We start from the raw sequence: 86,152 nt of genomic DNA, 5'->3' as shown, positions 1-86,152 counted from the left end.
ATCCGGTGGTCGATGATCACGCGGATGAGCCGGCGTCTGGCACGGCCACGGGCCGCTGGCCGGCGCTGAACATCCCCGACGTCTCCTGCACGAGCCACCCGCGCTCGGCCAGGCGCCTGGCCTTCGAACGAACCCCCTCGACTTTCGCCGGCACCGTCTCCAGGCCCAGCTGAACCGCGATCTCCTTGGCCTTGAGCGGTCCCTTGCCCGCCGATCGCCACTCCTCCACCATGCCCAGAATCCGCTGGTAGTCCGGCGCCAGCACCGTCACCGGCAGCCCCTCCCGCCAGGGCGGCACCGTCGAGCCCGGCACCGGAACCCGTGAGGGCTCCTCTTTCTGCTCCGTCTCGGCCCCGGACACGGCAGTCGTCTCGGCCGCGGAGGCGGCCAACGCCTCGACCAGCTCCTCCCGCGCGATCACCCGCCGGTCCAGCTCGATCTCCGCGGCCTCCAACACCTCAGCCAGCCGCGCGGCTTCCTCCCGCAGGCCCTCCACCCGCACCCGAGCAACCGCCTCCCGCTCCTCCAGCATCCCCAGCACCGACGCCACCGCGCACCCCTCATCCATCAAGCGGACACAAGACGCCGCATCCCTCCCTCACCCCAAGCGAAACCATTCCTGACCAGCAGAAATCAAGGGATCTCATTCGGTTGAGAGACGGCTTCTCAATGTCGCCAGGGGGCCTCTTCCACGCGCCCGGCGTTCTTCGGCGTCGCACTGACGTGGGCCAGTTTGCGGGAGCTGCGGCGGATGCAGCTTGCCCGGTACGGCCGGACCGCCCTGGACCTGACCGGCCTGGACTTGGCCAGCGAGGTTTCCTTGACGCCTGTCGACGGTGACGAAGGCATGGGCGGACGCTGGCTTCAAGGAGGCTGTCGTGGAGCACGGCGCCCGCCTCGGCATCGACGTCGAGATCGTGCAGCGCGAGCCGGGGACGAAAGGGTTCGCCCCACAGTCGAAGCGATGGGTGGTCGAGCAGACTCTCGGCACCCTCATGCTGCACAGACGCCTCGTGCGCGACTACGAGACCAGGCCGGCCAGCTCAGTGGCCTGGATCCACTGGTCGATGACCGACCTCATGCTCCGCCGCCTCACCCGCACCACCACCGCGACCTGGCGCGACCCGCCCGCCCGGCACCCCTCGCCCCCGACGAACAGGAGCGTCGATGAAGCATCTCCTGGACAAGATCGAGGCCCGGCAGCAGCTGGTACGCGAGACGGCCGGACAACTACGTGAGCAGATCGCACTGCTCACCGAACAACTCGCTGCCGCCGAACGCACCCTGGAACGCCTGGACATCACTCGCGAGACGATGCTGGAACTGGCCTCCGAGGACGGCACCGAGCCGCCCGAGCCGCTGCCGCCCGGCTACCGTGAGGTCCTCGCTGCCTTCGAGCAGACTGGGTACAGGCTCCGCGCGAAGGAGGTCTGCCAGACGCTGGGCATCGGCACCGAACCACGGCAGACCGAGAGCATCCGCGCCAAGCTCAAACGCCTCGTCGACCGCGACATCCTCACCGAGCCCGAACCTGGCCTGTTCACCCTGGCCCAGCCCGCACCGGCCACCCCGGACCTCAACTCAACCTAAATTCGGCGAACCAACACAGGACACCAAGTCAGAGGCCGCTCAGGAGAGCGCGACCGCGAGGCAGGCCGCCAGGAAGACGATCTGCAGTACGGTGCGCGGAGCGAGCCGGCTGAGGGGGCTGAGCAGGACGCCGCTTCGGGCCGCGCGAACGTTGGCCGGGAACATCACCACCATCAACACCCCCAGACACCCCGCCGCCAGACGGCTGGTGAGGGGGACGAGCAGCCCGAGGGCCCCGGCGAGCTCCAGCACACCGGTGATCGTGACGAGCAGTTCGGGCCTAGGCAGGCGCGCGGGAACGATGCTGGTCAAAGCCGCGCGCCGTCGAGTGAAGTGCGCCGTGCCGGTCAGCGCGAACATCGCGGCCAGGCCGACTCGCAGCGCCGCCTGCCATCCTTCCAGCGCGTCCACGCCTGCCAGCCCCAGCAGCCACGCCAGAGCGGATCCGACGAGCAGGGTCATCAACGGCGCCATACGCACCTCAATCATTCCGTCTTCGATCTTTCCAATGACAAGATCGAAATCTATGTACGGCATCTTGTCAATGTCAAGATTCAGCTAGACTGTCGCGATGAACGCCCCCCTCAACGGACGGACACAGCAGTACCACCACGGAGATCTACGGCGCGCACTGCTCAACCACGCGGCCGCCGCCATCTCCGAATCCGGCGTGGCAAAGGTCAGCCTCCGCGAACTCGCTCGGCGTGCAGGTGTCTCGCACGCCGCACCGACGCACCACTTCGGCAGCCGTGAGGGCTTGCTGACGGCGCTGGCGGCCCAGGGCTTCCACGCACTGGCCGACCTGATGCACAACGCACAGGAACAGACCGGCGACTTCGCGGAGATGGGCGTGGCCTACGTACAGTTCGCACTCAGCCACCCCGCACATTTCGAGGTCATGTTCCAGCCCCACCTCCATCAGGGCGACGACCCGGCACTGCTCGCCGCTCAGCAGCGCGCCGGCGAACTCCTCTACGGCGCCCCCACTCTGCCCGGCACCGAAACCCGGGACGCGGGCATCGCCGCCTGGTCGCTCGTGCACGGTTTCGCCACCCTCTGGCTGAGCAACGCCCTCCCCGCCGAACAGGGCACCCCACCAGAACAGCGGGCTCGCCAGGTGATCCGCGCTTTCCTCGACGGCCGCAACAACGGGGGCCTGGCTGCAAACGACAGCTGAGCGGTCCCGGGACAGCCGCTCGGGGCCGTGCGCCCTCACCCAGGGCACCGGCCAGGCCAGACGTCAACTCAAGCTGAAACCGGCGAATCCTCGCAGAACACCCACTGAGTGGGCATTTAGAGATGGCCTGTGTCGGTAAGTAACTTTCGCGGCCGTCAGGCTTGAGGCATCTGCCCTATACATGCACCCTCGCGTCCATAGAGCTGCGGACTTGGACGCCTGTTTGCTCCGGTTCTCATGCACGAAGTCCGTCTGGTTTGAAGATCAGGCAGAAACGCCCAGCAGCAGCGGAACAGCACCGTCCGCCGCATCCATGATCACGCTACGCCGTGAGCCAGCGGAAGCCGTACCCCAGCGACCTGTCCGACGCCCGATGGGCCTTAATCGAGCCGACGTTGACGGCCTGGAGAAAGGCCCGGCTCGACCGCAGGCCCACCGGGCAGCCGGCCAAGGTCGACCTGCGCGACGTATTCAACGCACTCCTCTACATCAACCGCACCGGAATCCCCTGGAAATACCTCCCGCACGACTTCCCCAACCACGGCACTGTCTACGCCTACTACGCCGCCTGGCGCGACGAGGGAATCCTCGCCCAGCTCAACTACGACCTGACCGGCCTGGCCCGCGTGAAGGAAGGACGCAAGCCCGAACCGACCGCTTCCGTGATCGACACCCAGAGCGTGAAGACCTCCACCAATGTGCCCCTGACCAGCCAGGGAACCGACGCCGCCAAGAAGATCGTCGGCAGGAAACGGGGCATCCTCACCGACACGATCGGACTCATCCTCGCCGTGACCGTCACCGCCGCGAGCCTGTCCGAGAATGCCGTCGGAATCCAGCTCCTCGACCAAGCCAAGAAGACCTACCCGACCATCTCCAAGAGCTGGGTCGACACCGGCTTCAAGAACGCCGTCATCGAGCACGGCGCCAGCCTCGGAATCGACGTCGAAGTCGTCAACAGAAACCCAGGAGTTCGCGGCTTCCACGTCGTCAAAAGGCGCTGGGTTGTCGAACGAAGTATCGGTTGGATCATGCTGCACCGACGTCTCGCCCGAGACTACGAGACCCTGCCCGCCAGCTCCGAGGCCATGATCCACATCGCATCGATCGACAACCTCACCAAGCGCATAACGGACGAGACGACATCCACCTGGCGAGGAACTTACTAGGAGATAAAGGGCAATCCACCTAGATCAAACGCCCTCTGAGGGCCTGGCGGAAGCGCCGCGTCCGGACCTTCACCATGCCGATGGACGGCAGGTCGATCTACGTGGAGGCCCGACCAAAAGGTGCGGGGCTCGGAGGAGCTGCCGAGGGGCGTGCACCCGGACAAGCTCAACCCACAGGCATGCCCCGGTGTGGGGTACGGGTCCTGTCCGACGATCAGCACCCGCACCCCGTCGAAGGGTTGCTGGAAGGCGCGCAGCACATGGTGTCCGGCCGGGAGATAGGTGCGTCCCGCGGCGATCTCCGCCCGCAGGAAGTCGCCCATCGCGGCGATCTGTCCGGCAACGGGCTCAAGTGCCTTGGCCCAGCCCGGTTCAACGATGTCATGAAGAGGTCGTGCAGCCACGCGATCACCCTACTGGCCCACGGCCGCCTCCCTTCCCTTTCCGGTCCCTTTCCGGCCCGACCCTTGGCCCCGGCTCGCCCGCGCCCGCCGGTTGTGCTCACCCCACGGCGGCCGCCCGTACGCACAGCACATCCGGCAGATGGGAGGCGAGCTGCCGCCAGCTGTCGCCGTCGTCCGCGCTCGCGTACAGCTCTCCGTTGCGGTTGCCGAAGTAGACGCCCGCGGGGTCGGTGTCGTCGACGGTCAGCGCATCGCGCAGCACCGTGCCGTAGTGGTCCTCCTCGGGCAGCCCCCGGCTCAGCGCCTCCCAGCTGCCGCCGGCGTCGGTGGTGCGGAAGACCCGGCAGCGGTGGTCGGCGGGCACCCGGTCGATATCGGCGGTGATGGGGAAGAGATAGGCGGTGTCGCCCCGGCGCGGATGCGCGGCCACCGCGAAGCCGAAGTCCGACGGCAGGCCGTCGCCGATGTCCGTCCAAGTGACGCCCGCGTCGTCGCTGCGGTAGACGCCCCAGTGGTTTTGCAGATAGAGCCGGTCGCGGTCCACCGGGTCCTGAGCGATCTTGTGGACGCACTGGCCGAATTCCGGATGCTGGTCCGGCAGGAAGACCGCCTTGACGCCGTGGTTCGACGGCGTCCAGCTGGCGCCGCCGTCCAGGGTGCGGAAGACCCCGGCCGTGGAGACCGCGACGGTGACCGCATCGGCGTCGCGCGGGTCGGTGATCACCGTATGGACGGCGAGCCCGCCGCCGCCGGGCACCCACTTCTCCCGGCTCGGGTGCTCCCACAGCGGCCGCACCAGCTCGAAGGTCTCCCCGCGGTCCTCCGAGCGGAACAGCCCGCCGGGCTCCGTGCCCGCGTAGACGACGTCGGGAGCCGCGGGGCCCGCCGGATGCAGCTGCCACACCCGCTCAAGCGAAGTCCCGGTGTACCGCGGGTACTTGACCGCCGGGCGGGAGGGCTCCTGCCAGGTCTCGCCGAGGTCGTCGGAGTGGAACACCGACGGGCCCCAGTGGGCGCTGTCGGCGCCTGCCAGCAGCCGGGGTCTGGGGCCGCGGGTGTCGATCCCCAGGGAGTAGACCGCCTGCGCGGCGAAATGCGGGCCGTGCACATCCCACTCGCCGCGCCGCCGCCGTGCGAGGAAGAGGCCCTTGCGGGTGCCCACCGCAAGGAGTACGTCCGTCATGCCGATGCACCTCCGAAACGCCGTTGTCCCAGGTAGTCGTCAGTGTGCACCCGACCACTGACAACGGCGTTCCGGAGCGTATCGGCGCAGGTCAGACGGCCCGGTGGTACTGCTGCGGGGTGGCCACCTCGCCGCCCAGCTCGCGGGCTGCATGGCGCACGAAGGAGGGGTTGCGCAGCAGCTCGCGGCCGAGCAGCACCACATCCGCCTGACCGTCCGCGACGATCTTCTCCGCCTGCCGCGCCTCGGTGATCAGCCCCACGGCGCCGACCGGCAGCCCGGTCTCCCGCTTGACCCGCTCGGCGAACGGCACCTGATAGCCCGGGCCGGTCGCGATCCGCGCCCGCGGTGCGAGGCCGCCCGTGGAGGTGTCCAGCAGATCCACCCCGTGCGCCAGCAGGTCGGCGGCGAAACGCACCGTGTCGTCGGCGGTCCAGCCCTCGCGCTCGTCGTCCTCGTTCTCGCTCAGCCAGTCGGTCGCCGAGATGCGGAAGAGCACCGGCAGCTCCTCGGGCCACACGGCGCGCACCGCATCGACGACCTCCAGGGCGAAGCGGGTCCGGTTCTCGTACGAGCCGCCGTACGCATCGGTGCGGTGGTTGGTGTGCGGCGAGAGGAACTGGCCGATCAGATAGCCGTGCGCACCGTGCACCTCGACCACCTGGAAACCGGCGTCCAGTGCCCGCCGTGCGGCGCTCGCGAACTGCTCCACGATCTCGTGTATCCGCCCCACGCTCAGCTCGTCGGGGGCCGGGTGCCCCTCGTCGAACGGCAGCGGGCTCGGCGCGACGGTGCTCCAGCCGCCCTCGTCGGAGGTCAGCGGACCGCCGCCGTGCCAGGTGGCGTCGGTGGACGCCTTGCGCCCGGCGTGGGCCAGCTGGATTCCGGGGACGGTGCCCTGCTCCTTGAGGAAACCGGTGATCCGGCGCAGCGCCGCCACCTGGCGGTCGTTCCACAGGCCCAGGTCGTACGGGCTGATCCGGCCCTCCGGTGCGACGGCCGTGGCCTCGGCCAGGATCAGGCCGGTGCCGCCGGCCGCCCGGGCCGCGTAGTGGGCGAAGTGCCAGTCGGTCGCGACGCCCGCGTCGGGCCCGGTGGCCGCCGCGGAGTACTGGCACATCGGCGCCATCCAGAGTCGGTTGGCGATGGTCAGGGACCGCAGGGTGATGGGCTGGAAGAGCGTGCTCACGGCAAATCTCCGGGTCGGTAGCGGCGGTGGTGCGAGCACGGGGCTCGCCGACGTTCGTACGATAGCCGTCGTAGTACGTGAGATGTCAAACTACGATGATTCTCGTACAATGAAGCGGCCGGACCGACCCGGCGAGCCCACCGACCGCGCACCCCCAGGACCGCCATGACGCCCGCCACCCCCTCCGGCTCCCGCTCCCTGGACCACCCGGACCGCGACGACATCCGGCTCGCCGAGGTGCTGCACGCCCTCGCCGACCCCGTGCGGCTGCGGATCGTCTGCGCCATCGCCGCGGCGGACGGGGAGCTCAACTGCGCCGACGTCGCGCTCCCGGTGAGCAAGTCGACCTGTACGCACCACTTCCGGGTACTGCGCGAGCACGGCGTCATCCGGCAGATCTACCGCGGCACGGCCAAGATGAACGCGCTGCGCCGGGCCGACCTGGACGCGCTCTTCCCCGGCCTGCTCGACGACGTCCTGCGCGCCGCGGACCTTGAGGTCCGGCGCCTCGGCGACGGCTGAGCGGCGCTCACACCACCGCGTGCGCGGCCTCCAACAGCCGCTCCCAGTCCGGCAGTTTGACCGTTCCACGGCCCAGTCGACGGCCCCACTCCGCCTCCGCGGACTCGATGGCCAGCCACCCCGACCACGGCACCGGCGACTGCCCCGCCTCGCGCAGTGCGGCCACCGGATCGTCCGCCGTCGCGCGCCGCGCCAGCACGGCCGCGTCCTCCAGCAGCGAGGCCGCGGTCTCCTTCGCGCACGGCCGGTTGGTGCCGATCACCCCGCTGGGCCCGCGCTTGATCCAGCCCGCCACATACACACCGGGGAAGACGTCCCCGTCCCGCAGCACCCGCCCGGCCCGGTGCGGCACCGTCCCGTGCGCCTCGTCGAACGGCAGCCCCGCCTGCGGCGTCCCGCGGTAGCCGACCGACCGCAGGACCAACTGCCCCGCGAGGTCCTCGTATTCGCCGGTCCCCGTCACCCCGCCGCGCCCGTCCGGTGCCGTGCGCTCGAACCGGACCGCGCGCACCCCCGTGGCGGCGTCCCCGGCCATCTCGACCGGCCGCAGGAAGAACCGCAGATGGATCCGCCGCAGCGGCGCCGCCCCCGCCGACCCCTTGGCCACCGGGTGCTCCGCCCAGCCGCGCAGCACCTCGATATTGCGCCGCGCCACCGCCGGCAGCCCGCCCGGATCCGCATACGCGGGGTCCAGCGCCAGCTCCTCGGGCCGGACCAGCACCTCCGTGCCCGGCAGGGACCCCAGCTCCCGCAGCTCCTTGGTGGTGAACTTCGCCTGCGAGGGCCCGCGCCGGCCCACCATCCACACGTCCTCGACGTGGCTGTCGGCCAGCGCGCCGAGCGCTCCCTGGGGCATATCGGTGCCGGCGAGCTCCGCGGCGCCGCGGGCCAGGATCCGGGCCACGTCCACGGCCACATTCCCCACACCGATCACGACGGCGGAACGGGCCCCCAGGGCGAAGTGGGCGGCCGCTGCATCCGGATGCGCGCTGTACCAGGCGACGAATTCGGTCGCGGAGTGGCTGCCGGGGAGGTCCTCACCCGGGATGCCGAGGTGACGGTCGGTGGCGGCGCCCACACAGAACACCACCGCATGGAAGATCTCGCGCAGCTCGGCCGCCCCCAGCCCCGGGGTGCCCGCCTCCACATTCCCCAGGAAGTGCACCCGGGGATGCTCCAGCACCGTGCGCAGATTGCCCTGGAGCGACTTGATCTTCTCGTGGTCCGGTGCGACGCCGTAACGGACCAGGCCGTACGGGCATGGCAGCCGGTCCAGGACATAGACCTCGATGTCCGGTACGGCCTCCTGTTCGACCAGGGATTGCGCGGTGTAGACACCGCTCGGTCCCGATCCGATGACTGCGACTCGAAGCACGGGTGGCCCCTTCCGCGGAGTACCCCCAGGATCGCACCGGCGGCCCCGTGGCGGGAGTGCGCTATCGGGGTTGCTCGCGGTGCGATGAGCGTGCCGCGCCACGGGGGCCGGTGGACAGGGAGCTACGTTTTCCTCTGTGTCGGGAAGTGACTTTTATACCGTTAAGAGCCGATATAAAGCCCAGGACGCGACCGCCGAATGGCCCGCCTGGGAGCTCCAGGCCTGCGGCTCGGCCGCGCCCGCTCCCGAGTCGTACGCCCCCGACGATCCGGAGGGCCCCCTCGGGCTGGAGCCCCTGCCGCCCCGGCTCGATCCGCTGGAACCGTGGTTCAGCGCCCGGCTGAACTTCGCCGACGGCGCCCGGATCGACGTCCTGGTGGCGGTGTCCGACGACGGGCTCACCGTCGAGGACCTGCGCGCCGACCCGCCGTTGACGCTCGACGGGCTCGCCACCCTGACGCGCTGGATCGACGGCCCGCTGGACGACGCCTGCCGGCTGGCCACCGGACGGCCGCGCAAGGAGCGGCCGCCCGGGTCCGATGCGCAGGCCGCGGCGGCGTACGAGCCGGTCGCGCCCGAAGCCGAACCCGAGGCCGCGGCCCCGGAGGAACCCGCCGTTCCCGGCGACCGCCTGCTGCGCGGCGCGCCTGATGCCCCCGGGGGCGAGGACCGTACGGCCGCCCCGCTCGCCGTCCCCGCGGCCGCCACCCACGACCGCGCCCCGAAGAACCCCGGATCCGACGGGCTCGCCGCGCCCGCGGAGCCCGCCGCGGCGACCGGGCCCGACGAAGCCCACGGCCACGGCACACCCGCCGCCTCCGCCCCTCCCGCCACCCTGATCCGCTCACGCACCAGCGAACGCCGCAAACTGGCCGCCGACGTCTACCGGGCGGCCCAGCAAAACGGCCAGGACCCGGTGCTGGCCGTCATGCACGCCACCGGTCGCAACCGTCGCAGATCGCTCCGCCTGATCGCCGGCGCCCGCGACGAGGGCTTCCTGTCACCCCGTCACAACAAGCGCTGACGGCGCCCGCCGGTCACTGCCCCGCCCGCTCAGGCGGTACGGGAACCCCGGCGGGCTCCGCGCCCGGCGGCCGCTCGTGCGGCGGCACCCCGAACCCCCAGTCCAGCCCGTACCGCTGGAACAGCTCGGCACGCATCAGATCCCGCGAGATGGGTGCACCGGGCAGCAGGACCGGCACCACCGCACCCATCAACTGCGCCCGCAGCAGCAGGTAGTCGGCATCCGGCCGCGGCGATCCGTAGGCGACGACCACCCCGCGCAGCAACTGGGCCAGCCGCTGCTGCTCGGGGCACTGGATGAATCCCTCGGCCGTCAGAATTCCCGCCATATGGGTCCGCATCAGCAACGGGTGGTCGTGCGCCAGCCCCAGGACCGCGTCGATGGCGCGCGCCATCAGCTCGCGCCCCGCGTCCGGCCCGCTCGGCTGCGGCGGTTGCTCCAGCGCGGCCTGGAGCGTCAGATGCATCAGCCGGTGCACCGCCGACTGGAACAGCTGGCGCTTGCCGGGGAAGTAGTACGAGATCAGACCGCGGGCCGCCCCCGCGTGCCGGGCGATATCGGCCAGCGTCGTCGCCTCGAACCCCCGCTCGCCGACCAGGTCGACGGTCGCCTGGAGCAGCCGCTCCCGCGAGCGCTGCCGCAACGCTTCGTTGACCGATGCGCTCCGGGGGGACATGCTGTACTCCTGCGTTGACTGGCTCCGAGCCAGTATACTCGGCAGGCACCGGATGTCTGCCGCTGAGATGCAGAGATTCCGGTCAAGCTGCCCGATTCGGGCGACGCGGGGGATCGTCCGAATCGGGCTCCTGGGGAGCCGCCGGACGGGGCCACGAGCCCCGTCCCCCGGGCCCCGCCGCTCTTCCGTAGCTCATTCCTCCATGACGCCGTGCGCGTGGCACAGTGCCCAGATGATGAAGGCGTCGAGCGCGATGACGACGATCGCCCACACGGGGAAGTGCGGCAGCCAGATGAAGTTGGCGAGCATGCTCAGGCCCGCCAGCACGATACCGACGACGCGGGCCCATACCGCCCCCGTGAACAGCGCGGCGCCGGCGAGGGCGACCACGATGCCGAGCACGAGGTGGATGACGCCCCAGCCGGTGAGGTTGAACTGGAAGACGTAATGCGGGGTGGAGACGAAGACGGTGTCCTTGGCGATGGCGGAGACGCCCTCGAATATCGCCATGATGCCGCCGAAGATCATCAGGACCGCGGCGAAGACGGTCCAGCCTTCCGCGGCGGTGCTGTGGGTGCGCGAGGCATTGCCCAGGGGGGCTCCGCCGGCGTGAGTGGCCATGTCGGGCTCCTTTACGCGTATGACGCCGCGGTCCGAGCCAGCCGACTCGCGGCCTCCTCACCACACTGACACGTCGTGTACGGGTCAGCATCCGAAGGGGCATTGGCCGAGGTCAGGGGATGGATCGGAGCGGCATATCGGGTCCGTTCGACCTCCGTCGTGTGTCCCGTGTGCGTTCCTGCGTCCCGTGCACATTCAGGCGTCTCGGGTGCGCGCCTGCGTCCCGTGCGCGTTCACGCCTCTCCGCCGCGTTCCGGTGTCTCGGGCGCCTTGTGCGCCTCGTGCGTTTCGTGCGCGGAGACCGCGATGACCTGCTTACGGAAGAACGCGGGACTGATCACCCGGTAGACCAGCATCAGAACGGCGCCGAGGACCAGCGAGCCGATGCCGGTGACGAAGACCCCGCCGAGGTGCCAGTGCGGCGGGAAGGGCAGGGTCCAGGAGGTGCTGCCGTAGTCCGGGGCGGCGTACACCACGCAGGCGTTGACGAAGAGGTAGAGCAGCAGCGCACCGCCCAGGCCCGGCATGATGCCCTTGGTCCACAGTGCGCGGGGGCTGCGGCGCAGCACCTTGCGGAAGTACCAGACACAGGCGAAGCCGGTGAGCCCGTAGTAGAACGCAATCATCAGGCCCACCGAACCGATGGAGTCGGCCAGCAGATTCTCGCTCACCCGGCTCAGCAGCACGAAGAAGACGATGGACACCAGGCCCATGCCGACGGTGGACCACGTCGGCGTCAAGAAGCGGGGGTGAACCCGGGCGAAGTGGGTGGGCAGCGCCTTGAAGGTGGCCATCGACAGCGTGGTACGGGCCGTCGGCAGAATCGTGGTCTGGGTGGACGCCGCTGCCGAGGTCAGCACCATCAGAATCAGCAGTTTGGTCAGTGCCTGGCCCCCCGCACCATTGCCGAAGACCTCGGTGCCCAGATTGGAGAGCACGTCCGCGGAATTCGCCGGATTGGCCAGCCCGATACCGGTGCGCCCCGCACCGGCGAAGCTCTGTGCGGACGTGGCGACGAGGAGATAGACGCACAGCAGGATGACGGTCGACATGACCGCGGCGCGGCCCGGGGTACGGGTGCGGTCCGCGGTCTCCTCGTTGACCGAAACGCAGCTGTCCCAGCCCCAGTAGATGAACACGGTGGTGAGGATGCCGGTGGTGAACACGTCGAGCGAACGGATCCGGGTGGGGTCGAACCAGGCCCAGGCGATATGCGTCGAGGGGCCGGGCGCCGTACCCGAGTAGACCTTCACCAGCGCGGTGACGGCGAGCACCAGCAGCACCACCACTTCGACGGTCAGCAGGACCTTCTGAAGGTTGGCCGAGACCTCGATGCCGATGTAGCAGATCCAGGTCATCAGGGCGATCCACACCACCCCGGTGACCATGGTCCACAGTGTGCTGTGCGCCAGCCCGTGGGCGCCGACGAGCTGGAACCCGTACTGCCCGGCGATCTGCGCCAGATTCGCCATGACGATGATGTCCGCGGCGATGATGCCCCAGCCGCCCAGCCATCCGGTGTGCGGCCCGAACGCCCGCGCCGCCCAGGTGAAGGTGGTGCCGCAGTCCGGGTCGACCTGGTTGAGCCCCTTGTAGCCGTAGGCGATCAGGAACATGGGGATGAATGCCAGGACGATGACGACCGGGGACTGGAGCCCGACGACGGCGACGATGACGCCGAGAGTGGCCGCCATGCTGTAGGCCGGGGCGGTGGAGGCCAGACCGATCACGGTGCTGGAGAACAGTCCGAGTGCGCCGCCCCTGAGACCCTTGTCCGTGCCGAACGGCGCCGGCCTGTCGGAGGGGCCGGAGGAGCCCGCGGGGGGCGGGGCAGCGGACGACGTCATGGCCTCCTCCGCTCGCGGCACGGGCGGCATCTCAGGCCAGAATTCTCCTCCCTTCCGTATGCCCTTTCAACAGCAGTCACAGGGGTTGCGGCAGCAGCCACAGGGATGGCGACGCCTCTTGACGGTACACGGACAGTCGCTAAAGTCTAGACCAATTGGCCGGTATCCGGAGAAGCTCGAGAGCCGCCCAAGGAACACCCTCGCGTCCTCCGCCCCACGCCCCCACACCCCCCTCAACGCGCGCGAAAGGGTTGACAGTTGACATGAACAAAATGAGAAGGCTGGCCGTCGCCATCGGCGCCGCCATCGCCCCGTTCCTCGTCGTCACCATGCCGGCCAGCCCGGCCAGCGCCCACGGCTATGTGTCCACCCCGCCCAGCCGGCAGGCGCAGTGCGCCGCCGGCACCGTCGCATGCGGCCCGATCAAATGGGAGCCGCAGAGCGTCGAGGGGCCCAAGGGGCTGACCAGTTGCAGCGGTGGCAACAGCCGGTTCGCCGATCTCGACGACGACTCCAAGGGGTGGCAGGTCACCCCGGTCGGCAGCTCCCAGACCTTCAACTGGAAACTGACGGCACGTCATGCGACCAGCACCTGGCAGTACTTCGTCGGCGGACAGAAGATCGCCGAATTCGACGACGGCGGTGCGCAGCCGCCCGCGACGGTCTCGCACACGGTCGATTTCGGCGATATCACCGGCAAACAGAAGGTCCTCGCGGTCTGGAACATCGCCGATACGGCCAACGCCTTCTACGCCTGCATCGACGTCAACATCGGCGGCTGAGGGCCGGTCCGGTGGGGCGTCGCGGGCCCACGCCGACCCGTCGGACCGGCCCGAGGACCCGCCCGGCCCCTCGGCCGGACTCTGGCCGGGGAGGGCGCGAACCGGCGTCCCACCTGCGGGGAGGTGCGCGGGCGCACTCCGTGTCCGTCGCGGCCTCCCCGCGCAAGGAGCATGCCCGTGGCGGCGGGCGCACCCGTTACGATCGGCCCCATCGTGGCCGACGTTCGTGGCCGTTGCCGGGAGGAAGAGATGGGCCTGTTCCGCCGAGGACCCAAGCGGGATTCCCGCGACCTCGCACGCGATGCCGAGTTCACCTTCTTCTCGGAGCGCGAGGGCGGCTTCTTCAGATCCCAGGTCCGCCAGGCGTTCGCCGAACGGGGCCTGGAAGTCACCGCGTACGCAGGCGTGGTGACCGACTCCGCGGGCCGCCAGTTCGGCCTCGGCAACCTCGCCGCCGTCTGCCACCGCGACCGGCGCGGCGAACGCAGCTGGCCGGCGCTGATCCGCGACCACGTCGGCAAGGTGCTGCGCACCATGGACGGCCCGCAGCCGCTGGAGATCCTCTCCGAGGACGAGATCCGGGCCTGCCTCTACCCACGGATCGTCGCCCAGGAGACGCTGCCCGCTTCCGACTCCTTCCGCTACGGCCGCGAGCACGCCCCCGGTCTGCGCGAGGTGCTGGCGCTCGATCTGCCCGAGGCGGTGCAGACGCTGAGCGAGGACTCGTTGGCCGATCTAGGGGACGTCGCCGAGCTGCGGATCCGGGCCATGAACAATCTGCGCGCGCTGCCGGTCGAGGGGCATGAGACGGTACGTCGCGGCGACGGCTCGTCGTTCGAGGTGCTGCTCGGCGACTCGTTCTTCACCGCGAGCCGGGTACTGGTGCTGGACGAACTGGTCCAGCGCCTCATGGGCACCGGGCTCACCCCGGACGGGGCCCTGGTCGCGTTCCCCTTCCGCCACCAGCTGGCCTTCCACCGCATCCAGGACGCCCAGGTCATCCCGGCGCTCCAGGCCATGGCCCAGTTCGCGGCCGCCGGCCACGAGGACGCGGCGGGCGCGATCAGCCCCCGCGTGTACTGGTGGCGCCGCGGCGTGCTGACCCCACTGAGCGAACCGCACGGCGACGGCCTGCGAGTGGTCGTGGACATGGACTTCCAGGACATGCTGGAGCGGTTGGTGCAGGACGAGGCATGAGGGGTGGGGTGTGAGGGGTGGGGTGTGAGGCGTGAGGCATGACCGGGGTGGCGTGAGGGGCGAGGCGTGAGCGACGGGGGCCGGGAAAGGGTGGCGGCCGGGAAACTGGCCGGAAATTCTGGCCGGTTCGGGAACCCGGTCGGCCGCCCGTCCGTTCTCCTTATTGAGGCCCCGCGTTCTCCCCCGTGCGCGGGGTCTCGCCGTATCACCCGTCCCCTTTCTGCGCACCCGCCCATCGACGGTGCACCCACCCCGTCGGCCGGTCGTCACTCCCCGAGCGCGGCCCGTTCCGCGTCGGTGAGCAGCCGCGACCGGATCAAGAAGCGCACTCCTTCCGGCGCCTCCAGCGAGAACCCGCCGCCCCGGCCGGGCACGACGTCCACGGTCAGATGCGTATGCCGCCACCGCGCGAACTGCTCCGCCGACATCCAGAACCCCACCGGCTCCGGCACGCCCGGCACCTTCAGCCGCGCCAGCAGCACATCCGACGCTCCCGTACGGAACTCCCCGGCCGGATAACACATCGGGGCACTTCCGTCGCAGCAGCCGCCGGACTGGTGGAACATCAGCGGCCCGTGCTGCGCCCGCAGCAGCCGCAGCAATTCATCGGCCGCCGCGGTCAGCCCGATCCGCCCGACCTCCGCCCCACCGGCCACCACAGCCTCCAGGGCCTCCCGTTCGTCGTCCGCCACCTCGTCCTCCTCTCCTCACCACGAAGCAGCGATCCAGTGAACTCCTCGCGACGTTGCACGGTGGTTGCATCCGTCGGCATGCCGCTGCACGCCCGCGGCCCGAGCGCCGGGAGCGGGGCGCCGGGTCGTAGGGCGCCGGGTCGTGGGGCGCCGGGTCGTGGGGCCAGGAACAGCGTGAACAATTCACTGGTGTCTCGCGATTCGGTTTATGTCATTTCGCATTCCCGTCGACGGGATTACGTACGCTCGCCAGTAGTGCCTTTGGCCCTTTTCTCGGAGTCGAGCCCCATGCACGCTGTGTGACGGCCTCCAGTACCAGTAGTTCCACCGCTGGACCCCGCGCCGGGTCGCGAACGGCCCGTCGGCAAAAACCAGTTGACTTCGCCCGGCGCTGCCGCTCAGCATCGGGCGGCGCGTCGTGACGCAGTGACAGGTGTTCGTGTCGCACGTCACACCCCGTGGAATCTTGGTGTGTCACCCGGCGGAAGGTGAGCGATGAGACACTGTCAACAACTCGAACGACTGAACCAATTGAGGGGCAGAACGTGAAGGTGACCATTTCGCCGCGCTTCTCCGAAGTCGATGTGCTCGGCCATGTCACAAACTCCGCAGTGCCGGTCTGGTTCGAGCATGGTCGGTTGCCGATTTTCCGGCTGTTCAGCAAAGAACCGAACATGCGCGACCTCGCGCTCATTCTGCGTCGGTACGAGATTGACTTCACCCGGCAGATTCTGGGGTCCGTCGACGTCGTCATCGAGACGAAGGTGGCAAAGGTCGGCAACACCTCGATCGCTATCGAGCAGATCGCCACACAGAATGGCGCCGAAGTCGCCCACGGAACCTGCATCATGGTCCACTTCGATTACGAAAGGGAAGCCACTGCCGGCATCCCGGACCATCTACGAGCCGAACTGAGCGCGCTGTAGCACCGGAATCAACTTGCCAGCTGAGATTGGACTATTGCCTTGAGTGTGTCGCGCAACCCTTTGGTCGACCTTGATTCGACCGAGTTCCTTGATAATTTTCGGCGCAGTATCGAAGAGTTCGACAGCTCCCGGCTGCCGCAGGAGCCGCTGTCCCGGGAAAGTCTGCGGAAGCTGGTCGACCTGGGTATCTACTTACCGGCCATCCCGCGCGAGTACGGCGGCCGGGAAAGCCACCGGGAGATGTGCGAAGTCATTGAAATCATGTCCGAGCGCAATCTGCCGCTGGGCATGTACACAATGATCGTGACCGTCCTCTTCCTCCGTAACGTGGCGTCCAGCGGCGATGACGCGCTGAAGGAAGAGGTCTTCGACGACTTCCTCCACAACCCCGTCATCGGCGGGCTCGCCTTCACCGAACCGAGCAGCGGTTCCAACCTCGCACGCATGCAGACCACGTACCACGACGACGGTGATACGTACCGGATCACCGGAACCAAGCACTGGCAGGCGTTCAGCGAGCAGGCGGACTGGTGGATCATCTGTGCCAAGCACCCGGAGCGCAAGGAGTTCGGGTACTTCGCCCACAAGCGGTCCGACGGCGGATTCGTCACCACCGAGGTCTACGACAGCCTGGGCCTGAAGAACCTCGGGTACGGACTGAACACCCTGGACCTGCGCGTGCCCCGCCACTACCGGCTCACCAAATCCAGGGAGAGCCTCGGCGACGCCGCCGAAATCCTCTGCGGGTCCCGGTTCAGCAAGGCCGCCATGGCCAGCGGCTTCCTGCGCCGGCTGAGCACGGAGTCCCTGCGGCACGTCAACAGCAGGAAAATCGGCGACGGTACACTGCACGACATCGATTACGTGCGGTACAAGGTCAGCCGTATCCAGCAGAACTACGTCGTGTGCAATGCGCTGTACCGGCAGCTGATGCTGGCGGAGGACTACTACACAGACCTGGAAAACAGCATGTTCGCCTCGCTGGCGACCAAGGTGCTGGCCTCCGAATTCATGCTGGAATCGGCCATCGACTACCAGCAGTTGTGCGGCGGAGAAGGGTACCGGACCGGCGCGCCGGACAACATCGCCGCCTACGCCCTGCTCGATGCGCGCGTCTACACCATTTTTGACGGAACGAACGATCTGCTGTGCCAGCACCTGGCCACCCTGTTCCTGCGCCAGTTCCAGCAGTCCGGGCTCCGTTCGCCGCTGGAGTTCATCGGCCGGTTCGGCTATCTGGAGGACGCGTTCTTCCATCTCACCGATATCAACCTCAGCCATATCGCCGATGCGCCGTCCCAGGAAAAGATCGTGATCCTTGGGCGCATCCTGTCCCGCATATACGGAATCAGCACGCTGCAGAAGGCGTCCCGGTCGACCGCGCCCAGCACGCGGCTCGCCGTGGACGACGCCGACTACCCCAAGGCGATCGCGGTGCTGAAGAACGAGATCATCGGCCTGGTCAACGAGTACGAGCTGGCCGGCCGACTCGCCGGCACCCAGACACCATCGGGTCCGCTTCGTCCGCACACCACCACGGTCACTTTCGACTCCAAGGTGGGAATGCGCTAGTGACCGGCGAGACCAAGAACCTCAAGGTTTCGCTGATCGCGCTGGTGTTCGTCATCCTCTACGGATCAGGTTTTGTGGGGGGCCGCTATGGCCTGCCGTATGCGGAGCCCTTCTACTACCTGGCCATCCGGTTCGGCGCGACCGCAGTTATCTTGTTCGTCCTCATCATGTGCCTGAGGGTCAGCTGGCCACGCTCGGGCTATGTCCACCTCATCCTCAGCGGCATCCTGCTTCAGGGTGTGTTCTCCGTCGGGGTGTTCTACGCGCTTTACCACGGCATGACCCCGGCGGTCTCGGCACTGATCATCGCGCTGCAACCCATTCTGGTGTGGCTGATGGTCTCCGTCGTGACCGCGAGAAAGGTCCGGCTGCTGTCGGTGCTGGCCCTGATCGGCGGGGTGGTCGGTGTCGCCATTACGGTGTACCGGGGCCTGGAGTCGTCATCCGGGCTCACCCCGACCAATATCGCTTTCGGATTCCTCGGCCTGGTAGGGCTGTCCGCCGGTCAGTTCTACTACCAGTTGAAGAATCCCGGCGCCCACCTGCTGATCAACGGATGCGTTCAGTCCGGCTCGTCGGCAGTCGTCATGCTCATCGGCGGACTGATCTTCGAGAAGGGCATCATCCGCTGGACACCGGAGCTGCTGCTCTCGGAACTGTGGATGTCGGTCGGCGTATCGATCGGCGCGCTCAGCCTGCTGTTCGTCCTGATGCGTTCGGAGAGCGCGGACCGGGTGGCGTCGTACTTCTACGGCGTACCGATCGCCGCGGGGCTGATCGCCTGGCCTGTACTGGGCCAGCGCCCGACCCTCTCGGAGATCATCGGGTTCGCGGTCATCATGGTCTCGATCACCGTGTTCAACCGCAGCAGCAGACCACCTGGCACCAAGGACGCTCCCGCGGTACCGGCCGACACCTCCGTGCCGGCGACTGACGGCTCCTGAGGAAGAGGCGGGGACCGGCACGTCGGCTGATGCGCCGTCTCCGGTCCCCGCCGTTTCACGCGAAGCGGCCGGGCCGAGGATGCCTGGCCATCTCCCGGCCTGGCTCGACTTGACCTTGACACAGTGACAACGTCTTCACTGCTGCCGAGGAGGTGGTCCTGATGACCATGTCGAAAGAGGACACGAACACGATGCGGGCCCTCCAGGGGCTGGAGAACAACAACCCGTCGGTACGGCTACAGGCAGCGCTGGCGGTCGGCACGACCCCGGACCCGGGGTTCATCGGCAAGCTCATCGAGAGATGCGCGATCGAGCCCGAGTTCTCCGTGCGCGAGATGCTGACATGGGCACTCACCCGCCACGAGGCATCGATGACGCTCCCGGTGCTTCTCGAAGAAGTCCGCTCGGAGCGCGCGCAGGCACGGAGCCAGGCGTTGCACACGCTGTCCAAGATCGGGGATCGGCAAGCGTGGCCGGCGATCACACCGGCGCTGCTGGCCGACGCCGACGACGAGGTGGCCCGGAGCGCCTGGCGGGCAGCGGTCGTGCTCGTGCCTGAAGGTCAGGAGCGCGAGCTGGCCGTAGTGCTGGCGGCACAGCTCGGGCGCGGCGAACGCGAGACGCAGCTGAGCCTCAGCCGGGCACTGATCGCGCTCGGGAAGGCGATGCTGCCGACACTGGGCGCCGCGACGACGGATCCCGACCCTCGCGTACGCGCGCACGCGATCGCCACGGAGCGGCTGTGGCGCGACCCGGATGCCGGATTCGAGTTCGCGATCGAGGAGGCCAAGCGCGTCGTAGCCCTCGGTGGGCCCGGCCAGGAGGGGCAGTAGGCAGTGTTGATCGGCGATGTCGCGCGGCGGTCCGGGGTCAGCGCCCGCATGCTCAGGCATTACGAATCGCTCGGCCTGGTGCGGCCCACGGGTCGTACCGATTCTGGCTATCGCGAGTACTCCAGCGAGGACATCCGGCGCATCTTCCACATCGAGAGCCTGCGGTCATTGGGCCTGTCGCTGCGCGACGTCGGGCGCGCGCTCGACGACCCCGGCTTCGCGCCCGCGGAACTCGTCGACGACCTCATCCGCCGGACGCGAGACCGCATCGCAGCGGAGACGGAGCTGCTCACGCGACTCCGTCGGATCGGTGCCGCGGAACCCGCCGGCTGGGAGGACGTCCTCCAGACCGTCGCGCTCCTCCAGGCGTTGGGGTCGAAGAGCGCGGGGGCGCGGCAGCGCGCGGCCCTGTCCGCGGTCGACGACGTTCCCGTGCCGGTGGAAGCACTGGTCGAGGCCGTGCTGAGCGAGTCGGACCCGAACGTCGCCGGAGCCCTTCGCTGGGCTCTGGCGCAATCGGGCGAGGACGCGTCGGCACTGCTGGCGGAGGGCCTCGGCTCGCCCGCGGCCGAGGTGCGGAAACGTGCCGTCCGGTCCATCGCCGAGATTCCGGACGATGCGGCGACCGCACTGTTGCGGGACGCCCTCACGAACCCCGACATCGTGGTCCGCAGGTACGCGGCTCTGGAGCTCGGGGCACGCGGAGCGGCCGACGCGGTTCCGACGCTCCTCGACATGATCGTCGAGGAGAGGAACGACGCCGACGCGGCCGATGCACTGAGCACGCTGGCGAGGGATCCCGCATTGGCGGATCAGATCGCCACGGGGCTCGTCGACTGCCTCGCCCACGGCACCATGGGATCGTTTGCACGCCGACGGCTGACACAGGCGCTCGCGGACATCCCGGGGAGCACGACATCACATGCCCTCGCAGAGCTGTCCCGTGACGAAGACCGTGCCGTTGCGCTGACCGCGACATACATTCTCACGCTACGCACCGCACGAGAGTGAAGCTCTCCTGGGGTGCGGGGTGCGGGGTCCGGGATGCATCGTCACCCGGAACCCCGGTCCTGCCCCCCGCTATCGATTGTGAACGAAATACTGCGCGCGCGTGGCGGGAGAATCAGAAAGTGAGACGAGGGCCGTTGCCACATTGACGTGGCTGATTTTCGCTGTCAGCCTCCCGAGTGTGAGCTTCTCGGAGAACTTCACCGCACGCCTGCACGTCGATCTTCGACGCCAGGCCAGTGCCATCTGTGCCGCTGGCTGCTAGAGCTGCCGACCAGCGTCAGCTCCTGAGCGACCCCTGATTCCGGCGCGCCATTCCCGCGCTCACCGGTCCGAGACTCCCCGTTTTCCTGGTAGTTCTCGCCGCATGTGCACCTCGAATCTGTCGAGTTGGGTGCGCGTGCGAAATCTGCCGGGTTCGTTACGCGTACCGGTTATGGCACCTCACCCTCACCCTCACCCTTCCCGTTTCCTTTTCGCTTTTCGCCTCCCGGACGGTCTTCACGCCCTCCGGAAGCGGAACAGCGGCTCGGCGACTGCTACCACCTTCCCCCCTGCGTCCCCTCCGTAGCAGACGTCGTACGCATACCTCCCCGCGCCACTCACCGACTCGAACAGGACCCTGCCATGAGCTCCATAAGCCCGCTGACCACCGCATCGAGCCGACGACAGTTCCTCACCCTGCTGGGCCTCTCGGCGGTCGCGGTCAGCTGCGGTACCGGGGGTGGCGGCGCGGCCAAGGACCAGGCCAGGACGCTGCGGTACCAGGGCTGGGCGGGGTCCGTCATCCTCCCCGAACTGGCCGAGGACCTCGGCTTTTTGGAGGACGTGAAGCTGAAGTGGGTCGGCAACACGATCAGCGGGCCGCAGGACATCCAGTCGGCGGCCACCGGACAGGTCGACTTCGGCGGCGCGTTCAACGGAGCCGTCGTCAAACTCGCTGCGAGAAAGGCGCCCATCACGGCGGTCGTCAGCTACTACGGCGTCGACAAGGCCGCCTACAACGGCTTCTACGTCCTCAAGGACAGCCCGATCCGCTCGGCCCGTGACCTGATCGGCAAGAAGGTCGGGATGAACACCCTCGGCGCGCACTCCGAGGCGATGCTCGACATCTACCTGCAACGCCACGGCCTGTCACGGGCGGACACCAAGAAGGTCGAGCCGTTGGTGGTGCCCCCGGTCAACACCGAGCAGTCGCTGCGGCAGAAGCAGATCGAGGTGGGCGTCCTCGGCGACATCCTGCGCGACAAGGCGCTACAGACCGGCGGTATCAGGCCGCTGTTCACCGACTACGAGCTGCTCGGCAACTTCTCCGCCGGTACGTATGTGGTGAACGACCGGTTCCTGAAGGAGAACCCCGACACCGCGCGCACCTTCGTCACGGGTGTCGCACGCGCCATCGAGTGGGCCCGTGCCAGACCGCGCGAAGAGGTCATCCACCGGCAGGTCGAGATCGTCAAGAAGCGTGGCCGCAACGAGGACACCGCTCCACTGAAGTACTGGAAGTCCTTCGGCGTCGCCGAGACCGGCGGACGCATCACCGACAAGGAGCTCCAGCTGTGGATCGACTGGCTCGCCAAGCGCGGTGACATCGAAAAGGGCCAGGTCAAGGCGTCGGATCTCTACACCAACGAGTTCAACGCGTACGGCCGGAAGAACAGCCGGAAGGAAGGTCAGAAGGAAGACCAGAAGGAAGACCAGAAGGACAAATCGTCCACGGACGGCCCGACCTCGAAGGGCGGGAGCTGATCCCATGTCAGGACCCACCACAGCCAAGATCGAGATCGAGCAGGTGCGCAAGACCTTTGCCGCCAAGAAGGGGAGGGGCCGAGGCTCGGCGGACGGGGACGGCGAGTTCACCGCCCTGGACGGGGTCGACCTGCGGATCGACGCGGGGGAGTTCGTCGTCGTGGTCGGCCCCAGCGGATGCGGCAAGTCCACGCTGTTGGACCTGCTGGGCGGGCTCGCCCGGCCGACCGCCGGACGGATCCTCCTGGACGGGGAACCGGTGACCGGACCCGGCCTCGACCGCGGCATCGTCTTCCAGCAGTACGCCCTGCTGCCCTGGCGCACCGCCCTGGGCAACGTCGAGTTCGGCCTGGAGGCGACCGGGGTGCCACGACGTGAGCGCGCCGCGCGGGCCCGTGAGCACCTGGACCTGGTCGGGCTCTCCGGCTTCGAGAACCGTCACCCGCACGAGCTGTCGGGCGGCATGCGCCAGCGCGTGGCCCTCGCACGCTCCCTCGCCTACGACCCCGATGTCCTGCTGATGGACGAGCCGTTCGCCGCGCTGGACGCCCAGACCAGGGAGTCGCTCCAGGACGAGCTGCTGCGGATCTGGCAGCGCACCGGGAAGACCGTCGTCTTCATCACCCACGGCATCGAGGAGGCCGTCTACCTGGGGCAGCGGGTGGCGGTCATGACCTCCCGGCCCGGTCGCATCAAGCAGGTCGTGCCGATCGGCTTCGACTCCCGTACGGAGACGGACGACCTGCGGTCCAGCCCCGAGTTCGCACGGTACCGACACGAGATCTGGACGCTTCTGCACGACGAGGTGGCCAGGACCCAACTGCTGGAGAAGGAGGAGGTTCCGGTATGAGCCTGGCAAGCGATGCGAGCACTCGGGCCAAGACCCCGGAGGAACTCTCCGCGCCGATCACCGTCCCCCCGCCGCCGTCCACCGAGGAGCCCACGGCCGGCCTGCCGGTCGCGCCGAGCGGGCCCCGGCTCCACCGCCCGCCGGTACTGCCCCGCCTCCTGCGCGGGGTACTGACCGGCGCCACCAAGTCGGCGGCGATCGTCGCCCTGCTGCTCGTGTGGGAGCTGGCACCCCGCTTCGGCCTGGTGGACCGGACCTTTCTGCCGCCGTTCAGCGAGGTCGCCCGGGCATGGTGGGCGCTGGTGGCCAACGGTCAGCTCGCCGACAACGCGGAGGCGAGCCTGGTGCGTTCGTTCAGCGGATTCGGCATCGCGGTCGCCGTGTCCGTACCGCTGGGCCTGCTCATCGGCTGGTACCGGCCGGTCGCCGATCTCCTCAATCCGTTGCTCCAGGTCTTCCTCAACACCGCCGCCCTGGCCCTGCTGCCGGTGTTCGTCCTGCTTCTCGGCATCGGCGAGACGTCGAAGATCGCCATCGTGGTGTATGCGTGCGCATGGCCGATCCTGTTCAACACCATCAGCGCGGTACGCACCGTGGACCCCACCTTGCTCAGGCTGGCGAAGTCCATGGACCTGTCCGCCCCGCGGCTGTTCCAGAAGGTGATTCTGCCGGCCTCGGTGCCGACGATCTTCACCGGAATCCGGCTGGCCGGGGCGATCTCCATCGTCGTCCTGGTCGCCGCCGAGATGATCGGCGCGAAGGCCGGTCTCGGCTATCTGATCAACGCGTCCCAGTACAACTTCGCCATCCCGCAGATGTACGCGGGCATCGTCACCATCTCCGTCATCGGCGTGGCCTTCAACCAGCTGCTGGTGGCCGTGGAGAAGCGGCTCAGCTCGTGGCGCGTCCCCGCGACCGGCTGACGTCCGTATCCGCCCCTGCGCCAAGGAACCCGGAGGAGCCTTCCATGCCCGCAGCCAGCCCCCGCCGCCTTCATCTCAACGCCTTCCTGATGAACGCCGGCCACCACGACGCCGCCTGGCGCCATCCGCGCACCCAGCCCGAACGCGTCACCGACCGGCGCTACTTCCAGTACCTCGCGCAGACCGCCGAACGCGGCAAGCTCGACTCGATCTTCTTCGCCGACGGCCTGGCCCTGTGGGGCAAGGTCAAACACAACGCGCTCGGCGGTTTCGAACCGCTCACGCTGCTGTCGGCCCTGGCGACGGTGACCGAGCACATCGGCCTGATCGCCACCGTCTCCACCACCTTCAACGAACCCTTCCACACCGCCCGGAAGTTCGCCTCCCTCGACCACCTCAGCGGCGGGCGCGCCGGGTGGAACATCGTCACCTCCGGCACGGTCGACGAGGCCCGCAACTTCGGGCAGGACGAACACCTCGAACACGCTCTGCGCTACGACCGGGCGCGCGAGTTCGTGGAAGTGGCCACCAAGCTCTGGGACAGCTGGGAGGACGACGCCGTCCTGCTCGACCGCGAGCACGGGATCTACGCGGACCCCGACAAGGTGCGGCCCGTCGACCACCGCGGAGAGCACTTCGCCGTACGGGGCCCGCTGAACGTGCAGCGCAGCCCGCAGGGTTACCCCCTGCTGGTGCAGGCCGGTTCGTCCGAGGACGGCAAGGAGTTCGCCGCCCAGTACGCCGAGGCCGTGTTCACCGCACAGCAGACCCTCGCCGACGGGCAGTCCTTCTACAAGGACGTGAAGAACCGCCTGGCCCGCTACGGGCGTTCGGAGGACGACCTGAAGATCCTGCCCGGAATCTGCCCGGTCATCGGCTCGACGGAGGCAGAGGCCCGCGCCCTGGAGCGGGAGCTGACCGACCTTCAGGTGCCGGAGTACGGACTCGCCCAGTTGTCGGGGATGCTCGGCACCGACCTGACCGGGCTGCCGCTGGACGGACCGCTGCCCTCGCTGCCCGAGGAGCGGGACATCAACGGCAACAAGAGCCGTTTCACGCTGGTCGCCGAACTGGCCCGGCGCGACGGGCTGACCCTGCGCGAACTCATCGCACGCCTCGGCGGCGGGCGCGGCCACCGGGTCTTCGCCGGGACGCCGGAGCAGATAGCCGACCAGCTCGAAGCCTGGTTCACCCAGGGAGCCGCCGACGGTTTCAACGTCATGCCGCCGCATCTGCCGGGCGGCCTGGAGGACTTCGTCGACCACGTCGTGCCGCTCCTCCAGGACCGGGGCCTGTTCCGCACCGAGTACACCGGACGCACCCTGCGCGAGCACTACGGTCTGCCCCGCCCCGCAGGCCGGCTCGCCCGCTCCGTCACCGAGGGGCAGCCGGCATGACCGGTCCGGCTCCACAGGGGCAGCCGGCACGACCCTCCCGGCTCCGACAAACCTCCCTGCCCACCACCCCCTGACACAGCCGAAACTCCCGAAAGGAATACGCACATGAGCACCAGCACAGGCTTCGACATCCGCCGGATCGGCGGACGCATCGGCGCCGAGATCGTCGGCGTCGACCTCTCCGCCGACCTCGAACCGGCGCTCGTCGCCGAGATCAACGCGGCTCTGCTGGAACACAAGGCGCTGGTCTTCCGCGGCCAGCAGCTGGACGACGCGGCCCAGCTGCGCTTCGCCTCCCTCTTCGGCGAACTCACCACCGCCCACCCCACCGTCCCGTCCGTGGACGGGCAGCCCAACATCCTGCCCGTCGACGGCGACGAAGGCATCCGCGCCAACCACTGGCACACCGACGTCACCTTCGTCCGCACACCCCCGAAGGCGTCGACCCTGCGCAGCATCGTCGTCCCGCCCTACGGCGGCAACACGCTGATCGCCAACTCGGCCGCGGCCTACCAGGACCTGCCCGAGCCGCTGCGCGAGCTGGCGGACAAGCTGTGGGCGGTGCACACCAACGACTACGACTACGCCGCCCCCAAGAACGACAAGGCGGCCGAGCACCGCAAGCAGTTCGTGTCGCGCAAGTACCGCACCGCCCATCCGGTCGTGCGCGTGCACCCCGAGACGGGAGAACGGGGCCTGTTCATCGGCGGCTTCGCGCAGACCATCGAGGGCCTCGGCCCCTCCGAATCCCGGGATCTGCTGCGGATCTTCCAGTCGTACGTGACGCGGCCGGAGAACATCGTCCGGGTGGCGTGGACACCGGGAGACCTCGTCCTGTTCGACAACCGCAGCACCCAGCACTACGCCCCCGACGACTACGGTGACCTGCCGCGCCTGCTGCACCGGGTGACCGTCGCCGGGGACGCTCCGGTGGGCATCGACGGCACCGCCAGCCGCGCCATCGAAGGCGGTGACGCCGACCACTACACACCCGCCGTGGCCTGACGCCCACCCACGGGCCGTTGGTCGCCAGGGCCCACATCCGGCGCCTCCTGGGGGGGACCCAGGAGGCGCCGGAGAGCGCCGGCGCCGCGCGGCCACGGACGACCTCGCCGAGGTCGGCGCGGAAGTAGACGTTCCCGCTCGGCCCGAAATGCCCCGGCCGGAGGGGCATTGGTGCGCCACACCCGACGTCCGAACCCGAAGCGTCTGGGCCGCTGCTCACCACCGCCTCGGCCTCCGGCGGTTCGCTGGTGATCCAGTAGGCGGATACCGGCGTCACACTGCGCCAGTGGACGCTCAACTGAGCTGATCAGTACGGCCGTACGGCCGCGGGCGGACTCGACGCACGGGGCGGTACGCGCGTCACCAGTCGGTCAGCAGCAGGTGGTTGACCAGCAGGGCGGTAGCCGCCTGAGCGGCCAGCCAGCCGCGGCGGTCGCGGGCCGGGAGGAACGCGGCGGTCGCCGGCAGCCACAACGTGAAGGGCAGCCAGATGCGTTCGGTCTCCGCCTTGCTCATGCCGGACAGGTCGGCGGCCAGCATCGCGAGCAGGAAGGCGCAGGGCAGCACAACGGCCGCGACCGCCTGCGGGTCGGCGCGCCGCCGCCATTGCCGGACGGCGGCGGGTGCGGCCGTCAGCACCCGGCGCAGCCCCGCCGCGGCGGCCACGCCCGCGGCCGTCACCACCGTGCCCAGGTTCCCCCAGATCCAGTACGCGTACGGGCGCACCCCGCCGTATCCCTGGTAGTAGCGGGTCTTGAGCAGGCCGTACGCCTGCCACCAGTGGAAACCCAGGAGGGTGAAGACGAGGACGACGGCGGCGCAGGCGGGCAGGACGTAGAGCAGCGGCCGGGCCCTGCGGGTGCAGAGCAGTACGGCGAGGACCGGGATCGCCAGCAGGGTCAGCCCGTACGACAGGTAGACCGCCGCGCCGAGCATCAGACCGCTTGCCGAGGCGGCAACTGCCGTCTGCCACCCGCGGGTCCGGGTCGCCGCGAGGGCGAGCAGGGCCAGCGCCCAGGCGGCGACCGCCGCGAAGTAGCCGTCGGCGGACACTCCGACCCAGACCGCGCCCGGGGCCAATGCGAGGAAGGGCGCGGCCGCCCGTGCCCGGCCCTCTCCCGCCAGCAGGCGCACGGTCACCAGTGCGGCGGCCACTGCCGAACTGCCCGCGGTGATGCAGAAGACCCCGCCCCAGGCGCCGCCGCCAAGGCCGATCCGGTCGAGCCCCACAAAGGTCAGCACGGCGCCGATCGGGTGCCCTGCGATGTGGGTCCCCCAGTTGTCGGGCGAGTTGATGAGGATGTGGCCGGTGAAGTCGTGCACGGTGCTGCTGAAGTGCTGGAACCGGTCGATCCCGCGGAGGTACTCACCGGACCGCGTCAACCGGCCCGCGACGCCGCGCTGCCAGCCGTCGACCAGGGCCAGCGACCACGTCCACGCCATGGCCACCGCCCAGGCGGCCCACGGCAGCGCCCGCCACGGCAGCCGGTCGGCCAGCCGGGGGCCGTAGCCGACGGCCAGGACGGCCACGGCCACCGCGGCCGGCGTGCCGGGGCCCAGGTGCGGACCCCAGTCGGCCATCAGCGGCGGCCAGCCCACGTGCAGGGACGGGCTGCGGCTCAGCAGATACGCCCCGACGCTCGCGACCACCGCGAAGAGCGCGAGGGCGGCGCCGCCGGAGGCGAGGTCGAGGCGGCGGCCGCTGCCGGGGTCCGGGGAGCCGGTGTCCGGGGCGGCGGGCTCGTACAAGGGGGGCCGGGAGCCCGTGGGCGGTGTGGAGGGCACGTCCTCACCGTAGGCTCCACACGGGCCGCGGTCCCGGATCGGCCCGCGACGTCAGGCATTCGTCATGAGCGGGTGCCGCTGAAAGCACTTCGGAACCGGTGAGTGTCGGCGGTGCGCCCGTGATGTTCGAGCGGGTAGTGGTGGCCAGGCGCCGGCGGCCGTCACAGCAGGTCGCACAAGACGCGGATGTCCCTGTTCCGTAAGGTGTTCGGGTGTTCCACAGCGGCCTTGCGGCGGCTGTGATGGGACGCATGAAATCGCGCTTTTTTCCGCCGGTGTTCAAGGGCGGGTTGCATGATGCCCGCACGGCTACCTCGATCGGGCGGTGGCTCGGCCTCGCCTTCGTGGTGTGCTTCGTCACCGGTCTGATCAGCCATGTGCTGCAGCATCCGCCCGAGTGGCTGGCCGATGACCTGCCGAGCCGCCCGGCGTGGGGCTACCGGCTGACACAGGGGCTGCACGTCGCCTCGGGCATCGCGGCGATTCCGCTGCTGCTGGCGAAGTTGTGGACGGTGTACCCGCGGCTGTTCGCCTGGCCGCCGGTGCGGTCGGTGCGGCACGCCCTGGAGCGGGTGTCGGTGGCCGTGCTGGTGGCGGCTGCCGTCTTCGAAGTGGCCACGGGCCTGCTGAACACCGCGCAGTGGTATCCGTGGCCGTTCTCCTTCGTGCCGGTGCACTACGCCGTGGCCTGGCTGGTGGCCGGATCGCTCGTGCTGCACATCGCGGTCAAGGCCCCCGAGATCCGGGCCCACTGGAGTCGGCGGTCGCCGGGCACCCTGGCCCTGCCCGAGGAGGACGGGCCCAGCCGGCGCTCGCTGCTGGCCGCGGTGGCAGGGGCGGTCGGTGCGGTCACCGTGACGACCGTGGGCCAGTCCTTCACGCCCCTGAAGGACCTCACCCTGCTCGCTCCCCGCCATCCGGACCACGGCCCGCAGGGTCTGCCGGTCAACCGCACCGCTGACGCGGCCGGAGTCGGGCTGATTCCGGCCGAGCGCTACCGCCTGACGGTCGCCGGGCCGAGGCCCTACACGCTGACGCTGGATGAGCTGCGGGGCCTGCCGCAGCACGAGGTGGAGTTGCCGATCGCCTGCGTGGAGGGGTGGAGCAAGTCGGCGCACTGGACGGGCGTGCGGGTCATGGACCTTCTGGAGCGTGCGGGCGCTCTGCCACACGCCCGCGTGCGGGTGGTGTCCCTGCAGACGCGGGGCGGCTACCGGGTCTCCGAGATGGGGCATGAGCACGCTCACGATCCGCTGACCCTGCTCGCTCTGCGCCTCAACGGCGAGGAGCTCTCCCCCGACCACGGTTACCCGGTACGTCTGATCGCCCCGAACCGGCCCGGCGTGCTGCAGACCAAGTGGGTCGGCCGACTGGAGGTGCTGTCATGAGGACGAGCGTGACGCGGGTGCTCACGGGTGCGGCCGGTCTGGCGCTGATGGGCGTCGGGGCCTCCCTGCTGCTGGACGTGCCCGACCTGACGGGTGTGGTGGTCTGGCTCGGCGGGGCGGTGGTGCTGCACGACGCGCTGATCGCGCCGCTGGTGCTGCTCATCGGGCTGGTGCTGGTCCGCGGCGGTGCGCGCGGGCCGGTCCGGGGAGCACTGCTGGTGGCGGGCGCTCTGACGGCGGTCGCCCTGCCGGTGCTGCTGCGCCCGGGGAAACCGGCCAACTCCTCGGTCCTGCCGCTGGACTATCCGCGCAACTGGCTGCTCACGCTGGTGGCGGTGGCGACCGTCACGGCCCTCGTACTGGCCGCGCGGAGGACCCGCCGCAGCCGTCGTCGGCCACCTTCGTAGGTGCGTCCGCGCTCCTGCCTGCCGGCGGCGGCGCGGACACCGCAGCCTGCTGACGGCGGCGGCCGCACCGCCCGGCGGCGCCCGGCCTGCGGCGGAAGGCTTACGAACCCCTGACGCTCCGGCGTCGTACGGTCGCCGGGCGGGCCCGTGGCCGTACGGTCGGTGGCATGTTGATCCTGGTCACCGGAGGTGCGGGCTTCATCGGGTCGCACGTCGTCACCGCCCTCACCGGCGCCGGGCACGAGGTGCGCGTGCTCGACGCGCTGTTGCCTGCCGCGCACCGCACACCCCCACCGATCCCCGACGGGGCGGACTTCAGGCAGGCGGACGTCCGCGACGCGGCAGCCGTGGCCGAGGCCCTGCGGGGTGTGGACGCCGTCTGCCATCAGGCGGCGATGGTCGGGCTCGGCAAGGACTTCGCCGACGCCCCCGCCTACGTGGGCTGCAACGACCTGGGTGCCGCGGTGCTGCTGGCCGGCATGGCCGAGGCCGGGGTACGGCGCCTGGTGCTGGCGAGTTCGATGGTGGTCTACGGAGAAGGACGCTACGAGTGCCCGCAGCACGGTGCCGTACGGCCGGGGCCGCGCACGGTGGCCGACTTGGCGGCGGGACGCTTCGAACCGCCCTGCCCACAGTGCGGTGAGCCGCTCGCCTCCGGCCTGGTGGCCGAGGACGCCCCGCTTGATCCGCGCAACGTCTACGCCGCCACCAAGCTCGCGCAGGAGCACCTGGCCTTCGCGTGGGCGCGGGCCGTCGGCGGGCGGGTGGCCGCGTTGCGCTACCACAACGTGTACGGGCCCGGGATGCCGCGTGACACCCCCTACGCCGGTGTCGCCTCGCTGTTCCGGTCCGCGCTGGAGCGCGGTGCGGCACCGCGGGTGTTCGAGGACGGTGGCCAGCGGCGGGACTTCGTCCATGTACGGGACGTGTCCGGGGCCAACCTCGCGGCTCTGGACGGTCTGCCCGGTCTGCCGGAGGGGACCACGCGGGCGTACAACGTCGGCAGCGGCGAGCCGCACACGGTGGGCGAGATGGCCGCCGCCCTGGCCGAGGCGCACGGCGGGCGGGCACCGGTCGTCACGGGGGAGTACCGGCTCGGCGACGTCCGCCACATCACCGCCTCCTCGCGCAGGCTGCGCGACGAACTGGGCTGGAAGCCCGAGGTCGTCTTCGGGGAGGGAATGGCGGAGTTCGCGACGGCCTCGCTGCGAGCCGGCTGACGTTCCCCTCCGGCCGGGATGCCGGCCCCGGCGTACGCGAAGGGCCGGCCCTGTCTTCCCCGCAGGGCCGGCCCTTCTCCGGCGGGCCTCTTTCAGACAGCGGCGGGCAGGCGGACCTCGAAACGGCAGCCGCCTGGAACGTTGCACACCGCCGCGCGTCCCTGGTGGGCCTCCACGATTCCGCGCACGATCGCCAGGCCCAGACCTGCCCCGGCCGGTGGGGTCCGTGCGTGGGTGCCGCGCCAGCCGGTGTCGAAGACGCGGGGCAGGTCCTCCGGGGGAATGCCGCCGCAGCCGTCGGTCACCGATACGACGACGCTGTCCGCCTCCCGGCGCGCGGAGACCGCGACCGTGCCGTCGCTGGGCGTCCGGTGGATCGCGTTGACGAGCAGATTGGCCAGGACACGGGACATCTCGCGGCCGTCGACCTCGACCGGGACCGGCTCGACCCCGTCGCCGATGATCCGTACACCGTGCTCCTTGGCCAGGGCGTCGGCGCCCGCGAGCGCGTCGCCGACAAGGTCGTAGACCGACATCCGGGAGGTGTTCAGGGCGAGGACGCCGGCCTGGATGCGGGACAGTTCGAAGAGGTCGCCGACCATGCCGCTCATGCGCTCGACCTCCGCGCGGATACGGGCGTGGTAGACGCCCGGGTCGTCGACCACACCGTCCTCCAGGGCCTCTGCCATGGCCTGGAGCCCGGCGAGTGGGGTGCGCAGGTCGTGGGAGATCCAGGCGACCAGTTCGCGCCGGGAGTCCTCCAGGGCCCTCTCCCGCTCCCGGGATGCGGCGAGCTTCGCGCTGGTGGCGGCGAATTCGCGGCCCAGTTCGGCGAGTTCGGCGGTGGGTGCGGCGGCGGGCGGGGTGAAACTCCCCTCGTCGCCGAGGACGCGGGTGGCCTCGGCCAGGGCTCGGCTGCCGCGGACGACGCCGCGGCCGAGCGTGAGCGCCACCCCGAGCGAGACGACCGCCGCAATGGAGCAGACCATCGTCACCACCCACAGGTCGTGGTCGGACAGGAGCATGGCCCAGGAGACCAGCATGGTTCCGGCGAGCATCGCTGCGACCGCGACGGCGGCGACCACGGTCAGCGACACCGCCACCGAACGGTTGCGCAGCAGCCGCAGGACGCCCATGCCGAGCAACCCGGCTCCGACCGCGCCGAGGGCCGCGTAAGCCGCGATGAGGAGAGTGTCACCCAGCATGATCGGCTCCGTCCTGCGCCGGGGGAGGGTCGAAGCGGTAGCCCACGCCCCACACTGTGCTGATCAGGCGGGGGCGTGCCGGATCCCCCTCGATCTTCTCGCGTAGCCGCCGCACGTGGACGGTGACGGTGGACAGGTCGCCGAACTCCCAGCCCCACACTCGGCGCATCAGCTCCTCGCGGCTCGTCGCCTGGCCCGGATTTCGCAGGAAGTACTCCAGAAGGTCGAATTCTCGGATGGTCAGGGCCAGTTCGGTGCCGTGGCGGGTGGCGCGGCGAGCGTGGGGATCCAGGGCGAGGGGGCCGGCGCGCAGCCGGGACCCGTCCGGTGCTCTCTGGGCGGCGGCCAGTGCTCCGGCACGGCGCAGCACCGACTGCACCCTGAGCACGAGTTCACGGGGGCTGAAGGGTTTGGTGACGTAGTCGTCCGCCCCGACCTCCAGGCCCAGGATGCGGTCCTCTTCGTCACCGCGCGCCGTCAGCATGATCACCGGGATCGGGCCGTTCTCGCGGATGCGGCGGCAGACCTCCAGCCCGTCCATGCCGGGCAGCATCAGGTCCAGCACCACCAGGTCGGGCGGTTGGGCGGCGGCGCGGGCCGCGGCGGCGGGGCCGTCGGCAGCCACGTCGACGGCGAAGCCGCCCCGTTCCAGGTAGCCGGTGACGACCTCGGAGACGGTGGGGTCGTCGTCCACGACGAGTATGCGTTTCACGCCGCCGAGTCTCACACCGGCGTTCGGCCGTCGGTGGGAGCGGCGCCGGACGTCAGCGATCCGTAAGACCACCAAATCCCTTTCGCCCGTTTTGCGTCCGTAGGGTGAGTCGAGTGATCGAAACATCCCCCTCTTCGCCTGCTCCTGTGGACGTGGTGCTGCCCTGCCTCGACGAGGCCGAGGCCCTGCCGTGGGTGCTGGACCGCATCCCCTCGGGCTGGCGCGCGATCGTCGTCGACAACGGCTCCACCGACGGCTCCGCGGACATCGCCCGCGCCCTCGGGGCGCATGTCGTCCACGAGCCGCGGCGCGGCTTCGGCGCCGCCTGCCACGCGGGCCTGACCGCCGCCACGGCCGACATCGTGTGCTTCTGCGACTGCGACGCCTCCCTCGACCCCGCGCTTCTGCCCACTGTCGCCGGGCTCGTCCTCGACGGCTCCGCCGACCTCGTACTGGGCCGCCGCAGGCCCGTCACGCGCCGCGCCTGGCCACTGCACGCCCGCCTGGCCAACCTGGAGCTGGCCCGTCTGATCCGCCGGCGCACCGGACTACGGCTGCACGACCTCGGCCCCATGCGCGCCGCCCGCCGCGAGTGGCTGCACGCCCTGGACCTGACCGACCGGCGCTCCGGCTACCCGCTGCAGATGGTGGTCCGCGCCGCCGACGCAGGCTGGCGGGTAGCCGAGACGGAGGTGCCGTACCGCCCGCGCACGGGCCGCTCGAAGGTCACCGGCACCTGGCTCGGCACCTGGCACGCAGTACGGGACATGCGCGCCGTCCTCGCCGAGCGGCCCGCCGCTGCACCGGTGTCCGCGGCGACCGTCCCGGGAACCGGACGATGAGCGCCCGGACCCCGGCCACCGGGCTCGCCACGCTGCTGGTCATCGCCAAGGAACCCGTCCCGGGGCGGGTCAAGACGCGACTCACCCCGCCCTACACGTCCCAGGAGGCGGCCGCTCTGGCCGAGGCCGCCCTCACCGACACCCTGCACACAGCGCTCAAGGCCCCCGCCCGTCGCCGCGTCCTGGTTCTCGACGGTGTTCCCGGCCCCTGGCTGCCGCCCGGCTTCGACATCGTGTCCCAGGGCGCCGGCGGCCTGGACGAGCGGATCGCTGCCGCCTTCGGTCACTGCGACCGCGGACCGGCCCTCCTGGTCGGCATGGACACCCCCCAACTGACCACGGAACTTCTTGCGGGTGTCGGACGCGACGGCCACGACGCGTGGTTCGGGCCGGCCGCGGACGGTGGGTTCTGGGCGCTGGGTTTCGCCGACCCGGCGCGCGCCGCGGCCCTCGTACGGGGCGTACCGATGTCCACCGACCGCACCGGCGCGATACAGCGGTGCCGACTCGTCGAGGCGGGGCTGAGCGTAAGCGTCCTGCCGGTGCTGCGCGATGTGGACACCGCCGCCGACGCCGCAGCGGTCGCCGCCTGCTGCCCGCCCGGCTCGCGCTTCGCCGCCACCCTGAACTCGCTCACGGAGGCCGGGCGATGAGCCGCACGGCAAGCGGTACGGACCTTGCCCCCGCCGAGTGGATGACGGCCGATCCGGGCGAGCCGTGGACGGACGACCCCTACGCCGACGCCCTGCGCACCGGTCGCGGCCCGCTCTTCTTGCGGCGCCTGTCACGACCGGCCCATCCGAACGATGCCGGAGGGAAAGGGGACCTGCTGCCGCTGGACGTCGAGCGTTGGTGTGCCGCCCCCGACGCCGCCGACACCGGCGTTCTGCACCGCTGCACCGGCCCCGTTCTCGACGTCGGCTGCGGACCGGGACGTCTGGTGGCGGGCCTGGCCGCCCAGGGCATGCGGGCGCTCGGCGTGGACGTCAGCCCGGCCGCAGTGGCCCGGACCCGACAGCACGGGGGTGCTGCCGTGCGCCGGTCCGTCTTCGACCGCCTGCCGGGGGAAGGCCGCTGGGGCACCGTCTTGTTGATGGACGGCAACGTCGGCATCGGTGGCGACCCGGTCGCTCTCCTCGTCCGCCTCCGCACCGTGGTCGCGCCCGGCGGGCGCCTGCTGGCGGAGGCCGCCCCGCACGACGTGGACGAGCACCTCACCGTCCGCGTCGAGGACGCCCACGGCCGGCACGGTCGCCCCTTCCCCTGGGCTCGCCTCGGCACCACCGCCCTGCTGTATGCCGCCGAGGCCGCGGGGTGGATTCCGGCCGGCCGGTGGACGGCCGAGGGCCGCCCGTTCGTGGAGCTGCACCGCCCGCAGCCCGGGCATCACGACGAGCACCCCACGGCCACCGGAAGGCCCGAACGCCCATGAGCGACACAGCCGCCCCACACCGTCAATCCCCCCAGCCACCGCCCAGTCCGCCCGCCGCACCTGTGAACCGCGCAACGGCCCGTATCAGCACGATCGTCACCGCGGTCCTCCTCGCCGCACTCACCGCCGTCGTCCTCGACACCGTTCGCGCAGGCGACAACCAGAGCAACCCCGGCCGCCTGCTGACCGGATACGCCGTCGCCTGGACGCTGTTCGCCGCCGCGATATGGGCCGTACGCAAGGCCCCGGCGCGCGCCGCGACCGCACTGGTCCTGGCCGGATCGGCCGCCGTGGCGCTGGCCGCGCTCGCCGCGCTGCCCCGCACCAGCACCGACATGTACCGGTACGCCTGGGACGGCCGCGTCCAGGCCGCCGGGATCTCCCCGTACGCCCACCCGCCCGCCGCACCCGAACTCACCGAGCTGCGCGACGACTGGCTCTTTCCCGCCCGGAGCTCCTGCACAGGCTGGGGACTGACCCGCACGGACCGTGGCCTGTGCGTCCGCATCAACCGCCCCGCCGTCCCCACCATTTACCCGCCCGTCGCCGAGGGCTGGTACTTCACCGTCCATGCCCTCTCACCACCGGACAGCCGCCACAAGCCACTCCAAGTCGGCGGCGCCGTCCTGGCGTTCGGCACCACCCTCGCCCTGCTCACCGTGGGGCGCCGACGCGGCGACCCACGCCGGGCCCCGGCCCGCGCCGCCCTGTGGGGGTGGTGCCCGGCCGTCGCCTTCGAAGCGGTCAACAACGCCCACATCGACACCCTCGGCGTCCTGCTCACCGTGCTCGCCCTCGGCACCGCCACCGCGGGGGCCCGCCGTGGCGCACTCCTCGGCGCCGCGATCGCCGTGAAACTGCTGCCCGTTCTGGCGCTGCCGGGCGCCCTGTCCGGGCAGCGCAGTCCGGCCCGCGTCCTGCGCACGGTATCGGCGGCGGTCGCCATGGTCGCGTTCGCCTACCTGCCGTACGTCGCCGCGTCCGGCACGGGCGTCCTGGGCTACCTGCCCGGCTACCTCCAGGAGGAGGGCTACGAACCCGGTGACGTGCACCGCTTCGCCCTGCTCCGGCTGCTGCTGCCGGACGCCGCCGCAGAAATGACCGCCATCGTGGTGCTCGCGCTGACCGCCCTCCACGTGTGGCGGCGCGGCGACCCGGCCCGCCCCTGGCGCGGTGCCCTCTTGCTGACCGGCACCTCCTTGCTGCTGGTCTCACCCAGCTACCCCTGGTACTCGCTGCTCGTCGTCGGCCTCGTCGCGCTCGACGGCCGCTGGGAGTGGCTGACCGCCACCCTCGCCGGCACCGTCCTCTACCTCGGCGGCCGACTGCTGCCCGGCTTCCCCCTCCAGGCGTGGGCGTACGGCACGGCCGCCGTGTGCGTCGCTCTCGGGGCCTGCCTGCGCGCCGCCCCGGCACGGCAACCTCTGGATGACCGGCGCCCAGGGAGGTGTCGGCCCGCGTGAGTTGAGCCGGCTGACAGGCGGCGCACCGGTGCCGCACCGGTCCCGGAGGTCTGAAGGCCGGCATGCGGAAGCGGGACGGGCCACGTCCCTTCACCATGGCCGGGCACCTGACGATCCGGGCGCTGAACGAACAGCAACTGAGCAATCTGATGACAACTGAGCAATCTGATGAAGGGAACAGAAGAAGCATGACCCAAGCAGAGAACCGCGCGGATATCGGCGTCATCGGAGGGAGCGGCTTCTACGAACTGCTCAGCGGTGCGGAGCAGGTGACGGTCGAGACTCCCTACGGGAATCCCTCCGACACGATCTCCGTCGGAACCATCGGGGGTCGGCATGTGGCCTTCCTGCCTCGCCACGGCCGCCATCACCAGTACGCGCCGCACACGATCAACTATCGGGCGAACCTGTGGGCGCTGCGCTCGCTGGGCGTGCGCCGGATACTGGCACCCTGCGCAGTGGGGTCGCTGCGCCGGGACCTGGGTCCGGGCACCCTGGTCATCCCCGACCAGTTGGTCGACCGGACCAGCGGTCGGGTACAGACCTTCTACGACGAGGGCGCTGTCCATGTGTCCTTCGCGGACCCGTACTGCGGCCACGGGCGCACCGCCGTCCTGAAGGCCGCGGCGGAGGCGGGCAGCGAGGCCCACGACGGCGGCACGATGGTCGTGGTCGAAGGACCTCGCTTCTCCACACGAGCCGAATCCCAGTGGTTCGCCGCAGCGGGCTGGACCCTGGTGAACATGACCGGCCACCCGGAAGCCGTGCTTGCCCGGGAACTGGGGCTCTGCTACACCTCCATCGCCCTGGTGACAGACCTCGACGCGGGAATCGACGCGCACGACAGCGTCTCCCAGGAGGACGTCTTCAAGGTCTTCGCCGAGAACACCGAGCGCCTGCGCGGGGTGATTCTCGAGGCGGTGAAGCTCCTTCCCAAGGAACGGGAGTGCCCCTGTGCACACGTACTGGACGGACTCCAGCTTCCGATCGACCTGCCCTGACGCCGACGTACTTGTCCGGCTTGTCCGGGACTCATTGAGGGATTCACACTGGGAGCGTCGCTGCCGCTGAGCGGTCGTCTGTCCGAGTTCGGTACGACCCCCTCCAGCAGGACCGTGAGGCCGTCGAGGAACGCGTGCAAGGTGTGCGGCTTCCATGCCGTGACGAGGATGGTCTCCACGGTCGACCGGGCGGTCAGCGCCGTCATCTCAGGGACCACGTCGAGGACTTGCCCGTCGTGCCAGCTTGCGGCCACGCCCTGGGCCGCTGCCGACATCGCTGCGGCGTAACCGGGGTACCGGTCGGCCTGGAACGATGGCTGGCACAGCCTGCGCCGGCGCCGGTGCCGGCTGTGTGGGCACGTGGCGAGGCCCTCGCTGACGATTTCACGGGCCCGGTCGTAGAACGGTCCGACGAGGCGCCAGGCCGGAATGTCGGCCAGTCGGATTTTTGGTTGGTTCCTCAGTGGGCGGCGAGGCGCCTGGCGATCGGCGCGCGCATGCCGTCCATCGTGAATCCTTTGGGATCGATCTTGCCGGGCTCCCACTCCAGGTGGCCGATCATGCTGCCGTCGTGCCAGCCGTTTGCGCGGCAGATCGCGGCTGCCGCCTTTTCGATTGCTTCGCGTTGCGCTGGCGGGCTCCCGCAGCACGTCATCCGGCACGCGCGGTCACCTCGCCCAGGCAGGCACGACTTCCAGGCCAGAGGTAGCATCGCGCATAGGGGACGGTTTACGCCCCACGCCGCACATTCCAAGAGTTGGCAACCGGGTGGTCGATGACCGTCACACCGAGCGGCTGACGCGCTAGTGGCTTCAATTTTCGCCGCATCGAATCAACCGAAGCCCAGGTGGCAGGGGTGCGGAATCATCTCGGATAAAACCGGGAGATCGCCCCGTAGAGTGATTCACCTGAAACTCTCGCGTGCAGTTGCACGTCCTGTAGTCGACGGTACCGTGGCCCGATTTCGGTGGGGCGTTACTTCCTCCCGGTTCCCAGTTTTCTGCCAACGGCCCACATGCCCCTGACCTTCGGGAGGCGAGTTTGCTTCCCGAGCAGCGGGGACTTTCACCAAGGGGATCGCCATGAACAGTCCGGAACCGTCACACCCAGAGCACGGAGAGCACGGAGAGCACGGAGAGCACGAAGACTTCCCGTGGACCATCTCTGTGGCGGATCACCCGCCGCGTTCCGAAAGCTCCCAGTACCGGGCGAGCCGCAAGCTGATGGTCAAGCTCGTCGGGACAACGGATGACTGGGCGTTCGCGCCCGGCCCCTACCAGGACCACCACGGCGGCGGAGTGTGGGTCAAGGACAGCGACGGCTGGCTGTGCCTGCTTCTGCCGCTCGGCATCGAGTGGTCGGCGCAATTCTGCGCGGACCCGGCGAAGGTGGACCGCATCCGCCGCTGCGCGGTCCGGGTGGTCGGAGCGTTCCCGGACACCCTGCCCGGATATGAGAGCTTCGGCTACGACGACGGTCAACGGCTGCTGGACACCCCCATAGAGACTGCCGAGCAGGTGGCCGAGTGGACGGACTCGATATTCAACGCCTCGGTGCCGCTGCCCGCCGGTACCCACTCCGGGGTGCTCCCGAAATCGGCCGGGTACCACCACTACCCGAAGCCGATCGTGGACATTGACCACTTCCGCTACGACGACTTCGAGCTGTTCGTGACGGACGAGGAGGGCCGCTCGGTTGCGGTGGTGCCGCTCTCCCCGCGCGGCTCGGGTGATGGCCGACTGCGCGTGCTCGCCGCCCATCCCCGCTCGCCATATGCGGAGCGCCTGGTCAGCCCCAGCCTGGAGGACCGTACCTTCCGGGCCGAAGAAGCTCCGGCCACCGAGCAGGAGGGGGCCGTGCTCCCGGCCGACGACCTGCTGGCCCAGCGGGCGTTCAGGAAGCAGACCTGACGGGCTGACGGGCTTACGGGCCAGGGCCTAGCCCGTCCTGGAGCGCATGCGGGTGTCTGCCCGCCGGATCCTTGCCTGTCGTCGGTGACATCGCGCGGATCTGACCGGGCCTATGCTGAGTGCGATGTTCGCACCCCAAGGCCCCACGTTCCGTGAACTCGCCGTCCAGGCAATGTCCTCCGTCGAGCGCGGCTATGACCTGCTCGCCCCCACATTCGACGCCACTCCGTTCCGGACCCCTGAGTCGGTGCTGGCTCCCGTCTCCCGCGTACTGCGCACGCTCGGCCCGTTCGACAGCGGCCTCGACCTGTGCTGCGGTACCGGCGCCGGTATGGGCGTACTGCGCCAGGTGTGCCGGGAGCGGGTCACCGGGGTCGATATCAGTGCGGGGATGCTCGCGGTGGGCCGTTCCCGTGAACGGACGACCGACGCCGGACCGCGCGTGGAGTGGGTACGGGCGGATGCGCGGTCCCTCCCCTTCGGGCCGGTCTTCGATCTCGTGGTGAGCTTTGGCGCGTTCGGGCACTTCCTGCCCCGGGACCGACCGGAGCTGTTCGCACAGGTTCACTCCGTGCTGCGCCCTGGTGGCCGGTTCGTGTTCCCGATCGTTGCGCCGGCCCGTCCAGGGACGCCCGGCTACTGCACATTGCTTGCCTTCGACGCGGCGATGCGGGTCCGTAACGCGCTATGGCGCCCGCGCTTCGTCATGTACTACCGGACGTTCCGTCTCGCGGATGTGCGCGCGGAGTTGGCCCGGACCGGATTCGATGTACGGCTGCACGCGCTTCCGGAGCTTGGCCGACGCCCCGACGGCAGCCCGCGATGCCGGTTGGTGGTCGCGAAGTTCTTGTCGTCGACGAGCTCGGCGTCCACCATCTCGACGAGTTCAACTCCTACGCCCATCAAACCCCCCTGGTCAGACGCATGTTGATCACACATTACCGCCGGCAATCGTAATTATCGTCGGCTACCTATTGGTAACTCCCTGGCGTGGTGCCCATTCAGCGCCCGCCACCGGCACCGTGACCTTCGCGCAGACGGACACGGCCATGAGCTGGCCCGGTCCTGTTCTCCAGGTCCCGTCGGCGCTCGCTCCACACGCGCTCCGGAGCGGAGAGATGGCGAGTTCCCCATGAGGACACTGCGTCCGGCCCGTGCCGCGCCATGCCCTAGACCTCTTCACGGCCTGCCGCGCACGGAGTGTCCATATCGCGCTACGCGCGCGGGGGAGTGGTGGTGAGGGGAGGGCCCGGTTGGCGACGGGGGGCGCGATGCGCGAGCTGACGATGGAGCGGCGGGCGGGGTGGTGCGCTGCCAGTGGGTGTGCAGGGCGGCCAGTCGGCCGGGGCGCGGCGGCTGCCGGTGATCTTGGTCGAGCTCCCGGCGGGAGGCGGCGGCGTGGCCGTCGCGAGGAGTCCGAGCAGCGTGACCGCAGTCGGGCCCGTGTCCGCCCTGTCGTATAGCTCGCGAGCGGTCGCCAGGCGGGCGTCCAGCGGCCCGGCGCCAAGAGCCGCAGCCGATGCCGTGGCGGCCGACGTCCCGCTCATCTCGGCCAGACGCGCGCCGTAGCACTCGTACGCATGGTCCACCGCCTTCTGCTCGATGGCAATGACCTCATCGCGTGTGGTGGTGCTCATGCGCATCCTCCCTGCGGCGCCCACGGGACGCCGCTACGGGCCCGCGCCCGTACCCCGTTGAAACAACTGTCAGAGAACGGATGGTGACGAACAGTCATTGCGCTAGTTCCCCTACCAGCTGCCCGATCTCCGCACGCCAGGCGCGGACCTGGTCGTGCGTGGGGCGATCTCGTACTGGTGGTAGTGACACCTAAGTGGTCAGCTCCAGAAGTCCTTCGGGGGTTGACCCGAGCCTCAGGTGGAGGAGGCGGCCTTGAGGAGGGTTTCGGCGGCGGTGGTGCGGGCGTAGAGGACGGAGCGGCCGGCTCTGTGGGCGCTGACCAGGCCCGCGCTTCGCAACGCGGTCAGGTATTGGGATACCCCGGCCGGGGACAGGCCGGTGCGGTGTGCCAGTTGGGTGGTGGAGGCCGGGGTGTCCAGTTCGGCCAGCAGGCGGGTTCGTGAGCGGCCGAGTACCGCGGCGAGCGCGTCGGTGCCGGTTGTGGGCTCGGGGGCCCATAGTGATCCGATGCCGCGTGCTGGATAGGCGAGTTGTGGTGGTTCGGGCGGTGCGACTCGGGTGGGCAGTCGTGGGCCGGTGAAGGCGGAGGGGACCAGCAACAGCCCCGGGCCCGCTGTGGTGCGGGAAAGGGGCCTGCTCCGGCGGCTCAGTTGCAGCGCGCTGCCGTCCCATGTCACGGCAGTGTGCAGGTCGTTGAGTACGTGGCCCGCGCCGTGTTCGGCGACCTGGCGGGCCCGGTGGAAGATGTCGGTGTCGAGCACCGCGCGGATGCGTGCCCAGTAGGGGGCGAGGGCCAGCTCCCAGTATGTGCGGATTTCTTGGGCCAGGCGGGCCAGGCGGGCGTGCGGGTCGTGGTGCAGAGACCGCAGTCGGGGGCCGAGACGTTTCTGGTGGTACTCCAGGTGATCGAGGTCGTGGCGGACCCGGTCGATGGGGGCGTTCTGGATGGCGGCCAGCTCCGTGTCGAGCGCCGGGGCCGGCCCGGCGGGGGCTGGGTTGAGGAAGTACGGAAAAAAACCCGACGGCGGGATCAGCTCCGCAAGCCAGCCCCGGTCCAGCCCGGCGGCCGCCGCGCGTGGCTGGACCTGCTGGATCCAGGGGCGATGGACAGGGGTTGCGGAGGCGTGGTTGGACAGCAGCCGATAGCTGGTCACCACCTGCCACATCGGCGAGACGGCGAACCGCACCTGCGCCAGATCACTGGCCGAGAACGCCAGTTCCGCCAGGAAGACCACCCCCAGGATTCACGCATGTCTGAATCAGTGGCGGCCACTGTATCCGGTGGAGATCCTTCCGGCATGACCTCGCACATGACTTCGGACACGATCACAGCAGCGGCATCAGGCACCTGGACACTCGGCGACTTGGTGGTCAACCGCATCGGCTTCGGCATGATGCGGCTGCCGCAGCACGGGGAGGCGCTGGTGCCCGAGGCCGCTTCGCGCGACCATGACCAGGCGATCCGGGTGCTGCGCCGCGCGGTCGAGCTCGGTGTGAACCACGTCGACACCGCCGCGTTCTACTTCTCGCCGCTCCGGTCGGCCAACGAGCTGATCAACCAGGCGCTGTCCCCCTACCCCGGTGACCTCGTCATCGTCACCAAGGTCGGACCGGGCCGAGACCCCTCAGGCAATTGGCTGCCCCATGCCACTCCTCAGCAGTTGCGCGGCCAGGTGGAGGAGAATCTGCGCCAGCTCGGCCGCGACCACCTGGACGTCGTGAACCTGCGCATCGTGGGAACCGATTCGATCGCCGAGCGATTCGGCGCCCTGGCCGACCTGCGCGATGCCGGGCTCATCCGACATCTGGGCCTGTCCAACGTCCGCCCCCACCACCTCGCCGAGGCCCAGGCCATCGCACCGGTGGTCTGCGTCCAGAACATGTACGGCATCGGCGCATCGCCTGAGCAGAAGGAGTTCCTGCGCACCTGCGGTGAACAACGCGTCGCGTTCGTGCCGTTCTACTCGATCGCCAGCACCGGACGCACGGCCGGCGCGACCACCAACGACAGCAGCAAAGTGCACGCCATCGCCCGCGCCCGCGGGGTGAGCGCAGCTCAGATCCGGCTGGCGTGGACACTGCACCGCGGCCCTCACGTCCTGGCCATCCCCGGCACCGGCGACCCCGACCACCTCACCCAGAACGTGGCCGCCGGCTCCCTGCGCCTCTCCGAGGACGAACTCACCGTCCTGGACTCCCTCCACCACGAAACAGCATGAACAAGACACCCCTAGGACGTTGTGATCCACTTCTGCCGATCGGCTCGTCTGCCTTGCCCGTTTCTTGCGCCCGCCCGATAGTCCTGACCGCCGCCGAGCGGCAACGGTTGAAGAAGGCGGCCTACGGCCACAAGACTCCGTACCAGGCCAGGGTCCGGGCACGGACCGTGCTCTCGGCAGCCCGGGGCAGGGCCAACGCGCGGATCGCCGCCGAGGCGGGAGTGCACGTGACACCGTGCGCACCTGGCGGGGCCGGTTCGCCGACCTGGGCTTACCGGGCCTGGCCGACCGCAAGCGCCCGGGACGGCCCGCCGCCTTCACCGCGCTACAGACCGCACAGGTCAAGGCGCTGGCGTGTCAACTTCCCGCTGAAACAGGCGCGCCGCTGTCACGCTGGTCGTGCCCGGAGCTGGCCCACGAGGCCGTCGCCCGCCGGATCGTCTCCGCGCCAGTCGGATTTCGTAGCCCCGGCCGGATCGGAACCCGTACCGCTCTTGTGTGTGGGGATCTTGCCGGATTTGCGGGCGGTATTGATGCGGGAGGACCAATTCACCGCGTGTGGCCCGGGTTCGGCGGCCTTGATGACATGGCGGTTGTTGGCGCCAGCTCTTCGAGGAGCTGGTCCGTAGAGGTCATCTGAGCATGAGACGTAGTGCCTTGCTGTACAGCAGTGCGCTTGCCGACGAGGACTCAGCCTCCTTGCCGCCCTCTCCATTTGGTCAGCCGCGTGATCCGAACGAAACGCCCTGAGGACCGCCTGCCGAGACTCAGGGCCGTGACCATGTACCCGCAGGTGAAGAGTGCCGGTAATGCGCGTCGCGAGTGGGGTGTCACGAGGCGAGCAGGTCGGCGAGCTGCGTTCGTGAGCTGATGCCGAGCTTGGGAAACGCGCGGTAGAGGTGGTGTCCGACGGTGCGTGGGCTCAGGAACAGCTGCGTGGCGATTTCGCGGTTGGTGGCCCCGGTGGCCGCGAGTCGAACGACTTCGCGTTCCTGCGAGCTCAGGCGGCCGATGGGGGAGTGGGCGACCTCGGTCGCGTCAGGGGTCTCGCCGGCTGCCTGCAGTTCTGTGCACGCCCGGCGGGCCCATGGCTGGGTGTCCAGCTTGGTGAAGAGCTTCATTGCGGTACGCAGGTGGTCGCGGGCGTCGAGCTTGCGGCGCGAGCGGCGCAGCCATTCGCCATAGAGCAGTTCGGTGCGAGCCCGGTCGAAGTCATCACCACCGGCATGAAGGGTCAGGGCGGCGACGTAGTGCTGCTCGGCCTGGGCGTCCGGGCTGGTCAGGGCCGCGCAGCGGTGGGCTTGTGCGGCGAAGTGGGACTGCTGGAGGTCGGCCGCCCATGTCGTGAGCTGCTTCGCGGGTTCCTTCGCCCGCTCTGGGTGGCCGGCGCGAACGGCGGCCTCGATCACATCGGGCAGCAGGTGTCGTGCCAGGAGAGGGTGGCCCGCTGCCTGCCGGGCCGCTTCCAGGTGTTCCAGCGCGGCCTGCGCGCGGCCGAGGCCGAGGTCGAGCAGTCCCAGCGCCCACAGCGCGTCCGCCGTGCCTCGTCCGACATCGCGGGGGCGTGTGTAGTCCAGCGCCAAGGTGGCCAGTTCCCGGGCCAGTTCCTCCTCTCCCCGGACGGCGGCGAGCACCGCCGACAGGGCGCGCAGGTGGGCGGCCCGGTGGTCCAGTTCGTAGTAGTCGGCCAGCCGGAGCGCTTCGGTGGCGTGTGCTTGTGCGTCGCTATGCCGACCCAGTGCCAGTTCGGCCTGGGCACACAAGTGCAGCGCGGTGGGCAGCCATCCGCCGATGCCCTGCTCGCGGCAGTGGGTGACCGCGGCGGTGGCCAGCTCGTGCGCGGCTTCGTGGTGGGCCAGCAGTTGGCAGTAGATCCCGGTCATCAGCTGGTTCATGAGCCCGTTGCCGGTGAGCCGGCCGGCCGGCATGAGAGCGTCCAGCGTCTGGCGTGCCCTGGGGATGCCATCGGCGAGCAGCTGGGCGGGCACGGTCAGGAGGGGCAGGTGGGGAGTGCGGGCGCCGATCTCGGTCATGAGGGCCGCGTCGCTCGCGGAGAAGGCCGCATGGATCGCGTCGGTCAGCAGGGGGGCGAGCTTGTCGGGGCGGTCGGCGGAGACCGAGTCCGCGCATTCGGTCAGGATGCGGGCGGCCTGACCGGGACTGCCGTAGCCCAGTTCGACCACGGAGCGTACGCGGGCGAAGTCCGCCGCCATGCCCGGGTCCCGCAGCGGCAGCGGAACCTGATCGGTGAGCGCGCGGCATCGTTCGTCCTGACCGGCCTCGCTCGCCTTCTGCGCGGCGTTGATCAGGCGGCGGGCGCGGGTCTGTGCGTCGGCGGTGAGATGGGCGGCTCGCTCGTACGCGGCGGACGCGGATGCCATCGCCTGTCTGCTGTCCGCCCATTCGGCGACTCGCTCCAACTCCGTGGCGATCTGCTCGTCCGGTCCGGTCGCTGCGGCTGCCAGGTGCCAGGCGCGACGGTGTGCGTGCCGGGAACCGTCCAGAACCGTCACCAGCGCCTGGTGCACCGTGAGTCGCCAGGCGAGCGGGGCCTGCTGGTAGGCGGCGAACCGGATGAGGGGGTGCCGGAAACGCAGCCTCTGCGCGGAGACGAAGATGAGCCCGGCACGCTCGGCGGGCTCCAGATCCTTGGTCTCCCCGCCGAGCCGTCCTGCTGCCCCCAGCACCGTGGAGAGGTCCCCGGTGTCGTCGGCGGCGGCCACCGTGAGCATGCGCTGGGTGGCTTCAGGGAGGCGGCGTACCTGCTCGGCGAACGCGTCCTGCAGCCGGCTGGGCAGCGCCGGCTGCGGATCGGGCAGCGCCAGTGGCCCCAGCTGTCCGGCCCGCTGCGCCGGGGTCAGTGCGGCGGCCAGCTCCTGCAGCGCCAGCGGGTTGCCTTGCGCCTGGGCGATGATCCGCTCCGCGACCGGAGGGGCAAGTCCGGGCAGCAGCATGGCGGCCGATTGCCGGTCGATGCCGGTGACGTGCAGGCGAGGCAGTGCCTTGGCTCCGCTGCCCGGGGAGGTGTCACGGGTGGCGAAGAGCATGGCGATGCCTTCGGTCTGCAACCGGCGGGCGGCGAAGGACAGTGCATCCGCGGACGGTTGGTCGAGCCATTGCAGATCGTCGACCAGGCACAGCAAGGGCCTTTCCACGGCCGCCTCGGAGAGCAGCGACAGCGTGGCGAGCCCGAGCGTGAGACGGTCCCGTACGGCTTCGTCGCTCAGGCCGAAGACCGCCCGCAGGGCCCCGGCCTGGGGTCCTGGTAGGCGGTCGAGCAGATCCAGCACCGGCAGGAAGAGCTGATGGAGCCCGCCGAAGGCGAGCTCCATCTCCGACTCGATGCCCTCGACCCGTAGCACGCGCATGCCCTCTGCGCGGGCGGCCGCGTGTTCGAGGAGGGTGGTCTTGCCGATGCCGGCTTCGCCGTGCAGTAGCTGGGCGCTGCCCTCTCCGCGGTGGGCGTCGGCGAGTATCCGTTCAATGCGCCGCCGCTCTTCTCCGCGCCCCTGCATCGCCCGTCCCCCCCGGTCATCGACCCCGGCAGCAGCCGGGCATCGTGATCACCACTGTACGTGCGGGGAGAGACCGCGGCGATGGCGGTCGTGGTAAAAATGCGAGCACTGCGGCGATGTCCGCACCGGTCATCTGTGCAGCCCTTATCGGCCTTCGGCTACGCACATCACCGTTCGGCCCCCGGCTTCGGTGTGCGCCTCGAGTCATCCCCTCCGTTCCCGTATATCGGTGGTGCGGTGGCTCAGGCGGTTTCGAGCAGCGGCCAGATTTCGACGGTTTCGGGGGTGCCGAGCCCCTTGGCCAGTTCTACCGCTTCCTCGCGGTCGGCCACCTCGACGACGAACCAGCCGCCGAGGGTCTCTTCACCGGCATGCACGGGCCCCTCGGTCACCGTGGGGGCTCCATCGGCGGTCTTGCGTACGGTGACCGGGGTGATGTGCTCGGTTTCGAGCGCATCGCCGCTGATCAGTTTGCCCGCCGCTGCGATCTGGCCGATCCAGGCTTCGTATGCTCCTCGGTGGGCGTCCCGATCGGCCCGGATCCGCTGGCGCGACTCATCCGTCTCGAATATCACGAGTGCGTATTTCATGCGTGTCTCATTTCCCTTGCCGTGGATTCTGTACTTGTCATTTGCCGTGGGTTCTGTACTTGCCGTTACGCGGGGTGCGCTGAGAGGCCGTGGCGGGCCGCCGGAGTCCGGGTGAGCTGATGCGGGCGAGCGCGCCGATCTCCAGCGCGGTCCACAGGGCGCCGTCCGGGCCCAGGGTGATGCCGTGTGGCTCGGAACCGGCGGTCGGCAGGTCGAGCACGGTGATCGTGCCGTCGGGAGTGATGGAGCCGAAGCGGTTCCCGGCCCACTCGGTGAACCACTGATTGCCGTCGCTGCCGGGGGTGATGGCATGCGGGCGGGACGTGCGGTCGGGCAGCGGGAACTCGGTGATCAGGCCGTCGAGGGTGATCCGCCCGATCTGCCCGGCGCTGATTTCGACGAACCAGAGCGCCCCGTCGTGGCCCGCTGCGATGCCTACCGGGGCGGCGGACTCGGTCGGCAAGGGGTGGAGGGTGACGGCTCCGTCCATGCCGATCCGCCCGATCGCATTGGCTTGGTTCAGGGTGAACCACATCCCGTCATCGGCGCCGGCGGTGATGGCGGAGGGGAAGGCCCCGGTGGCCGGCAGCGGAAACTCGGTCACCCGGCCGTCAGGGGTGATCCGGCCGATGCGGTCGGCGGCGGTCTCGGTGAACCACAGTGCTCCATCCGGCCCGGCGGCGATCCCGAACGGCCCGCACTTGGCTGTGGGCAACGCGAACTCCGTGACGTTGCCGTCGAGCGCGATCCGGCCGATGCGGTGCGCCCGGTACTCGGTGAACCACAAGGCCCCGTCCGGCCCGACAGTGATGACCGTCGGCCCACACTCCGGATCGAGTTGATGACTCGTAGGCTCCTCTCCGGGCACCAACCGCCCGATGCTTCCGCTGTGGACCAGGGTGAACCACAGCGCCCCATCCGGGCCCGCGACGACCGCGTACGGACCGCTGCTGCGCTCGGTTACCGCGAACTCCTCGACCAACACTGGCATCAACTTCTCTCTGCTTCTCACGGAGCACACGCTCCGCACATCCATGGGCCGTGGGTCTCGCCCCGGCCGTACCTTGCTTCGACCGGACGATCGACAACTGCTCTACTGGCTGCGCCGGTTGGCGATGCTTTCGATCTGGGCCGGGGTACCGGCCATGATCGTGCGGGTGTGTTCACTGACCAGGTCGGCGGGCCAGTCCCACCATGCGGCGCGCAGGAGGCGCTGGATGTCGACGTCCGCGAAGCGTTGCCGGATGGGCCGGGCCGGGTTGCCGCCCACAATCGTGTAGGGAGCGACGTCGGTGGTGACCACCGCGCCGGCCGCGATGATGGCGCCATCCCCGATCCGCACGCCGGGCATCACCGTCACCTGGTGGCCGAACCAGACGTCGTTGCCGACGACGGTGTCACCGCGGCTCGGCATGGCGGTGACGATGTCCAGGGTCCGTTCGGCCCACCGGCCGTCGAACATGGTGAACGGGAACGTGGACGCGCCCATCGTCGGATGCTCGGCGCCGGCCATCAGAAACTTCGTGCCCGCGGCGATGGCGCAGTACTTGCCGATGACCAAACGCTCCGGCCCATAGGCGTAGAGCACGTTGCGGTGCTCAAAGTCCGTCGCACTGTCGGGGTCGTCGTAATAGGTGTACTCGCCTACGACGATCTTCGGTGAGGTGACCAACGGTCTGAGGAACACCACGCGGTCGTGCGCGGGCAGCGGGTGCACGGTGGTCGGATCAGGAGACAACGTCACGTCCTTTATCGGTGAGGGTCGGTGGATCTGGAAGAGGCGCACGCCCAAGGGGCCTCGCACAGTGGCGTGAGGATCTTTCCGGCGGCTGTGCGGAGGGCTCTTCGGCCGCAAGTCCGGTGATGGTCAAGGTGAGGATCAGGCCCGAGGCGTCTGCGCGTGCGAGCGCGCCGGTCCGGGGTGGGTGTGCCCCTCGGTCCTCACACCTCACACCACCGGCGCCGAATAGATCATCCGTATCTCCTTCGTCCGGTAGCCGGCTCGGGCGAAGGCCGCAGCCATGGGCGTGTTGCCGGTGTCCGTGGTGGCGGTGATCAGCTCGGCGCCCGTGTGCGCGTGGATGCGGGTGATCTCGGAGAGAAGGTCGTCCACGTACCCGCGGCCGCGGAACTCGGGTACGACGCCGAGGTAGCCGACATTGCGGGCGTACGGTGTCGCGGAGGGAACAGCGAGCCCCACGACATGCCCGTCTGGGCTGTATGCCGCGCGCCACCATTCGCGCCGCCCCGGGCAGCTGAGGTAGAAGTCCATCTCGTCCCGGGCGGTGGCTTCGGCGCCCTTGGCCGCGATGTTCCTGCGGGTCTCGTCGTCCAGGCTGCCGACGGCTATCCGGCGCATCAGCTGAAGGAACTCCTCGTCCGACGCCGGAGCGAAGGACAACCGGCCCCCGGCCGCGGGGAGGCCGACGTCGGGCGTCCATTCCAGGCGCAGCCGTTCCACTTCGTGGGTGAGCCCGGCAGCTACCGCGGCCCGGCGCCGCCAGCCCACGGCTGCCGCCGCGGCTGGATCGTCACGCCAGTCGCCGGACAGCGTCAGGTTGTACAGCGGAGGCTTGGGTGCGCCCTGAGCGGCGAACGCCCGCAGCCCGGCAGCCAGTAGCCTGGCCGCCACTTCCGCACGATCGGAGAGTGCGGGGTCGACGTGCAGGCAGTCCAGGGCAACGGGGTGAGCGCTGTCCGACTGCCCCCACCACAGGGCTCGGGCCCATACCCGCCCGCTGTCTTCGGCGATCCAGGTCCACTCCGGGCGGTACATTCCCTGCCGCTTCTCGGCCAGGTAGCGGTCGGCGCCTATCCAGCCGACGGGCTCATCGACGATCACCTCGACGACGCGCTGGGAATCGCCCTCGGTCGTGGGTCGGAACAACACATGTTCTCCTACTGCTTGGTGTACGTGGTGAGGGTCGCGCCGGTGGTGAAGGCCCGGGAACCGGTCAGCGTGAAGCCGGCAGGGTCGAATGCGGTGCGGAACAGAGGAATGCCGCTCCCGAACACCACTGGGTAGCGGATGACGATCAACTCATCGACTTCCCCGAGCAATTGCCCTGCCAGCACGGCGCCGCCGCTCAGTCAGATGGATAAGCCCGGCTGCTGCTTCAGCCCGCGGACGAACTCCACCGGGTCGCGGGCAACGACATCGACCTCAGGACGGGGCCGTGTCAGGGACGAGGAGAACACGTACTGCCGGAGATGGGGATAGGGACTGATGGCATCGCCCTGCAGCCCGGACTCGTAGGCACCGCGCCCCATGAGGACCGTGTCGAACTTCCTGTTCGCTGTGCCGCCGACGCCCAGCAATCCACGGAGGTGGTCCGGGATGGTTTCCGGGTACTCGGCGAGAACCGCGGCCTTGAGGTCGCCGTCGAAGCAGGAGGAGTCGTACTGCCCTTCTGGGCCGGCGATGAAGCCGTCGATGCTGTAGCCGATGAAATACGTGAGCCGACGCATCGGGCCCCGCCTTCGATTCATTACTGCCAGGGACGACACGACACTAGGCAGCACGCTTCGGAAGGACATCGGTCACCGCGACGTAATGTGACCTGCCGTGAAGACGACCGGCGTGGAGCCGCATCAGTAGGACATCAGCAGACTGACAGGCCGTGGCGGGACGGCTCCCCTTCCCAGGAAGGGCCCCGGCAACTCTCCCTGGCAATCGCCTTCGGCTTCTACTGGCGCCAGGGCCGCCGTGCGAGCTTGGCTTGAATGCGCACCGCTCGATGGCCGTCACCGTGAGCTTCGGGCCGGTCGCGGTGTCCTGAGCCAGGTCGTCCGCTGCTCTGTCCGTCGCCCCGATCCAGCCCAGCGCGGCCCGGTCACAGGCTGATTAGCTGCGCTCAACGTGCTGTTAGACATTGGGCGTTGTCGGCCGGAGCGGTAGCTGCCAGCGTGTCGGGGGCAGCGAGCGAGCAGGGCCGCCCGTCCCTGTACGCGGTGTGCCGAGGCAACGGCTTGCCCAGCTGCCCCTCTCACGGCCGTCGACCGTCGACATGCCGTAACCCTTCCTGCTTCGAAGGAGCCCCGCCATGCCTCTACGTGAACAGGTGAGCTTCGCCGGTGATGCGGCAAAGCTCACCGGCCATCTCTTTCTGCCCGATACCGCGGGCACTGATGACGCCGCTCCGGTGTCGGGTGTCGTGGTCGTCGGCACTTGGACCAGCGTCAAGGAGCAGATGGCCGACCGGTACGCCGAGCAGCTGGCCCGCCGCGGCTATGCGGCCCTGTCCTTCGACTTCACCGGATACGGCGAATCGGCCGGTGAGCCGCGCGACTTCGAGTCGCCGCAGCTGAAGGTCCGGGACATCCGCGCGGCGGCCGACTTCCTGACCGGGCATCCGGCGGTGGGCAACGGACAACTTGGCGCATTGGGGGTGTGCGCCGGCGCGATGTACGTGAGCGCCTTCGCCGCCGGGGATTCGCGGGTGCGGTCGCTTGCCCTGGTGGCGCCGTGGCTGCACGACCGCCGTATCTGCGAGGAGAACTACGGCGGTCCGGAGGGCATTGAGAGGAAGAAGGCGGCGGCGGCCGAGGCCCGACGCAGGTACGAGGAGACCGGGGAGGTCGCCTACGTGCCGGTGGTCAGCGGCAGTGACCCGGACGCGGCCATGCCGTTCGACATCGACTTCTACCTCAACCCGCAGCGCGGCGGGATTGAGCAGTGGCCCAACCGGTTTGCCGTCATGGCCTGGCCCGGGTGGCTGGACTTCGATGCCGTCGCGCTCGCGCCGAAGGTGACCGCGCCCGTGCTGCTGGTCCACAGTGAGGACGCCGCCATCCCGGACGGCGCCCGCCGCTTCCGCGACAACCTCGCAGGTCCCAAGGAATTCCTGTGGACCGAGGGCAGCCAGTTCGACTTCTACGACCGGTCACCACAGGTCGGCTTCGCTGCGGACGCGGCAGCCGAGCACTTCGCCCGCACGCTGTGAGCACCCCGCAGCCCGCACCCCGCAGCCCGCACCTCGCACCCCCGGCCACCTCGCACCCCCGGCCACCCCGCACATCGCCCCGACAGGAGACCACCTCGCATGTCCGAGCCTTTTGAGGCCGCCGCGCCGTCCCCGTCCGAGACCAGGATCGAGGTCGCCGAGACCTGCACCCGGATGGCCGTACACGCGGACCGCCGCGAATGGGCGCTCCTGCGCCGCCTGTTCGCCGCAAAGGTGCTTCTCGACTACACAAGCCTCAACGGCGGCGAACCGGTCCAGCTCACTCCTCAGGAGATCGTCGACGCTTGGTCGGCGACGCTCGGCGGCTACGACGCCACCCAGCACCTGATCGCCAACCACTTGGTCCAGGTCGACGGGGACCGTGCCGTCTGCACCGCCTCCTTCCAGGCCACGCACCGCCTCGCCACCGCCCATGGGGCTCCGCTGTGGACGCTCGGCGGCGACTACCGCTGGGTACTGGCACGGACCGGCGGCCGATGGCTGATCACCTCGGTGGTGATGACAGCGACCTGGGGTGACGGCAACAAGGACCTCCCCGCACAGGCAGCAGGCTGACCGCACGTACCGCTACGCCGGCGGCGGGGCCCTCGCCGTCGGGTGTCCACTCACCTCTCCGCGCCAGGGTGCTCCCCGCAAACAGTCGGCCTGTCAGCGGTCGCCCCTGACCTCCACTCTCGGTTGCACACCTTCAAGAAAGTCTCAGGAGTGCCCTGATGAAATCCCTGCTCAAGTCCTCACCTGCCTCCGGCGTCGCGACCGATGCGTCGGAAGCGGCTCGGGGTGGATCCACCGTGGTGCTCGGTGCCGCCCTGCTGGGCTTCTTCCTCATCTCGCTGGACGCGTTGATCGTCACCGTCGCGCTGCCCGACATCGGCCGCAGCCTCGGCGGCGGCATGTCCGGCCTGCAGTGGGTCGTGGACGGATACACGCTGATATTCGCCGCTCTGATGCTCTCCGCAGGCGCCCTCTCCGACCGCATCGGGGCCCGGCAGGCGTATGGCGGCGGCCTGGTGCTCTTCGCGCTGGCCTCGGCCGCGTGCGGACTGGCGCCCGGGCTCGGCGTGCTGGTGGCGGCGCGACTGGTGCAGGGGGGTGCGGCGGCGGTGATGATGCCGGCGTCGCTGGCGCTGGTCCGGCAGGGCTTTCCCGACCAGGCGAAGCGGGCTCGGGCCATTGCCATCTGGACCGTGGGCGGCGCGGTCGCGGTGGCCGCCGGGCCGGTGCTCGGCGGGGCACTCTCCGCCTCCGCGGGCTGGCGGTGGATCTTCTTCGTCAACCTTCCGGCGGGCCTGCTGGCGCTCGCCCTGCTGGCCCGCGTGCCGGCCTCCCCGCGGCTGCCCGCGCGGCTGGACGCGGTCGGGCAGGTGACAGCGGTGGTCGCGATGGGCGCGCTGACGTATGGCGTGATCGAGGGCGGCGCCGAGGGCTTCGGCCGGCCGCTCGTGGTGGTGTCGCTCCTCGTGGCCGCCGCCGCGGCAGCTGCCTTCCTCGCCGCGCAGGCCAGGGGTGCGCACCCGATGCTCCCGCTGCCGCTGTTCCGCTCGCGGGTGGTGGCGGTGTCCCTGGTGGTCGGCTTCATGCTCAATGCCGCCTACTACGGCGGGGTGTTCATCTTCAGCCTGTACCTCCAGCAGGAGCGCGGGCAGACCGCGCTGCACGCGGGCCTGATGTTCATCCCGATGACGGCACTGGTCGCAGTGGTGAACCTGGCCTCGGCGAAGCTGGCCGCCCAGTTCGGCCCGCGGGTGCCGATGGTGGCGGGACAACTGCTCGGGACGGCCGGGCTACTGGCGCTGCTCACAGTCGGCGCGCACACCAACGTATGGGCGGTGGCGGCGCTGATGGTGCCGGTCGGCCTCGGCGGGGCGCTGACGGTGCCGGCGCTGACCGCGATGCTGCTCGACGCGGTACCCGCGGACCGGGCGGGCACGGCATCAGCCGTGCTCAACACCGGCCGCCAGGTCGGCGGGGCGATCGCGGTGGCAGTCTTCGGGGCGCTGCTGGCGGGGGCGGACACGTTCCTGGTCGGCATGCGGTGGAGCATGCTGCTCGCGGCAGTCGGGCTCGTACTGACGGCGGGTGTGACGCTGACGCTGCCGCGGGACGGGCGCCGGGGCGCGGAGGCGTGAGCCGGGCGGTGTGGCACTGCAGGGCCGCGGGTCTCCTCGCCACCGGAACGGTGCGGACCGAGCTCCAGCGGGTCCTGTCGTTGCAGCAGGCGGCGGCCGCACCCGAACTCGGCGAGCACGGCCGCCTGCGAGGCCGGCTCGTTCCGCATACCGCCTGACCGGAAGTCCGTCTCATCGAGCGGGGGCGAACTCGAGGAGGACCCGGACGAAGGCTTGGAGCTCGGCGGATTCATTGCCTTTCAGCCACATCGGGGCGAAGTCGATGAGCGGTGCGTCGTCGAACGGGACATAGGCGACGTCCGGCCGGCCGTAGTAGTTCTCCGCCCTCGCAGCGGCCGCAGTACCCCCTTTGCCCGCCCCGACCAACGACAGCATCTCCTGCCAGGCGACGGCAGCCGGGCCCCGAGGGACGGATCGGCCCCCCGGTGTGCGGCGCGGGTAGAAGGCATCGAGGAAGCTCTGGGACACACCGACGGGCGTGATCAATGGCAGGAGGGCGAGGTCCTCCTGCGAGATCGTTTCCTGAGCCGCGAGCTGATGGAAGGCAGGCACCACGAGGGCACGGCGTTCGGAAAAGAGAACGGGACCCGCGGTGACGTCGGGCCCGTCGACGGGAAGTTCTTTGATCAGCATGTCGAGGCCGTCGCCCCGCAACGCTGTGAAGGCGGCCGCGAACGTCACCTCCTGGATCTCGACGGTGCACTGAGGGTGGCGGGCGTGGAACCCCTCCGCCGCCTGGACGATGAGGTCGCCGCACCATGAGGCGGAGAAGCCGACGCGCAGCACACCGCTGAGGCCCCGACAGGCTGCTGACGCATTGGCGACGGCCTGCTGGACCTGCTGATATGCGGGGAGCAACTCGGCATGGAGCTGTCGACCGACCGGGGTGAGGGACACCTGACGGTTGCTGCGTTCGAACAACGCGCCGCCGATGCGACGTTCCAGTTTCTTGATCGTTTGACTGACCCGGCCCGGCGAGACGAGCAGACGTTCAGCGGTGCGCGTGAAGTGGAGCTCTTCGGCCAGGGCCAGGAACGTCTCGATCTCATACCGCTCCACTGGACCCCCGCACATTCCGCAGCCTTGCGCCTTCGCTCCAGGCCGCAGCCCTGCCGCCGACAGTAAAGGGCGCTTGCAGGTCCGGTCCAGAGCATTCTGGGCACCTGCCGATCACCTGGGCCGAGATCAAGGAGGTCTGCTGGGACGAGTCGGCTGAGAATAAGCGGTGTCGCTGAACCACGCGTGCGGAACGTCCAGCAGGTTTTCCGTCTGCTGGTGGTACAGCGCTCGCGTGGTGCTGACCTGCTGAAACAACGGACCGGGTCCCGGCCGGTGGTGTGTTGGTCCGTGCATGGTCCGGATCTTGTCTCCACTACCGGATACCGAGGAAGCTCTCAGGGAACCATCACGGGCAGCGCCACCTGTGCACGGCTCATGCCCAGCCGGCGCGTGAGCCGTAGGACATGGGCAGGCCAACTGGCCGGCGGACGCTGCCTCCAGACGCCTCGGCGCCACGTCGTTGTCGAAGGTGGCACAACCTGGCATATGTCGTAGAACCCGTCCTGGGGCGTCCAGTTGGTCCAGGGCGAGCGTGTAAGTCCAGGTCAGAGCATTGTGACGTGGGAGCGTCCATGGGGCTCGTGATAGGGAAGTGATAGATAGCGCGCTGAAGGACCCCTGCGGGCTCGCCGTGGCTGGGGGCCTGTCGCGGACTGCGCCCCACTGACTCCCGTGTTCGGCCCGGCAACGTGACTCTGCCCTGGGCGGCCGAGAGTCAGGATAGTGAACCAGCCTTCTCCTGGGCCGAGTTGGTGACGGGCCAGCAGGCATCGCGCCGCCTGCGGTGGATGCGGAAGCGGTCGAAGAGCACTGGGGCGGGGTCCGGGTCCGTCGCTGTCGCGGTCGGGGTGTGGTAATAGCTGACGGTGATCGTCGTGCGGCCGCCGATCAGCGATCCGGGGTCGACGTCGAAGACCGCGACGCCGTACGGGTAGGTCTGGTCGGGGTCGCGCACCGCGGACCAGGTCGCCTTCTCCTTGGCGTCCGGGTCGGCCTTGTAGGTGAGGCGCTGGGTTCGGACGAAGGCGTCCGGGACGCCGTCGCCGTCCGGATCCGTGAGATACGTGTCGTCGTGTGAGGCAGTGCCACCGCCGCCCAGGATGAGGTGGACGGTGCCCTTGGAGGTGTCGATGCCGTCGAGCCGGTCATCGACCACGGCCGGGCGCAGGAGGCTGCCCGGGTCGGTGCCGCGTACGGGGTGGGTGCGCTCGTAGTCGTGGTCGTGGCCGCAGAGCACCAGGTCCACGGCGTGCCGGTCGAGGACGGGCAGCAACTGTTCGCGCAGTCCCATGTCGCCGCCGTGGCTGGCGGCGGAGGACGACATCGCGAACTGGTGCAGGGACACCACGATCCAGTCGACGTTCCGGCCCGCCCTGGCCTGCGCCAATGTCCGCTCCAGCCAGCGGAGTTGGGCACCCTCGCTGTAGCCGCTGATGTAGACGGACTGCCCGGTCGCCGGGTCGATGCTCGCGTCGTCCTCCACCGCGAGGTCGTTGCCGTCCAGGACGGCGAAGAGCACCGAGCCGACCTGGAAGCTGTACCAGTTCCCGCAGTAGTCACGGGTGTGGTTGTCGGGCAGATCGAAGCGGGTCGCGTACGAGGCGTAACCGAGGTCGCCGCCGCCCGCTTCCACCTCGTGGTTGCCGGGTGCCGGCATCCAGGGGCGGTTCGCGGCGGACACCGACATGTTGTTCATGAACGCGTCCCAGCACTGTGGCTGGGTCTCCTCATTGTTGTTGGCGTAGGCCAGGTCGCCGTTGAGAAGGTGGAAGAGCGGATTGAACCGCTCCACCTGCCGCACTGCGACAGCCCCGTTGACCGCGGACTTCTTCCACTTCGGGTCACCGGCACCCAGATCGCCGAAGCTGGTGAACCGGAACGGCACCCGGCCCGGCTCGGGCGCGGTGCGGAAGGTGGAGCGGCGGGGCGCGGCACCGTCGTGCAGCACCTCGTACACGTACTGCGTGTCCGGACGCAGCTCGCGCAGCCGCACCCGATGGGTGTACGTCTCGACCTTGTTGAGGCCATCCACGTACGTGGTGGTCTCGGCCCGCACCGTGCGCCCCAAGTCCCCGCCGGGGCGCCCCAGGCGCAGGCGGGGCCGGCGCACCGAGGCGGCGGTCGCCCAGGAGACGGTCATCTCCCGCGAGGGCTCCTCACCGTAGGCCAGGTGTATCTGCTCGGTGTTCGGAGCGTCTGCGACGGCGGGCTGTGTCCACAGCAGGGTCGAGGCCGGACCGGCCGCCAACACTCCTGCCGCAGCCGAGGCTTGGAGGACCGTCCTGCGTGCCGGCTGACTCACTGCTGCTCTCCTACCGCTGGGCTCTCGGATCGCCCGAAGATTCACAGCGGCAGAAGAACAACCCCGTGGAGCACGGGAAACATCCAGCAGACAACAGGTGAAGGACGCTCGCTGAACGGATCAAACGGACGGTCGTCAGCCGTGTCCTACCGCGCACCGCGGCCAGAACATGAGTCGAATCGGTGCGCTGCGTGGTGCGCTCGCGTACGAGGCCGGCCTCCTTCAGACGGGCGAGCGCCAGGTCGAGGAGACGGTCAGCGCGATCGTCCTGGGCGAGGCGCTCGCGGAAGTCGGCCAGCACGCCGTGAGGGAAGCCGGGATCGTCCAGCTCCACGGCCAGCGCGTACTTGAAATCGATGCGGCAGCGCACCGCCTCCGCCGCCTGCCGGTCCGACAGGCCGGGCAGGAACTGCAGTACACAGATGGTGGCCGGCTGAGCGGGCGAAAGGCCGGGACGGCCGTCGCGCGGATACCAGCCGGCGAAATCCTCGTCGTGCCACAGCCCGTCCAAGCGGTCCCGCACCCACATCGCCGGCGTGCCCTTCGGAATTGCTCGCCCGCGCGATCTGCGCGGTCAGAGAGGGGACTTGCTCACCGGAGCGGGGACGGACGGACAACGCGCACCTCGTCAGCTGGATCGGCCTGCACCACTGCCGCGAGCCTGCCTGCTGATCACGCTGCCGCACCGGAAAACCCCAAGATTCCCGACGGAGTCAAGCTCAGAGATGATCGCAAGTCCGGTCCTCCGCCATCGCACGTGGGAAGAGGACATGTCCTCAGCCCTCTGGTTCGCGGGCGACGAACGCTTCGGCGGAGTCGTCGCGATCCCCGGCGGCCAGGCCCCGATGTTCACCAAGCCCCGGCAATGGGGCCCGCTGGAATCCCGCAGGGCCAAGGCGAGCACCGAGGAGTTGGACCGCGCCCAGCGCGCCGGGATCGATACGAAGAAGTGGTGAGGGCCTGAAGCCGATGCGGGAGGCGGCTGCCCCGTCTGGGGCAGCCGGCTTCGTCGTACCAGCCACCGCGATCCACGGTCCGTTGGGAATGCACGGCCAGCGCGCTACCGCTGACCGGCAAGAAATCACCGCGATCATCGGCCACGGCTTGGAGCCTTCTCAGGTCCGGCGCTAGTAGGACTCCGTTAGGCCGTTTCGTTCGGATCATCGGATCGTTGGTCCGGGTGTGCCGTTGGCTGACGCGCAGTGGGCGCGGATCGAGCCGTTACTCTCGGACCCGACTCCGAAGCGGGGCTGTCGGTGCGCGATCACCGTGAGGTGATCGACGCGATCGCCTGGAAGTTCCCGATCGGCTCGCAGTGGGTGCACTTGAGTCAGTAGCGGTATTTACCCGCTTTATCCTCGTGCATTTCAAATTTTCCAGGCATGATGCCTCCTACATGCAGGGGTGCGTTCTTGTCCAGGAGCGCACCCCTGCGGCACGACGGCAGCCTCATAGCCACTATCCGGGTGACCTGCTGTGAAGTCGCCCCGGACCACTCGCCTGACAGGCCCCACCAGCCCGCCACCCGACACAGAGCCCGCCCTATGGCGGGCTTTTGGCAGGGCCCGGCCCGGTGTCGGGGTGAGCGTGGGGCACCGGGCCGGGCCGGGGGTCAGTTCAGTGGGCCGTACAGCACGTTGCCGGGGGCGTTGGGGTCGGTGCTCGTGTAGTACTGGTGCATGGCGTCGAGGAGTTCGTCGACGCTCAGTTTGCCGCTGCCGTCGGCGTCCAGCGCCTGGAAGGCCGCCGCCCGGTCTTGTGGCGCGGTGCGGAAGACCTCCTGCCAGACCTGGAACTCCTTCTCGTCGACCTCGCCGTCGCCGTTGGTGTCGAGGAGCCCGCAGACTCCCTCCAGCATGGGCCGGAAGGCCTGGGAGAAGCCTTCGCCGGAGGTGATGAACGCCCCCTTCATGCCGGTGCGGTACTCCTCGGGTGTGAGCCGCCCGTCGCCGTCCGCGTCGGCGGCGGAAGCGACGGCGTCCCAGAAGGTGACCATGCCGTCCATCAGCCGCGTGCCCTTGGGCGATGTCGCGGCCTCGCCGAACGCGGCCAGCAGTCGCGCGCCCAGGGTGAACAGGTCCTCGCGGTCCAATGATCCGTTGCCGTCGGCATCGATGTGCCCGAAGCAGATGTCGATCTTCTGGTTGAGCAGGGTGTCTTGGGCCTGGGTGGTCATGTGGGTGCGGTCCCCTCTTCGTTCGTGCTGTGTTTTTCGCTTTCCGGGCGCCGGTGCGCGCCCGGAGGTCCGGTGGCGGCGTGTACCGCCGCGTGGTGGTCGAAGACCTGGGTGCGGGGCGGATCGATGGTCACGCTGATGCCCTGCAGCCGTGTGGTACGCAGATAGGGGAGGTTGGCTTCGCCGAAGGTGCCGCCACTGAGCCCGGTGCCACCGACCGTGGGCAGCACCGGCAGGCAGCCGATGTGACTGTCGTTGACCTTCAGCACACCGCCGTTGCCCATGTCGCAGAACCTCTCGATGACGTGCGGGTCCCGCGCCCACAGGGAGTTGCGCAGCCCGTAGCGGTTGCTGTCGACGAACTCCAGGATGTCGGTGAGGAGGTGCTCCGGCGTGGCGTGGTCGGCCTGGTCGGGCACGACGACGCACATCAGCGGGAAGAAGGTCTCCTCCCGCACCGCGCACATCCGCCGCGCCGTCGCGAGCCCGTGCACCCGCAGCAGGACGGGACGCACGAAGGGGCCGCGGGCGGTGACCTTGTCGTGTACGTCGACGAGCTCGCCTCCGCACAGGTGCTCGGCCCCTTGTTCCACCGCGTCGCGCAGCACATCCAGGCACTCGCCGCGTTTGACGACGGCGCTGAGGACGACGTCCGGGTCCTCGGGCGGCCCTACGCGCAGTTCGGCCACTCGGCGGTGCAGCAGGGCGGTGAACTCGTCGGCCACGTCGGGATGGGCGACGACGAACTTCGGCGCGATGCACAGCTGCCCCGAGCCGTAGTAGCGTTCGGCGGCCGCGGTCGCCGAACGTTCGAGGTCGGCGTCGCGCCACACCACCATGGCGTCGTTGCCGGACAGTTCCAGGACCGGCTTCTTGCCGTGCTCCAGGCACTCGGCTTCGAGGCGTGCGCCGTGCCGGGCGGGCCCGTAGTAGAAGATGTCGTCGCAGTCCGGGGAGCCGAGCCACTGCTGTACGGCTGACCGGGAGGGGGAGCACAGGACGCTGAGCGTGCCCGGCGGGGCGCCGTGGCGGTCGAGCAGCGGGGCGACCAATTCGTGGTACAGAAAGGCAACCGCGAGGGGGGCGGTGGGAGGGGCGTTCACGATCAGCGCGTTGCCTGCGGCAAGAACGAGCAGGCCGAACGCGGAGGAGAGAAAGCCGGCATTGCGGGCCGCATTGAGGCCCACCACCCCGTCGGGCTTGCGGACCAGGCGGATGTGACGCCCGGCCTGCTCCGTGCGCCACTCCAGCGACTGCCGGGCATGTTCGAGGGTCTCCGGGTGGATCAGGGAGAGCGCCACGGTCAATTCCCAGCGCGCGACCCGCACCGGATGCCCCTCGGACACCAGGACATCCACGACGTCATCGGCTCGCTCGCACAATGCGTCGTACACCGCTGCGACGAAGGCGAGGCGCCGTTGCATGGGGACTCGCCGCCACTCCTCGCCCGCTCGCCGGGCCAGCCGTAAGGCCGCGTTGCCCTGTTCGGGTGTGGACAGGGCCACCCGGCCGGCCAGGCGGGCGTCGGCAAGATCGGATGCCGTGGCGTTTGCGCAGTCGAGGCGAGCCTTGAGAGCCATCGTGTCGTAGGGCGCATGCAGCAACGCACCCGCCCGAGGCCAGTGAACCCAGCCGCCTCCGGGCTGTCTCTCGCTCCCGATCAGTACCGCATAGGAATCAAGCACGGCCCAAGCCTGCTCCGCCGAAAATCACTTGATGTCCTGGCGCACCAACTCTCCCCCAAAAGAATGGACTTGGGAATTTGTCGAGTTGAGGGGTTGCCGAAAGCAGGTGGTGGCGACTTGTGCAGCGGCAGCCGGGATGGTCCTGGTTCCGGGAACGACCCCCATGTCCTGTCCCGGCTTGCGACCCGTCATCGGCAGGTGGAGAGACAGCGAAGGTGCCCAGATGGTGTGGGCCAAACCGGCGGCGAGCCGGCGCAGCACCTTGCGGGTGAAGTGGGACCGAGAACGGCGCGATAGCTGCTGACGTGCTCCACGCCGCGCGATGGGACGCAAGCTTGCAACCCGGTCCGCGGCCGGCTGGTCGAGGCCGACGTAAGTGAGCCGTTCACCGTGTCAGGACCTGTCGGACTGGTTCTGCACTTGGCGTCTCCGGCCTCCCCGCCTGACTATCTCAGGTACCCGGTGGAGACGCTGCGGGCTGCCGGCTTCGGGACGTACAACGCCCTCCGCCTCGCCCAGGAAAAGTCCGCCCGCTTCATCATGGCGTCCACCTCCGAGGTCTATGGCGACCCACTTCAGCATCCCCAGCGCGAGGAGCACTGGGGGAACGTGAACCCCATAGGACAACGCGCCGCCTACGACGAGACGAAACGCTTCTCCGAAGCATTAACCGTCACTTTCGGCAAGCAATTCGGGGTGGACGTCGGCATCGTACGAATCTTCAACACGTACGGCTCCGGAAGGCGATCGAACGACGGACGAGCCGTGCCGAACTTCATCCACCAGGCCATGTCCGGAGAACCCATTACGGTCAACGGCAGCGGTCGCCAGACGCGGTCCCTCTGCTATGTCGACGACACGGTGCGCGGCGTGCTGGCCATGGCCCTGAGTGGCTGTCCGGCCCCGTAAACATTGGCAATCCACGCGAGGTCACCGTCCTGGACCTCGCCCACTCTATCCGGGATCTCATGGGCACGATCTCGGAGATCGCCCACGGCACAGCAATACCCGACGATCCGCATCGCCGCAGACCCGACATCACCAGAGCTACGGAGATGCTCGACCGGCGGCCACGAATCAGCCTCTCGGAGGGCCTGAAACGCACCATCGCCTGGTTCCTGTCGGAACAGGCCGGTGTGCTTTGAGTCCCTCGTCCGTGGCAACGTCGTCTGGGGTGGGCGCCCAGAGCGTCAAGTCGGTCCCAGGCGCCCGCTCAGCAGCCCCTGCGCCTCATCTCCTCGACTCTGCACGGCCCGCGCCGCCATCCCACGTCAGCAGGCGTGAACTGCAGAGCTGAGCGCCCGTCTTGGCCCCCAGATGCAGCCAATTCCCAGCGATCTTGGCCACTTCGCCGAGCCTGGCGTGGATCACGCCGGACTCGTGGGCCCGCCGGCCGTACCTGTAGTGGCTGGTCCACGACTGGCCGGGCCTGGGCGGGGCGTGTTCGATCGCGGCCTGCGCGGAAGTGACCATCTTTGCGGCGGTGGCGCGGCCGCCGGCCGAGCCGGATGCGCAGGTGAGGATGTTTCGGCAGCACGCCAGGGCCTTGGCGTTGGCCAACTTCCCACCACACCCTCGCCTACGCGGGCCTGCGCGACCGCGCCCGGGTCCTCAAGGCCTGCTGGGACCCTCATCCCGGCTGGCCGTGCTGGGACTGGCCAACCGAGTACCCCGTCGCCGCGACACTCGCGCGCGCCGCCGCCGGGCAGCCCACCGCAGCTGGGTGGCACCACCACACCGCCCTGACCATCCGACCAGCAACCAGGCCACCGGGCGCGTGTCCCTCACCCGGGCGGAGCAGTTGTCCTTACGCGTACCCGCACCGTCGAAGGAGTGAGCAGTGACCGCTGTCGCCGCAGCCCGGACCGTCCCTGAACACCACTACACCCCCGCCCTCGTAAGCCACGATGATCCCGGCCTGACCGGCTGGAACCTCCGCCTGACCTCCTAAGACCCACCGCACTGGCCCCGGCGGCTGTTCCTCTCCGTTATCTGGATGGCGGCAGCCGAGCCGCTTCTTCTCCGCTTCAGGTGTGCGCCAGGCCCTCAGCACTTGCGTACGGCCCCCGAGCGTCTCTGGCCCGCGTTAGGCAACCTTGGAGGTGGAACGTATCCGACATGTACGCATGAGGGGCCGTCGGACAGAGTGGAGAAGGCCACGGCGGCGTGGTCCTCGCCGCCGAGGTGAACGAGGCGGCGATCGCCCTGTCCGTCACCGGGACCATGACCTGCTTCGACGCCGTGGAGCACAAGCCCCAATACCCTTGCCGACAGCGAGGAGACGTGAAGAGCATGTCTGACAGCCGTGAGCAGCATCTGCCGCTGACCACCGCGCAAACAGGAGTGTGGTTCTCCCAGCAGCTTGACGCGGAGAATCCGATCTACCGGGTCACCGAGTACCTGGACATTCACGGACAGATCGATCTACCCGTGCTCGAAACCGCACTGCGCCGGGCCGTAGCGGAGACGGAGGCGCTTCGGGTCCGCGTCGAGGCCGACGACGAGGAAGGCGCTCGTCAGGTCATCGTGCGATCCCTGGAATGGCGCCTGCCGGTGGTGGATTTCCGAGGCGAGGGACTTGCCTGACACCTGCTGGGCACCCTAGATAACTACAGCCGCTCCACCCACCACAGACCGGGACCAAACCTCGACGCACAGGATGAAGTGCAGCTTCAGCGCAGGGGAAACTGTGCAAGGCGCTGGTCCCATTCCTCCGCTGCCTGCATCAGCTCGGCTCGGTCTGTCTCGACCTCGATCACGTACTGATAAAGATCCAGGTTCTCGTCTTGCTGCCGTTGCGGAGGCGCGGCCTCTAGCGAGAGGTGGATCCGCAGCACTCCCGTGCCGTCGCGCCAGCGGACCTGGCTGAAGGCGAGGACCGGTTCGAGGAACGAAAGGTCCGGGACGAGGTGTCCTTCACAGTCCGGCTTCGCGTCCGGCCTCCTCCCGTCTGCGACGGCACGCAGCCATGCGGACAACTCACGAGCCTCGTCTACCAACAAACACGAGTCCGTGAAGGACCAGTTGGCCGCCGGAGTGGTGACTTCGGCTCCAATGATGAGCCAGTTGTCGTCCCAGCGGTCACCACTGGCCGCTGGGAACTGGTAACGGAGCGGCCGCAGGTCGATGCCGCCTGTTCGATCGGTAAGTCGCACTGCCGAAGGATGCCACGTCCCCCAGGACCCGTCGGATGTCAAACGACAAGGTTTGCGCGTGTATCGAAAGTCCCGCCCGACACGGCCGCTGCTGCGTTGTCGGGCTGCGCCCAGTACGAGGGCAACCCTCCGTCTTGCGCCCTAGTTCTGCGGCCGGATGCGGCTGAGCGACTCACGCCGTAGCCTCCCCACGTGACGCCAGTTGACCTTCACCCCAGTGGACCCCGTAGCCCGGAGCAGCGCAAGCGCGAGGCGCTTGAACGCCTCGCGCGGGACAACGACGTATGGGTTGCCACGGCCGACGCTGCCGGCGAGCCGTGTCTGGTTCCGCTGGCCTTCTGGTGGGATGGCGAGGCGGTGTGGCTGGCCACCCGCGACACCAACCCGACCGGGCGCAACCTGTGTGCCTCGGGCAGGGTCCGGCTCAGCTTCGGCCACAGCCGGGACGTGGTACTGGTCCACGGCACCGCGCGCATGCTGACCCGCGAGGAGCTTCCAGCCGAGGTGGGCGACGCCTTCGCCGCCAAGGACGGCTGGGACCCTCGCAAGGACCACCCCTCGTACGTCTACTTCCATGTCACCCCGCAGGTACTGCAGGCGTGGGGCACGGTTCCCGAGATGCCCGGACGGACCCTGATGCGCGACGGGAAGTGGCTGGTCTAAGAAGGCGTCGCTTATCGGCCGCCAGGGTTGTCAGTTCGAACGAGGTTCCTGATCGGGTGATCGTGGCAGCTTCGACGGGGAAAGGCAGGGTCCCTCGGTAGGTCGGGGTTCCGAAGTCAACCGAGCACCGGGAGACCCTGTTGCCGCAGTCTTGCGTGAGTGCGCCTGTCGCGTCCAACTACCCTGCTTCGCCGTGTGATTGTCTAGCGCAGCGGTTCGGAAATGCCGCGGATCGTCCGATCCGGACCCTGTGCTATGGCTCCGACATGACCTAGCTAGGCGAAGTGGCAGCTCATCCGCGCGTCAATGCCGGTGCCGGCTTGGCTGGGGGGCGGGGCGGCCGTCCGGAGGGCCCTGCCACCGACAGATGATCGACGCGGTCCGCTATGTGGTCGACAACGGGGTGAAGTGGGCGAACCCGCCCAGGGGCTTCCCACCGCTTCGGCGGGTGCACGCCGGACCCGACGGCCACGATCGTGGATTCGCAGTCGGTGCGCGCGGCATCGAACATCCCGCGCTCGTCGTCGGGCTGGGACGGCGGGAAGAAGACGGCGGGCCGCAAGCGCCACGTTCCGCCGCAGCCCTGACGATGGTGTTCAAGCTCGTCAAGTCCGCCTAGGCACACTGGCACGCGATCACCGACGCCCACCTGGTCGCCCTCGTTCGTGCCGGCGCCCGCTTCGAAAACGGCCACCTCATCGAACGCCCCGAAGCCCACGAGGCATGAACCACCACCGATCCGTAGGATCTGCCAGACAACACTCCCTACCACACACCTCCTCGACAGACGGGTGACCGAACATGGGTGAACCGCACCCGCTCCTGACGTTCTTCTTGGACGCGGCCGACGGTCGCTTCCCGCCCGCCGACGGCCGGGTGACAGTGCTGCCGCCCCTGCCCGCGGGACTGGAGTGCTCGGTCGCCTTCACCGGCCACGCCGTCGTCGCCACCACCCTGGCAAGCCAGGCTGTACACGACCAGGCCCCGGACGGTTTCGGCGCCTCGCTCTCCCCGGACTTCCTGCGTCACCTCGCCGGCCCCAATGGCTGGATCGGCGTCACCGACGCCACGCTCACCGCCCGCGGCACCGGCGGCCCACCGCGCCTGCAAACACTCGTCGGAGCAGACGATCATCAACGGGTGCGCCACGCCCGGGAACTGCGGAGCAACGTCGAGGTCCACGGCGACGAACGCGGCCTCATCACCCTGGCCGACGGCCTCGCAGGCCGACGGGAGCTGAGCATCGAACTCCACCACACCCAGGACGACAGCCGCGGGCACGGACGGTCCCTCCTCACCGATGCCCTATCACTGGCCCCCGAAGGCGAACCGGTCTTCGCGGCCGTCTCCCCAGGCAACGCCCGCTCCCTGCGTACCTTCCTCGCCTGCGGCTTCACCCCCATAGGCAGCGAGGTACTGCTACGCCCCGAGCGGCAGTAACCAGCCGTCAACCTTCGAACCAAACAACCAACCGATCCACAACTATTGACTATTGCTCACGGCGGCCGCGCACAGCGACTATTCACTGTGACGGTGGTTGGTGCGTCCGCTGTGAATGCGCGGTGATTGCGAGACGAGTCTGGTCCGTGACTGGTCCGGGAGCCTTGCCAATGGAGGCCGAATAGCGCGGATCGTTACTTCCTCGTCACGGATGGTGAGCGCGGTAGTCGGGTGCCTGAGGCATAACGTTTGCTTCCGGCGCCCGACTTCAGGCTCTAGAAGAACCCAAGTTTCTTCGGACTGTAGGAACAAAGAACGTTCTTCGTCTGCTGGTGGTACCGCGCTGATAGCGGTGCTGACCTGCTGCAATGGCGGCTGTGACTGCCGTCGGGAGAGCGTTGGTCCGTGAATGGTCCGGATCTTGGCATTAGCCATCCGAATGCTGGGGTTTGTCGGTGCCGCTCGGCAGGGCGACCGTCGCCAGGCCCCGGCGCTGTGGGGCGGGGGTAATCCTCGGTTGACTCGGAGACGACCGCACCACTGCGCCTGGCTCTGCCCCGGCGCCCGTGCGCGAGCTGTACGGCCTGCCAGGCCAGCTGCGCAGCGCGCGTTGCCCGCCAGCAGGATCCGCTGCACGATGTGGCCGTCGACAGCGGAACCACATGGCATAGGTTGTAGTTGGCGTCTTGCGTGGTCCAGGTGTGTCGACGCTGTTGGTGAGACGCCTGTGACAGCAGGTGAGAGGTGAGGGACCCCCCGTCGGCTGGCTCCGGCGGGGGTTTCTGCGTACGGGGGTGGGCCTGGTGTGTGGTGTTCGACGTGGTCTTGCTGTGCTCCGGCTTGCCGTTCTCGACGCCGTCGGGAGGGCGGCGGTGACGATGCGGGTGCGGTGGCCAAGTGCAGCAGAGGGCTGTGGACGTTACGCGGCAGGCGAGGGCCGTGGCCTTCACGGGCGCGGATGGACCCGGAGGCCAGGGAGCGTGCTCCGTCGAGGGGGAGGGGCGGGGGAGTGCCGTACTGCTTGGGTTGCCCGGGCGAATGGCCGAGCCTCGGCATAAACGCCGATGTCGAATGACGTGACCGGATGACAGCATGCGGTGTCGCAGCTGTGGAAGATCAATTAGCGAATCAATGATTCCGGAGCAGACCCGAAACTTTGTTTGGAAAAGGGCTGCTGGAAAGGAGGTCGGCAGCATCGCGGAATCCGGATGCATCTGCAGCCTCACCTGCTCAATACCTTCTTGGAAGCTGCCTTGGGCAGTCCGGTGGCCCGGCCCACCCAGGACGAACGGCGCCGACGGGTCGGCGCTGGCATGGACGACGCACGGCGGTCGTGTCCGTTGGAGTGGGCAGAGTGACGAGCTCGGATAATTCCCCACGTATGGCCAGCTGTGCTGTCTCTCTCCGTCTCGCCACAGCCGACGCCGGATGCAGTCGGTCGTGTACAGGCAAAGGGGGCGGCTGACGGGTCCGTCGGCGCCTGCCGTAGGCGATCAGCCGTCACCTGGAGTGTCCTTGGCGTCTTGGGTGAGGAGCTCTGCCGTGCATTCCATGCATCGCCTCCGGGCGGGAGTGAAGTCGTAGGCCGGACACGTCTTTCGCGCTGGCGCGGGGTTGGGAGCGGCGCGTCGTCAGGAACCGCAGTCGCGGCCGGCGTCGCACTGCCAACCGGAGAATCCGCCTTCGCGGGGATGCTCGACGGCGTGGTCGAACTGGAGGAACCCCCAGGTGACCCAAGCGATGAAGGCGATGCAGAGGGCGAGTCCACTCCACAGGCCGATGGTCTCACTGAAAGCGCTCTGCGTCGTCTCGCTGATCTCGATCTTCCGCGGCAGCTACATGAGGTGGCCTGGTATCTGCCTGCCCAAGGCCAGCATGCTCTCCAGGGCCATCACGAGCTGAGCCCATTCCGTGGACGGGGGCCGAGCGAAATGTACCGCCTGGGCCGAGGATTGGTATATGCCACCATTGAGCCGCTACCTATCGTTTATCGGCCAATAAGAATTAAAACCGGCATTCCTGCTGTGCGGCGTCGTTAGATTCTCCCTCCTCGTGAGCTTTGCCGAGCGTTTCGGCAGTAGCTCTTCCACGACTGCACTGCGGAGCCAACATGAAGTTCGGGCCGGGCAGGACGTATCAGATCATTAACAAGCACAACGGGCTGGCGTTTACACCGAAGAGCTGGTCAACCGAGCCCAGCAAGGTGGAGCAGTACGACAGGGGAACCTCGCCGAGCGTCCGCAGCAAGCAGGCGTGGCACCTGTTCCCCATGGACAACGACACGTACCTCATCGTGAACAAGCACAGTGGGTTAGCGCTCACACCCAAGAGCTGGTCGGCTGAGCCGACTGACCTCGAGCAGTACCACATCAATCGTGGTGGCAATCTGAAGTTACAGCTGTGGTACCTCGTTCCCCGCGGCGACGGGTCTGCTCAGATCGTCAACAAGCACACGGGGCTGGTGATCACGCCCGAGAGCTGGTCGGACAGCCCCCGTCAGCTTGACGTGTACTACCGGGCGACCGGTGGCAGCGCGCTCGAGCGCCAGTCGTGGAAGTTCGAGATCGTCGACGAGTACAAGGCTGTCATCGATCTCGAGCCGATCGACATGCCGGTTGACGGGATCGGCGACGTGAACCGCTTCACGAGCCACAGCCAACCGCTTCCCCTCCGGACAGAGGAAGTGCTGATCGGACAGGCCGCGGTGCCATTCGCGGTACAGGACGGCGGCGGCTCGGCGGCGGACCAGTCCCGGAACAACCCCTATCTGATCATCAAGCGGTACGGGTACTGGGACCAGGTGTTCTTCTACGAGCACGCCGGAAACTCGGAGCACGAAGAGATCAAGGAGACGACTGTCGGCCTCACGAAGACGAGTGCCACGGAGGTGGAGAGGTCCACGGGCATCTCTGTGACGGCTGAGGCGAGCTTTGCCTACAAGGGATTCTCGGCAGGTCTCAGTTCGACCGTCACGAACAGCCTGAAAACCACCTACTCCTCCAGCGAGTCGCATGAGCACTGGGTTAAGGACACCATCAGGAGGACTTACGCCAACAACGGGAAGCGGGTTTCCGAGGCGTTGTGGTACCGAGGAGACAGGTACGTCGTTCAACGGATGGACGGCACTGCCGTCGTCGAGTGGGAGACGCGGACCAAGGAGTTCTCGGTACTGGACGGCTTCCCGCAGAACTTCTGACCGGGGACTCGGCAGACCAGGGACAGTCTGACGTCTGCTGTGTGATGGTGGCGCCTTGGGCGCCACCACGGTTGACGCCTACATCGCTCACCCGCGCGAGCTGTGGCCGATCAGCCGCGGTAGCCGAGTACCTCGGCTACCGCGGCCCCTCCGCGACCGGCAGCGCCCGCAAGCAATTCCACCGGTGGGGCATCGTCGCGGAGGCCCGGGACGGCAAGCAGGCAACGTTCCCCGCCGACCAGATCATCGCCGCCCAAAAGCACCGCCCCGGAGCCGGAGCCCATACCGACCTCAAACCGTGAAGCAGTAGGGACACTCCCGAAGAGGGGTGCCCCCGCCGCTCGCTGCTGCGCCGCCAGGAGCTGCAAATGGTGCGTACGCTCAGGGACCAACTCGCCGATTTCCGGTGGACCGACCAGCACGACGAGTACCGAGAGGCACTGGAGCGGGTCGAGGCCAGGCTCACCGGCCTCGAACCGCACCCCGGGAGCGTCCCAGGAGTGCGGCCTTCAGTCGGAGTTTGCAACGGCGCCGGATGCGTCGTTGCTCTTCCCGCCCGGGATCGCCTCCGGCCGTCCGCCCTATTCTGCAGATCGCCGAGGTCAAAGCCCTGTCCTGCCAGTTGCCCGTCGAGACCGGTACGCCGTTATCGCGTTGGTCGTGTCCGGAACTGGCCCGCGAGGTGGTCCCCCGGGCCGTCGCCGGGTCCATCTCCGCCTCCACCGTGCGGCGCTGGCTGGGGGACGACGCACCCAAGCCCTGGCAGTACCGGTCCTGGATCTTCGTGCGGGACCCGAACTTCCACGCCAAGGCCGCGCGCGTGATGGGCCTGTACGCCCGCACCCTCGACGGCGTCCCCCTCGGCGAGGACGACTACGTGCTCTCCGCGGATGAGAAGACCTTCATCCAGGCCCGCTGCCGCTGCCGGACCGCGGGGTGTTCCTTTGGGCAGAGGCGCTGTACTCCGCGAGGCATACCGACGCGCCGCGGCTCTGCCTTTCGGCAGGCCACTGATCCGGGCCCTGAGAGTGACGGATCCGGCCACCTGCGCGACCACGATGGAAGCGAGTTGAGCACCCCTTCCAGGATCACCCCTTTCAGGAGCATCCATGTCGCAGGTAGCCCCCCTCACCACCCCTGAGCACAAGCCGCCGCGCCGTCGGGCACGGCGCGCCGTCGTCCTTGCGGCATCCGCCCTCATAGCCGCGCCGCTCCTGGCCGGTGCGGCGACGCCCGCGATGGCCGAGGACGGCAACACCTACTTCACGACCGAACAGCAAGTCCTCGACTTCCTCAACCAGAGCGCGCCCCTGAACCAGAAGGAAGCGGTCAAGGGCTATCCGGCGAGCGGTCAGGACTCGCAGGAAGTCAAGCTCGACGACGTCGAGAAGGTCTACCCGCATGACCAGGCGCTCAAGGACGTCCCGGACAAGCTGGGCAGCGCATTCAATCTCCCGCCGACCATCCCCACCGAAGGTCCCGACATCCGCAACAGCAGCCGCGACGACAAGGAGCCGTGGCTGAGCAATTGGGACGCCAAGTCGATGTGCGGCCAGCCCAGCCACAACCCCGGCGGCGAGCAGCAGCCGTGCGGCTTCGTCGGCGTGCTCGACAAGGCGTACCCGGTCATGCAGACCTCGGCGTCGGTGATGGGCAAGGCGCAGTTCTCCTACAAGACCCAGGCCACCGTCGGCCAGGACACCAGCCAGACCAGTGGCTGGTCCGTCGGCGGAAAGGTCAGCTCGGAACTGACGACCCCCGGCGGGCCGGGCGGCGGCAAGGCCGGCAGCGAACTCAACTTCACCTACAGCGAGTCGACCACCACCACCAACAAGTGGACGACCATGACCGAGCAGACCAACACCTATGACGTCCCGGACGGTGTGTCCGGGCGGGTCGAGGGGCGTGCCAACGGTGGTTGGTACATCGGGTACAACGTCTACAAGCTCGACTTCACCGACGGCGACGGCAACCGGAAGCAGAAGATGGTCCTCATTCCGGCCCGTGTCCTGATCCAGGCACCGGGCAACTCGTCTCCGCTGACGTACGTCAAGCGCGGGTAGCACCGCACACCCCTGAACCACTTGAGGTGGCCCCGTCCCTGCCGCGGATGTGCAGGGGCGGGGCTCCTTCTGCGGCAGCCTCCGGTCGGACCACCGCGCCCTCGGCGCTCCCACCGGCGAGCCGGCTCCTGCCGCCGCCGACCGTCCCTCTGCCTTCCGGTAGAGGGGCTCTCCCCCGTAGGTCGCAGGGGAGCGGCCCAGGTGGGGCCCATAATCGGCGGTATGTCGTCCAGTGCTCCCTCGTCTTTCGCACACCGTCCGGCCGCCCGGGGCCCCTTCGCCGGGCCCGGGGAACAGGGGCTGCGGCTGTGGCGGGCGGCGGGTGAGGCGATCATCGCCGGGCTGCTGATCATGGACAAGAATGGGCCGGCGGTGCTCGGTATGCCGCGCTACGGCGGGGTCATGGTGGTGCTGGCGCTCGCCGGGATCGGGCTGGTGCTGGTGCGGCGCCGGTTCCCGGTGGTGAGTGTGCTGGGGCTGTCGGCGCTGATGGGTCCCGTGCTTGCCGTGGGGCTGCTGACCGCGGTGGCCTCCTACACCGCGGCCCGGCAGACCGAGGCGCGGCGGCGGCGCGGCGTGCTGTTGCTCGCGGGGGGCGCGCTGGCCATGCTGTCCTGCTTCGTGTTCGAACCCGCCACCGCGCTGGGCAGCAGGCCGTACGGGCTCGTACTCGGTGCGATGCTCGCCGCGACCACGGTCCTGGTGCCGGGATTGGTCGGCACCGCAGCCAGGCAGCAGGACCGGCTGATGCGGGCGCTGCGGGAGCGTACGGCCGCCGCCGAAGAGGCCCGGCGGCTGGCCGACAGTGAGGCGCGGATGCACGAGCGGTCGCGTATCGCGGCGGAGATGCACGATCTGGTCGGGCACCGGCTCAGTCTGATCTCACTGCATGCGGGCGGCTTGGAGATGGCGCTGCAGAAGCAGGCCCCCGAGTTGCAGGAGGAGGCGTCGCTGGTGCGCGGTGCCACCCGCGATGCGATGCGGGAGCTGCGCGAGGCACTGGGGGTGCTGGGCCCGCTGGGGCGGGACACCGGCACCGACGCGCTGACCGACGCGACGGGTACGCGTGCGGACATCGAGGCGCTGGTGGCGGAGTCGCGTGGCGTGGGCGTTCCGGTCGAGTTCTCCTGGGAGGGGGACGATCTCGACGGGCGGCCGGCGCGGGTGCGGCGGGCGGTGCACCGGGTGGTGCGCGAGTCGCTCACCAACGTCCACCGGTACGCGGCCGGGGCCCATGTGACCGTCGCCGTCACCCACACCGGGGAGCGGGTGGAGGTCCGGGTGCGCAACGGCGTTCCGCCCGTGCCGCCCGCCGCCACCACGGGGCTGGGCTCCGGGCGCGGGCTGACCGGTCTGCGGGAGCGGGTGGGGCTGCTGGGCGGCGCCTTGGAGGCGGGCGCGACGCCGGGCGGCGGGTTCAGCGTGAGCGCGGACATCCCCGCGGACCCCGCTTCCGGGGCGCAGGCGGAGGACGTGGCGGACGCGGCGCCGCATGAGGAAAGGCCGCAGGGCGCGGCCGACGAGCCCGGCCGACGGCCCCGGCGCCTTCAGCAGGGCCTGGTGAGTGCGGCCATCGGGCTGCTCGGGCTGGCGGGCGTGGCGGCGATGATGATGCTCGATGTCGTACTGGTGGACCAGGCGAAGCCCAGCCCCACCTCCCACCCCTTCCCGCTGCGGGTGGGGATGCCGCGGGAGCAGGTGAAGCGCCAGACGCTCCCCGACAACGACCTGGCACGTGCGGCCGCCGACGGCCGGGAACCACCGCGCCCGCCGTCCGCCACGGACTGCATGTACCCGTGGGGGTTCGAGACACCCAAAGGCGGGCGGCTGCCGATGGTCCGCTACTGTTTCCGCTCCGACATTCTGATCTCGATCGATCATTTCACCGTGCCTGTGGTGCCCGAACCACATCCGCCCCGTGGGAGCAGGACACATGACTGACCCGGCCGACCACCCCGTCAGCACCGCGTCCGGCTCCGCGATCCGGGTGCTGCTCGCCGACGACGAGCAGATGATCCGGCACGGCGTCCGGCTGATCCTCAGGCACGCCGACGGCATCGAGGTGGTGGGCGAAGCTGCCAACGGAGCCGAGGCCGTAAGGCTCGCCACCGAGCACCGGCCCGACGTCATCCTGCTCGACATCCGCATGCCGGTACTCGACGGGCTCGCCGCCATCGAGCACCTGGTGGCACTCGACCCCGCCCCGCAGGTCGTCATGCTCACCACCTTCGGCGACGAGGAGAACGTCCTGCGGGCCCTGGCAGCCGGCGCCACCGGCTTCCTGCTCAAGGACGAGGGCCCGCAGGAGCTGACCAACGCGGTACGGGCGGCCGCCGCCGGGGACGCGGTCCTCTCCCCCGCAGTCACCGGGACCGTCATCCAGCGGATGCTGCGCGGCGGCGCCCCCGGGATCGGAGCCACCACACCGGACCAGCGCCTCGCGAGCCTGACGAACCGCGAACGCGAGGTCCTGGCCATGCTGGGGGAAGGGCTGTCCAACCTCGACATCAGCAAGCGGCTGGGCATCGGCGTGGGGACGGTCAAGACGCACGTCCGGTCGATCCTGGAGAAGACCGGGTCGGACAGCCGGGTGCAGGCGGCCCTGCTCGCACACCAGACGGGCCTCATGAGCTAAGGCGCTTCTGGGGCACTTCCCGGACGAAGCCTCGATCCTGGGAAGTACGGCGGGTCTTCGAACGTGATCGGGGTTCGACTTCGGACAGCTTGTTCCCTGGTCACGTGCGCACATCACGCTTAACCCCAACCGGCAGCCCTAATCGCGAGCACCCAGGGCTGTGGGGAACCATGCGTAAAGAGTCTTGCCGTCCATATAGGCGTAGTAAGTTCCCTTGTAGGGGTCACTTGGGCAGCGGAATTGAGCGCGCGCTGAGGCTTTGTCGGGGAACCAGGAAGCATCGAGGGTCGGCTTCTCTGCCTTGGTGCCGGCTTCCAAGGGCTTGCAGCCCACTGGCGGCTTGCCGGAAGGCAGCGTGGCCTTGAGGATGCGGTCGAGGCGGGTGCCCTTCAACTTAATGGTGACGTCGGTGGCGTCGTCAGGCAGCCAGCGCGGCATCGAATCGCGGGCGGTCTTGGCTTGAGTACCCGTGCGGTAGTGGTCGGTCTCCTCGTTGCTCTTGTTCTTCCAATACTGGAGACCAAACACGAGGGCTACTGCAATACCGCTAACAGCGAAAATAGCAGCGACGGTACGTTTCTTGGGCATCGCAGATCACTCCTGAGAATATGAACGAATTCGATGTATGAGAGCTAGGTATCCGCTGTAGCGCGATTCCTGTGAGCGCGGAATGCGTGGTACATCCGGCCCCGCCCGCCCACTGGCCGGGGGCTTGGCTTTCGGCTCACATTCATCTTGGTCGCGTGATTGGCCGGATCCATCGCTCTCAGGGCCTGGATCAGCGGCCTGTCGAAAGGCAGAGCCGCCGGGCGCGGGTATGCCTCGGGGAATACAGCGCCTCTACCTGAAGGAAGACCCCGCAGTCCGCGACCCGCACAGTGCGGATGAGGTGGTCGGGGCTGGTGAAGGCGACGTGGGGGGGGGTACAGCCTCGCCACATTGATGGGGCCGCCCAGATGCCCAGGTGGGGCCGTTCGCCGCGTTTGATTCGCCGCGTTTGTAGCGGCCGGGGCGGCGAGGGAGAGACAGTGCGAGGTGCGGACGCGGATGACGGGGGTGACAGGTGCGCCCGGGTCGGGGCCGGGTGCGCAGTCGGCGGCGTCATCGAGAGGCCGGCTTCATCCTCGAAAGGGATCAAGGCCCCAGCACCGCCGCAGTCATTCCGCCACAGTCCAGATCTCCTTCACCTGCATGGGAGCGCCTGGGCCGCGTGGTCTTCCTTTAGGCAGAGACGCTGGAATCCACGCCTTCCTTTAGGTAGAGGCGCTGTGTTCCGCGAGGCATACCCACGCGCCGCGGCTCTGCCTTTCGGCAGGCTGCTGATTCAGGCCCTGAGGGCGACGGATCCAGGTCACTGCGCGACCACGATGGAAGCGAGTCGAGCACCCCTTCCAGGAGTCCCCATGTCGCAGCCACCCATGTCGCAGGCAGCAGCCACCCCCATAACCTCCCAGACCCCGGCCTCCGTCGGGGCCGCCGCGTGCGCCACCGGATTGACCAAGGTCTACGGCGAGGGCGAGACCCGCGTCGTGGCCCTCGATTCGGTCTGCGTGGAGTTCGGGCGCGGCCGGTTCACCGCGATCATGGGTCCGTCCGGCTCCGGCAAGTCGACCCTGATGCACTGCATGGCGGGGCTCGACACCATCTCCGGAGGCTCCGCCCGGATCGGTGACACCGAGCTCGCCCGCCTCAACGACCGGCAGCTCACCAGGCTCCGCCGGGACAAGATCGGCTTCATCTTCCAGGCGTTCAACCTGCTGCCCACGCTGAACGCCCTGGAGAACATCACGCTGCCGATGGACATCGCCGGCCGCAAGGCCGACCAGGAGTGGCTGGACCTGGTCGTACACACCGTTGGTCTCTCGGAGCGGCTCCGGCACCGCCCCTCGCAGCTCTCCGGCGGGCAGCAGCAGCGGGTTGCCGTCGCCCGCGCGCTGGCGAGCCGTCCGGAGATCATCTTCGCGGACGAGCCGACCGGCAACCTCGACTCCCGAGCGGGGGCCGAAGTCCTCGGTTTCCTCCGGGAGTCCGTACGGGAGTTGGGGCAGACCGTGGTGATGGTCACCCACGACCCGGTGGCCGCGTCCTACGCCGACCGCGTGGTCTTCCTCGCCGACGGGCGGCTCATCGACGAGCTGGCCGCCCCCACCCCGGAGTCCGTGCTCGACCGTATGCGGCACTTCGAAACCGAGGGACGGACGAGCTGACGCGCACCCCTTGCGCACAGCGCCCTCCCGCACGACTTCCTCTTCCCCGCGTCCCGTACGGCTGCTCCGTTCCCGCCGCGTACCTCCAGGACTGACACCACCATGCTGCGAACCGCCCTGCGCAACGTCCTTGCGCACAAAGCCCGATTGATCATGACCGCGCTCGCCGTCCTGCTCGGCGTCGCCTTCGTCTCCGGCACCCTCGTCTTCGGCGACACCACCGCAAGCGCATTCCGCAACGCCGCCACCCAGAGCCTCAAGGACGTCGCCGTCTCCGTACAGACGTCCGACCAGGCAGAGATGTCCGACGACGGCCCCGTCACGAGCGACGGCAGCCCGGACACCGTGCTGGACACCGCGCTCGCGAACAAGATCCGCGCGCTGCCCGGCGTCACCTCGGTACGCCCCACCGTCAACGGCGAAGCCACCCTCGCCGGGAAGGACGGCCGCCCGCTCAACGCCGACGACAACACCTGGCAGAAACTCGCCACCAACTACCTGCCGGGCAAGGACGGCAAGGACAGCCACTACCCGCTGAAGGAAGGCCGCGGCCCGGCCAACGGCGGCGAGCTGGCCCTGGACGCCAAGACCGCCAAGAAGGCCGGCTACCGGATCGGCGACACCGTCCGCTTCGCCACCGACGGCCCCGCGCTGACCAAGAAGCTCGTCGGCATCGTCGCCACCGACGACCCGCGCGTCACCGCCGGTGGCACACTCACACTCTTCGACACCACCACCGCACAGAAGCTGTTCCTCACCCCCGGCCACTTCCACCAGATCGCCGTCGCAGCCGAGCCCGGCACCGACGAGCACGCGCTGACCGCCCAGGTGCAGGCCCTGCTCCCGGCCGACGGCGCCCACGCCATCAGCGGCGCCGACCTGGCCGCCCAGCAGTCCCGGCAGATCGCCGAGGACACCACGCGGTTGACCAAGACCCTGCTGGTCTTCGCGGGCATCGCGCTGTTCGTCGGTGTGTTCATCATCGCCAACACCTTCACCATGCTGATCGCCCAACGCAGCCGCGAGATCGCACTGATGCGCGCCGTGGGCGCCTCACGCCGCCAGGTCGTACGCTCCGTCCTCGCCGAGGCCGCCCTCGTCGGACTCGCCGCCTCCGCCGCCGGATTCGCCCTCGGCCTCGGCATCGCCACCGCCCTGCACCCGCTGCTCAACGTCGGCGGCGCCGAGCTGCCGGACGGGCCCCTGGTCATCTCGTCCACGGCCGTGCTGGCGTCGCTGGTGGTCGGCGTCGTCGTGACCGTCCTGGCCGCCTGGCTGCCGTCCCGCAAGGCCGCCAAGATCGCACCGGTCGCGGTCCTCAGCAGCGCCGGCCTGGCGCCGCCCACCCGATCGCTGGTGGTCCGCAACGTCCTCGGCACACTCCTGACCGGGCTCGGCCTGCTGATCGTGCTCTACGTCTCCACGCTGAAGACCAGCATGGAGTCGAACCTGCTGATCGCCATGCTCGGCTCCGCCCTCACCCTGTGCGGCATGATCGTCCTGGCCCCCCTGCTCTCCCGGCCACTGATCACCGTGGCGGGCAAGGTCACCACCCGCTTCTTCGGCGTCAGCGGGAAGCTGGCCAAGGACAACGCGCTGCGCAACCCGCGGCGCACCGCCGCCACCGCCTCTTCCCTGATGATCGGCCTCACCCTGATCACCGGTCTCACTGTTGGCGGGTACTCCACCCAGCAGGCCATGGACGAGGCGGCGACCCAGGGCCTGGCCGCCGACTACAAGGTCACCAACAGCTCCGCCCGCGGCCTCGACACGACCGCGGCCGACAAGATCGCCAAACTGCCGGGGGTCGCAGCGGCCGCCCCCGTCGCCTCCACAACCTTTGATACCCAGGGCGTTTTCGCCTCGATGACGGGCACGGACCCGAAGGCGTTCGGCAAGGCAGTGGACCTGAACTTCCAGGCCGGCTCGCTGCGCGACGTCGGCCCCGGGAAGATCGCGGTCTCCGACGCGTTCGCACAACAGGCCGGGCTGCACGTCGGCGACACGATCCACCCCGACATGGGCACCAGCCAGGGCACGACGCCCCAGGGCAAGGCGAACAAGAAGACGCTGACGGTCGTCGGCGTCTACGCCAAGACCTTTGCCGCCTACGACGCGCTGGGCACCGTGGCCGACGTCCTCCCGGCCACCGCCACCGGCACCGGCACGCTCGACAACATCCTGGTCAAGGCCGAGCCCGGCAAGGCCGCAGGACTGGAGCCCAAGATCCGCCAAACCCTCGGCAGCAGCCCGCTGCTGAAGGTCCAGAACCACGAGCAGATCATCGAGGCCGGCAGCGGGTCGATCACCCTCGTCCTCAACATGATGTACGGACTGCTCGCCATGGCCGTCATCATCGCGGTCCTCGGCATCATCAACACCCTCGCCATGTCCGTCTTCGAACGCACCCGGGAGATCGGGATGCTGCGCGCCATCGGACTCGACCGCTCCGGCATCAAGCAGATGGTCCGGCTCGAATCGGTGGTCATCTCCTTGTTCGGCGCAGTGCTCGGCATCGGTACGGGCATCCTCCTGGCCTGGGCCGGCGGCAGCCTGCTGACGTCGGCGATGCCGATGTACGAAACAGCGCTGCCCTGGGACAAGCTCGGGCTCTGCCTCGCACTGGCCCTGCTGATCGGCGTACTGGCGGCCATCTGGCCCGCCCGCAGAGCCGCACGGCTGAACATGCTCCAGGCGATCCAAGCGGACTAAAACCCGCAACAGCCCCCGCAAAGCCAGTGGAGACGAGCTGACGCCGCCGGGACACACCGGCTGAAGGAGCTCACCGCTCTCGGGCTGCCATCCGTGACGTGGCCGATCACTTCACCACCGAGTGGCCGACGACTCCAACACCGACTGGTCGACCACTCCATCACCGATGAGGAACCCATCGTGACGATCACCGAGCACCCGCTGGTGAAGAGCCACCTGTCCGCCGTGGCGCGTGAGACGGCCGGGCACAGCACCCCACGCATGACCACCGCCACCTTGCGCGGCGAGGAGCCTCCCGCTCCACAGGAGAACCGCGGACGCCCCATCACCACGCCGGCGCTGCCGACCGCGGCCGGCCTCCACCTCCTGCGGTCCGCGGGGCGAGCGGTATGAACGCGACGTACCTGCTTCCGATCGGTACGGCCGCGCTGGCTCTTCCCCGCGCTGGCCTTCGTGATGTTCGTGCCGACGGCGATCGTGCTCTACCGGCGGCACGGCGTCATGACCCGCTGGCGGGTGCTGTCCCTGTACGGCGGCGTCTATTACGCGCTCACCGCCTTCTGCATGACGATCGTGCCCCTGCCCAGGCCCGCGGTAGACGTCTGCACGGCATATCCGACCTTCGCCCACCCCCAGCTCACACCAGGCGTCGCCTTCACCGACATCTGGAAGGAAGCACACCACCACGCCACCCTCAACGCGCTGATACTGAACAACCCCGCCTTCTGGCAGACCGTGTTCAACCTGATCCTGCTGCTGCCGCTGGGACTCTTCGTACGGATCCACTTCCGCCGCGGCCTCGCCGCCGCCACAGCAGCCGGATTCACCGCCTCACTCTTCTTCGAACTCACCCAGTACACCGGGCTGTGGGGCCTCTACGACTGCCCCTACCGCCTCTTCGCCGTCGACGACCTCATCGCCAACACGGCAGGCGCCGCACTCGGCTGGGTCGTAGCCGGACCGCTCGCCCGTCTGCTGCCCGAGCTGGACGCCCTGGACGACCGCGCACTCGCCCCGCTCGCCGCCGGCAAGGTCCCCTTCGGCCGCCGCCTCGTCGCACTCTTCCTGGACGCGACGGGCATCACCGTCCTGAGCTGGACGATCGCGGGCATCGCATACCTCGGGCCAGGCGCCGAGACAGTGCTGTTGGCGCCGCTGGTCGCCTACGCACTGTGGTTCGTCCTCATCCCCTGGCTGACGGGCACGACACCGGGCAAACACATACTGCTGCTGCGACTGGTCACCCCGGAAGGCCGGCGCCCGAACCCCGCCCAGCTCGCGCTACGTGCCCTGGTGCTGAGTCCGCCCCTCGTACTCGTATGTCTCGCCACAGGGATGCTCCTGGCTTCCGTCGCCGACCCGTCCGTGCCGATGGAAATCGCCGGCGAGGTCGTCTCTTTGAGCCTCACGGCAGACCCGGTGTCCGGGTTCGTCCTGCTGCTGCCCCCAGCCGCCTGCCTGACCCTGGTCGTCACCTACGTGAAGTCCGTCCGCCGCCATCCCCAGGGCCTGGGCCCGCACGAAACCCGCTCCGGCGTCCGCAACCACGCCCGCCCACACACCCGAGCACCTACCCCCGTCAACCCACCCAACCCGGTCGACCCGCCCAACCCAGCCGCCCCACACAGGTCATGGCCGATGGCCGAGCCCGGCGGCCCCCCGACAAGCTGGTGGCCATCTGCGCCCCTTCAACCCACACCAACCGCTAACAACGGCGTGACGACGAAGGAACCGCCAGATCAGCCGCCTCCCCGTTCGTGAGCGGTGCACATGCCTGGCGGTGCTGACCTGCGAGGACAGTACCGCCCGGCACTACAAGCACCTTCGATCAAGGATGCGACCCCACTCTTCGTCCGTTGGTTCGTCTGATTCGCCGGCCATCTGATTCGCAGGGCCTGCCGGCCTGGGCGCCATGACTCCGATCACGTGCCGCCTCTTCGCCCGAGCAATCCGCGACCTGCGGCGACTCAGTCCGAGGACTACTCGACGGGGAACGCCGCGGCCTCGAACGGCGCACGCTGGCCAAACTTCACGCTGGCAAGGCACCGGATCGCCCACAGAGGTGTCGAGAGCTCCCAGCGGCTGGGCCGCCATCGCTGGACCATCGAACGCACCTTCCTGCCCTTAGGACTTGCGAAGGCGTCGCAGTCAGGCTCCTGGGTGTGGTTGTGCCTGCATGCAGCGCCAGAGGGTGGAGAGGATCAGGCCCCGGACGACGTTGAGTGGTGTGTAGAGGGACTTGCCGATCCACAGCTCAGGGTGATCCTCGTCATCCGCATGCCGGGCCAGGTAGGTGGTGCCGCGGGCCAAGGCGCGGGATGCAGCGGCGCCCGAAGGGTGTTCGGTGCTGAGGAGGATGGTGAGGGCGTAGGCGGTTTCCTCGGTGTTGCCTGCCGAGGATCCCCAGGAGCCGTCCGGGTGCTGGGTGCGCAGCACCCAGGTGAGGGCCGGTCGGCACAGGTCGTCATCGAGGCCGTGCAGGCTTTCGACGGCGCATGCCGTGGTGTAGTAGGGGGAGATATGCCATTTGTCGGCCCACGTGCCGTCGGCCCGGCGGGTGCGCCGCAGGAAGTCGTGTGCGCATTGGGTGGCGTCGGGATCGGGGCGGGCTGCTGCGCGCAGGGCGGTCAGGATGTGTGCGTTGCAGCTGGCCGATGCGGTCATTTCCATGGGGTAGGTGGTGTACCCGTGGGGGGTGCGGAAGTGGTGGAGCGGGTCGGCGGGGATGTCGTGGCCCGCGGCGCGCAGGACGGTGAAGACCATGGCTGTGTCATCGCCGTCGGGGGGAAGGCCGTGGCTTTCGCTTGCGACGCCGTCCGGTCCCCAGGCTTCGGCCAGCGCGGTGATGTGGGGCTTCATCCCGGGAAGATCGACGCCGGCTTTTTGGAGGCAGGCGATGACCCAGGCCCTGTCGTAGATGCCGAAGGGATAGATGGTGGGGACAGCACCGTGGCCGCAGAAGTCGATGGTGCGGCGCAGGTAGGCCAGAGCCGCGGGGTTGGGGTGGTCGTGCAGGACCCGGGCCGTGGCAGCGGGTGAGCACCCGAAGCCGCCGTCCGGGGACTGCGCACCGACTGCCCCCGGGGGCAGCTCGTCGAAGATTTCGAGGTCGTGGACGGCGTGGCCGAGCGCGCGGTGTTGCTGCAGGAGCCGAAGCTTGCGCCGGCGAAGGTCGTGGAGCCAGTCGAATTCGGCCGGCGGCAGCGGCAGCCCCAGTGCGGTGGCCTTCTCCAGCAGCGAGGGGAAGATGAGTTCGAAGGCCACGATGTCCTCCGACGCATCACGCAACGCAGCCGCAATACCCCCCAGGTACGTGGTTCCACGGGCGATGGCCTCTGCGGTGCGTTCCGGCGGCAGGTGCCCTTCCTGGGTGAGCCCGGCGAGGGCGACGACTGCGGCCAAGGTGCCCACAGCGCGCTCGCGGGGCCAGGGGAGGGTCCCTCCCCAGGAGCCGTCGTCATGCTGACGGGCCAGCAGCCACCGGGCGCACTGGGGGAATGTGGGCGTGCCGGGTCCGGGACCGTGGGGTGAGCGGAGCATGGCGAGGCAGGCGGTGTCGTAGGCGGAGGGGGAGACCCGGCTGTTGCCCAGGTCGGGCAGCAGGGCGCACATCCGCTCCAGGACGCCGTGCTCGTCGACGATCATGCGAGTCCTTCCGGTGCGGTGCTGGGGCTCGCCGTGGTGTACGCCCGGAGAGCCCACTGCAGGAGACGGACAGTGGCGATGGCCGAGCGGTTGCCGGCGGCGACAAGGGGGGTGAGTGCGGACTGGAACTGCTGCGTGTGGTGCGTGATCGAGGCGAGAGCCTGAGGGGGGGACATGCCCAGCGAAACGGCGTTGACGACGCCTTCTGCTCGTTCGCGGTCCTGCCCGGCTACGTCGTTGGCCAGCCGCAGTGCCATGCAGGCGTGCGGCATTGCCCGGGTGAGCACGGGCAGGAAGCAGGGCATATCCGCATCCGGCATCGCTGCCCACAACGGGACCACGGTGAAGTCCAGGCCACTGGAGCGGGCCCCGATGCGCAAGTACTCCTCGATGCCGGGCGGAGAACCACCATCCCTGACTGCGGTCGCGTACGCGCGGTCGGCGGCCATGGCGATCAGGGTGTTGGCCACGGTGCTGCGCCACAGCGGCCCCACCACTGCGCCCCATTGCTGCCGTTCGATGTCCACTGCCAGCTGCGCAAGCGCGGTATTCAGCGGGTCAGCCGCATCCGGTTCGGCTCCCAGGGCCGTGCGCCGGTAGCGGTCGAACGCTCTGCCGGCCGAGCCGGCGTCATAGGCTTCGGTGTCGATCCGGTCATCGAAGGCGGTCAGCCAGACCCCCGCTCGCACACCGAGCTGGATCGCTTCCACGGGCAGCCAGGGCGCAGCCACGGCAGCGCCGAACGCGGCGGTCAGGGTCACATCCCGCGCTCCGTTGTCCCGGAGCGTGGCGGCCCAGTCCTTGAGCTGACTGACGACGGCCGTCGCGGTCATGAACGTATCCGCGGCACACATCGGCGAAAGATCGCGGTCCGCCATCCGCAGGTCGAAGACTGCCGCGGACTGCCTGGCGGTGGGTGGTGTGGTCATGGCCGTCCTCGTTGGCTGTAGCGGTGGCAGACCGGCGGTTTATCGGACGCGGCTCGTCGCGAAGTTGCCCATGCCCGCAAAGGCCCTGCGGGCGGTCACGAGGTGCGCTCCGTGGCCCAGTTGGCGATCTGCCGCAGTGCGGTAGTGGCGTGCGCGGGAATGCGGGCGTCGTCGAGCGCAGCGAGAGCCTCCTCGTACCGACTGGTGATCATTGCCTCAACGCTCGCTCGGGCCCCCGTGGCCTCCAGCACGTCACGGATGCGGGAAGCGCCCTGCGGCTCCAATCGTGGGTCGCCGACCAGATCGTCGAGGAGGCGTTGCTGGGTGGGGGTGGCGTGCTGGGCGGCGAGGGCGAGCAGTACGGTGCGCTTTCCCTCACGCAGGTCGTCCAGGACGGACTTTCCGGTGTGCTGCGGGTTACCGAAGACGCCTAGGAGGTCGTCGCGGAGCTGGAAGGCGTCGCCCAGCGGCAGCGCGTAGCGGGTCAGGGCAGCCAGCAGCACGGTGTCAGCTCCGGCCAGGGCTGCGCCGACGTGCAGGGGGCGTTCGCAGGTGTATTTGGCGGTCTTGTAGCGGATTACTCGCCAGGCCGCCTCCAGGTCGGTGAGGGGTCGCGACAGTCCGGTCAGGTCGAGGTACTGGCCGTACATCACCTCGGTGCGCATGGTGTCGATGAGGGGCAGGATGGTCTCCAGCCGGTCCCCGGCCTCGGTCAGGCCGGCAGTGTGCAGGAGTTCGTCCGACCAGGCCAGGGCCATGTCACCGGTCAGGATCGCCGCGCTGGTCCCCATCTGGTCATCCTTGAGTGCCAGGGACAGAGCGCGGTGCAGGGTGGGACGGCCGCGGCGGGTGGCGGAGTTGTCCATGATGTCGTCGTGGATGAGAGCAAAGGCATGGAACATCTCCAGCCCGGCCGCGATGCGCAGCACCGCGGTGTCGTCACCGTGGCCTTCGGCGGCCTGGTGGCCGAGCACGCACAGCAGGGGACGCAGCCGCTTGCCGCCGCCGTCCAGGAACCTCCGCAACGCCTGCGGGACATCGGCGGGCATGTGCTGCCGGTCGGCGGTTTCGGCCTTGGCTTGGAGGAAGGCGTACAGGACAGCGTTGACGCGGGCGGGGATGTCTGCAAGGCCGAGGGGCCGGGCCGGCGGGGAGGGCGCGTTCATGGTTGTCACCTGCCTGCGGAGGGGGAGGTGCCTGGTGAGTCGGA

81 protein-coding genes and 3 pseudogenes are annotated in these 86,152 nt (G+C 69.2%); 51 read left to right on the top strand and 33 right to left on the bottom strand.

The features are described 5' to 3' along the window. Positions 1–16: 16 nt before the first annotated feature. The gene (locus SNA_RS18435; RefSeq protein WP_044365824.1) at positions 17–568 is read right to left on the bottom strand and encodes a hypothetical protein; all 552 of its coding nucleotides are present in this window, start codon (positions 566–568) and stop codon (positions 17–19) included. 268 nt (positions 569–836) lie between these two features. Between SNA_RS18435 and SNA_RS39780 the strand changes: the two are divergent. Continuing rightward, positions 837–1,124 (top strand): annotated as a pseudogene (locus SNA_RS39780) (IS5/IS1182 family transposase); the annotation flags it as partial. A gap of 43 nt (positions 1,125–1,167) precedes the next feature. Then, on the top strand, positions 1,168–1,590 hold the full coding sequence (locus SNA_RS18430; protein ID WP_030062792.1) for a hypothetical protein: 423 nt from the start codon (positions 1,168–1,170) through the stop codon (positions 1,588–1,590). 39 nt (positions 1,591–1,629) lie between these two features. On the opposite strand, the gene SNA_RS18425 is transcribed toward SNA_RS18430, so the two are convergent. Further along, the gene (locus tag SNA_RS18425) at positions 1,630–2,127 is read right to left on the bottom strand and encodes a DoxX family protein (RefSeq protein WP_206742962.1); all 498 of its coding nucleotides are present in this window, start codon (positions 2,125–2,127) and stop codon (positions 1,630–1,632) included. 34 nt (positions 2,128–2,161) lie between these two features. Between SNA_RS18425 and SNA_RS18420 the strand changes: the two genes are divergently transcribed. Together SNA_RS18420 and SNA_RS18415 are read left to right on the top strand one after the other, a co-directional pair. Next, complete coding sequence (locus tag SNA_RS18420) at positions 2,162–2,767, top strand: TetR/AcrR family transcriptional regulator (protein WP_030062790.1); 606 nt, start codon at positions 2,162–2,164, stop codon at positions 2,765–2,767. Positions 2,768–3,096: 329 nt separating this feature from the next. Further along, positions 3,097–3,936 carry an IS5 family transposase gene (locus tag SNA_RS18415; protein ID WP_044365822.1) on the top strand — a complete coding sequence of 280 codons (840 nt, stop codon included), beginning with the start codon at positions 3,097–3,099 and terminating at the stop codon, positions 3,934–3,936. A 158-nt stretch (positions 3,937–4,094) separates the two neighbouring features. On the opposite strand, the pseudogene SNA_RS39775 reads toward SNA_RS18415, so the two are convergent. From SNA_RS39775 to SNA_RS18405, 3 genes and pseudogenes are all read right to left on the bottom strand, one after another. Further along, a pseudogene (locus SNA_RS39775) lies at positions 4,095–4,340 on the bottom strand (uracil-DNA glycosylase); the annotation flags it as partial. A gap of 97 nt (positions 4,341–4,437) precedes the next feature. Then, on the bottom strand, positions 4,438–5,523 hold the full coding sequence (locus SNA_RS18410) for a WD40/YVTN/BNR-like repeat-containing protein (protein WP_044365820.1): 1,086 nt from the start codon (positions 5,521–5,523) through the stop codon (positions 4,438–4,440). Positions 5,524–5,614: 91 nt separating this feature from the next. Further along, the gene (locus SNA_RS18405) at positions 5,615–6,712 is read right to left on the bottom strand and encodes an NADH:flavin oxidoreductase/NADH oxidase (RefSeq protein WP_030071003.1); all 1,098 of its coding nucleotides are present in this window, start codon (positions 6,710–6,712) and stop codon (positions 5,615–5,617) included. A gap of 165 nt (positions 6,713–6,877) precedes the next feature. Here SNA_RS18405 and SNA_RS18400 point away from each other — a divergent pair, with 165 nt between their 5' ends. Continuing rightward, the gene (locus SNA_RS18400; protein WP_030071001.1) at positions 6,878–7,234 is read left to right on the top strand and encodes an ArsR/SmtB family transcription factor; all 357 of its coding nucleotides are present in this window, start codon (positions 6,878–6,880) and stop codon (positions 7,232–7,234) included. Between the two features lie 7 nt (positions 7,235–7,241). Here the strand turns inward: SNA_RS18400 and SNA_RS18395 are convergent, their stop codons facing one another. Continuing rightward, positions 7,242–8,609 carry an FAD-dependent oxidoreductase gene (locus SNA_RS18395; RefSeq protein WP_044365819.1) on the bottom strand — a complete coding sequence of 456 codons (1,368 nt, stop codon included), beginning with the start codon at positions 8,607–8,609 and terminating at the stop codon, positions 7,242–7,244. Positions 8,610–8,745: 136 nt separating this feature from the next. On the opposite strand from SNA_RS18395, the gene SNA_RS18390 reads away from it, so the two are divergent. Further along, positions 8,746–9,633, top strand: a complete 888-nt coding sequence (locus tag SNA_RS18390) for a DUF6214 family protein (RefSeq protein ID WP_044365817.1) — start codon at positions 8,746–8,748, stop codon at positions 9,631–9,633. Between the two features lie 13 nt (positions 9,634–9,646). Here the strand turns inward: SNA_RS18390 and SNA_RS18385 are convergent, their stop codons facing one another. The 3 genes from SNA_RS18385 to SNA_RS18375 all read right to left on the bottom strand — a co-directional run bounded on the left by SNA_RS18385 (position 9,647) and on the right by SNA_RS18375 (position 12,777). Beyond that, on the bottom strand, positions 9,647–10,309 hold the full coding sequence (locus tag SNA_RS18385) for a TetR/AcrR family transcriptional regulator (RefSeq protein WP_030070989.1): 663 nt from the start codon (positions 10,307–10,309) through the stop codon (positions 9,647–9,649). A 192-nt stretch (positions 10,310–10,501) separates the two neighbouring features. Further along, entirely contained in the window at positions 10,502–10,930 is a 429-nt protein-coding gene (locus tag SNA_RS18380; protein WP_030070987.1) for a DUF7144 family membrane protein, read from the bottom strand. A 233-nt stretch (positions 10,931–11,163) separates the two neighbouring features. After that, positions 11,164–12,777 (bottom strand): APC family permease, encoded by a 1,614-nt coding sequence (locus tag SNA_RS18375; protein ID WP_063894082.1) that lies wholly within the window; start codon positions 12,775–12,777, stop codon positions 11,164–11,166. A 263-nt stretch (positions 12,778–13,040) separates the two neighbouring features. On the opposite strand from SNA_RS18375, the gene SNA_RS18370 reads away from it, so the two are divergent. Further along, positions 13,041–13,559, top strand: a complete 519-nt coding sequence (locus SNA_RS18370) for a lytic polysaccharide monooxygenase auxiliary activity family 9 protein (RefSeq protein ID WP_030070984.1) — start codon at positions 13,041–13,043, stop codon at positions 13,557–13,559. Between the two features lie 249 nt (positions 13,560–13,808). Beyond that, entirely contained in the window at positions 13,809–14,756 is a 948-nt protein-coding gene (locus SNA_RS18365) for a DUF1444 domain-containing protein (protein ID WP_030070982.1), read from the top strand. Positions 14,757–15,022: 266 nt separating this feature from the next. Here SNA_RS18365 and SNA_RS18360 read toward each other — a convergent pair whose 3' ends face one another. Then, positions 15,023–15,448, bottom strand: a complete 426-nt coding sequence (locus SNA_RS18360) for a DUF779 domain-containing protein (RefSeq protein ID WP_241779711.1) — start codon at positions 15,446–15,448, stop codon at positions 15,023–15,025. Between the two features lie 545 nt (positions 15,449–15,993). Here SNA_RS18360 and SNA_RS18355 point away from each other — a divergent pair. From SNA_RS18355 to SNA_RS18310, 11 genes are all read left to right on the top strand, one after another. After that, positions 15,994–16,374: an acyl-CoA thioesterase gene (locus SNA_RS18355; RefSeq protein ID WP_030070978.1), complete on the top strand. Its 381-nt coding sequence runs from the start codon at positions 15,994–15,996 to the stop codon at positions 16,372–16,374. Between the two features lie 45 nt (positions 16,375–16,419). Next, the gene (locus SNA_RS18350) at positions 16,420–17,946 is read left to right on the top strand and encodes an acyl-CoA dehydrogenase family protein (RefSeq protein ID WP_157879974.1); all 1,527 of its coding nucleotides are present in this window, start codon (positions 16,420–16,422) and stop codon (positions 17,944–17,946) included. Continuing rightward, positions 17,946–18,890 (top strand): DMT family transporter, encoded by a 945-nt coding sequence (locus tag SNA_RS42460; protein WP_044365815.1) that lies wholly within the window; start codon positions 17,946–17,948, stop codon positions 18,888–18,890. The genes SNA_RS18350 and SNA_RS42460 overlap by 1 nt, the downstream gene beginning before the upstream one ends. 161 nt (positions 18,891–19,051) lie before the next feature. Continuing rightward, entirely contained in the window at positions 19,052–19,723 is a 672-nt protein-coding gene (locus tag SNA_RS18340) for a HEAT repeat domain-containing protein (protein WP_030070971.1), read from the top strand. A 3-nt stretch (positions 19,724–19,726) separates the two neighbouring features. Beyond that, positions 19,727–20,734, top strand: coding sequence for a MerR family transcriptional regulator (locus SNA_RS18335; RefSeq protein WP_030070970.1), 1,008 nt, complete (start codon positions 19,727–19,729; stop codon positions 20,732–20,734). A 100-nt stretch (positions 20,735–20,834) separates the two neighbouring features. Beyond that, a complete protein-coding gene (locus SNA_RS45215; RefSeq protein WP_420823489.1) occupies positions 20,835–20,996 on the top strand; it encodes a putative leader peptide in 162 nt (53 codons plus the stop codon). A 362-nt stretch (positions 20,997–21,358) separates the two neighbouring features. Next, positions 21,359–22,480: an ABC transporter substrate-binding protein gene (locus tag SNA_RS18330; RefSeq protein WP_241779710.1), complete on the top strand. Its 1,122-nt coding sequence runs from the start codon at positions 21,359–21,361 to the stop codon at positions 22,478–22,480. 4 nt (positions 22,481–22,484) lie between these two features. Next, positions 22,485–23,330: an ABC transporter ATP-binding protein gene (locus SNA_RS18325; protein WP_030070966.1), complete on the top strand. Its 846-nt coding sequence runs from the start codon at positions 22,485–22,487 to the stop codon at positions 23,328–23,330. Continuing rightward, positions 23,327–24,253 (top strand): ABC transporter permease, encoded by a 927-nt coding sequence (locus SNA_RS18320; protein WP_078969970.1) that lies wholly within the window; start codon positions 23,327–23,329, stop codon positions 24,251–24,253. Before SNA_RS18325 ends, SNA_RS18320 begins: the two co-directional genes overlap by 4 nt. 44 nt (positions 24,254–24,297) lie before the next feature. Further along, positions 24,298–25,650 carry an LLM class flavin-dependent oxidoreductase gene (locus SNA_RS18315; RefSeq protein ID WP_044365814.1) on the top strand — a complete coding sequence of 451 codons (1,353 nt, stop codon included), beginning with the start codon at positions 24,298–24,300 and terminating at the stop codon, positions 25,648–25,650. Positions 25,651–25,755: 105 nt separating this feature from the next. Continuing rightward, positions 25,756–26,655, top strand: a complete 900-nt coding sequence (locus SNA_RS18310) for a TauD/TfdA dioxygenase family protein (protein ID WP_030070962.1) — start codon at positions 25,756–25,758, stop codon at positions 26,653–26,655. Between the two features lie 360 nt (positions 26,656–27,015). Here SNA_RS18310 and SNA_RS18305 read toward each other — a convergent pair whose 3' ends face one another. Continuing rightward, positions 27,016–28,440 carry a hypothetical protein gene (locus tag SNA_RS18305; protein ID WP_420823488.1) on the bottom strand — a complete coding sequence of 475 codons (1,425 nt, stop codon included), beginning with the start codon at positions 28,438–28,440 and terminating at the stop codon, positions 27,016–27,018. 251 nt (positions 28,441–28,691) lie between these two features. Between SNA_RS18305 and SNA_RS18300 the strand changes: the two genes are divergently transcribed. From SNA_RS18300 to SNA_RS18290, 3 genes are all read left to right on the top strand, one after another. Then, on the top strand, positions 28,692–29,828 hold the full coding sequence (locus SNA_RS18300) for a molybdopterin-dependent oxidoreductase (protein WP_104531999.1): 1,137 nt from the start codon (positions 28,692–28,694) through the stop codon (positions 29,826–29,828). Continuing rightward, positions 29,825–30,235 carry a hypothetical protein gene (locus SNA_RS18295; RefSeq protein ID WP_044365811.1) on the top strand — a complete coding sequence of 137 codons (411 nt, stop codon included), beginning with the start codon at positions 29,825–29,827 and terminating at the stop codon, positions 30,233–30,235. The genes SNA_RS18300 and SNA_RS18295 overlap by 4 nt, the downstream gene beginning before the upstream one ends. Positions 30,236–30,402: 167 nt before the next feature. Continuing rightward, positions 30,403–31,455, top strand: a complete 1,053-nt coding sequence (locus SNA_RS18290; protein ID WP_044365809.1) for an NAD-dependent epimerase/dehydratase family protein — start codon at positions 30,403–30,405, stop codon at positions 31,453–31,455. Positions 31,456–31,547: 92 nt separating this feature from the next. Here the strand turns inward: SNA_RS18290 and SNA_RS18285 are convergent, their stop codons facing one another. Continuing rightward, the gene (locus SNA_RS18285; protein WP_198535065.1) at positions 31,548–32,660 is read right to left on the bottom strand and encodes a sensor histidine kinase; all 1,113 of its coding nucleotides are present in this window, start codon (positions 32,658–32,660) and stop codon (positions 31,548–31,550) included. Continuing rightward, the gene (locus tag SNA_RS18280) at positions 32,650–33,372 is read right to left on the bottom strand and encodes a response regulator transcription factor (RefSeq protein WP_044365808.1); all 723 of its coding nucleotides are present in this window, start codon (positions 33,370–33,372) and stop codon (positions 32,650–32,652) included. Before SNA_RS18280 ends, SNA_RS18285 begins: the two co-directional genes overlap by 11 nt. 113 nt (positions 33,373–33,485) lie before the next feature. On the opposite strand from SNA_RS18280, the gene SNA_RS18275 reads away from it, so the two are divergent. The 7 genes from SNA_RS18275 to SNA_RS18245 all read left to right on the top strand — a co-directional run bounded on the left by SNA_RS18275 (position 33,486) and on the right by SNA_RS18245 (position 40,951). Further along, on the top strand, positions 33,486–34,214 hold the full coding sequence (locus tag SNA_RS18275; protein WP_044365806.1) for a glycosyltransferase family 2 protein: 729 nt from the start codon (positions 33,486–33,488) through the stop codon (positions 34,212–34,214). Beyond that, on the top strand, positions 34,211–34,867 hold the full coding sequence (locus SNA_RS18270; RefSeq protein WP_030065489.1) for a TIGR04282 family arsenosugar biosynthesis glycosyltransferase: 657 nt from the start codon (positions 34,211–34,213) through the stop codon (positions 34,865–34,867). The genes SNA_RS18275 and SNA_RS18270 overlap by 4 nt, the downstream gene beginning before the upstream one ends. Beyond that, entirely contained in the window at positions 34,864–35,646 is a 783-nt protein-coding gene (locus SNA_RS18265) for a class I SAM-dependent methyltransferase (protein WP_051877242.1), read from the top strand. The genes SNA_RS18270 and SNA_RS18265 overlap by 4 nt, the downstream gene beginning before the upstream one ends. Then, a complete protein-coding gene (locus SNA_RS18260) occupies positions 35,643–37,109 on the top strand; it encodes a glycosyltransferase family 87 protein (protein WP_044365804.1) in 1,467 nt (488 codons plus the stop codon). The genes SNA_RS18265 and SNA_RS18260 overlap by 4 nt, the downstream gene beginning before the upstream one ends. Before the next feature lie 149 nt (positions 37,110–37,258). Beyond that, positions 37,259–38,110, top strand: a complete 852-nt coding sequence (locus tag SNA_RS18255; protein WP_198535073.1) for an S-methyl-5'-thioadenosine phosphorylase — start codon at positions 37,259–37,261, stop codon at positions 38,108–38,110. A gap of 1,082 nt (positions 38,111–39,192) precedes the next feature. After that, entirely contained in the window at positions 39,193–40,020 is an 828-nt protein-coding gene (locus tag SNA_RS18250) for a DUF6424 family protein (protein WP_275042010.1), read from the top strand. A gap of 124 nt (positions 40,021–40,144) precedes the next feature. Then, the gene (locus SNA_RS18245) at positions 40,145–40,951 is read left to right on the top strand and encodes a class I SAM-dependent methyltransferase (RefSeq protein ID WP_044365900.1); all 807 of its coding nucleotides are present in this window, start codon (positions 40,145–40,147) and stop codon (positions 40,949–40,951) included. Between the two features lie 283 nt (positions 40,952–41,234). On the opposite strand, the gene SNA_RS18240 is transcribed toward SNA_RS18245, so the two are convergent. Together SNA_RS18240 and SNA_RS18235 are read right to left on the bottom strand one after the other, a co-directional pair. Further along, positions 41,235–41,657: a hypothetical protein gene (locus SNA_RS18240; protein ID WP_044365802.1), complete on the bottom strand. Its 423-nt coding sequence runs from the start codon at positions 41,655–41,657 to the stop codon at positions 41,235–41,237. A 234-nt stretch (positions 41,658–41,891) separates the two neighbouring features. After that, positions 41,892–42,824, bottom strand: coding sequence for an ArsR/SmtB family transcription factor (locus SNA_RS18235; RefSeq protein WP_198535072.1), 933 nt, complete (start codon positions 42,822–42,824; stop codon positions 41,892–41,894). A gap of 144 nt (positions 42,825–42,968) precedes the next feature. Here SNA_RS18235 and SNA_RS18230 point away from each other — a divergent pair, with 144 nt between their 5' ends. Continuing rightward, positions 42,969–43,877, top strand: a complete 909-nt coding sequence (locus SNA_RS18230; protein WP_044365899.1) for an aldo/keto reductase — start codon at positions 42,969–42,971, stop codon at positions 43,875–43,877. Between the two features lie 235 nt (positions 43,878–44,112). Continuing rightward, positions 44,113–44,517, top strand: coding sequence for a helix-turn-helix domain-containing protein (locus SNA_RS43910; protein ID WP_241779707.1), 405 nt, complete (start codon positions 44,113–44,115; stop codon positions 44,515–44,517). Positions 44,518–44,707: 190 nt separating this feature from the next. Here the strand turns inward: SNA_RS43910 and SNA_RS18225 are convergent, their stop codons facing one another. The 7 genes from SNA_RS18225 to SNA_RS18200 form a co-directional block, all read right to left on the bottom strand. Further along, positions 44,708–47,392 (bottom strand): ATP-binding protein, encoded by a 2,685-nt coding sequence (locus SNA_RS18225; RefSeq protein ID WP_044365800.1) that lies wholly within the window; start codon positions 47,390–47,392, stop codon positions 44,708–44,710. 242 nt (positions 47,393–47,634) lie between these two features. Beyond that, positions 47,635–47,982, bottom strand: a complete 348-nt coding sequence (locus SNA_RS18220) for a YciI family protein (RefSeq protein ID WP_030065479.1) — start codon at positions 47,980–47,982, stop codon at positions 47,635–47,637. 37 nt (positions 47,983–48,019) lie between these two features. Continuing rightward, entirely contained in the window at positions 48,020–48,973 is a 954-nt protein-coding gene (locus SNA_RS18215) for a Vgb family protein (protein ID WP_044365798.1), read from the bottom strand. A 102-nt stretch (positions 48,974–49,075) separates the two neighbouring features. After that, positions 49,076–49,720 (bottom strand): CatB-related O-acetyltransferase, encoded by a 645-nt coding sequence (locus tag SNA_RS18210; protein WP_030065477.1) that lies wholly within the window; start codon positions 49,718–49,720, stop codon positions 49,076–49,078. A 210-nt stretch (positions 49,721–49,930) separates the two neighbouring features. Beyond that, entirely contained in the window at positions 49,931–50,872 is a 942-nt protein-coding gene (locus SNA_RS18205; protein WP_044365796.1) for a GNAT family N-acetyltransferase, read from the bottom strand. Positions 50,873–50,880: 8 nt separating this feature from the next. Beyond that, positions 50,881–51,057 carry a dihydrofolate reductase family protein gene (locus SNA_RS43905; protein WP_241779706.1) on the bottom strand — a complete coding sequence of 59 codons (177 nt, stop codon included), beginning with the start codon at positions 51,055–51,057 and terminating at the stop codon, positions 50,881–50,883. 15 nt (positions 51,058–51,072) lie between these two features. Continuing rightward, complete coding sequence (locus SNA_RS18200) at positions 51,073–51,450, bottom strand: dihydrofolate reductase family protein (protein WP_241779705.1); 378 nt, start codon at positions 51,448–51,450, stop codon at positions 51,073–51,075. A gap of 575 nt (positions 51,451–52,025) precedes the next feature. Here SNA_RS18200 and SNA_RS18195 point away from each other — a divergent pair. The 4 genes from SNA_RS18195 (at position 52,026) to SNA_RS42455 (ending at position 55,233) form a co-directional block, all read left to right on the top strand. Continuing rightward, positions 52,026–52,925 carry an alpha/beta hydrolase gene (locus tag SNA_RS18195; RefSeq protein WP_030065473.1) on the top strand — a complete coding sequence of 300 codons (900 nt, stop codon included), beginning with the start codon at positions 52,026–52,028 and terminating at the stop codon, positions 52,923–52,925. Between the two features lie 99 nt (positions 52,926–53,024). After that, positions 53,025–53,501 (top strand): nuclear transport factor 2 family protein, encoded by a 477-nt coding sequence (locus SNA_RS18190; protein WP_044365794.1) that lies wholly within the window; start codon positions 53,025–53,027, stop codon positions 53,499–53,501. A gap of 158 nt (positions 53,502–53,659) precedes the next feature. Then, positions 53,660–55,075, top strand: a complete 1,416-nt coding sequence (locus tag SNA_RS18185; protein WP_044365792.1) for an MFS transporter — start codon at positions 53,660–53,662, stop codon at positions 55,073–55,075. Next, positions 55,072–55,233: a hypothetical protein gene (locus SNA_RS42455; RefSeq protein WP_157879972.1), complete on the top strand. Its 162-nt coding sequence runs from the start codon at positions 55,072–55,074 to the stop codon at positions 55,231–55,233. Before SNA_RS18185 ends, SNA_RS42455 begins: the two co-directional genes overlap by 4 nt. Positions 55,234–55,246: 13 nt before the next feature. Here the strand turns inward: SNA_RS42455 and SNA_RS18180 are convergent, their stop codons facing one another. The 3 genes from SNA_RS18180 to SNA_RS18170 all read right to left on the bottom strand — a co-directional run bounded on the left by SNA_RS18180 (position 55,247) and on the right by SNA_RS18170 (position 58,947). Continuing rightward, complete coding sequence (locus tag SNA_RS18180) at positions 55,247–56,134, bottom strand: LysR family transcriptional regulator (RefSeq protein WP_030065471.1); 888 nt, start codon at positions 56,132–56,134, stop codon at positions 55,247–55,249. A 715-nt stretch (positions 56,135–56,849) separates the two neighbouring features. Then, positions 56,850–58,436 carry a purple acid phosphatase family protein gene (locus SNA_RS18175; protein ID WP_198535063.1) on the bottom strand — a complete coding sequence of 529 codons (1,587 nt, stop codon included), beginning with the start codon at positions 58,434–58,436 and terminating at the stop codon, positions 56,850–56,852. 10 nt (positions 58,437–58,446) lie between these two features. Further along, positions 58,447–58,947: a transposase gene (locus tag SNA_RS18170; RefSeq protein ID WP_241779704.1), complete on the bottom strand. Its 501-nt coding sequence runs from the start codon at positions 58,945–58,947 to the stop codon at positions 58,447–58,449. Between the two features lie 259 nt (positions 58,948–59,206). Here SNA_RS18170 and SNA_RS18165 point away from each other — a divergent pair, with 259 nt between their 5' ends. Continuing rightward, entirely contained in the window at positions 59,207–59,392 is a 186-nt protein-coding gene (locus tag SNA_RS18165; RefSeq protein WP_157879971.1) for a hypothetical protein, read from the top strand. Between the two features lie 656 nt (positions 59,393–60,048). Here the strand turns inward: SNA_RS18165 and SNA_RS18160 are convergent. Then, the gene (locus SNA_RS18160) at positions 60,049–60,612 is read right to left on the bottom strand and encodes an EF-hand domain-containing protein (RefSeq protein ID WP_030065467.1); all 564 of its coding nucleotides are present in this window, start codon (positions 60,610–60,612) and stop codon (positions 60,049–60,051) included. Then, on the bottom strand, positions 60,609–62,192 hold the full coding sequence (locus tag SNA_RS18155; RefSeq protein ID WP_078969983.1) for an aldehyde dehydrogenase family protein: 1,584 nt from the start codon (positions 62,190–62,192) through the stop codon (positions 60,609–60,611). Before SNA_RS18155 ends, SNA_RS18160 begins: the two co-directional genes overlap by 4 nt. Positions 62,193–62,687: 495 nt before the next feature. Between SNA_RS18155 and SNA_RS39755 the strand changes: the two genes are divergently transcribed. Then, positions 62,688–63,206 carry an NAD-dependent epimerase/dehydratase family protein gene (locus SNA_RS39755; RefSeq protein WP_338059807.1) on the top strand — a complete coding sequence of 173 codons (519 nt, stop codon included), beginning with the start codon at positions 62,688–62,690 and terminating at the stop codon, positions 63,204–63,206. Between the two features lie 59 nt (positions 63,207–63,265). After that, positions 63,266–63,442: a hypothetical protein gene (locus tag SNA_RS45015; RefSeq protein ID WP_338059806.1), complete on the top strand. Its 177-nt coding sequence runs from the start codon at positions 63,266–63,268 to the stop codon at positions 63,440–63,442. Between the two features lie 85 nt (positions 63,443–63,527). Here the strand turns inward: SNA_RS45015 and SNA_RS42450 are convergent, their stop codons facing one another. After that, positions 63,528–63,857 carry a hypothetical protein gene (locus SNA_RS42450; protein ID WP_157879970.1) on the bottom strand — a complete coding sequence of 110 codons (330 nt, stop codon included), beginning with the start codon at positions 63,855–63,857 and terminating at the stop codon, positions 63,528–63,530. 606 nt (positions 63,858–64,463) lie between these two features. On the opposite strand from SNA_RS42450, the gene SNA_RS18145 reads away from it, so the two are divergent. After that, complete coding sequence (locus tag SNA_RS18145) at positions 64,464–64,883, top strand: condensation domain-containing protein (protein WP_030065465.1); 420 nt, start codon at positions 64,464–64,466, stop codon at positions 64,881–64,883. 86 nt (positions 64,884–64,969) lie between these two features. Here SNA_RS18145 and SNA_RS18140 read toward each other — a convergent pair whose 3' ends face one another. After that, positions 64,970–65,452, bottom strand: a complete 483-nt coding sequence (locus SNA_RS18140; protein WP_030065464.1) for a WapI family immunity protein — start codon at positions 65,450–65,452, stop codon at positions 64,970–64,972. A 192-nt stretch (positions 65,453–65,644) separates the two neighbouring features. On the opposite strand from SNA_RS18140, the gene SNA_RS18135 reads away from it, so the two are divergent. The 8 genes and pseudogenes from SNA_RS18135 (at position 65,645) to SNA_RS18095 (ending at position 75,449) form a co-directional block, all read left to right on the top strand. Further along, the gene (locus SNA_RS18135) at positions 65,645–66,115 is read left to right on the top strand and encodes a pyridoxamine 5'-phosphate oxidase family protein (protein WP_044365789.1); all 471 of its coding nucleotides are present in this window, start codon (positions 65,645–65,647) and stop codon (positions 66,113–66,115) included. Positions 66,116–66,677: 562 nt separating this feature from the next. Further along, positions 66,678–66,842: pseudogene (locus tag SNA_RS45210) on the top strand (IS256 family transposase); the annotation flags it as partial. 74 nt (positions 66,843–66,916) lie between these two features. Further along, entirely contained in the window at positions 66,917–67,555 is a 639-nt protein-coding gene (locus tag SNA_RS18125) for a hypothetical protein (RefSeq protein WP_030065462.1), read from the top strand. 2,110 nt (positions 67,556–69,665) lie between these two features. Beyond that, positions 69,666–70,751, top strand: a complete 1,086-nt coding sequence (locus SNA_RS18120) for an RICIN domain-containing protein (protein ID WP_030065461.1) — start codon at positions 69,666–69,668, stop codon at positions 70,749–70,751. 71 nt (positions 70,752–70,822) lie between these two features. Next, complete coding sequence (locus tag SNA_RS41310) at positions 70,823–71,053, top strand: hypothetical protein (RefSeq protein ID WP_104531989.1); 231 nt, start codon at positions 70,823–70,825, stop codon at positions 71,051–71,053. 807 nt (positions 71,054–71,860) lie between these two features. After that, entirely contained in the window at positions 71,861–72,814 is a 954-nt protein-coding gene (locus SNA_RS18105) for a hypothetical protein (RefSeq protein ID WP_037789304.1), read from the top strand. A 222-nt stretch (positions 72,815–73,036) separates the two neighbouring features. Beyond that, on the top strand, positions 73,037–74,755 hold the full coding sequence (locus tag SNA_RS18100) for a histidine kinase (RefSeq protein ID WP_044365786.1): 1,719 nt from the start codon (positions 73,037–73,039) through the stop codon (positions 74,753–74,755). Then, positions 74,748–75,449 carry a response regulator gene (locus SNA_RS18095; RefSeq protein WP_030065456.1) on the top strand — a complete coding sequence of 234 codons (702 nt, stop codon included), beginning with the start codon at positions 74,748–74,750 and terminating at the stop codon, positions 75,447–75,449. The genes SNA_RS18100 and SNA_RS18095 overlap by 8 nt, the downstream gene beginning before the upstream one ends. 138 nt (positions 75,450–75,587) lie before the next feature. Here SNA_RS18095 and SNA_RS18090 read toward each other — a convergent pair whose 3' ends face one another. Then, complete coding sequence (locus SNA_RS18090) at positions 75,588–76,037, bottom strand: hypothetical protein (RefSeq protein ID WP_030065455.1); 450 nt, start codon at positions 76,035–76,037, stop codon at positions 75,588–75,590. Between the two features lie 830 nt (positions 76,038–76,867). On the opposite strand from SNA_RS18090, the gene SNA_RS18085 reads away from it, so the two are divergent. From SNA_RS18085 to SNA_RS18070, 4 genes are all read left to right on the top strand, one after another. Further along, positions 76,868–77,656, top strand: a complete 789-nt coding sequence (locus SNA_RS18085) for an ABC transporter ATP-binding protein (RefSeq protein WP_044365785.1) — start codon at positions 76,868–76,870, stop codon at positions 77,654–77,656. A 102-nt stretch (positions 77,657–77,758) separates the two neighbouring features. Then, on the top strand, positions 77,759–80,368 hold the full coding sequence (locus SNA_RS18080; RefSeq protein WP_030065453.1) for an ABC transporter permease: 2,610 nt from the start codon (positions 77,759–77,761) through the stop codon (positions 80,366–80,368). Positions 80,369–80,548: 180 nt separating this feature from the next. Next, on the top strand, positions 80,549–80,761 hold the full coding sequence (locus tag SNA_RS18075) for a hypothetical protein (protein ID WP_030065452.1): 213 nt from the start codon (positions 80,549–80,551) through the stop codon (positions 80,759–80,761). A 69-nt stretch (positions 80,762–80,830) separates the two neighbouring features. Beyond that, on the top strand, positions 80,831–82,129 hold the full coding sequence (locus tag SNA_RS18070; protein WP_198535062.1) for a VanZ family protein: 1,299 nt from the start codon (positions 80,831–80,833) through the stop codon (positions 82,127–82,129). A 387-nt stretch (positions 82,130–82,516) separates the two neighbouring features. Here the strand turns inward: SNA_RS18070 and SNA_RS18065 are convergent, their stop codons facing one another. From SNA_RS18065 to SNA_RS18055, 3 genes are all read right to left on the bottom strand, one after another. Next, on the bottom strand, positions 82,517–84,013 hold the full coding sequence (locus SNA_RS18065) for a prenyltransferase/squalene oxidase repeat-containing protein (RefSeq protein ID WP_044365784.1): 1,497 nt from the start codon (positions 84,011–84,013) through the stop codon (positions 82,517–82,519). Continuing rightward, positions 84,010–84,891: a terpene synthase family protein gene (locus SNA_RS41935; protein ID WP_157879968.1), complete on the bottom strand. Its 882-nt coding sequence runs from the start codon at positions 84,889–84,891 to the stop codon at positions 84,010–84,012. Before SNA_RS41935 ends, SNA_RS18065 begins: the two co-directional genes overlap by 4 nt. 146 nt (positions 84,892–85,037) lie before the next feature. Then, complete coding sequence (locus tag SNA_RS18055; RefSeq protein WP_030065448.1) at positions 85,038–86,108, bottom strand: polyprenyl synthetase family protein; 1,071 nt, start codon at positions 86,106–86,108, stop codon at positions 85,038–85,040. Positions 86,109–86,152: the final 44 nt, after the last annotated feature.

It is taken from the genome of Streptomyces natalensis ATCC 27448, from assembly GCF_000935125.1.
GTDB lineage: Bacteria > Actinomycetota > Actinomycetes > Streptomycetales > Streptomycetaceae > Streptomyces > Streptomyces natalensis.
The sequence above is the reverse complement of the archived record's forward strand: the minus strand, read 5'-3'. Positions and strand labels throughout refer to the sequence as shown.

Excerpts from the sequence above, each read along its gene's own strand:
- SNA_RS18245 (WP_044365900.1), top strand. The coding sequence starts at position 40,145 with ATGTTCGCACCCCAAGGCCCCACGTTCCGTGAACTCGCCGTCCAGGCA.
- SNA_RS18240 (WP_044365802.1), bottom strand. The coding sequence starts at position 41,657 with ATGAGCACCACCACACGCGATGAGGTCATTGCCATCGAGCAGAAGGCG.
- SNA_RS18320 (WP_078969970.1), top strand. The coding sequence starts at position 23,327 with ATGAGCCTGGCAAGCGATGCGAGCACTCGGGCCAAGACCCCGGAGGAA.
- SNA_RS18095 (WP_030065456.1), top strand. The coding sequence starts at position 74,748 with ATGACTGACCCGGCCGACCACCCCGTCAGCACCGCGTCCGGCTCCGCG.
- SNA_RS18340 (WP_030070971.1), top strand. The coding sequence starts at position 19,052 with ATGACCATGTCGAAAGAGGACACGAACACGATGCGGGCCCTCCAGGGG.
- SNA_RS18435 (WP_044365824.1), bottom strand. The coding sequence starts at position 568 with ATGGATGAGGGGTGCGCGGTGGCGTCGGTGCTGGGGATGCTGGAGGAG.
- SNA_RS18425 (WP_206742962.1), bottom strand. The coding sequence starts at position 2,127 with ATGCCGTACATAGATTTCGATCTTGTCATTGGAAAGATCGAAGACGGA.
- SNA_RS18295 (WP_044365811.1), top strand. The coding sequence starts at position 29,825 with ATGAGGACGAGCGTGACGCGGGTGCTCACGGGTGCGGCCGGTCTGGCG.
- SNA_RS18160 (WP_030065467.1), bottom strand. The coding sequence starts at position 60,612 with ATGACCACCCAGGCCCAAGACACCCTGCTCAACCAGAAGATCGACATC.
- SNA_RS18195 (WP_030065473.1), top strand. The coding sequence starts at position 52,026 with ATGCCTCTACGTGAACAGGTGAGCTTCGCCGGTGATGCGGCAAAGCTC.
- SNA_RS18090 (WP_030065455.1), bottom strand. The coding sequence starts at position 76,037 with ATGCCCAAGAAACGTACCGTCGCTGCTATTTTCGCTGTTAGCGGTATT.
- SNA_RS18125 (WP_030065462.1), top strand. The coding sequence starts at position 66,917 with ATGGGTGAACCGCACCCGCTCCTGACGTTCTTCTTGGACGCGGCCGAC.
- SNA_RS18285 (WP_198535065.1), bottom strand. The coding sequence starts at position 32,660 with ATGCTGGGTGACACTCTCCTCATCGCGGCTTACGCGGCCCTCGGCGCG.
- SNA_RS18215 (WP_044365798.1), bottom strand. The coding sequence starts at position 48,973 with ATGCCAGTGTTGGTCGAGGAGTTCGCGGTAACCGAGCGCAGCAGCGGT.
- SNA_RS18190 (WP_044365794.1), top strand. The coding sequence starts at position 53,025 with ATGTCCGAGCCTTTTGAGGCCGCCGCGCCGTCCCCGTCCGAGACCAGG.
- SNA_RS18100 (WP_044365786.1), top strand. The coding sequence starts at position 73,037 with ATGTCGTCCAGTGCTCCCTCGTCTTTCGCACACCGTCCGGCCGCCCGG.
- SNA_RS18400 (WP_030071001.1), top strand. The coding sequence starts at position 6,878 with ATGACGCCCGCCACCCCCTCCGGCTCCCGCTCCCTGGACCACCCGGAC.
- SNA_RS18255 (WP_198535073.1), top strand. The coding sequence starts at position 37,259 with ATGACAACTGAGCAATCTGATGAAGGGAACAGAAGAAGCATGACCCAA.
- SNA_RS18330 (WP_241779710.1), top strand. The coding sequence starts at position 21,359 with ATGAGCTCCATAAGCCCGCTGACCACCGCATCGAGCCGACGACAGTTC.
- SNA_RS18230 (WP_044365899.1), top strand. The coding sequence starts at position 42,969 with ATGACTTCGGACACGATCACAGCAGCGGCATCAGGCACCTGGACACTC.
- SNA_RS18315 (WP_044365814.1), top strand. The coding sequence starts at position 24,298 with ATGCCCGCAGCCAGCCCCCGCCGCCTTCATCTCAACGCCTTCCTGATG.
- SNA_RS18235 (WP_198535072.1), bottom strand. The coding sequence starts at position 42,824 with ATGTGGCAGGTGGTGACCAGCTATCGGCTGCTGTCCAACCACGCCTCC.
- SNA_RS18085 (WP_044365785.1), top strand. The coding sequence starts at position 76,868 with ATGTCGCAGGCAGCAGCCACCCCCATAACCTCCCAGACCCCGGCCTCC.
- SNA_RS18430 (WP_030062792.1), top strand. The coding sequence starts at position 1,168 with ATGAAGCATCTCCTGGACAAGATCGAGGCCCGGCAGCAGCTGGTACGC.
- SNA_RS18165 (WP_157879971.1), top strand. The coding sequence starts at position 59,207 with ATGTCCTCAGCCCTCTGGTTCGCGGGCGACGAACGCTTCGGCGGAGTC.
- SNA_RS18420 (WP_030062790.1), top strand. The coding sequence starts at position 2,162 with ATGAACGCCCCCCTCAACGGACGGACACAGCAGTACCACCACGGAGAT.
- SNA_RS18220 (WP_030065479.1), bottom strand. The coding sequence starts at position 47,982 with ATGAAATACGCACTCGTGATATTCGAGACGGATGAGTCGCGCCAGCGG.
- SNA_RS18300 (WP_104531999.1), top strand. The coding sequence starts at position 28,692 with ATGAAATCGCGCTTTTTTCCGCCGGTGTTCAAGGGCGGGTTGCATGAT.
- SNA_RS18185 (WP_044365792.1), top strand. The coding sequence starts at position 53,660 with ATGAAATCCCTGCTCAAGTCCTCACCTGCCTCCGGCGTCGCGACCGAT.
- SNA_RS18410 (WP_044365820.1), bottom strand. The coding sequence starts at position 5,523 with ATGACGGACGTACTCCTTGCGGTGGGCACCCGCAAGGGCCTCTTCCTC.
- SNA_RS18265 (WP_051877242.1), top strand. The coding sequence starts at position 34,864 with ATGAGCCGCACGGCAAGCGGTACGGACCTTGCCCCCGCCGAGTGGATG.
- SNA_RS41935 (WP_157879968.1), bottom strand. The coding sequence starts at position 84,891 with ATGGCGGACCGCGATCTTTCGCCGATGTGTGCCGCGGATACGTTCATG.
- SNA_RS18200 (WP_241779705.1), bottom strand. The coding sequence starts at position 51,450 with ATGCGTCGGCTCACGTATTTCATCGGCTACAGCATCGACGGCTTCATC.
- SNA_RS18225 (WP_044365800.1), bottom strand. The coding sequence starts at position 47,392 with ATGCAGGGGCGCGGAGAAGAGCGGCGGCGCATTGAACGGATACTCGCC.
- SNA_RS18270 (WP_030065489.1), top strand. The coding sequence starts at position 34,211 with ATGAGCGCCCGGACCCCGGCCACCGGGCTCGCCACGCTGCTGGTCATC.
- SNA_RS18105 (WP_037789304.1), top strand. The coding sequence starts at position 71,861 with ATGTCGCAGGTAGCCCCCCTCACCACCCCTGAGCACAAGCCGCCGCGC.
- SNA_RS18325 (WP_030070966.1), top strand. The coding sequence starts at position 22,485 with ATGTCAGGACCCACCACAGCCAAGATCGAGATCGAGCAGGTGCGCAAG.
- SNA_RS18375 (WP_063894082.1), bottom strand. The coding sequence starts at position 12,777 with ATGACGTCGTCCGCTGCCCCGCCCCCCGCGGGCTCCTCCGGCCCCTCC.
- SNA_RS18260 (WP_044365804.1), top strand. The coding sequence starts at position 35,643 with ATGAGCGACACAGCCGCCCCACACCGTCAATCCCCCCAGCCACCGCCC.
- SNA_RS18380 (WP_030070987.1), bottom strand. The coding sequence starts at position 10,930 with ATGGCCACTCACGCCGGCGGAGCCCCCCTGGGCAATGCCTCGCGCACC.
- SNA_RS18250 (WP_275042010.1), top strand. The coding sequence starts at position 39,193 with ATGAACAGTCCGGAACCGTCACACCCAGAGCACGGAGAGCACGGAGAG.
- SNA_RS45015 (WP_338059806.1), top strand. The coding sequence starts at position 63,266 with ATGGGCACGATCTCGGAGATCGCCCACGGCACAGCAATACCCGACGAT.
- SNA_RS18310 (WP_030070962.1), top strand. The coding sequence starts at position 25,756 with ATGAGCACCAGCACAGGCTTCGACATCCGCCGGATCGGCGGACGCATC.
- SNA_RS18065 (WP_044365784.1), bottom strand. The coding sequence starts at position 84,013 with ATGATCGTCGACGAGCACGGCGTCCTGGAGCGGATGTGCGCCCTGCTG.
- SNA_RS18080 (WP_030065453.1), top strand. The coding sequence starts at position 77,759 with ATGCTGCGAACCGCCCTGCGCAACGTCCTTGCGCACAAAGCCCGATTG.
- SNA_RS18055 (WP_030065448.1), bottom strand. The coding sequence starts at position 86,108 with ATGAACGCGCCCTCCCCGCCGGCCCGGCCCCTCGGCCTTGCAGACATC.
- SNA_RS18120 (WP_030065461.1), top strand. The coding sequence starts at position 69,666 with ATGAAGTTCGGGCCGGGCAGGACGTATCAGATCATTAACAAGCACAAC.
- SNA_RS18365 (WP_030070982.1), top strand. The coding sequence starts at position 13,809 with ATGGGCCTGTTCCGCCGAGGACCCAAGCGGGATTCCCGCGACCTCGCA.
- SNA_RS18385 (WP_030070989.1), bottom strand. The coding sequence starts at position 10,309 with ATGTCCCCCCGGAGCGCATCGGTCAACGAAGCGTTGCGGCAGCGCTCG.
- SNA_RS18290 (WP_044365809.1), top strand. The coding sequence starts at position 30,403 with ATGTTGATCCTGGTCACCGGAGGTGCGGGCTTCATCGGGTCGCACGTC.
- SNA_RS18370 (WP_030070984.1), top strand. The coding sequence starts at position 13,041 with ATGAACAAAATGAGAAGGCTGGCCGTCGCCATCGGCGCCGCCATCGCC.
- SNA_RS18155 (WP_078969983.1), bottom strand. The coding sequence starts at position 62,192 with ATGGCTCTCAAGGCTCGCCTCGACTGCGCAAACGCCACGGCATCCGAT.